Source organism: Shewanella sp. Iso12 (assembly GCF_012030025.1).
Taxonomy (GTDB): Bacteria; Pseudomonadota; Gammaproteobacteria; order Enterobacterales; family Shewanellaceae; genus Shewanella; species Shewanella algae.
This window is the reverse complement of the sequence record NZ_JAAUHW010000005.1, coordinates 173,015-288,357: the sequence shown is the minus strand read 5'-3', so window position 1 is coordinate 288,357 and position 115,343 is coordinate 173,015. Positions and strand designations below refer to the sequence as shown.

Annotated in this window: 90 protein-coding genes, 1 tRNA gene and 3 pseudogenes (2 of these 94 running past the window's edge); 33 read left to right on the top strand and 61 right to left on the bottom strand. The window is 52.2% G+C overall.

The genetic code is table 11. From position 1 onward, the window contains the following. The 26 genes from tssM to hldE all read right to left on the bottom strand — a co-directional run. A protein-coding gene (tssM, locus tag HCX89_RS11975; protein ID WP_044733765.1) for a type VI secretion system membrane subunit TssM crosses the window boundary here: on the bottom strand, nucleotides 1-204 show its 5' end (the start). The gene continues 3,357 nt to the left of window position 1, outside the view; the window shows 204 of its 3,561 coding nt (coding positions 1-204); its start codon is at nucleotides 202-204; the stop codon falls past the left edge of the window. Between the two features lie 16 nt (nucleotides 205-220). Next, entirely contained in the window at nucleotides 221-1,621 is a 1,401-nt protein-coding gene (gene tssA, locus HCX89_RS11970) for a type VI secretion system protein TssA (protein WP_045283099.1), read from the bottom strand. A 3-nt stretch (nucleotides 1,622-1,624) separates the two neighbouring features. After that, nucleotides 1,625-2,278: a type VI secretion system-associated protein VasI gene (gene vasI, locus HCX89_RS11965; RefSeq protein ID WP_144162159.1), complete on the bottom strand. Its 654-nt coding sequence runs from the start codon at nucleotides 2,276-2,278 to the stop codon at nucleotides 1,625-1,627. After that, entirely contained in the window at nucleotides 2,278-3,834 is a 1,557-nt protein-coding gene (locus HCX89_RS23090; protein WP_028781256.1) for a sigma-54-dependent Fis family transcriptional regulator, read from the bottom strand. Before HCX89_RS23090 ends, vasI begins: the two co-directional genes overlap by 1 nt. Then, complete coding sequence (gene tssH / locus HCX89_RS11955; RefSeq protein ID WP_167716167.1) at nucleotides 3,834-6,422, bottom strand: type VI secretion system ATPase TssH; 2,589 nt, start codon at nucleotides 6,420-6,422, stop codon at nucleotides 3,834-3,836. The genes HCX89_RS23090 and tssH overlap by 1 nt, the downstream gene beginning before the upstream one ends. 10 nt (nucleotides 6,423-6,432) lie before the next feature. Next, on the bottom strand, nucleotides 6,433-7,224 hold the full coding sequence (icmH, locus tag HCX89_RS11950) for a type IVB secretion system protein IcmH/DotU (protein ID WP_028781258.1): 792 nt from the start codon (nucleotides 7,222-7,224) through the stop codon (nucleotides 6,433-6,435). A gap of 3 nt (nucleotides 7,225-7,227) precedes the next feature. Further along, a complete protein-coding gene (tssK, locus tag HCX89_RS11945; protein WP_025889987.1) occupies nucleotides 7,228-8,559 on the bottom strand; it encodes a type VI secretion system baseplate subunit TssK in 1,332 nt (443 codons plus the stop codon). Between the two features lie 2 nt (nucleotides 8,560-8,561). Continuing rightward, nucleotides 8,562-9,092: a type VI secretion system lipoprotein TssJ gene (tssJ, locus tag HCX89_RS11940; RefSeq protein ID WP_025889986.1), complete on the bottom strand. Its 531-nt coding sequence runs from the start codon at nucleotides 9,090-9,092 to the stop codon at nucleotides 8,562-8,564. Continuing rightward, nucleotides 9,092-10,420: a type VI secretion system-associated FHA domain protein TagH gene (gene tagH / locus HCX89_RS11935; protein ID WP_028781259.1), complete on the bottom strand. Its 1,329-nt coding sequence runs from the start codon at nucleotides 10,418-10,420 to the stop codon at nucleotides 9,092-9,094. The genes tssJ and tagH overlap by 1 nt, the downstream gene beginning before the upstream one ends. Before the next feature lie 15 nt (nucleotides 10,421-10,435). Beyond that, complete coding sequence (gene tssG / locus HCX89_RS11930; protein WP_044733760.1) at nucleotides 10,436-11,446, bottom strand: type VI secretion system baseplate subunit TssG; 1,011 nt, start codon at nucleotides 11,444-11,446, stop codon at nucleotides 10,436-10,438. Next, a complete protein-coding gene (gene tssF / locus HCX89_RS11925) occupies nucleotides 11,410-13,176 on the bottom strand; it encodes a type VI secretion system baseplate subunit TssF (protein WP_144218907.1) in 1,767 nt (588 codons plus the stop codon). Before tssF ends, tssG begins: the two co-directional genes overlap by 37 nt. A gap of 2 nt (nucleotides 13,177-13,178) precedes the next feature. Beyond that, entirely contained in the window at nucleotides 13,179-13,607 is a 429-nt protein-coding gene (gene tssE, locus HCX89_RS11920; RefSeq protein WP_051472870.1) for a type VI secretion system baseplate subunit TssE, read from the bottom strand. Nucleotides 13,608-13,612: 5 nt separating this feature from the next. After that, a complete protein-coding gene (gene tssC, locus HCX89_RS11915; RefSeq protein ID WP_025889984.1) occupies nucleotides 13,613-15,088 on the bottom strand; it encodes a type VI secretion system contractile sheath large subunit in 1,476 nt (491 codons plus the stop codon). An 85-nt stretch (nucleotides 15,089-15,173) separates the two neighbouring features. Next, complete coding sequence (gene tssB, locus HCX89_RS11910; RefSeq protein WP_025012103.1) at nucleotides 15,174-15,662, bottom strand: type VI secretion system contractile sheath small subunit; 489 nt, start codon at nucleotides 15,660-15,662, stop codon at nucleotides 15,174-15,176. Nucleotides 15,663-16,536: 874 nt separating this feature from the next. Beyond that, nucleotides 16,537-17,151, bottom strand: coding sequence for a hypothetical protein (locus HCX89_RS11905; protein WP_167716166.1), 615 nt, complete (start codon nucleotides 17,149-17,151; stop codon nucleotides 16,537-16,539). After that, on the bottom strand, nucleotides 17,152-17,583 hold the full coding sequence (locus HCX89_RS11900) for a hypothetical protein (RefSeq protein WP_167716164.1): 432 nt from the start codon (nucleotides 17,581-17,583) through the stop codon (nucleotides 17,152-17,154). Nucleotides 17,584-17,667: 84 nt separating this feature from the next. Then, nucleotides 17,668-18,819 (bottom strand): hypothetical protein, encoded by a 1,152-nt coding sequence (locus HCX89_RS11895; RefSeq protein WP_167716162.1) that lies wholly within the window; start codon nucleotides 18,817-18,819, stop codon nucleotides 17,668-17,670. An 11-nt stretch (nucleotides 18,820-18,830) separates the two neighbouring features. After that, nucleotides 18,831-19,952 carry a hypothetical protein gene (locus HCX89_RS11890; protein WP_167716160.1) on the bottom strand — a complete coding sequence of 374 codons (1,122 nt, stop codon included), beginning with the start codon at nucleotides 19,950-19,952 and terminating at the stop codon, nucleotides 18,831-18,833. A gap of 14 nt (nucleotides 19,953-19,966) precedes the next feature. Beyond that, on the bottom strand, nucleotides 19,967-21,118 hold the full coding sequence (locus HCX89_RS11885; protein ID WP_101058185.1) for a hypothetical protein: 1,152 nt from the start codon (nucleotides 21,116-21,118) through the stop codon (nucleotides 19,967-19,969). 37 nt (nucleotides 21,119-21,155) lie between these two features. Then, complete coding sequence (locus HCX89_RS11880; protein WP_167716158.1) at nucleotides 21,156-25,151, bottom strand: hypothetical protein; 3,996 nt, start codon at nucleotides 25,149-25,151, stop codon at nucleotides 21,156-21,158. Between the two features lie 4 nt (nucleotides 25,152-25,155). After that, nucleotides 25,156-25,683 (bottom strand): DUF4123 domain-containing protein, encoded by a 528-nt coding sequence (locus tag HCX89_RS11875; RefSeq protein WP_144221510.1) that lies wholly within the window; start codon nucleotides 25,681-25,683, stop codon nucleotides 25,156-25,158. Between the two features lie 6 nt (nucleotides 25,684-25,689). Then, complete coding sequence (locus HCX89_RS11870) at nucleotides 25,690-27,771, bottom strand: type VI secretion system Vgr family protein (RefSeq protein ID WP_167716156.1); 2,082 nt, start codon at nucleotides 27,769-27,771, stop codon at nucleotides 25,690-25,692. A gap of 326 nt (nucleotides 27,772-28,097) precedes the next feature. Next, nucleotides 28,098-28,616, bottom strand: a complete 519-nt coding sequence (locus tag HCX89_RS11865; protein ID WP_025890191.1) for an Hcp family type VI secretion system effector — start codon at nucleotides 28,614-28,616, stop codon at nucleotides 28,098-28,100. Between the two features lie 358 nt (nucleotides 28,617-28,974). After that, nucleotides 28,975-29,454, bottom strand: coding sequence for a TetR family transcriptional regulator (locus HCX89_RS11860; protein ID WP_025010373.1), 480 nt, complete (start codon nucleotides 29,452-29,454; stop codon nucleotides 28,975-28,977). A 156-nt stretch (nucleotides 29,455-29,610) separates the two neighbouring features. Next, nucleotides 29,611-30,438 carry a hypothetical protein gene (locus HCX89_RS11855; RefSeq protein WP_167716155.1) on the bottom strand — a complete coding sequence of 276 codons (828 nt, stop codon included), beginning with the start codon at nucleotides 30,436-30,438 and terminating at the stop codon, nucleotides 29,611-29,613. Next, a complete protein-coding gene (hldE, locus tag HCX89_RS11850; protein WP_071237743.1) occupies nucleotides 30,438-31,868 on the bottom strand; it encodes a bifunctional D-glycero-beta-D-manno-heptose-7-phosphate kinase/D-glycero-beta-D-manno-heptose 1-phosphate adenylyltransferase HldE in 1,431 nt (476 codons plus the stop codon). Before hldE ends, HCX89_RS11855 begins: the two co-directional genes overlap by 1 nt. 105 nt (nucleotides 31,869-31,973) lie before the next feature. On the opposite strand from hldE, the gene HCX89_RS11845 reads away from it, so the two are divergent. Then, a complete protein-coding gene (locus HCX89_RS11845) occupies nucleotides 31,974-32,897 on the top strand; it encodes an LpxL/LpxP family Kdo(2)-lipid IV(A) lauroyl/palmitoleoyl acyltransferase (RefSeq protein ID WP_045283114.1) in 924 nt (307 codons plus the stop codon). Between the two features lie 57 nt (nucleotides 32,898-32,954). Here the strand turns inward: HCX89_RS11845 and HCX89_RS11840 are convergent, their stop codons facing one another. Further along, nucleotides 32,955-34,679 (bottom strand): potassium/proton antiporter, encoded by a 1,725-nt coding sequence (locus HCX89_RS11840; RefSeq protein WP_025010370.1) that lies wholly within the window; start codon nucleotides 34,677-34,679, stop codon nucleotides 32,955-32,957. A 514-nt stretch (nucleotides 34,680-35,193) separates the two neighbouring features. Here HCX89_RS11840 and HCX89_RS11835 point away from each other — a divergent pair. From HCX89_RS11835 to HCX89_RS11825, 3 genes are all read left to right on the top strand, one after another. After that, the gene (locus HCX89_RS11835) at nucleotides 35,194-37,467 is read left to right on the top strand and encodes a nitric-oxide reductase large subunit (RefSeq protein WP_107005572.1); all 2,274 of its coding nucleotides are present in this window, start codon (nucleotides 35,194-35,196) and stop codon (nucleotides 37,465-37,467) included. A gap of 85 nt (nucleotides 37,468-37,552) precedes the next feature. Beyond that, complete coding sequence (norR, locus tag HCX89_RS11830) at nucleotides 37,553-39,073, top strand: nitric oxide reductase transcriptional regulator NorR (RefSeq protein WP_045283115.1); 1,521 nt, start codon at nucleotides 37,553-37,555, stop codon at nucleotides 39,071-39,073. Between the two features lie 111 nt (nucleotides 39,074-39,184). Continuing rightward, nucleotides 39,185-40,099 (top strand): L,D-transpeptidase family protein, encoded by a 915-nt coding sequence (locus HCX89_RS11825; protein ID WP_025890079.1) that lies wholly within the window; start codon nucleotides 39,185-39,187, stop codon nucleotides 40,097-40,099. Between the two features lie 68 nt (nucleotides 40,100-40,167). Here HCX89_RS11825 and HCX89_RS11820 read toward each other — a convergent pair whose 3' ends face one another. Next, complete coding sequence (locus HCX89_RS11820; protein WP_025890080.1) at nucleotides 40,168-40,989, bottom strand: M14 family metallocarboxypeptidase; 822 nt, start codon at nucleotides 40,987-40,989, stop codon at nucleotides 40,168-40,170. Between the two features lie 100 nt (nucleotides 40,990-41,089). Next, nucleotides 41,090-41,431 carry an FKBP-type peptidyl-prolyl cis-trans isomerase gene (locus tag HCX89_RS11815; RefSeq protein ID WP_144218536.1) on the bottom strand — a complete coding sequence of 114 codons (342 nt, stop codon included), beginning with the start codon at nucleotides 41,429-41,431 and terminating at the stop codon, nucleotides 41,090-41,092. A gap of 184 nt (nucleotides 41,432-41,615) precedes the next feature. Between HCX89_RS11815 and zapE the strand changes: the two genes are divergently transcribed. Beyond that, complete coding sequence (gene zapE, locus HCX89_RS11810) at nucleotides 41,616-42,734, top strand: cell division protein ZapE (protein WP_167716153.1); 1,119 nt, start codon at nucleotides 41,616-41,618, stop codon at nucleotides 42,732-42,734. Here zapE and HCX89_RS11805 read toward each other — a convergent pair. The 3 genes from HCX89_RS11805 to HCX89_RS11795 all read right to left on the bottom strand — a co-directional run bounded on the left by HCX89_RS11805 (nucleotide 42,705) and on the right by HCX89_RS11795 (nucleotide 46,108). Further along, nucleotides 42,705-44,144, bottom strand: coding sequence for an amidohydrolase family protein (locus HCX89_RS11805; protein WP_167716151.1), 1,440 nt, complete (start codon nucleotides 44,142-44,144; stop codon nucleotides 42,705-42,707). The genes zapE and HCX89_RS11805 overlap by 30 nt on opposite strands. A 111-nt stretch (nucleotides 44,145-44,255) precedes the next feature. Continuing rightward, nucleotides 44,256-45,584, bottom strand: coding sequence for an MFS transporter (locus tag HCX89_RS11800; protein WP_144191757.1), 1,329 nt, complete (start codon nucleotides 45,582-45,584; stop codon nucleotides 44,256-44,258). Further along, entirely contained in the window at nucleotides 45,581-46,108 is a 528-nt protein-coding gene (locus HCX89_RS11795) for a nucleoside deaminase (RefSeq protein WP_052678628.1), read from the bottom strand. Before HCX89_RS11795 ends, HCX89_RS11800 begins: the two co-directional genes overlap by 4 nt. A 107-nt stretch (nucleotides 46,109-46,215) precedes the next feature. On the opposite strand from HCX89_RS11795, the gene HCX89_RS11790 reads away from it, so the two are divergent. Then, nucleotides 46,216-47,088 (top strand): LysR family transcriptional regulator, encoded by an 873-nt coding sequence (locus tag HCX89_RS11790; RefSeq protein ID WP_167716149.1) that lies wholly within the window; start codon nucleotides 46,216-46,218, stop codon nucleotides 47,086-47,088. Between the two features lie 21 nt (nucleotides 47,089-47,109). Here HCX89_RS11790 and HCX89_RS11785 read toward each other — a convergent pair whose 3' ends face one another. The 3 genes and pseudogenes from HCX89_RS11785 to glnE all read right to left on the bottom strand — a co-directional run bounded on the left by HCX89_RS11785 (nucleotide 47,110) and on the right by glnE (nucleotide 51,276). Next, nucleotides 47,110-47,898, bottom strand: coding sequence for a sensor domain-containing diguanylate cyclase (locus HCX89_RS11785; protein WP_082052689.1), 789 nt, complete (start codon nucleotides 47,896-47,898; stop codon nucleotides 47,110-47,112). 226 nt (nucleotides 47,899-48,124) lie between these two features. Next, nucleotides 48,125-48,337: pseudogene (locus tag HCX89_RS11780) on the bottom strand (GGDEF domain-containing protein); the annotation flags it as partial. 83 nt (nucleotides 48,338-48,420) lie between these two features. Continuing rightward, entirely contained in the window at nucleotides 48,421-51,276 is a 2,856-nt protein-coding gene (gene glnE, locus HCX89_RS11775) for a bifunctional [glutamate--ammonia ligase]-adenylyl-L-tyrosine phosphorylase/[glutamate--ammonia-ligase] adenylyltransferase (RefSeq protein ID WP_115389209.1), read from the bottom strand. Nucleotides 51,277-51,512: 236 nt separating this feature from the next. Between glnE and HCX89_RS11770 the strand changes: the two genes are divergently transcribed. The 8 genes from HCX89_RS11770 (at nucleotide 51,513) to HCX89_RS11735 (ending at nucleotide 58,179) form a co-directional block, all read left to right on the top strand. Then, entirely contained in the window at nucleotides 51,513-52,463 is a 951-nt protein-coding gene (locus tag HCX89_RS11770; protein WP_025888554.1) for a hypothetical protein, read from the top strand. 31 nt (nucleotides 52,464-52,494) lie between these two features. Beyond that, entirely contained in the window at nucleotides 52,495-53,394 is a 900-nt protein-coding gene (locus HCX89_RS11765) for a DUF350 domain-containing protein (RefSeq protein WP_025010360.1), read from the top strand. 4 nt (nucleotides 53,395-53,398) lie between these two features. Beyond that, nucleotides 53,399-55,126, top strand: coding sequence for a polyamine aminopropyltransferase (locus HCX89_RS11760; RefSeq protein ID WP_129979129.1), 1,728 nt, complete (start codon nucleotides 53,399-53,401; stop codon nucleotides 55,124-55,126). A 79-nt stretch (nucleotides 55,127-55,205) separates the two neighbouring features. Continuing rightward, nucleotides 55,206-55,619, top strand: a complete 414-nt coding sequence (locus HCX89_RS11755) for a YjfI family protein (RefSeq protein WP_025010359.1) — start codon at nucleotides 55,206-55,208, stop codon at nucleotides 55,617-55,619. 11 nt (nucleotides 55,620-55,630) lie between these two features. Further along, nucleotides 55,631-56,320 carry a PspA/IM30 family protein gene (locus HCX89_RS11750; protein ID WP_025010358.1) on the top strand — a complete coding sequence of 230 codons (690 nt, stop codon included), beginning with the start codon at nucleotides 55,631-55,633 and terminating at the stop codon, nucleotides 56,318-56,320. A 6-nt stretch (nucleotides 56,321-56,326) separates the two neighbouring features. After that, entirely contained in the window at nucleotides 56,327-56,977 is a 651-nt protein-coding gene (locus HCX89_RS11745) for a hypothetical protein (RefSeq protein ID WP_101059218.1), read from the top strand. Between the two features lie 6 nt (nucleotides 56,978-56,983). Then, the gene (locus HCX89_RS11740) at nucleotides 56,984-57,310 is read left to right on the top strand and encodes a hypothetical protein (RefSeq protein ID WP_025010356.1); all 327 of its coding nucleotides are present in this window, start codon (nucleotides 56,984-56,986) and stop codon (nucleotides 57,308-57,310) included. 71 nt (nucleotides 57,311-57,381) lie between these two features. Next, nucleotides 57,382-58,179, top strand: a complete 798-nt coding sequence (locus tag HCX89_RS11735; protein WP_144191759.1) for an ion transporter — start codon at nucleotides 57,382-57,384, stop codon at nucleotides 58,177-58,179. Nucleotides 58,180-58,258: 79 nt separating this feature from the next. Here the strand turns inward: HCX89_RS11735 and HCX89_RS11730 are convergent, their stop codons facing one another. Continuing rightward, nucleotides 58,259-59,743, bottom strand: coding sequence for an inorganic triphosphatase (locus tag HCX89_RS11730; RefSeq protein WP_037436941.1), 1,485 nt, complete (start codon nucleotides 59,741-59,743; stop codon nucleotides 58,259-58,261). A 232-nt stretch (nucleotides 59,744-59,975) separates the two neighbouring features. Between HCX89_RS11730 and HCX89_RS11725 the strand changes: the two genes are divergently transcribed. From HCX89_RS11725 to putA, 4 genes are all read left to right on the top strand, one after another. Further along, nucleotides 59,976-60,656 (top strand): TIGR00153 family protein, encoded by a 681-nt coding sequence (locus HCX89_RS11725; RefSeq protein ID WP_025010354.1) that lies wholly within the window; start codon nucleotides 59,976-59,978, stop codon nucleotides 60,654-60,656. Nucleotides 60,657-60,683: 27 nt separating this feature from the next. Then, complete coding sequence (locus HCX89_RS11720; RefSeq protein WP_028780527.1) at nucleotides 60,684-61,952, top strand: inorganic phosphate transporter; 1,269 nt, start codon at nucleotides 60,684-60,686, stop codon at nucleotides 61,950-61,952. A gap of 127 nt (nucleotides 61,953-62,079) precedes the next feature. Beyond that, the gene (locus tag HCX89_RS11715) at nucleotides 62,080-62,658 is read left to right on the top strand and encodes a TIGR04211 family SH3 domain-containing protein (protein ID WP_025010352.1); all 579 of its coding nucleotides are present in this window, start codon (nucleotides 62,080-62,082) and stop codon (nucleotides 62,656-62,658) included. Between the two features lie 255 nt (nucleotides 62,659-62,913). Next, the gene (gene putA / locus HCX89_RS11710) at nucleotides 62,914-66,105 is read left to right on the top strand and encodes a bifunctional proline dehydrogenase/L-glutamate gamma-semialdehyde dehydrogenase PutA (RefSeq protein WP_025010351.1); all 3,192 of its coding nucleotides are present in this window, start codon (nucleotides 62,914-62,916) and stop codon (nucleotides 66,103-66,105) included. 75 nt (nucleotides 66,106-66,180) lie between these two features. On the opposite strand, the gene HCX89_RS11705 is transcribed toward putA, so the two are convergent. Next, on the bottom strand, nucleotides 66,181-67,410 hold the full coding sequence (locus HCX89_RS11705) for a dicarboxylate/amino acid:cation symporter (RefSeq protein ID WP_025010350.1): 1,230 nt from the start codon (nucleotides 67,408-67,410) through the stop codon (nucleotides 66,181-66,183). 230 nt (nucleotides 67,411-67,640) lie between these two features. Then, a complete protein-coding gene (locus HCX89_RS11700; protein WP_037474925.1) occupies nucleotides 67,641-67,904 on the bottom strand; it encodes a hypothetical protein in 264 nt (87 codons plus the stop codon). A gap of 406 nt (nucleotides 67,905-68,310) precedes the next feature. Between HCX89_RS11700 and HCX89_RS11695 the strand changes: the two genes are divergently transcribed. Continuing rightward, complete coding sequence (locus HCX89_RS11695; protein ID WP_167716147.1) at nucleotides 68,311-69,609, top strand: DUF5666 domain-containing protein; 1,299 nt, start codon at nucleotides 68,311-68,313, stop codon at nucleotides 69,607-69,609. An 87-nt stretch (nucleotides 69,610-69,696) separates the two neighbouring features. Here HCX89_RS11695 and HCX89_RS11690 read toward each other — a convergent pair whose 3' ends face one another. The 5 genes from HCX89_RS11690 to HCX89_RS11670 form a co-directional block, all read right to left on the bottom strand. Next, the gene (locus HCX89_RS11690; RefSeq protein ID WP_101059221.1) at nucleotides 69,697-70,269 is read right to left on the bottom strand and encodes a NifB/NifX family molybdenum-iron cluster-binding protein; all 573 of its coding nucleotides are present in this window, start codon (nucleotides 70,267-70,269) and stop codon (nucleotides 69,697-69,699) included. Further along, entirely contained in the window at nucleotides 70,266-70,556 is a 291-nt protein-coding gene (locus tag HCX89_RS11685) for a DUF134 domain-containing protein (RefSeq protein WP_025888568.1), read from the bottom strand. The genes HCX89_RS11690 and HCX89_RS11685 overlap by 4 nt, the downstream gene beginning before the upstream one ends. 203 nt (nucleotides 70,557-70,759) lie before the next feature. Then, on the bottom strand, nucleotides 70,760-72,505 hold the full coding sequence (gene cydC / locus HCX89_RS11680; RefSeq protein ID WP_167716145.1) for a cysteine/glutathione ABC transporter ATP-binding protein/permease CydC: 1,746 nt from the start codon (nucleotides 72,503-72,505) through the stop codon (nucleotides 70,760-70,762). A gap of 1 nt (nucleotide 72,506) precedes the next feature. Then, the gene (gene cydD / locus HCX89_RS11675; RefSeq protein WP_167716143.1) at nucleotides 72,507-74,402 is read right to left on the bottom strand and encodes a cysteine/glutathione ABC transporter permease/ATP-binding protein CydD; all 1,896 of its coding nucleotides are present in this window, start codon (nucleotides 74,400-74,402) and stop codon (nucleotides 72,507-72,509) included. A 356-nt stretch (nucleotides 74,403-74,758) separates the two neighbouring features. Beyond that, on the bottom strand, nucleotides 74,759-75,805 hold the full coding sequence (locus tag HCX89_RS11670) for a DUF3626 domain-containing protein (protein ID WP_107005557.1): 1,047 nt from the start codon (nucleotides 75,803-75,805) through the stop codon (nucleotides 74,759-74,761). A 223-nt stretch (nucleotides 75,806-76,028) separates the two neighbouring features. Here HCX89_RS11670 and HCX89_RS11665 point away from each other — a divergent pair, with 223 nt between their 5' ends. Beyond that, nucleotides 76,029-77,528, top strand: coding sequence for a DEAD/DEAH box helicase (locus HCX89_RS11665; RefSeq protein ID WP_167716141.1), 1,500 nt, complete (start codon nucleotides 76,029-76,031; stop codon nucleotides 77,526-77,528). 140 nt (nucleotides 77,529-77,668) lie between these two features. After that, nucleotides 77,669-79,054: an ATP-dependent RNA helicase DbpA gene (dbpA, locus tag HCX89_RS11660; RefSeq protein ID WP_167716139.1), complete on the top strand. Its 1,386-nt coding sequence runs from the start codon at nucleotides 77,669-77,671 to the stop codon at nucleotides 79,052-79,054. Between the two features lie 114 nt (nucleotides 79,055-79,168). Here dbpA and HCX89_RS11655 read toward each other — a convergent pair whose 3' ends face one another. Beyond that, nucleotides 79,169-79,645, bottom strand: coding sequence for a Fur family transcriptional regulator (locus HCX89_RS11655; RefSeq protein WP_167716137.1), 477 nt, complete (start codon nucleotides 79,643-79,645; stop codon nucleotides 79,169-79,171). 448 nt (nucleotides 79,646-80,093) lie between these two features. Here HCX89_RS11655 and HCX89_RS11650 point away from each other — a divergent pair, with 448 nt between their 5' ends. After that, on the top strand, nucleotides 80,094-82,346 hold the full coding sequence (locus tag HCX89_RS11650) for a TonB-dependent receptor (RefSeq protein WP_167716134.1): 2,253 nt from the start codon (nucleotides 80,094-80,096) through the stop codon (nucleotides 82,344-82,346). A gap of 90 nt (nucleotides 82,347-82,436) precedes the next feature. On the opposite strand, the gene HCX89_RS11645 is transcribed toward HCX89_RS11650, so the two are convergent. The 3 genes from HCX89_RS11645 to HCX89_RS11635 form a co-directional block, all read right to left on the bottom strand. Beyond that, nucleotides 82,437-83,039: a membrane integrity-associated transporter subunit PqiC gene (locus HCX89_RS11645; protein ID WP_167716132.1), complete on the bottom strand. Its 603-nt coding sequence runs from the start codon at nucleotides 83,037-83,039 to the stop codon at nucleotides 82,437-82,439. Nucleotide 83,040: 1 nt separating this feature from the next. Beyond that, a complete protein-coding gene (pqiB, locus tag HCX89_RS11640) occupies nucleotides 83,041-84,630 on the bottom strand; it encodes an intermembrane transport protein PqiB (protein ID WP_167716178.1) in 1,590 nt (529 codons plus the stop codon). A 379-nt stretch (nucleotides 84,631-85,009) separates the two neighbouring features. Next, on the bottom strand, nucleotides 85,010-86,383 hold the full coding sequence (locus HCX89_RS11635) for a PLP-dependent aminotransferase family protein (protein WP_101059230.1): 1,374 nt from the start codon (nucleotides 86,381-86,383) through the stop codon (nucleotides 85,010-85,012). 94 nt (nucleotides 86,384-86,477) lie between these two features. On the opposite strand from HCX89_RS11635, the gene HCX89_RS11630 reads away from it, so the two are divergent. The 5 genes from HCX89_RS11630 to HCX89_RS11610 all read left to right on the top strand — a co-directional run bounded on the left by HCX89_RS11630 (nucleotide 86,478) and on the right by HCX89_RS11610 (nucleotide 91,148). Next, nucleotides 86,478-87,095 carry an FMN-dependent NADH-azoreductase gene (locus HCX89_RS11630; RefSeq protein ID WP_157824643.1) on the top strand — a complete coding sequence of 206 codons (618 nt, stop codon included), beginning with the start codon at nucleotides 86,478-86,480 and terminating at the stop codon, nucleotides 87,093-87,095. A gap of 153 nt (nucleotides 87,096-87,248) precedes the next feature. Next, nucleotides 87,249-87,680 carry a GNAT family N-acetyltransferase gene (locus tag HCX89_RS11625; protein WP_101059232.1) on the top strand — a complete coding sequence of 144 codons (432 nt, stop codon included), beginning with the start codon at nucleotides 87,249-87,251 and terminating at the stop codon, nucleotides 87,678-87,680. Between the two features lie 100 nt (nucleotides 87,681-87,780). After that, nucleotides 87,781-88,758 carry a hypothetical protein gene (locus HCX89_RS11620; RefSeq protein WP_167716130.1) on the top strand — a complete coding sequence of 326 codons (978 nt, stop codon included), beginning with the start codon at nucleotides 87,781-87,783 and terminating at the stop codon, nucleotides 88,756-88,758. A gap of 274 nt (nucleotides 88,759-89,032) precedes the next feature. Beyond that, nucleotides 89,033-90,193: a class C beta-lactamase gene (gene ampC / locus HCX89_RS11615; protein ID WP_167716128.1), complete on the top strand. Its 1,161-nt coding sequence runs from the start codon at nucleotides 89,033-89,035 to the stop codon at nucleotides 90,191-90,193. A 307-nt stretch (nucleotides 90,194-90,500) separates the two neighbouring features. Then, nucleotides 90,501-91,148 (top strand): CatB-related O-acetyltransferase, encoded by a 648-nt coding sequence (locus HCX89_RS11610; RefSeq protein WP_044733724.1) that lies wholly within the window; start codon nucleotides 90,501-90,503, stop codon nucleotides 91,146-91,148. A gap of 164 nt (nucleotides 91,149-91,312) precedes the next feature. Here the strand turns inward: HCX89_RS11610 and HCX89_RS11605 are convergent, their stop codons facing one another. Together HCX89_RS11605 and HCX89_RS11600 are read right to left on the bottom strand one after the other, a co-directional pair. Beyond that, nucleotides 91,313-93,334 (bottom strand): protein-disulfide reductase DsbD, encoded by a 2,022-nt coding sequence (locus tag HCX89_RS11605; RefSeq protein WP_254428382.1) that lies wholly within the window; start codon nucleotides 93,332-93,334, stop codon nucleotides 91,313-91,315. Nucleotides 93,335-93,421: 87 nt separating this feature from the next. Then, complete coding sequence (locus tag HCX89_RS11600; RefSeq protein ID WP_167716123.1) at nucleotides 93,422-94,495, bottom strand: redoxin domain-containing protein; 1,074 nt, start codon at nucleotides 94,493-94,495, stop codon at nucleotides 93,422-93,424. Between the two features lie 254 nt (nucleotides 94,496-94,749). On the opposite strand from HCX89_RS11600, the gene HCX89_RS11595 reads away from it, so the two are divergent. Both HCX89_RS11595 and HCX89_RS22845 read left to right on the top strand, forming a co-directional pair. Next, nucleotides 94,750-95,568 (top strand): AraC family transcriptional regulator, encoded by an 819-nt coding sequence (locus HCX89_RS11595; protein WP_167716121.1) that lies wholly within the window; start codon nucleotides 94,750-94,752, stop codon nucleotides 95,566-95,568. Nucleotides 95,569-96,489: 921 nt separating this feature from the next. Then, nucleotides 96,490-96,708, top strand: a pseudogene (locus HCX89_RS22845) (IS4 family transposase); the annotation flags it as partial. A gap of 352 nt (nucleotides 96,709-97,060) precedes the next feature. Here the strand turns inward: HCX89_RS22845 and tnpA are convergent. The 3 genes and pseudogenes from tnpA to HCX89_RS11580 all read right to left on the bottom strand — a co-directional run bounded on the left by tnpA (nucleotide 97,061) and on the right by HCX89_RS11580 (nucleotide 99,529). Beyond that, nucleotides 97,061-97,388: pseudogene (tnpA, locus tag HCX89_RS11590) on the bottom strand (IS200/IS605 family transposase). Nucleotides 97,389-97,722: 334 nt separating this feature from the next. Next, nucleotides 97,723-97,809 (bottom strand) — tRNA-Leu (locus HCX89_RS11585). A gap of 130 nt (nucleotides 97,810-97,939) precedes the next feature. Beyond that, nucleotides 97,940-99,529: a bacteriohemerythrin gene (locus tag HCX89_RS11580; protein WP_167716116.1), complete on the bottom strand. Its 1,590-nt coding sequence runs from the start codon at nucleotides 99,527-99,529 to the stop codon at nucleotides 97,940-97,942. Between the two features lie 271 nt (nucleotides 99,530-99,800). Here HCX89_RS11580 and HCX89_RS11575 point away from each other — a divergent pair, with 271 nt between their 5' ends. Next, a complete protein-coding gene (locus HCX89_RS11575; protein ID WP_071237139.1) occupies nucleotides 99,801-99,929 on the top strand; it encodes a DUF3149 domain-containing protein in 129 nt (42 codons plus the stop codon). An 85-nt stretch (nucleotides 99,930-100,014) separates the two neighbouring features. Here HCX89_RS11575 and HCX89_RS11570 read toward each other — a convergent pair whose 3' ends face one another. Beyond that, nucleotides 100,015-100,626, bottom strand: coding sequence for a superinfection exclusion B family protein (locus tag HCX89_RS11570; RefSeq protein WP_044735654.1), 612 nt, complete (start codon nucleotides 100,624-100,626; stop codon nucleotides 100,015-100,017). A gap of 167 nt (nucleotides 100,627-100,793) precedes the next feature. Between HCX89_RS11570 and HCX89_RS11565 the strand changes: the two genes are divergently transcribed. Beyond that, nucleotides 100,794-102,425 carry an ATP-binding protein gene (locus HCX89_RS11565; RefSeq protein WP_044733716.1) on the top strand — a complete coding sequence of 544 codons (1,632 nt, stop codon included), beginning with the start codon at nucleotides 100,794-100,796 and terminating at the stop codon, nucleotides 102,423-102,425. 1 nt (nucleotide 102,426) lies between these two features. On the opposite strand, the gene pepT is transcribed toward HCX89_RS11565, so the two are convergent. Both pepT and tcdA read right to left on the bottom strand, forming a co-directional pair. Next, the gene (pepT, locus tag HCX89_RS11560) at nucleotides 102,427-103,656 is read right to left on the bottom strand and encodes a peptidase T (RefSeq protein ID WP_107352461.1); all 1,230 of its coding nucleotides are present in this window, start codon (nucleotides 103,654-103,656) and stop codon (nucleotides 102,427-102,429) included. 86 nt (nucleotides 103,657-103,742) lie between these two features. Next, the gene (gene tcdA / locus HCX89_RS11555) at nucleotides 103,743-104,576 is read right to left on the bottom strand and encodes a tRNA cyclic N6-threonylcarbamoyladenosine(37) synthase TcdA (protein ID WP_037436925.1); all 834 of its coding nucleotides are present in this window, start codon (nucleotides 104,574-104,576) and stop codon (nucleotides 103,743-103,745) included. Nucleotides 104,577-105,214: 638 nt separating this feature from the next. Between tcdA and HCX89_RS11550 the strand changes: the two genes are divergently transcribed. After that, entirely contained in the window at nucleotides 105,215-106,306 is a 1,092-nt protein-coding gene (locus HCX89_RS11550; protein ID WP_109248777.1) for a porin, read from the top strand. Nucleotides 106,307-106,423: 117 nt separating this feature from the next. On the opposite strand, the gene HCX89_RS11545 is transcribed toward HCX89_RS11550, so the two are convergent. Both HCX89_RS11545 and HCX89_RS11540 read right to left on the bottom strand, forming a co-directional pair. Next, nucleotides 106,424-107,080: a thiopurine S-methyltransferase gene (locus HCX89_RS11545; protein WP_096142530.1), complete on the bottom strand. Its 657-nt coding sequence runs from the start codon at nucleotides 107,078-107,080 to the stop codon at nucleotides 106,424-106,426. Nucleotides 107,081-107,221: 141 nt separating this feature from the next. Further along, on the bottom strand, nucleotides 107,222-107,569 hold the full coding sequence (locus tag HCX89_RS11540; RefSeq protein WP_025010325.1) for a hypothetical protein: 348 nt from the start codon (nucleotides 107,567-107,569) through the stop codon (nucleotides 107,222-107,224). A gap of 228 nt (nucleotides 107,570-107,797) precedes the next feature. Between HCX89_RS11540 and HCX89_RS11535 the strand changes: the two genes are divergently transcribed. Continuing rightward, complete coding sequence (locus HCX89_RS11535) at nucleotides 107,798-109,606, top strand: protein kinase (RefSeq protein WP_144438704.1); 1,809 nt, start codon at nucleotides 107,798-107,800, stop codon at nucleotides 109,604-109,606. Here HCX89_RS11535 and HCX89_RS11530 read toward each other — a convergent pair. The 4 genes from HCX89_RS11530 to HCX89_RS11515 form a co-directional block, all read right to left on the bottom strand. Further along, on the bottom strand, nucleotides 109,603-111,903 hold the full coding sequence (locus HCX89_RS11530; RefSeq protein WP_167716114.1) for an insulinase family protein: 2,301 nt from the start codon (nucleotides 111,901-111,903) through the stop codon (nucleotides 109,603-109,605). The genes HCX89_RS11535 and HCX89_RS11530 overlap by 4 nt on opposite strands. A 12-nt stretch (nucleotides 111,904-111,915) precedes the next feature. Next, nucleotides 111,916-112,386, bottom strand: coding sequence for a pitrilysin family protein (locus HCX89_RS11525; RefSeq protein ID WP_167716112.1), 471 nt, complete (start codon nucleotides 112,384-112,386; stop codon nucleotides 111,916-111,918). 119 nt (nucleotides 112,387-112,505) lie between these two features. Then, on the bottom strand, nucleotides 112,506-114,911 hold the full coding sequence (locus HCX89_RS11520) for a zinc-dependent metalloprotease (RefSeq protein ID WP_167716110.1): 2,406 nt from the start codon (nucleotides 114,909-114,911) through the stop codon (nucleotides 112,506-112,508). 60 nt (nucleotides 114,912-114,971) lie between these two features. Then, a protein-coding gene (locus HCX89_RS11515; RefSeq protein WP_107005544.1) for a response regulator crosses the window boundary here: on the bottom strand, nucleotides 114,972-115,343 show its 3' portion. It continues 3,321 nt past the right edge of the window; only the last 372 of its 3,693 coding nucleotides appear in the window; its start codon lies off the right edge, out of view; the stop codon is at nucleotides 114,972-114,974.

Here is a 115,343-nt window from a genome sequence, read left to right as displayed (position 1 = left end):
AAAGCAGGACAGGGAGAAGATGGTGCTGGCTATAATTCGGGCCGTTGTCGATGCCAACGGTTTCTCACCGTCCAGCTCCAGCCAGGGGCCCGCCCACCAAATCGCCACATTGACCAGAACGAAGATAGCCACCAGCAAAATGGGCAGCGCCGACTTCAGTTCCGGCAGCAGTTTCCTCAAAAAGGATTTGATCATCGACCACATATACATTTCCCTGTACCTAACTCAGATTGACTTTTTGTTGTAAACGAGACATCAGACCCGGCTCCCAATCCGCCAGACTGGTGTCCGTGGCCTGGCCAAGCAGCACTTGGTACTCCACCTCTGCCATAGCCCCTAACTGGTGTTTGTCTTTCAAGTCGGCCCCCAGCAGCCGCAGATAGAACTTGTCCCTCGGCTCAGTGGCCTTGTGCAGTTTTTCGTTGAGCGCCGCAAATGCCAGCGACAACCCGCCACTGGCGGCCAGTTCCCAAATTTCCTGCTCGTAACTGTTGCCTTCGGCCGAGCCTGAACCCTGCTGTTCGCTGCCGTTGAGCCAACTGCGGGTTTCTTTGGAAACAAAAGGCACGCCGCCTTTGAACGACATATCCAAAAGTGCAGGCAGACGTTCAACAAAGGCCGCCGTCTCCTCCAGAATCGCCTGAGCCCAGGCCGGCTGCCCCAAGGTCTGTGCCAATTGGGCACTGAGACAGTGACCGTCAATCCAGAAAGGACTCAGGCTAAGGCTCTGCTCTATGCGTCTGAGCAGCGCCAAATCCGGACTCTTGGCCAACTGGCTGCGATACTCGGCCACTCTGTCGGCAGAGATCGGCATCAGGCTGGTTTCGCCCTTGGCATTGGCATTTTCCGGCGCCGAGGTCACACTGAACCAGATGGCAAAGCGTCTGAGCCTGAGGCCAAGCGCCATGCCAGCCGGATTCTCGGCGATAAAGTCTGCCACCTTGAGCAGAGCTTGCTTGGTCGCCTTGTCACTGCTGTTGTCTATCTCCAGCCTGGGCATATCCCTGCTTTCACTGCTACTGCGGCTTTCACCGGCGCTGGATTCCTGCGCGGGTTTGGGCTTGTTGGCAGGCTCACTGCTGAAACGGCGCTTGAGCTTGGCCTCCAGGGCCTGCAGTTCATCCACAGGCAGCTCTTTGGCGGCCGCGGTATCACACAGAGCCTTGAGAGACTGCAGCAATACCGACTTGGTGTCGGGATCGCAAAAATCGGTATCCAGCCCTTCGGCCGCTTTCAGGGTTCGCTGCACTATTTGGGCGAAAAACTTGCGCCTGGGCAACACGCCTCTGGGGCCCGGCGCCGGATGGCAAGTCTCCCAGAAGGAGGCCATAAAACGCTCCAGCAGTGCCAGCGAGCAGGAGAAACGCTCCAAACTGCACTGATGCTGCAGGCACTGCAGCAAATAGGTGAGCAGTTTCAAATCCTTGCTCTTGGTTTCCAGCAACTTTAAGGCCGCACTCTCCACCTCGTGCCATTGCACTTCGGAATGTGAAAGCGACCCCACCTTCATCATCTGGCCTTCCACATAGTCAAACAGCACATCATCGCTGAGGCGCTCTCCTATGGGATTGGCCTCACTGACGGGGCGGCTGACTTTATCCAGGTATTGATTCAGATCCATCTATCACCACCTGCAAGATTGACGCAGTGGCTTGAGCGCACTGCCAAGTTCTCGGGTATCAAACTGCAAACCGTCTATCGCCTTGTTGGCCGAACGCAGGCGCACATCGTCGCCGCGGATCAGGGCTTTCATCACCTGAATGGCCGGCAGGCCGCGGCCGGTACGGAAGATATAGCCGGTATCATCACTGAGCCAGCGCTGCGACTGCTGCTCGACGCCGTTGATCTGCAGCCCTACCTGGGCCCAGCCATCTTCCAGCGCAGTGGGTAACATCAGCTCGACCCGGCTGATATCGTCGATGCAGCTGAGCATAAGTACCGGACGCGGTGGCAAGGCGCCTATGGCGGGCGCGGTCAACCAGAGATCTTCTACGGCATCCGCTTGATGCCCGGCAATAAAGGCCATGCCCTGTTGACGATTTTTCTCGGACGCCATGGCGACCTGAAACGCCTCGGGATAAGGGCTGCTGTCAGTGGTTTGTTGCGGCACCACGGTTGTCACCGGAGTGTTGAACAGCTCATCGAAACAAGCCAGTCGATCCAGTCTGGAGGGGATTTGGGTACAAGCCTCTGCCTTGGCCACTGTGTCGTCCGAGGCCTGAGCCGAAGCGGCCAGCCCCCACAGGCATAAAAATATAACGCCTTGAATCCTTGACATTATTCGTTAATCTCCAACTTCTGGCATTTGTGGGAAAAGGTGCGTTTCGGCATTCCCAGACTGACAGCCGCCTTGGCTCTGTCACCGTTGCAGGCCTTCAATCTGGCGCTGATCACCGCCCGCTCAAACTGAGCTACCGCCAGCCTGAGATCGGAAATGGCCTCAAACTCCTGCCCCTCTTCGCTGGGTAATTGCGGCTTGGGCATTTCCGAATCCGTTGCCGGCAAAGACGCAGTATCTATCTCGACACCGTCGGCGGTGAGGGCGCAGGCATAATCCAGCATATTGCGCAGCTCGCGGACATTGCCCGGGTAGCCGTGGTTCTTCAGCCGATTGAGGGCGCTGAAGCGGATGCCGGGGATCTGTCGCTGCTGACTCTGATTGAACAGTGCAATAAAGTGCGCCGCCAAATCGGGGATATCCTCGAGCCGCTCCCTGAGCGCCGGTACCTGCAGTGGAAACTGGCACAAGCGGTAGAAGAGATCGCGACGGAACTCGCCACTGTGGATCTGCTCCTTGAGGTTCACATGGGTAGCGGCCACCAAGCGAAAATCGGCGTAGATTTCCTTGTTGCCTCCCAGTGCCCGGTAGTGCCCAGTTTCCAGTACCCGCAGTAACTTGGACTGCAGATTCAAAGGCATATCACCGATTTCATCTAAAAACAGCGTGCCCTGGTGCGCCTGGGCTATCAGCCCCTGCTTATCCTTGTCGGCACCGGAAAAGGCCCCCTTGGCATAACCGAACAGCTCGGACTCCAGCAGGTTTTCCGGTATTGCGGCGCAGTTGATCGCCACAAAAGGTTTGCCGCTGCGCTCGGAAAAGTCGTGTATCGCCCGGGCCACCAGTTCTTTGCCCGTCCCCGTTTCGCCCTGCACCAACACAGACAACTGCGAGGCCGCGCCACGCACTATCTCCTGCCTGAGCTGACTCATGGCCTGACTGTCGCCCACCAGGTTCTTACCAAGTTGTTGCATGGCATCATGTTGTTGCTGCTGGCGACGCAGTTCATCGAGCGAGCTCGACAGCTGAGACTGATCTGAATTCTGCCGCAACAGCTTATCCAGCAACTGCCAGTGGCGCATAAAGACGGCGGCATATTGCTGCCAGTCCTGACGGACAAGCAGACCACTACCCTGTTGCTCGGCCAGACGCAGACAGAGGATAGCCCGCACATGACCCTCATGGCTCAGCGGGAAAAGCAGCAGTGCCTGCTCTTTGCCGACCCGATCGCACAGGCTGACAAAACCGCTGTGCTCCTGCCAGTAGGCGAGCCGGGCCTTGTTCAGCAGCATGGCTTCGCCTGTCTGCAACACATGGGCAAACGGATGACGAAAGTCGGTAACCGCCAAACAAAGCGCCTGCAATGAGATCCCTTCACACAGGCCAAGGCAGGACAGTGGCTTGAGTTCCCGACCATCGAAGCCCGGCGCCAGAAACAGATGGTTATCCAGCCCCAGCTCCAATGCCAAAGTATCGAGAAACTGCTGCAACAGCCCATCAAACTGCTGGCATTCCAGCAATTTTGCCGCCTGTTCCAACCACTGCTCAGTCACCACTATCGCGCCTCTCCGAAGAACTCACCGTCACGGCAGCCCAGATGGATCTCACTGACTTCCTCTTTGGCCGCCAGCTTGTTGAGCAGCGACAGCGATAAGGGCGGCAGTACCTGGCCGTCTATGATGGCTTCCAGCATCCGGGCGCCGTTTTCACTGCGGGTCGCGCGGCGCATGATTTCATCCACCAGAGCCTCGTCACAATGCACCTTGGCCTTGTAACGCTCCAGCAAACGCTGCTCCAGCGATGCCAGCTTGTAGTGAATGATCTCCTTGAGCACCTCTTCACCCAGCGGCAGATAAGGCACTATCTCCATTCGCGCCAGCAGCGCAGGCTTGAAGAAGGCCGCCAGCTCAGGGTAAAGCTTGTCGTCCAGCAGCTCTGGCTGGGCGCTGTAGTCCACTATCGTCTGATAGCCCAGGTTGGAGGTCAGGAAAAACAGCACATTCTGGCAGTCAATCAACCGGCCTTCGCCATCGGCCAATTCGCCCTTGTCGAACGCCTGATAAAAGAGGTTCAGCACATCCGGATGCGCCTTTTCCACCTCATCAAGCAGCACTATGGAGTAAGGCATCTTGCGGATGGACTCGGTCAGAATACCGCCCTCACCGAAACCAACATACCCGGGAGGCGAGCCTATCAGCCGGGAAACCGTGTGCTTCTCCTGATATTCGGACATATTGATAGTGGTCAGGAATTGCTTGCCGCCATACAGCTGCTCGGCAATCTGTACCACGGTTTCTGTCTTGCCGACGCCACTTGGGCCCACCAGCAGGAAGGCGCCCTTGGGACGTCCGGCGCGGCGCAGGTCTGCCCGGGCGGTGAGCATATTCTTGTGCAGGCGAGCAATGGCCACATCCTGCCCTTTGAGGCTATGCCCCAAGAGCTCAGGCAGATGGGTTATCTTGTGCAGCTCATCGCCACTCATTTGCGATACCGGCACGCCGGTCCAGTCGGAGATGACTGCCGCTATCTGGGCCTCATCCACCTGAGGGTAAATAAGGCGTTGATCGCCACTGATGGCTTCGAGTGATTCTTCGGCCTGTTGCAGCTCTAGCCGCAGCCCTTCGAGCTCGGCTTCATCGTCACAATCAAGAATGGCGCGTCTCAGGGCCACTACTTGAGTGACTCCCGCCTGTTGCTGCTGCCACAGGGATTCCAGCTCGGCATACTCATTGTCGGCTTCTTCCTGGGCTTGGTGCAGATGATTCAGGCGTTCTTCATCAACCGGATGACCGAGTTTTTTCTGGCGCTCCAGCAGTTCGGTTTCCATATGGCGCTGATGGCGCAAGTTATCCAATGCCGCCAAACGCTTGGGGGTACTACTGAGGTTAATGGCGATACGGGCACAGGCGGTATCCAGCACATCGATGGCCTTATCGGGCAACTGACGGCCGGAGATATAGCGCGCCGACAGATAAGCCGCCGAGCGCAGGGCGCAGTCCTGGATCAATACATTGTGGGAAGACTCATAGACCCCATGCAGGCCACGGAGAATATTCACCGCCTGCTCAACACTGGGCTCATCGAGTTTCACCAGTTGGAAACGGCGGCTCAGCGCCGGGTCTTTCTCGAAATACTTCTTGTACTCTTTCCAGGTGGTGGCGCCTATGGTGCGCAGCTCACCACGGGCCAGAGCCGGTTTGAGCAGGTTGGCCGCATCACCGCCGCCTTCCTGGTTACCGGCGCCTATCATGGTATGGGCTTCATCGATAAAGAGTATGATGGGTTCGGCCGACTGTTTGACCTCTTCAATAATCGACTTCAGGCGCTTTTCAAACTCGCCCTTGACCGCGGCGCCGGCCTGCAACAGACCAAGATCCAGCGACAACAGCTGCACCCCCTTGAGCGCATCCGGCACCCGGCCGTCACAAATACGCAGCGCCAAACCTTCCACCACGGCACTCTTGCCCACACCGGCATCACCAACCACTATCGGGTTGTTCTTACGGCGGCGGCTTAAGATGTCGATCATCAGGTTGATCTCATCATCCCGGCACAATACAGGATCCAGCTCGCCTTTGCGGGCCAACTCGGTAAAGTTGCTGGTGTATTTGGCCAGTGACGATTGGGCCTCATTCAGTACCGGCGCGCCGCGCTCGGCCTTGACCGTTTGCGATTCGGATGAAGCCTGGGTCAGGGTATTGAATTCCCGTCTCAGGGTTTCGCGATTGATGCTGCCAAGCAAAGTGGCGAGATCCCTTGGCAGGTAGCGCTCGGCCTGCATCAGTGCGGCGGCGAAGATGGCGCCGGATCTCAGTTCCGTCTGGCCAAGTTCAGTGCTTGAAAGCAGCCAGGCATCCTGCAGCAGCTCGACCAGCAGCGGTGAAAATGCCGGATAGGTTTCCAGGCTCTCTTCCCTTGGCAGGGTTTCACCGGCAATTTGCCTTACCTGCTCGGCATCGACTTCGGCGGCCTTGAGCAGCAGACGCACATCACCCAACGGATTGTCCAGCAGACAAGTCAGCAGGTGCATAAAGGTCACTTCCGGGTTCTGACGGGCAATACAGAGTGATGCCGCCTCTTCCATGGCGAGTTTGGTCACGGCATTGAGCTTGCCGATCAAGGTAGTGAGTTCAATTCGGATCATCACAGCTTCCTCAATTCAGGATCTGATACAGTTGCTTGAGCACGCCCGAGGACTTGTTCGCCAGCGACAGGGAATAAAACAGAAAGACTATGGTCAGCATCAGGCCGAAACCGGCAAAGACTGTCCAAATAGGCATCTGGCGCCCAAGGCGATAACGGGTGTTGACCACATGCTCTGTGGCCCCGGTCAGCAGTTCCGGTTCTTCTTCCCGGAGGTGGCGCAGGGTTTCATAGAGGCGATTGACTATCTTGTCGAACTCCTCACGGCCGTTGGCCACCACCTTGTAGCGCCCTTCGAAACCCAGGCAGAAACACAGGTAGATAAACTCCAGCAGTTCACGATATTTGCTCGGTTCGGTTTCCAGACGCTGCAGGATGCCAAACACCTTCTCACCGCCCCAGGTTTCATTGTGAAAACGGGTCAGCAGTGAATGTTCGGCCCAGGCACTGTCGGCGCCCCAGGGGGTATTCATCACGGCTTCATCGATAAAGGAACAAAGCACATAGCGATAGGCCAGCACTTCGGCGCGATCATAGCCCGCCTCGGTGAGCTCGGCCTCGATGGCCATGATGTCATCCACAGTGTTGTGATAGAGCTTTTCCACATCATCCAAGATGGCCAGCTTGCGTACCCGCAACACCATGCCGATAAGAGGGGATGCCGCATCGATAAGTGCATTGAGGCTGTCACCACGCAGTTGAAACCAATACTCTTTATCGGCATTCATGTTCTGCGCTTCGTCATAGAGCAGCTCTTCGACCTGCTCAGGCGATATAGGCTGTTTTTCTGCTTTGATATCCATTTCTTAGCTCCTGATAGCCCAGAATTGCAGTTCGAGTTCCGGGAAGTCCCCCGCCACGTGGAAGGCAAAACCACTGGAATTCACCAGCATCTCCCAGGCCCGGCTGGAACGCTCCAGCTGGAAGTAGGTGTAACCCGCGTGGTAAGGCAACTGCCTTGGGGCCACCGGCAGCGGAGACAGAGGCACACCCGGCAGCTGTAGCGAAATGAGCTCGCGGATCTTCTCCACCGAGGCGATCTTGGTCTGCTGGATAAACAGTTTCTTGAGTTCATCCAGCGGCATTCTGGCGCGCACTGCCAGAATGAAGTCGGCCTGTTTCAACAGATCCGGATCCTGCACCGGCGCCACCATGAGGCCATACTTGCGTTTGTGCAGCTGCAGCGATACTGCCTTGGGCTCAAGCACTATGCTGAGAGACTGGCGCAGAGTCGACATCACCTGAGTGAAGGCCGATACCGGCATATCGTGGTCATAGGCGGCAAACGCCGGTGCCATGCGGCTGTCATCGGTAAAGGTGAACAGCTCGCCACAAACACTGACCAGAGCCTGATACAGGGTTTCCGGATGCAGGGTTCGCGACAGTGACTGATGCTGCAACACAGGCTGCATGCGGTTGAGAGATTGCAGCAACATGAAATCGGCCACATCTGCCACCCCGCCTTGGCTCGGCGAGCCCAGGCGCTGGGCGATATTGCGGGCCCGCTCGCGCATCAGACCGGCCATCTCTCCGAGGAAACGGTGCAAAATCGGCACGGCGCTGACATTGTAATGGCAGGGAATAAAGTTGGGATCCAGCACCACACTGCCGTCGGGACGCTTTTCCAGAATGCGGGCGATGGCCAGCGAGCTGTAGGCGCTGCGATCTTCCTTCTCCAGCATCAATCTGAGCCTGACCGGGCTGACATCAATGGCGGTAAAGTCGCCCTGATGGGTGTGAATGTCCCGCACCTCGTGACGCCGATTGAGATAACGTCCGGCGCCCTGCTCGTCCTGGGCCACTTCGGTAATTGAATCACTGCGCAGCGACAGCGCCAGGTAAACAATCTGGTTGGCCAGTGAGCTGTCGGCCACTTCCAGTGCGTCCGGCAGCACATCCTCCTGAGGGATGTTGAACACAGTGCCGTCCGGCATTACGCCACGGGCACGCTGAATCGCAATGCGACCAAAGCTGAGATACTCGGGGTTGAGTTCAAGCTCGGTGATCCCATAGAGGTAACCGCTGACCGCATTGAGCCTGGCGTCAGTGAGGTATTCCTGATAACGCTGCTGCTGTTGGAAGTGCTGAGGCTTGATAAACAGCCCTTCACTCCATATCACTCTGTTTCTTGAAGACATTGTTATTCCACTTTATCCAGTACTATGTCCTGCTCACTGAAAAACATCAGCAGGTGATATTCACGGCCCATGGGTTTGATCTTGACGACCTTCTTCCATTGGGCGACCTCGGGATCACTGAAATGCGCCATGATGCCTATGTATCTGGTGTCCTCATCGACAGCGAAATGGTCGATAAACTTGAACTGTCCCGGCAGCAGGGTGTAGTCACTGTGGTCGATATAATTGGAGCCGAGCGCCTCTTTATAATCCGCCTTAAGCGAGTCAAAGTCGGCGGCCAGAAACTTGGAGTCATCTTCCAGCTCGTACACCACCAGCTCCAGCGGCGTGGCATCGCCGGCCGCATTGGGGTTGACCTTATCGAGCGCATACATGCTGTAGGTCAGTTGTGTCGGCAGGTCTTTGGCCTCTCCCACTGGAATGGAAGGGTCCCACAGTACCTGCGCCGTTTTCTTGGTGGCATTCCATGCCGAGCTGCAAGCGGCCAGCTGAAGCAAACAAAGCCCGATTAAACCCAGCCTTATCAGTCCCATCAGAATTCCCTTTGCAGTTCCCTGAGTTTCTTGTCATAGGCCTGTTCAAACACTTCCCAGAAGAGTTTACGGAAGCCCTGTTGACGGGATGACGTCAGCTCCTGGTAGTAGTTCTCGTACATTTCCCAGGCCCAGTTATCACCAGGGTTGAGCGCCGACTCGCTCACCTTGCGGTATTGGCTGAAGCGCCTCAGCAAGGTGTCGGGTGAGAAAGACTTGAGGATGTAGTTGAGCGCCTCTGTGATGGCGTGCTGTACCGCTTCATTGTGGTGCTCGATGGAATTCAGGCTTTCGCTGATGGCGGCCGCCGGAGACAAATGCACCGGGCTCTTGTTGTCATCAAACAGAGTGCGGACGGTTTCCTGATAATCCAGCCCCAGACGCAGCGGGTTATCTTCGATGGGCTGCAGGTTCTTGTTGATCAGATCATAACGGCTGCTTTGCGCGTCCTGATGCAGTGACAGCAGGCCTTTAATGGCGGCCTGCAAAGCAGCGCCCATTTCAATGGCCAGTGCCTGCTGGGTGCCTGTGTCGTTCATATCACCCAACTGTACCCCTAAGCCGCGCAGCATAGGGCCGGTGGCGATATGGGTGCCTTCATCGGCGGGCCAATCATTGCCCAGGCCGTTTTTGACTTCAGATTCCAGTAAGTCCAGTGCATTCTCGTCCATAATATTGTCCATTTTCGCTCGTTTGTTCAGATGAATAGCCGAACCGGTATCGAAGTCCGTGTCGGCCTGGGCGGTAAAATTCTTGCCTTGCCAGTAGAGTTCCTTGGCCAGCAGGGATTCGGCGTTTTCCTGCTCTTTGGTCACAGATTCCTGGTCAAATTCAACGCTTTTGACCGCGGCCTGTTGTTGCCTGTCCAGTGCCAGTAAAGGGTCATCCAGACTGGCATCGGTTTCTTCCTCTTCTTCGGCGGTTTCCGCCTGAATAAGTGAACCGTTCTCAGACTTGAACCATTCAGAAAGCTGGCCGGTTACCGGGTCATCGGCCTGCTCGCTGTCGAGCAGCGTCACCCGTACTTTGTAGGGGCCAATGGCGATATGATCATTCTCATTCAGCCGGGCTTTGCGATCCCGCCCAAGCTCCACGGTGGAGCCGTTGAGAAACACCCGGCCGCAGAGATCTTCAATACAGAAATGACCGTCCAACCAGAGGATGCGACAGAAGTAGTCGCCTATGGTGCGCTCCCTGTCCCTGAGCACCCATTCACAACCTGGGCCGGCGCCTATCAGGCCGCCGTCCTTGTTCATTCTTGTGTGGGGCACCAGGCCTGACTCCAACAACTGGGAGTTCACCACATTCAACGCAATCAAATTACTCAAGAGGCCAACCTCCCTTTATTGCCTGATTTGAATCAATACGCTCTTGCGCGTGCTATCGCCCTTACCGAGGAAAGAGGACCATCCCAATTGGCCGCCCTTTTCTTCCCCCAGTTGCAGCAGCGGGGCTTCATCTTCCCTGAGCGTCAGCTCAAGGTCATAGGCCATCTGTTCCCGCAGGATCACTTCCATCACCTTGCAAAGTGGCTGGAACTCCCGCCCGGATGGCAGAAAATCGCGAAAACGCTCTAACGACAGCTCTTCCATACAGAGCACAAACTTGCCGCAAAGATCGCCGACCCGCTCTCCAAGCATGGTGTCTTCCCCCAGCCTGGAATTGGCCATCCCCAAACGGCAACGCTGGGACTCGGGGATCTCCACCTGTCGCAGTTGCCATTGGCGAATGCTCACCTGGGGCAGGTCGAAACAGTGCGCCACTATGCCGGCAACCGCCTGGGGCGAGCGGCTGCGACCGGCGAGCATGCCGGCGTAGGCCAGCATCTTGCACCAGTTGATTGGCGTGTCGCCGCGGATATCCTCGTTGGCCAGCCCCACCAGGGCGTAGACCTGAGCCGAAAAGCTGTCGCTGGCATCGTCCTGAAAACGCACGTAATAACGGTATTTGCGCCACAGGCGATACAACAAGGAAATCAATCTGTTATTAAAGAAATCCAGAAAGTTGCGCCGAATGCCGTCTTCATCGTCGAGCAACATATCCAGCAGGTAACTGGGCAGCGGCGACTGGGCGCCATTGAGACCGAGAAAACAGGTCTCCAGCCGCAGGCGCCCATCCCCCAGCGACTCGAGCATGGAGATATCCGCCGGCGCAAATCCAAGGCTTGGATTGGCGCTGAACTGCAACTCACCGGCCAGTTCCCACTGGGCATCTTCCGGATCTCTGCCTTCCAGTTGGTGCAATAACTCCACCAACTGGAAAAAACTGTACTCACGGTAGTCCTGCGGCAGCCTGCTGCCCCCAGGCTCCGGAAAGGTTATATCAGCGGTTGTTGACCGCTCTGGATATCCCATGTGTACCTTTCCTTGTTATGAGCATTGATAACCACCAACTCATGAAACGAGTTGATGCTGGCGTAGAGGGCAAAAAAGTGGTTCAGCACAGTGCCGAACAGGTAAAGGTCACCCTCGGAGCCGAAATACTGTTGGTCGAGCACCAGCTCTGTCTTGAGGCCGCGAACCGGCAATCCCCTGACAATTCTTTCGGTCGGCCCGGACTGAATACTGCTGATGCCGTCGAGTCGCATCCGGGTGACCCGTTCGGCTTGTCTGTCGACCAACGCCTTGAAGTCATAGGCGCGGATGATGGAACAGATGGCATCACGGGACAGCAGTGACAGATAGTTGAGCGACAAGTTGGAGATCAGGGTCCACAGCAAACTGCCATCGAGCACAGGTCGCAAAGGGTGGCTGGGCTCGGTGATATTGCTGAAACGGGCAAAGCTTGGCGATGTATCTGTGGCGACGCAGATGTCGCCCTTGCCCAACTTGGTCGGCAGTTGCCGGTTGGAGCAGGTCAGTGTCACCGACACGGCTTCTGTCATGTCCAGGCACTGGGTTTCATCGCTGCGCACAAATGAGAGGCAATGATCCAGGCCGTCGTTGCGCATGCTGTCGCGCACCCGCATCCGGTAATAAAGCGCGGTGCGATTACGGGCGCGCTCCACTTCATGTTGGAAGCTCTCAAACGGCGAATAGATCCGCTGTTGGCCGCGCATTCTGCCCTCATTGGAATCCAGCCAACCCTGCACCTTGTCGACACTGAAGATTTCAAAGTGAGATGGATGGCGACTGGAGGGCACAATCGGGTATTCGACCCGCTTGCCGTTGAGATCAATAGGATCGGCGTCGTGCTCAAACAGGTTGATAGCCGGAACACAGTAAAGCAGGAAAGTATCCTGACGCACATGCACGTCGGCAGGCAACGTCTTTGAAAAAGTGAGTTTGAGGCTGAAGTCACCCTTGAGATATTCGGGGATACACTTGGCGATTCCCTTGATATCGAAGAAATGAAACGCCTCGGGGAATGTCAGGTACTCCTGCAGGATCCGATAGCCTTCATAGACATTTTTCGGATAGGGCAAGATACCGCTGCCGGCCTCAAATCCTACTGACGCAAAGCTGCTGCGCGGCAAGCGATAGCAGCCATGGGCGCCGACAATTTCGATAGAGTCCAGATAATGATTCAACCAAAGATACAGCATCTGGGCACTGTAGCTTTGGCCTCCCAGATAAAACCTGAGGCTTTCCAGCCCCATTTCAAGCAGGGAGAGGTCGCTGTTGTTATCAAAATCCAATTGAATAATAGAGGCTTCCCGGGAATGGGAAGCATCTATATGACGGATTTGCACCGGATAAACATCAACAGGACGACAGGTACGAAAGTGGCAGATCTGCCCTTCAACCGGATGACTGTCCAGCATACAACCGGCCGCAATCTCCTGCCTGTGGGTGATCCCCTTCTCATGCGGATAGAAACGCATGATGGTATGACTGGGAATAGGCCTGAGATAGTTGGGCCACAGCATGCTGATCATCGAGTGAGTAAACTCGGGGAATTCATCGTCAATCTTTTCCCTGAGTCGACCGGTCAGAAAAGCAAAGCCCTCGAGCAAACGCTCGATATCGGGATCAGTGTGGTTACCGTGAAGATAACGCGCCAACTGCGGATGGATATCCGAAAATTCCCGCCCCTGCTCTCTCAAGAAAGCAAGTTCATCCCTGAAGTATTTGTCCTGAGGCACTGCTAAACCACTCTGTATCTGCGACTGTTATCCAATAACAAATCGATCTTCAACTTATCCTTGTTGGAAGCCACTCTGATGCTGCCGTAGATGTGGAACCTGAGATTCATCGGATTGCCCTCATCGAACAACACGCTGACATCAATATCTGTCAGCCTGGGTTCAAAGCGGCTCAGGCAAGCCTTGATTCCGTTACGCATCCTCAGGCCAAGATCCACACTGCCGGAACTGGCATCATTGAAATCGAACAGTCCCAGTTCAGGACAGCTCTGGCTTTCTCCAATGCGGGTATTGAGAATATGTGAAACATTACGTTTGATGGAATCGACGACAGCATCCAAGCTGCTGTCGCCATATCCACTTTGGCGTTCGGCTCCCAAGCGTTCAAAGAAGCCGACACCAAAAGTTCCGGAGAAATCATCGTTCAACAACGTGATTACTCCTGATCCAAACGTCCTACCAGCGACAGTTCAAAGTTGGCACCCATGTACTTGAAGTGCGGACGCACAGCCATGGAAACCTGATACCAACCTGGATCGCCCTGAACATCCATCACCTCAACCTTGGCGGCACGCAAAGGACGACGGCTACGAACATCTGCCGGTGGGTTTTCCTGATCGGCGACATACTGTTTGATCCAGTTGTTCAGCTCGCGCTCCAGATCCTGACGCTCTTTCCAGGAACCTATCTGCTCACGCTGCAACACCTTGATGTAGTGTGCCAGGCGGTTGATGATCATCATGTAAGGGATCTGGGTACCCAACTTGTAGTTGGTCTCGGCTTCCTTGCCTTCCTTGGTGTTGGGGAACACCTTGGGTTTTTGAATCGAGTTGGCAGAGAAGAAGGCCGCATTGTCACTGCCCTTACGCATAGTCAGGCTGATAAAGCCTTCATCGGCCAGTTCAAATTCCTTGCGGTCGGTGATCAAGACTTCGGTCGGGATCTTGGACTGCAAAGCGCCCATGGATTCAAACACGTGTACCGGCAGATCTTCCACCGCACCACCGCTCTGTGGGCCAATGATGTTAGGACACCAGCGATACTTGGCGAAGCTCTCGGTCAAACGAGTAGCCAGAGCAAACGCCGTGTTACCCCAGAGGTAATCTTCGTGGCTGGCGCTGACATTTTCACGATAGTTAAAGCTGCGAACCGGGTTATCGATTGGGTCATAAGGCACACGCAGCAGGAAGCGAGGCGCCGTCAGGCCTATGTAGCGGGCATCTTCAGACTCACGCAGCCCACGCCACTTGGTGTACTTGGGGCTTTCGAAAGTAGACTTGAGATCCTTGAGATTCGGCAGTTCTTCAAACGAGTCGACACCGAAGAATTCAGGCGCAACTGAAGACAGGAATGGCGCATGAGCCATGGCTCCAACAGCACCAACGTACTGCAGCAGCTTCATATCCTGAGTCGAAGGGGTGAAGGCATAGTTACCGACGATAGCACCGACAGGCTCACCACCGAATTGGCCGTAACCGGCAGAATAAACATGCTTATACAGACCGGACTGAGCAGTTTCCGGTGAAAATTCAAAATCATCCAGCAGCTCGTCTTTGGTAACGTGCAGCAATTCAATTTTGATATTCTCACGGAAATCGGTTCTGTCAACCAACAGCTTGAGGCTGCGCCAGGCTGATTCTATCTGCTGCACCTTTTCATTGTGCAGAATGGCATCCATCTGTTGGCTGATCTTCTTATCCAGCTCAACCAACATCTTGTCGACCAGAGCCTTGTTGACCGGCTCGGCAGTGTTGTCTGTCTCCAGAATGTTACCGATGAAAGCAGCAACACCACGGCGAGCAATGTCATAGCCTTCATCCACCGGCGCCATCCGGGTTTGTGCCATTATCTGATCGAGCAGAGTTGCATTGGCACTTTGGGAAGCGCCTGATGTTTGATTTTGAACATCCATGAATTTTGATTCCTCAATTACACTTGTGTCTATATCCGAGACATAATCCACAGCCTATCTCCATAACGGCTTATATTGGCTTGAATTATTGTTCCATCTGCTGCAATTCACTCAGCAGCTTTTCTCTAGACTCTTCCGTTGCAATTAATTCCTGCAACTTAGCTCTGAAGGCAGGAATATTTCCCAATGGTCCCTTAAGTGCAACCAAAGCTTCACGAAGTTCGATTAACTTTTGAATTTCAGGAACCTGCTCACCGATAGAATCAGGTGAGAAATCTTTGAGGGAATCGAATTTAAGATCAACAGACAACTCAGCACCATCTTCATCTGTCAATTTATTGTCAACTGTCGCAGAAATTGACAGATTGGCTTCTTTCATAACGGATTCAAAATTAGATTTATCAACTTGAACCGTCTTACGCTCTTCCAATTGAGAGTCTTCAGGATGACCCTTAAAGTCACCTAAAACCAACAACTTAAGAGGAAGTTCCATTTCACTCTGTTGATCACCCGTAGAGGGAACATATTTGATGTTAATACGTTCCTTCGGAGCGACTGAACCATCTTTCGCCATGAGATTATCTCCATATAAGATCTTTTACGACTGGTAAGTCCATTTCAAAAGCAGACCTAACTTACAAGCCCAACAAGTTATAGTCAATCGGCGTTTCAGACCTTAGTATAATAGGCGCAACTACATTTATTTAACAAAGGAAACAATAATATTAAAACATATAATACTTTAGTGGGGTGCATATTATCCCAAAAGGCTAAATTTAAGAACATTAGATAATCAAAACTACTTTTTTATAGAGATGGCATGCCATTAAAAAGTCAGTTTCAAATGCAAAAAGTAAGAGATCTCTTACAGTGAATAAAGAAAGATCCGTGGCCTATTCTGCAAAAGCGGGAAAAAACCAAGACCTAAGTATTAGCGTTTGTTAAATTACAGTAACCGATCAAAACCCTATGCCAGAGACCAGAGAGTCACCAAGGAAGCAAAGGACCATTAAGAAAGCTACCTATGGGTCCCATACGCGCTCTATATAGGTAAACAGAAGTGGGTGCGAGGCGAGTCTCGCCGCGAATGCTACAAACAGTGACCACTTTTCTTTGCCCATTGTTTCCTGCTTTGGCACATCATTCTAGCTGCCCGGCATCTTGGATGGCGGCAGAGGTTCCAAACCTATTCGATACAAGCTAGAAAAGTGTTATCTCTAAGCAGCCTCGACAAGGAAGTGAGTGGTGCCAAGGATCCCCAAAAAATCAGCACCTTTTCGCTGGATCTGGAGTGACTTCTTTAAACAGGTAAATGCTGCAGGAAGGCCCGAATGGTTAGGGGCTCCTTCAAGGCCAAGAGTTCCTTATTTGCAGGATGGGTTGCTAAGATCTCTGCTGAGATATAACTACATCAGCAGAGATCTTATCTTGTCGTATCCATGATCTTGCTAGTGATAGGCTTCCACATCGTAAATTGCATCGATATAAATAACCGGCGTTATTTCTGAAATAATTTTTTCAGCCTTTTTTTTGGCAACTGAAATTTCCTCATCGGTCACTGGCGTCCCGCCCTTATCGAGGTCATCTATAATGATAAAGTCGACATTCCTTTTCCTGTAATACTTTTCAGCAGCATATATATAGGATAAAGCGACCAGCATTTCATCCCGATTCGTTCCTTTAAGCCACTCTTTAATATTCACATAGATAATGGCATCTATAGAGTTAAAACCTAAATGAAATGCTCTTTTGGCATAATAATTGGCCATCTCAAAACCGATAATTTTGTAAAAAGACCCTGCCAGCATATCCATTGCCGGTGCAAAGTTATCGTTAGCCGCCATTTTGAGTAGAGTCACCACCTTGATGGCATCGGCTTCACTGAGTTCACCAGCCTCATAAGCCCGAGCATACCTAAGAGCCTGCTTGACCATAGGCGCATAGTACTTCTGCTTTGCCGCTTCTGCCGCCCTGTCGGCATCCATGGAGGCTGCATAGCGACTCAACACATCATCGGGGTTGGCTTGCAAGCGCTGCTGGAAAGCTTCCCGCGCCTTATCCACTCAGGCATCGTCGCAGTATTTACCTAAATACCACTCACAGTTTTGCAGGGTTTCTCCCGCCGGAACCAAGCGCCGCATCGCATAGGGGTTTCCGGCCATAGCAGCCTCATAGATCCATTTGTCTCCACCAGACAGAACACTGGAACGCAAGACCGTCATACCATACCAATACATGGCATCACTGTTGCCTGCCTCGGCCAGCGGCAAGAGTGCCTTTTCGGCCAAATCCCTTCTCAACGACTGCAACTCATATAAACCTTTGAATAAAGGATCACCGGGTTTGACCAAGCTACTGGCATAGATATCCGGATTGGGCTGACTCTCGGCCGCCAAAGCCAGTAACTCGTCATTATCAATCATTGCAGCATGGGGGCTGGGTTGTGTACTCTGGCCGCCATATAACCACAGCCCGAACAGGCATATCAATAACACCAGTGTTCCGATTGTTCGCAATGAAACACTAAAAGCAACTAATTTAAACTTAACCGTTTGTTGTCTCATCTACAGATAGTAGGATTAATAATAATTATAATAACGATGATCGAATAACTCATCGATATATACAACTGGTGTTATTTTCTCAATAATTTTTTTCGCTTCTTCCTTGGCATCACTCAGTTCAGCTTCAGAAAATGGCTTATTTATTTTACCAACATCATCATTTAAAAGCCGTAACAATCCGTCATCACCAAAATATCTATCAGCAACATATGCCGATGGCAACGACTTTACCAGATACTCTCTTTTAGATGTATCTTTAAACTTATCTTTATTTATAAAATATATTGAATTTGCCGAGTGACTACCTAACACCATTGCTTTTTCAGACCAAAATATTACTCTTTCATAGCCGATAGTGTTATCGAATGCACCGCCTATTAGCATCCGCATCGCCGGAACAAAATTATCATTTGCTGCCATGTTCAAAAGTGAAACCAGCTCAATCATCTCTGCATCACTTGGACTTTTCCCCTTTCCAAAAGAATTAAAATATACATTAATCTGCTCAACCATTGGTGAATAGTACTTGCCCTTTGCTGCCTCAGCCGCTCTATCCAACGCCTTTGAAGCAGCATAACGAGCCCGCACATCTGTTGGGTTATTTTTTACCCTTTCTTCAAAGGCTTGCTGGGCTTTATCCGCCCAACTCCGGTCACAGAAGCCCGCCAAGTAAAAATGGCAGATATTCTTTTTATCTTTAGTGGGAATAAGCTTTTTCATCGCATAGGGATTACCTAGCTTAGCTGACCGCTCTATCATACTCGGCGCATCAGAGCTGAGTATATTTAGCCTCAAGGATGCCAAACCATACCAGTACATTCCCTCGGGGTTGTCTATGACGGCAAAGGCAGCCAGCTCACCACTGGCTGCTCTATCCTGATGTAGCTGCAACTTATAAAGACCGGAAAATAAGGGATTATCTGGTTTGATTAAACTGCTGGCATAGATGTCCGGATTAGGCTGACTCTTGGCTGCTAGCGCCAAGAGCTCCTTATTTTCAAGAATGGGTTGATGCGAATAGCTAAGATCTCTGTTGATATATAAGTAGATAACAACTGCTAAGAGAGCAGAAAACGTGGTTACCGCCAGCAACAGTGACCCAACCCGCTTCTTCTTTGCAGAGATCTTTTCAAATTTCTCTATGATTGTACCTACTGTCGCATCCATGCTTACCTCTGCTAGTGATAGGCTTCCACATCGTAAATTGCATCGATATAAATAACCGGTGTTATTTCTGAGATGATTTTTTCGGCTTGTTCTTTAGCAGCTGAAATTTCATCTTCAGTGAGTGGTAGATTCATTTCTCTAGTATGGTACTTTATACGCATCAAATAAGAGTCATTACGGAAATACTCATTAGCAACATACGCATACGGAAGGGATAACAGAAGATTATCCCTCTTTCTCTCTGCCTTATAATTACCTTGGTAAGCCCAGTAAATAGAACGAATAGCATTAGAATTGTATCCAATCGCCAAGGCCCTCTTGGCGTAAACCAGTGCTTTATCCTGACCAATGTACTTTCTAAATGATGTGGATAACATATACATTGCTGGCGCAAAATTATCATTGGCTGCCATTTTGAGTAGAGCCACCACCTTGGCAGCATCGACTTCGCTGAGTTCACCAGCCTCATAAGCCTTACCATACTTATGTGCGAGGCTGACCATAGGCGCATAGTACTTCTGCTTGGCCGCTTCAGCCGCCCTGTCGACATTCATGGAGGCTGCATAGCGACTCAACACATCATCGGGGTTGGCTTGCAAGCGCTGCCGGAAAGCTTCCCGCGCCTTGTCTGCCCAGGCATCGTCGCAGTAACTGCCAAGATACCATTCACAATCCTGACGGGTTTCTCCCGCCGGAACCAAGCGCCGCATCGCATAGGGGTTTCCGGCCATAGCAGCCTCATGGATCCATTTGTCTCCACCAGACAGAACACTGGAACGCAAAACCGTCATACCATACCATAACATGGCATCACTGTTGCCTGCCTCGGCCAGCGGCAAGAGTGCCTTTTCGGCCAAATCCCTTCTCAGCGACTGCAGCTCATATAAACCTTTGAACAAAGGATTACCGGGCTTGACCAAACTGCTGGTATAGATATCCGGATTGGGCTGACTCTCGGCTGCCAAAGCCAGTAACTCGTCATTATCAATAATCGCAGCATGAGGGCTGGGTTGTGTACTCTGGCCGCCATATAGCCATAACCCAAGCAGGCATATCGATAACACCAGCGTTCCGGTTGTTCGCAATGAAACACTAAAAGCAAACGCTTTGGACTTAAAAGTGCGTTGCCTCATCACCTTATGTCAACTCAACGATACCCATAATGATCATGATCGAATAATTCATCGATATATACCACCGGAGTCATCCCCTCAATAACTCTTTTTGCCTTAATCTTGGCATCAATAATTTCAGTTTCAGTAAATGGCTCACCTATTCTATTTGCATCATAATTCAAGAATTCCAATTGTGTATTATCATAAAAGTAGTCATTCGAAACATATGCTGATGGCAGTGACTTTAACAGATACTCTCTATTAGATGTCTTTTTAAACTTCTCTTTATTGGTAAAATATATTTCAGTGGCAGAATTACTTCCCAGCCTCATTACCTTTTCAGCCCAAAATATAACTCTTTCATAACCTATAGTATTATCGAATGCACCACCTATCAGCATCCGCATCGCTGGAACAAAATTATCATTCGCCGCCAAAGTTAACAATTGCACTAACTGTCTATTTTCCTCAGCCGTACGGATATTACTCCTACGGGTGTTCATATATATACGAATTAACCCTGTTAACGGTGCATAATACTTATTCTTTGCCGCTTCAGCCGCTCTATCCAATGCCTTTGAGGCCGCATAACGAGCCCGCACATCTGTTGGGTTATTTTTTACCCTTTCTTCAAAGGCTTGCTGAGCTTTACCTGCCCAACTTCGATCACAAAAGCCCGCTAAGTAAAAATGGCAGAGATTTTCTTTGTCTTTAGTGGGAATTAGCTTTTTCATCGCGTAAGGATTACCCAGCTTGGCCGACCGCTCTATCATACTCGGCGCCTCACTGCTGAGTATATTCAGCCCTAAGGATGCCAAGCCATACCAGTACATTCCCTCGGGGTTGTCTATAACGGCAAAGGCAGCCAGCTCACCACTGGCTGCTCTATCCTGATGTAACTGCAACTTATAAAGACCGGAAAATAAGGAGTCGTCGGGTTTGATAAAGCTGCTGGCGTAAATGTCCGGATTAGGCTGACTCTTGGCTGCTAGTGCCAAGAGTTCCTTATTTTCAAGAATGGGTTGATGCGAATAGCTAAGATCCCTGTTGACATATAAGTAGATAACAACTGCTAAGAGAGCAGAAAGCGTGGCTACCGCCAGCAACAGTAACCCGGCCCGCTTCTTCTTTTCAGAGATTTTTTCAAACTTCTCTATGATTGTACCTACCGTAAAATCGGCCACATCAACTCCTTGTTAAATTATGCAAACAATTAAAATCTCAATTCTCACGATGCCATGCTTTAATAGTGCGAACGGCTCCCGGATGTTGCATCGCTTTGCTTTCAATAGTCTGAGCCAGTTCGATGGCTTCCTTAAGCAGTTGATGTTGCTCGCTCCCCTCAACAACAATATCGGCCGCTATCATCGCCTCCAGTCCATCTGGTTTCAAATAACAGCCAGAAATACCTCGTTGAAAATCCTTGGCGAAACCTCGACCTTCAACCAAAACATCTTTTTTCCAAATAACTGAATAACGATAGAATGACGAACAAAGAACTGACGATAACATTTTAAATTTAAATAACTTTTCCTCAACATTCTTGCTATTTTCATCAGGTTGAACATCTCGAATAAAAGCCATAATTCTATCCCAATTTCTTGATATACGTTCCCAACGCTGCAAATAACTAGCCTCCTGTTGCCCCTCAGGGAGCCCCATAAGCTCCAAAGCCTTGGTAAACTGGCGTTGGCGGATGATCAACCGCTCTCCCGGCAAGGGTTGTAGTAGGCTCATAATATACACTATCACCTCTATCTGTATTTCTGCACCTTTGCCATCTGGATATTTCGTCAGGGTATCCAACAACTTAGCTAGTGTTTCTGGGGGAGAATTCCTGAGCCAACTATTTACAGCTAGAGACTTACTGTTTTCATATATTCTATCGGCTATCCAAGGAGCATATTCCACCTTGATACTCTTCTGCCGCCAGCGCTCAAAAACAATGCTAGGCATCAGCATCACCTCCGCCAGAGAGAGGCCCAATACAAAAGACAAGGTCAAACGTTGGTTTAGATAATAGAAAGTCTTGGAATCTTCATCATCAAAAATGGCCAGGCGTTTAAAACCACTTTGGCTCAAGATATTCAATAAACAACCAACAAACAAGTCGGCATTAAATGGATTGATAGCTATAGAAACAGTTCCGGCAACCCCCGGACCGAACACCAGCCGCGCTGCAACTATCAAGAAAAAGCGGCCTGAGTCATACCCCAAACGAAAAGTGAAATCCGCCCCGATGCCAGCACCGATAGCACCGCCCAAAGTAATGCTACCCAATTCCTTTAATTCGTTAGTATTTGAGCCTTCGAAGGGCTTACCCGGGATATTGGAATACATAGGAGGCCGCCAAAGTACTTTGCTATTGGCGACACCGCCAGCCTCAGCACCGGCAAAAGCACCGACATTGACCCCCACTTGAGCAGCGCCTTGAAGCGTTATGCGGTTGGATTCCTTGACCGCAGAGGCAGAGTGATTATAGTCCGATACTTTGGGCAGCATACCGCGGACACCCAGTTGACCATCTGTCTCTGACTGCCCCAGACCTAAAGTGCCACTCATGTTAAAGCTGACTGCAGCCAATCCATACACGGAAATTGAAAGCCAGGCACAAAACTCCCCGGCATCGTAATAAACTGGGTCTTCCTGCTTATCAACCAAGTAGGGAATCTTCAGCCGATAACCTGTTGCTGGTGCTGGATTATAAGGCACCCGCGACTCGGCAGTCGGTTGCTCATTGATAGGAAACCAGGCACTGAAACTCACACCACCACGAATAGCATCGAGGGAAACTTTTAGTGCAACATCACCGGCCAAATGCTTTACATATTCATGCTTTACATATTTCTGCTTTCTAGACTTACCATTTGGGTTTTCCGGGGGGGTATCGACGGCTACTGGTGCTGCAGAGCCTACAACTGCTGAACCCGGCGTTGTCACATTGGTTACAACCGACGAAGTATAACGAAACAGTTGCACATCAGCAGAGACCTGATAGCCACGATGATCTTGCTTGGTCTGATAATGCCAGTCCAGTCCGAGTAACGAACCTTCAGTTTGAGAATGAATTTTTGAGAAGTCTTCCCACTGCATTTTCTGATTTTCAGCGACAGACTTGAGCACTTTCTTGAATACTTCTTTAGGCGCAATATTGCTACTTTCCAGCAGTTTGCTTGCTCCGTTCGAGTTTGCATCAGGTTTGGTATTGCTTTTTTCATCTGGGTCATCAGAGTTTACGACTTGGAAGCCTCCTGGCTGGGCCCCTTTGATAGCAATGTTCTTAACATGAGCCTTCCCCTCGGCAATACGCCCCTTATCTTTATCGGTAGGGAGTAACCAAGATGGGCAGCGAAGATAAAACGGACTACCGCCCTCGGCTTCCGAGAGTAAGTAACACTCTGTCACTCGGATATCATTATTTTTTGGCATATTCATAATGACACCCGGGCGTTTCTCTCGGGGTTGCCAATCATTCAGGTCCCAAAGCAGGGTGAAGCTCTTATGCTTTACATCCTCGCTAATGTAATTGACCTTACCGAGATTGGCTCGATTAGTGGCTACATCTTTCCAGTATCCCTGTCTGACCAAGCACGCTTTTTTTATCAGGAACAGTCTGTCAAAGAACTTGGGGATCTGCTCCAGTCCAATGCTTCGCAAATCATTAACCTGATGCTCCAGTGTACTATCAACCTTTCTGGCCAAGGCTACAGCATCATAATAACTCCATTGAATAAAGCCATTATTCATCAAATCTGTTAACCACTTGTCATCGTCTTTCTTTTTTTCATCAATGACTTCGTTTTGACTACTGTCAGTGGTGTTTCCCTTTACCAAGCGATCTCGCTGTAACATATCATAGAGTAGCGCTATTTGCGGCTCCGCCAAAAAGTCGTCTTTCCAAAGCTCTAAAAGCTTAGGAGTTTCCCTCCAATTAGTTGAAAAAACAGCCGACTTTGAAAGCTCCCTGTTATACTTCGACTGATGATTAGCCATCTCATCGAGTAGATTTGAGTTATTAAGTTCATCCAAGCTCAGACATTGTTCTTTTAAAACAAAGGCAAAGTTGGATAACTGATTAAAAAACATATTAAAAAGAAAGGCATTATTTAGTGAAGGATCCTCTCTCAGCCTATTTACATACTCTTCAATGGGAAGATTTCGCCGCTCATCATTAAAATCTTTCCCTTTTTTAAGTTGAACATCCCAAAGATGCTTAAACCTACCCTCAGCCTGGCTATAATCTGTACAAGATATATCATCCATATAATGCTCTGAGAGAGACGTTTTCATCCAACTCACAGCACCGGAAATAACCTTTTCACGATCACTGGTAAAATACTTAAGATCTTTATCAAAGATAAATTTTGTACCGTCATCTGTAGTATTTTCTTCCGCTCTTTTTTTTGCCTCATCTTCGAGGTTCTCGATTTCCTCTTGGATAAAGTCCCAAAATTCCTGCTTCACTTTTTTTGTCGCTTGATATCTGGCTTCCTGCTTATCCTGTTCGGTAAAATCGACTAAGTAATCTGCTGAATAGCCACTATAAAGCGAATACATCATTTTGATATTTCTGATATTTTTGGCAGTAACTTTCTCGATTCTTTCTTGGTAGGGAAAACCAACACTACTGGCACTGACTTGCAGCCTCTCCTCGCTCATAGACATGAGTTCACCGGCAAAGTGCTGATACTTCAAAACAGTAAAAGCTCGATACAAATCTTTTTTAGTTTTATCTTTCAGAAAGGTTTCAAAAGGCGCATAGTCATATCGAGAAAGCACCCCCAAGTCATTCAGTTTCTGTAAGATATCCTTATTATAATCTTTGGATGCAGGGTCAATTCCAGTAAAAGACAGCTGTTCCCGTTCCTGTTTCAGCTTTTCCAAAGCGTCTGCGGTTAAGGCATACCAATAGCTTTTATCATCCTGAGGATGTTTAGGAACATATAGGATATCTTCAAATTCAATATAAGCACTTTCACATGTGCTAATTCCCTTACCGCAAGGACCATTTTCCGGAGGTTCCACTATGGCGATTCGATTGCCGACCTCGATATCAAGAGGTTCAGCTTCCCAACCGTTAAATGCATTTTGCAACTGAAAGGTATTCATTTTTTCCAGCTTTTCCACTGGAATATTGTAATGTTTTGACAAAACAGCCAGACACTCGTCAATGGCTATCTGACAACTTCTAAATCTCAGTTGATCTTCATTATTCATTTCACTAAATCCATTTACTAAAAACGGCTGAATTAAAGCTATAGCTTTCAACGGCTTTGGGTGTGTGTTTCAGAGACCTGAGTTCGCCCTGCTGGGAGGTCCACCAAAGCGCCAAGGCAGGCCCCAGAAGGGTGTCCCTGTCATCGGCATCCAGTTCAGAGTACAAGGGGTCCAGCGTTTGATTGCTGTAATATCTGAAGATGGTCTGGCGCCCCAGGATCCTGGGCTGTAACAGGGCCATCAAGTGTTGTTTCAGTGTGTCGAACGCCCCGGCCTGGCTGCCAAAAATCACCGCCGAGCTGCGCCAGAGGGAGTCATTTTGCCATATGGGCAACAGGTTGCTGTCGTGGCGCAAACGAAAGATGACCGGGCTCTGTGGCATCAGGTAGGCAAATGGACTATTGATGAAGAGATCGGCCAATTCGGGAGCCGCTTCATGTTGATAAGCCAGCTGCATCACCTTGGGATAACGAATTTTGTCGGTCAGCATCCAATATTCGACACCGGCCAATTCAGGCAGTAACTCACTCATGGCCCATTACCCCTTGTGCTTCAAGCAGGGGCAATCTTCCAGAGGACAACTGCCATCGGTTTGCTTTTGGCACAAGCGAGCCACGGCGACATTGTTGTAGGAGAGCATTTCCATGCTGGCGGGAGCCAATTGCAGAGGTAAGGGATTAGGAAGCTCGGCAGCGGCCACTTCTCCCGGAAGCTCCGGCGCTTTACCGCCATAACCACTGCCTGATGCCGCGCCGCCGCCGGCATTAAGGTTGATCCCTGGGCCGGAAAGATGCACCCCGGCCGGGTCCACTTTGACAAAACTGCCACCGGCTTTGACTGTGATTTCAGAGGAAGACTCCAACACCACCTTTTGCCCCGCCTTGATATGAATTTCATCACCGGTTTCATTGACCCACACGGAGCCGGCTTTTAGATGTAAGCTGCCATCCACTATCAGGCTCTTGTCGCCCGTTACCTGCTGACGGGACTCGCCCAATACCGTCAGGTGGTCGTTACCGCCGATGCGGCTGCGCCTTTCATTGTCCACATCCAGGTGGTTGTCGTGCTTGATATGCTCGTGCCTGTCGTTCTCGGTCAGTAGGTTCAGGTCTTTCTGCGCATGCAGGTAGATTTCCTCTTCCCCCGCTTCATCCTCAAACCTCAGCTCGTTGCTGCCCTCGCCTTTGTGGCTCTGGGTTTTCAGCACAGTGCGGGTCTTGTGGGCCGGCAGCGCGTAAGGCACCTGGTTCACCGCATGGAAGGCCCGGCCGGTGATGATGGGTTGGTCCGGGTCGCCGTCCAAAAACGACACTATCACTTCATGCCCTATCCGTGGCAGTGCCATAAAGCCATACTGACCACCGGCCCAGCCCTGGCTGACCCGTATCCAGCAACTGCCGTGCTCGTCACCCCTGGCATATCTGTCCCAGGGGAATTGCACCTTCACCCGGCCGTATTCGTCACAAAATATCTCTTCATCCTTCGGCCCCACCACGGTCGCTATCTGCGGCCCCGCCATCTGTGGTTTGGCCTTCGGCTCCGCTTGCCATTGCATGGAGGATGGCACCGCCACTATCTCGTTACTGTAAGTCGTGCCGCGGCTGCTGTTGTCCTCTTCCGCCGCATTGCCCTGCTCGCCTGTGTGGCTGACGCCCACTATTACCCATTCGCGATTAAGGCTCGCATCCGGGTGTTCACTCAGGGCAAACTTCTGCCCGCTCAACGCCTGCAGTTGGTCACTCTTGAGCAGCAGCTGTTCGCTCTCCCGTCTCAGTCCCGCCAGGCGCACCTTGCTGAACAGTTTGCCGTCGGCATCGTCCTTGTAGCGCCCCGGGTAGTCGAAGTGTTCATAGCCGCTCTGTTGCCAGTCTGTATCCTCTGTGCTCGGTTGCAGGAAGCTGTAGGCCGGTTTGCGGAAGCTGTAGTCCTTGAGGGTGGCCCCGCTCTCGGCACGGCGGTGGCGGTATTCGGCGCTGCGGACACTCGCCTGCTCGGCGCGTCCTCCCGCCAGGGCGTTGTAAGGGTAGCTGTGGGGGCTCAGGCTCAGTTTGTCCAGTGCATCGCACAGCACCAGGGTGTGCTTGTCGCTGCTGTGCTCGAAGTAGTAGAACAGCCCCGCTTCGCGGGTCAGGCGCTCGAAGAAGTCAAAGTCGCTCTCGCCATACTGCACGCAGTATTCCCGTTTGCGGCTTTCATGGCGCGGGTCACAGCGAAAGGCGTAGTCGGTAATGCCCATTTCGCCGAACAGCACCGCGATGATGTCGGTCAGGCTCTTTTCCTGGAAGATGCGGCTGTTGCGCCGCAGTTGCAGGCGGCTCAGGGCCGGCTCCAGTCTCAGCCGGTAGCGGGTCTGTCTGTGGCCGCTGTCGCCGCGGCCAAAGCGGCTTACTATGCCGTGCAGTTCTCGTTGGCATTCGCCGTCCTGCCACCAACTCAGTACCCCGCTCTGGTCCACCAAATCGCTCGCCTTGATATCGTCCCGGCGACTCAGCAACTCAAGCTCTACCACATAAGGACTCGACAGCGATTCTTCCAGCTTGAACGACAGCACCGACAGGCTATCCTCTGCCAAACTGCCCGCCTTGAATCCAAAACGCATGCCGCTCCCTTGATGACTCATCTTCGCTGTCCTTATTGTCCCTGTCCTTTCGCGGTTCTCTTGCTGCTTAGGCTTGTTGCTCAGGATTGTTACTTAAGCTACTGCCTGGCTTGCCTCAGCCCTGAACTTCTGTTGGGCTTGTTCACTGTTGCTGAGTGCCGTTTTGCTCTTGGTTTAAATGCGATTGACTCGAATGTCTGTTGAATGTCCGTTTAGCCGAATTGCACCAAAAGCCATTGGCCTGCTCTCTGGCTCTCAATCAACCGTTTACACTGTCAGTTGACGTCCTCGCCAGAAAACACCCCAATGGCAAACAGCCACCGCAAGGCGGTGGCTGACACACACTATCAGGCTTCGATGGGCTTGCGCCAGTCATCTGCACCTGAAGTACCGGCACTCACATGGTCCCAGTCTATCTTGCGATAGGCCATTGACACCTCAACCAATTGAGTGAAATCTGCCTTGTTCGGGTCCTGGCAGTGTGGCATGTGGCAGTTGATGTCCACTATCGTCGCACCTTCAAGCTTGGTGGTGAAGAAGTGCTCCTGCTTGCCCTCGATAGAGGTGCGGTACCACTTCAGCTCAACCTTGTTCAGCTTCTCTCCGGATGACAGCGAGTTGTACATCAAAGGCACCGCCTTGTTCAGCGCCACAGTGAACTTGAACGGCTTGTGCACCCGTTGACCCGAAGGCATACCTGACTGTGGGTCGGTCGGCACTGTCACCACATGGTTGAATTCCTGAACCAGCATCTCGTCTTCATGACCTTCCACAAAGATGTCGCCCACTGACTCGGCCGTAAACGCGCCTGCAGTGATGTTGCCCTGGGTTTGACCTTCGATGGAGATATAACATGGTGTTGGCATGGTTAATTCCTTTTACTGTTGAATGAGTGATAAAACCTCATCACCCAATGCCAGAAGCATGCCAAATCGTAAGCTGCTGTTTTACAACAACATCCAAACCCACCCCCACTCTCCGGGCAATTTCTTGCCCGAACCCGGGCAATTTTTTGCTCGCCGGGCAACTTCTTGCCCAAGTAGAGTGGCCCGAAAGAGTGGCCTGCAGGAATGTCCCAAGGAATAAGCTGAAGTCGACTGGCTTTTGTGAGCCAATAACGCGTAATTCGATAAGAAAATGAATGGATAAAAAAACAGCAAGCCTTAGCTTGCTGTCTCAATTATCTCTACAAATCGCTTGAATGAGAGTCGCTTAAACAGAATTTCAAGCGGCGCAGGCGATTCCGGGATCGGAAAGCAACATAACGGCGCTGCGCCCCAGGAGATCGTTGATCATCTGCTCGCCCTTTTCACCCAGCTCTATCTGGGCGTTTTCCCTGGCCATGGCCACGGCGCGAAACAGGGTTATCTCAGGATTGTTGTGTCCGCAGAGACTAAAGAAGAGTCTCAATACTGCCCTGTGCTCTGCTTGTTGCAGCGCCTGCATCCAGGATTTTTCGAGTGCTTCAACACTGGAAAAATCCAGAGCGGCCAAAAACAGCCGACCAATGCGCACATCCAACCTGGCAAGAAAATCGATTTTGCGCGGAAAATGGTGACTGATCCCCGTGCGGCTAATCCCCGTTGCTTCTGAAAGAGTTGTGTAAGACATAGCCTCAAAACCAATAGTTAAGATTTGTTTGAGAGCTTCGTCCATAATCTGATTGATAGTCAGCTCAGTCTGAGCCTTTGAACGCTTGGCCATTCTTGTCTGCCTCTTATCCCCGTTGTTTTTATTGCCAACGAGCTTATCAAAGGCATAGAGAGAATACTGCCAAAAAGAGGGGTGTTAACAGCGTTTTTCACTTTTGTTCAGCAAGGGTTCAGCTAGGACGTCTAAAAAAAAGCCTTATTTGTCACATTATTGCAACATTTTTTCTTTAACCAACCAACGATTGGCTATTTCAGTTCCCACCAACTGTTTCAGGGTGGGTTGCAGCACTTTGCCCAGTTGCTCACGACGCCAAAACATATAGCCAAGAAGGGTTTGCCGACCAGCCCGGTTAAAGAGATGCTGCAGCAAGCTGGAAAACTCTGCCACTTCACCTGGAGAATAATGGTGGATCTCTGGATAAAAACTGAGCACAAATGTAGCAAAATCAGCAAATTCCGCGATTTGCTTCAGATCATACTTATTTAACACTTGTATCAGATAAAGTGGGCTCCAATGTGACAAATTGCCGATATCGGAAAATACTGCCAGGTTACGACGGTGGTATTGTTGCCACACAAGTTCCAGACTGTTCCATTCTTTAGCACAACGCCAAGCGAGATAAGTATCAGCCAACCACTCGTGGTCCAATTCAGACAACTCGGCAGGCAGAATGTTTCCCTGCAAGCGCTTTACTTCCAGATGCCCTAATTCATGCCACAGGGTTAGTTGCGGCTGATATTGCAACAAGAGTTCATGGTTTTGGCCGTTCCAGATAGCACTTTGACTTTGAGGGAGATAGTGCGGTGCCCAGAGAACCATACCGGCAACTCTTTCATCTTCGACGGGCAGAGACATGGCACCTCTCATTCCCAGTGCATCGAAGAAAGCCTCTTGAGACAGGGGCAGTTGTTGTTTGACTCTATCGGGGAGTTGTTGCAGACACAGTGGCAGTTCCGATGGCGGGCATATCAAGGCTTGTTTTGGACCTACATCAGCCCAAAACAAGCTTCCCGATAGCAACACCGCCATCAACATCAGGGCTTGGCCATAATATTCTGAATAATGGCGGTGGTGGAGATACCATCTTCGAATCCCAGCACCTTGACACTGCCACCGGCGGCGATCACCTCTTCACCTCCGGCTATCTCCTCCACCCGGTAGTCGCCCCCCTTGACCAGGAGATCCGGCAGCAATCTAGAGATCACTCGCTGCGGTGTATCTTCACTGAAAGGCACCACCCAATCGACAGCGGCCAGCCCCGCCAGTACTGCCATTCGCCGCTCAAGACTATTGACCGGACGCCCCTCGCCCTTGAGCCGTTTAACCGAAGCGTCATCATTGACCGCCACAATCAATCTATCGCCCAAGGCACGGGCTTCTTTGAGGTAACTGACGTGTCCGGCATGGAGTATGTCAAAGCAACCATTGGTCATCACCACCCGCTCACCTCTGAGCTTGGCTTGCTGCATGGCGTACAGCAGTTGATCTTCGCTGACCACACCAAAGCCTGACTCTCCCTGATGTTGAGCCAGGGCCTCGATGAGTTCAATGCGGCTGACGGTGGAAGTGCCCAGTTTACCAACCACCACACCGGCGGCGGTATTGGCAATGGCACAGGCTTGTGGCAGGTCGCTGCCGGCCGCCAAAGCTGTGGCGAGCGCCGAGATCACAGTATCTCCGGCGCCGGTCACATCATAGACTTCCCGTGCCACAGTAGGAATATGCAGCTCATCCCCTTCGCTGGTGATCAGTGTCATGCCCTTTTCAGAGCGGGTAACCAGAATAGCCCCCAGTTGATGCTTGCTAATCAAGGCCTGGGCCTTGGCCACCAGATCGGCTTCTGAGCTGACAGTGCCCACCACAGCCTCAAACTCACTCATATTGGGAGTAATTAAACTGGCACCGGCATAACGGCCGAAATCGCTGCCCTTGGGGTCCACCAAGACACTGATCCCCTTTGCTCTGGCCTTGGCGATAAAGGCCTGAGGCTCAAAGATGGCACCCTTGGCATAGTCAGACAGCACCAGCACCTTGCAATCGTCCAGTAGAGCTTCGCTCTGCGCCAATAGCGCCTGGCTCTGCTCCTGGGCAAAGGTCTCTTCGAAATCCAAGCGAATAAGCTGTTGGTTACGACTCAGTACCCGCAGTTTGGTGATTGTGGGTTTATCTTCAACCGTCAGCCACTTAGGCTCCACACCTAGAGTACTGACACCTGTATTCAGGGCCGATGCGGCTTCATCGGCTCCGACAATACCGGCCAGTTGCACCGAACCGCCCAGCGCCGCGATATTCAGCGCCACGTTGGCTGCTCCGCCGGGCCTATCCTCTATCTGATTGATACGCACCACAGGTACAGGCGCCTCGGGTGAAATACGGCCGGTTGGGCCAACCCAGTAACGGTCGAGCATCACATCACCAACCACCAGAACCTTGGCTTTTTCAAATGGGGGCAGAGTTACCTTCATAACGGACTTGTCTTATTAGGCAAAATAAACCCCGATTGTACCTAATTTTCACACTGAATTGGGTTAGAATATGCGGTAATTTTTCCTGTAAACGGGTTTATCGTTTTGGTAGAGAAAGCACAATTTTCCGCTCACTTGTATCACCCTAAATTCTGGTTGCTGTGGCTGGCTGTCGGTCTGGCCAGGCTGACCCTCCTACTGCCTCTCAAGTGGCAGATGAAGCTTGGCAGTGGCATAGGTCTGCTGGCAATGAAGCTGGCCGGAAGCCGGGTTAACACCGCCAAACGCAACCTGGAGTTGTGTTTTCCACAAATGAGTGAGGCCGAGCGAGAGACGCTGCTCAGACGTAATTTCCAGGAAACCGGCAAAGCGATTTTCGATACCATCAATGCCTGGTGGTGGAGCAACGACAAAGTGCAGAAGCACATGCAGATAAAGGGCCAGGAGCATGTGGAGCAGACACTGGCTGCCGGTCAGGGAGTTATTCTGTTTGCGGTTCACTGCTTGCCGCTGGAAATGGGTGCAAGAATATTTGGCCAATTTCAGCCCGGGGTTGGTGTGTACCGCCCCCACAACAACCCTGTAATGGAATATCTGCAGGTGAAGGGCCGTTTGCGTTCAAACAAGGCGCTGGTTCCCAAGCGGGATCTAAGGCAGATGGTGCGTTGCCTGCGTAACCCTGATGTCATTTGGTACACAGCAGATCAGGACTTTGGCCGCTCCAGCGCCATCTTTATCCCCTTCTTCGCCGTTCCCGATGCTGCCACCATCACCGGCGGCACCACTTTGGCCAAGCTGGGTAAAGCCAAAGTGCTGCCCTTCTTTGTTGAGCGCAACACCGACGATACGGGTTACAACATAGAGATCCAGGCGCCGCTGGATAACTTCCCCGGCGAAAATGAGGTGGAAGACGCCAAACGCGGTAACGGCATTGTCGAGCAGTTGATCAGCCGTAATCCGGCGCAGTACATGTGGCTGCACCGCAGGTTCAAGACCCGCCCCAATGAGAGTGATCCCTCGCTCTATTGAGAAAGTAGCCGTAAAAATGCCGACTCAAGGTCGGCATTTCTTCGTTCTTCGCTTTTTTCAGTCTTCAGAGGGCAATCTCAAACCAACCCGGCTGACTGTCCCTTCCTGCACCTCGGCGACTATCCAGTCCAGCCCTTGCCAGAGGAATTGATCCCCCACTACAGGGTGACTGCCGAGTTGCTGTAGCAGTAAGTCGGCAACCCGCATCTGCTCATATTCGGGTTCCAGCTGCATGCCGTAAATCGGTGCCATATCGGCCAGCATCACATCCACTGAAATAAAGAAGTCACCAAAGAAGCGGGGCGCCTCGCGTTTTTCTGGCGCCTCACTGAACAGCTGACTCAGAGGCTCCAAATCGTCCTCTTGCCCCAGCACACAAAGAATGTCATCGGCCATCAGCCTGGTACTCCCCGAAGGGTGCAACAGTTCGTTATTGCGAAATACGGCAGCAATCCGGGTTCCCGCCGGCATGGCAAGACGCCTCAGAGGCTCACCGATACACCATTTATTTTCACTGAGACGATAGACAAATATCTCCCATTCACTGGTGGGATAAATTTCCACCCCGGCGCGGGAAATAGGTGCCGGTTTGGGTGGCAACTCCACCTTGGCCAGCTGCGCCGCCTTGGACAAGGTACTGCCCTGCAGCAGCAAGGAAACCATCACCACGAAGAAGGCCAGGTTGAAGTAAAGCTGCGCTTGTGGCAGCCCCGCCATCATGGGAAATACCGCCAGAATAATGGGCACTGCGCCGCGCAGCCCGACCCAGGAGATAAACCATCTGTCTCTGTCATGGAAGCTGCGAAACGGTAGCAAACTGAGCCAAACCGCAATCGGCCGCGCCAGAAAGATCATCCCGAACGCCAGTGCCAAACCCGGTAAGGCGATATCTTTCAGATCCGATGGCGTCAGCAAGAGTCCCAGTACCAGGAACATGCCTATCTGACTGAGCCAGGTCATACCATCGAGCACGTTGAGAATCGAGTGTTTGCCACGGGTCGCCTTGTTACCGAGAAATAGACCCACCAGATAAATAGACAGAATACCACTGCCTCCCAGGGCATTGGAGATAGCGAAGATCATCAGTCCGCCACTCAGCACCAAAATGGAGTAGAGGCCTTCCGGCAATTGATTGCGATTGATAACCTGCCACAACAGCCAACCGCCGCCGACACCGAGGATCCCGCCCAGGCCAAACTGTTTGATAAAGCTCAGTGCCAAATAGCTGCCCGAGAGTTCATCGCCACTGCTGCCGAGAATGGCAATCAGAGTCACGGTCAAAAACACAGCCATGGGGTCGTTACAACCGGATTCGATTTCCAGTGTCGAACCGACACGCTCATTCACGTTTTTGCCTTTAAGCAGGCTAAATACCGCCGCGGCATCGGTCGAACCGACAATGGCTCCCACCAACATGCCCTGGAGTAAATTGAGATCGAATAACCAGGCAGCCAACAAACCTGTCAGCGTGGTGGTTAACGCCACCCCAAAAGTGGCCAATGACAAGGCCGGCCACAATGCCACCCTGAAACTGGCAACCCGGGTACGCATGCCACCATCGAGCAGAATAACCGCCAGAGCCAGGTTGCTGACCAAATAAGCAACTGAATAGTCATTGAATACTATGCCGCCTGGGCCATCTTCACCGGCAAAGATACCCACCGCCAGAAATACCACCAAAATAGGAATACCGAGTCGCGAAGACAATGGGCTGAGCAGCACGCTGACTGCAATAAGCAAGGCCCCGACAAGGAAAAAGCTGTTGATGATATCTGCGTTCAAATGACCCTCCAGTTGAAAATGCGGGGAAGCTAATAAAAGAGAAACCTGGCTCTAACGAGACTCCGGAAAACACGTGGGTTACAGACGGGATTATATCATTAATTCGGGTTATTTTTCAGTAGAAACAGTTGACTTATTTTTACTGCCAGCGAAAAAGACCAGTAAAAGAAGCCAGGTAAACCCTTAAAAAATGGAAAATTTACCTATAAAACATCAAATCTTGACCCAAAGAAACATAAACTCAAATTAATGAAAAAAACTTTATTTTTTCAAATAATTAAAGAATTTGAAATCCAAGAATTCTCGTCAAGATATCAGTTATGGCCTCTGGACAAACAACCAGTGTCATAATGACAGCTACCAATGTTAAAAAGACACTTTAAACACAATCAAGATGACACCATCAAAAACACACAAACAAGTAATGCACTGATTAAAAACAAGAATAAAAGTTGGCACGTTGGCTGCTCTATGTAGGAAAACCTATCAAATAGACTTTGTCAGAGGGATGCCAATGAGCAGACAAAAATTCACCCTGATCGCACTGTTACTTGTGTTGGTCGCTTCTTTCACTGTACTTCTCAGTATCGGCAGTGAAATCTATCGGGAAAAACCACCGATTGCCGATGTCTATAGCGACAGCCAGGGCCAAGTGGTTTTCAGCGACAAGGACATAGAACAAGGGCAGTTGGTTTGGCGCTCCATGGGCGGACATCAACTTGGCTCAGTCTGGGGCCATGGCGCCTATGTGGCTCCGGATTGGACCGCAGACTGGCTACACCGTGAGGCCGAAGCCTGGCTGGATATTCGAGCCAAGGAGACATACAACAAGCCTTTCAATAGCCTGGACAAGAGTGCTCAGGCCGCATTGGAGCAAGCTTTAAGGGACGATTTGCGCCATAACACTGTCACTACAGACGAGAGAGGTCACACCCGGGTGGTGCTTTCCGACACCCGTATCGCCGCCATGGCGCAAGTGAGTCAGCACTATCAATCTTTGTTTGGTGACGATCCCGCGCTGAATGAGCTTCGGGAAGCCTATGCGATGAAAACCAATACCATAGGTTCTGCCGAGCGCCGTCAACAGCTCAATGCCTTCCTGTTTTGGGGCGCTTGGGCCGCAGTGACCGAGCGCCCGGATGCCAATTACAGCTACACCAATAATTGGCCCTACGATCCACAACTGGGCAATACACCGACATCAGACAATATCGTCTGGTCGATTCTGAGCATAGTGACTCTGCTGGCCGGTATCGGTGCCCTGGTTTGGTATCATGCCGCCGGCAAACATGAAGCCCTGCCAGCTCCTGCCACTGAAGATCCCCTGTTCAGACACAAACCCACCCCTTCACAAAAGGCCACGGGTAAATACTTCATTACCGCTATCGGCCTATTTCTGCTGCAAATACTGCTCGGTGGCGTCACGGCGCACTATGCGGTTGAGGGCCAGGAGTTTTACGGTATTCCCTTGAGTGAGATCCTGCCTTATTCAGTGACCCGCACCTGGCATACTCAACTGGCAGTATTCTGGATAGCGACGGCCTGGCTCGGTACCGGGCTCTATATCGCACCGGCGCTTTCCGGCCACGAGCCCAAATATCAACGCTTCGGTGTCAACCTATTGTGGGTCGCTCTGCTGGTAGTGGTGCTGGGCTCCATGGCCGGTGAATGGCTGGGGGTACAACAATACTTCTCACTGGACAACAACTTCCTCTTCGGTCACCAGGGATATGAATACATAGATCTCGGCCGGGTTTGGCAATTGCTGCTGTTGGCCGGATTGATGATCTGGCTGGCGCTGGTGAGCCGCGCTATGTTGCCCGCCCTGAAACAGGAATCTGAGCTAAAGCCTGTGCTCTGGGTACTCTACGCCTCTTGTGTTGCTATCGGCCTCTTCTATGGTGCCGGGCTGTTTATGGGTAAACACACTAACCTTGCCATCGCCGAATATTGGCGTTGGTGGGTAGTACATCTGTGGGTTGAAGGCTTCTTTGAAACCTTTGCCACCTCGGTTATCGCCCTGATGTTTGTGCGTCTTGGGCTTATCCGTGCCCGCAGTGCCAATGGTGCGGTACTCTTCTCTACCCTGATCTTCCTGACCGGAGGCCTGATAGGCACACTGCATCACCTCTATTTCACCGGCACACCCACTTCGGTCATCGCCTGGGGCGCTATCTTCTCGGCGCTGGAAGTGGTGCCTCTGGCCCTTATCGGTTTTGAAGCGGTGGAAAGCTATCGCCTGCGCCGGGCCGCTCCCTGGATGCAACGCTATCACTGGGCCATCATGTTCTTTGTTGCCACCGCTTTCTGGAATCTGGTGGGCGCCGGTGTACTGGGCTTCCTGATCAATCCACCGATTGCCCTCTATTACATTCAAGGGCTGAATACCACTGCCACCCACGCCCACGGCGCCTTTATGGGAGTCTACGGCATGTTGGGGATAGGCCTGATGTTGTTCTGCCTGTCAGGACTTGCCGGTAAACTGCGCTGGGAAGACAAGTGGCTCAAGGGGGCATTCTGGAGCCTGAATCTGGGACTGGCCGCCATGCTGTTCCTGTCATTGCTGCCGGTGGGCATAGTGCAGTTCTTTGCCGTGCTGGATCATGGCTACTGGTTTGCCCGCTCGGCAGAGGTGATCCACAGCCCGCTGGTAGAACGCCTGGTATGGATGCGGATGTTCGGTGACATCATCTTCTCCGTCGGCGGTTTATTGCTGGGCGCCTTCCTGCTGGGATTGTTGCGACAGGCGGTCAAGGCCAAACGCTTGGCCATTGCTACCAGTCACTAGCCACTCACACTGAAAAATAATGTCAAAATGACATTCCACTGTCCCTGGGGTAGACTCACCCCAGGGATTTTATTCAGGTCAGCTTATGCCACTCAGCCATTCCGATCTCACCCGTATCGCGCTGGATATCACCTCAGGTTTGCCAAACAGCGACAGATTCAGCCGTCTGCTGGCGACGGTACGGGACAATCTCCATTGTGATGCCGCCGCTCTGCTGCGATTTCAGGGCAATAGCTTTATCCCACTGGCAATCGACGGCCTCAGGGCCGATGTACTCGGTCGCAGCTTCAACATCACAGAGCACCCGAGACTGGAGGCCATCGCCCGCGCCGGCGATCTGGTGCGCTTTCCGGCAGACAGCCAATTGCCGGATCCCTACGATGGCCTGATAGCCGCCCACACAGATAAGCTCAAGGTGCATGCCTGTATCGGCCTGCCGCTGCTGGACAAGGAACAACTGATAGGCGCCTTGACCATAGATGGTCTGGACCCTTGCCAGTTCGACGATTTCAGCGATGAAGAGTTGCGAAGCCTGAGCGCCATCGCCGCCGCCTCCCTCGGCAATGCCCTGCTGCTGGATAAGTTGGAAAGCCTGTCGCTACAGAGCCAGAGTCAACCGCTGCCGGAAACCGGCCACAGTGAACTTCTGGGGGAAAGCCCGCAGATGTTGGCGCTGAAGCGGGAAATTGCCGTGGTCGCTCCCAGCGACCTGAACGTGTTGATCCTCGGTGAAACCGGCACGGGTAAGGAGCTGGTTGCCAAGGCAGTACACGCCGCCTCGCCCAGAGGCAACAAGGCTCTGGTGTACCTCAACTGCGCCGCCCTGCCAGAGTCGGTCGCCGAGAGTGAACTCTTCGGTCATGTCAAAGGCGCCTTTACCGGCGCCATCAGCAATCGCGCCGGTAAGTTTGAATTGGCCGACAAGGGGACTTTGTTTCTCGACGAGATAGGCGAGCTCAGCCTACCGCTGCAGGCCAAGTTACTCAGGGTGCTGCAATACGGCGATCTGCAACGGGTTGGCGAAGATAGAAGCCTGACAGTGGATGTGCGGGTTATCGCCGCCACCAATAAGGATCTCAAAACCGAGGTGGTTGAAGGCCGCTTTCGCGCCGATCTCTACCACAGGCTGAGTGTTTTCCCGCTACTTGTGCCGCCACTGAGAGAAAGGGGCCGCGACATACTGCTGCTTGCCGGGCATTTTCTTGAACGTTGCCGCAGCAAGCTGGGGCTGGAGCGCCTGAGTCTGTCCGCCGAATCGGAAGCCTGGCTGCTGGCCAACGACTGGCCCGGCAACGTCAGGGAACTGGAGCACCTGTTGCACCGTGCCAGCGTGTTGGCGCGCGCCGCCAGTGACCATAACCAATGCCAGTTGCAACTGGGTGAGTTGCAGTCAAAGAGCCCCTCTCCAAGTGCGCTGCCGCGCCAGTTGGACACCACAGTGCCTGCAGAAGCCATCACGCTCAAGCAAGCTACAGCGGAGTTCCAAAGACAGCTGCTGCGCAGTGTGTTGGAACGGCACCAATACAACTGGGCCGCCAGTGCCCGCGAGTTGGGTGTCGACCCTGGCAACCTGCATCGACTGGCAAAACGCCTGCAACTGAAATAGTTTTTTTGCCGCAATCTGTTGAAATCTGCGCCGGAAAAGGTAAGGATGCCTGCTCGACTCTGATGCCTGAAACCATGGCGACTGACAGCGTTTAATGAAGAAAAATATCCTATGACAAGAATTCCCCGCCTCGCCCTGTTACTGGGCCTGTTGCTTCCCGCCTGCCTGTCGCAGGCCGTTGAATATCCTCTGCCGCCAGAGGGCAGCAGTATCGTCGGTGACAACCAGTATTATGTGGTGCCCGATGACAAGCGCACACTGGAGAGTGTTGCCGACGAATATCAACTGGGGCTGACCAACATGACCGAGGCCAACCCAGGGGTCGACCCTTTTCTTCCCAAGCCCCGCAGCACATTGCTGATCCCTCACAAGCTGATCCTGCCGGATGCCCCCCGTAAGGGGATAGTGATAAACGTGGCCGAAATGCGCCTCTACTACTATCCCAAAGACAGCAATACGGTACAGGTCTTACCCATAGGCATAGGCCAGATAGGTCGGGATACCCCGGAAAACTGGGTGACCAAGGTTTATCGCAAACGCGCCAACCCCACCTGGACCCCAACGGCCAGGATCCGCAAGGAATATGCCGCCAACGGTATCACCCTGCCCAAGGTCTGGCCCGCAGGCCCGGATAACCCCATGGGCTTGTATGCGCTTTATATCGGTAACCTGTATGCCATTCACGGCACCAATGCCAGCTTCGGTATAGGCCTGCGTGTCAGCCAGGGGTGTGTCCGCCTGCGTAATCAGGATATCGAGCATCTGTTCAATACTGTGCCCAACGGCACCCGGGTACAGTTTGTCAATCAGCCGATAAAGGCCAGCCTGGAGCCTGATGGCGGTCGCTATCTGGAAGTGCATCAGCCGCTGTCGCGCACCGAGGCCGAGTTTGAATCCACCGCACCTGTGGTATTGAAGATGACCCCGGCCATCAGCCGCTTTATCGCCCATGCCGACACCGATTCGACCGTGCTCAAACGCCTGTTGGATGACAGAAGCGGTATTCCGACCCGCCTCAATCCCTGAAAGCCTTTCAAAAGCAAGACCCCAGCCTAGGCTGGGGTCTTGCTTTTGAGCGGTATCGCTTTTGGCTGTTACCCCTTGATGGGAGCCAACTGCTGCTGCACAAAGGCGTGCATCACGGCGCTGTTGGCCAGAATTCGCTGATCCAGGTTCTGGGTTGCCGGTGTTTCACTGCAAACACCCACCTTGGCACCGGTGCGAACCAGCCAGGCCTCGAACGAAGTATCAAAGTGGTTGAAGATGACCCCGTCTTGCACCGGACAGCCATCGATATCACCATCGGCGGCAATATCAAAGAAACGCCCCAGAGTATCACGCAGCTGCAAACTGAACTGGCCGGGTGATTGTCTGGGCTCAAAAGAATAGATATAGGTGTGCTGCTGCAACACATCTTCATGACAGGTCAATATGCCTTCACGGCTGGCGCCCTGCAGCAGTTGGCCATATTCCAGTAGCAGCTTGCCTTCAACCGAAGGTGAACTGGCTTCGCCCTCTTTGGGCTGTAAAAACCCCCGGTTGGGGTTTTCACCGAACTTATTGAATCTGTGCCCCTTGGCAAAGCCAGTGGGGTTGACCAAAGGCAACAAGCTTAGATTAATTCGCTCGAAAATATCCTGTTGCAGTTCACTGAGGAAATGCAGCATCCCCCAAGGGCCGGCAGCCTCTTCACCGTGGAATCCGGCACTGATCAACACAGAGGGCAGCTCCGCCGTCGCTGAGGGCGACTGATACAGCTCCAGTGGATAATCACCTATTTCGCCCAGCTTCTTGCGCCCCAACTGCAGACGATCAACTTCCTGTTGCAATTGGGCATAGAAATGTTCGATATCCGTACTGTCGCAGGCAAAAATGTCTGAATGCCATTGAAAAGATGCGAAGGGGGAACGGCTCATAGTGCTTTTATGACTCAGATGAATGAAGGGCAAAGCTATAATATCAGCTTTATATAAAAACAAAATCCATCTGAGCCAATAGCGCTCAAAAGCCCTGGACTCAATCGTCGCGGGTCAGGACTTCCAGCAGTTCAATTTCAAATTCAAGATCCGAATTCGGCTTGATCAGCGCCCCAACCTGGCGTTCGCCATAAGCCAAATGTGCCGGAACCTTGAGTCGGCGTTTGCCACCGACCTTCATCCCCATCAAACCCAGGTCCCAGCCCTTGATCACCCGCCCTGTGCCAATGACACACTGAAAGGGACGGCCCTTGTCCCAGGAAGAATCAAATTGAGTACCGTCACTCAACCAACCTCGGTAGTGAGCCGTAATAAGCGCTCCTTTCATCGCGGCTTTGCCCTGACCTTCCTCAATATCTATGATTGCCAATTCTGCCGTCATGGCTTGTTCCTCAACCTATGGCTCAAAAGGCGCATCTTAGCCGTAAAAGGAACTGAACACTATTCCATGAATAGATGAAGCGGCATGGCAGGCACTTTTCCTTCAGGCTCAAGCCCTTGCTATACTGGCCGCCCGCGGCACTTATATGGCACTTAAATAACAGTCACAGGATGAGACGTCCAGAATGAAGCACACAATTTCACTCTCTGAACGCTATGCCCAAGGCCCTTGGCAGCAAGACCCCGCCCAGTTGCCTGCGCTGGCAGCGCTTGATCAGCGTTTTCAGGCGCTCGGTCAGGGAAACAAAGTCCCCGGGCTCTACCTGTGGGGGGATGTCGGCCGCGGCAAGACCATGTTGATGGATCTCTTTTTCAATGCCGTCGAGGGGCAACCCAAGCTCAGACTGCATTTTCATCACTTTATGGCCAGGGTTCACAGAGATCTGAACCGCATCAGCGGCACCCGTGAGCCTTTGGATCAGATTGCCGCCACACTGGCCAAAGAATGCCGCCTGTTATGCTTCGATGAGTTTTTCGTCTCGGATATCGGCGATGCCATTATTCTCGGACGTTTACTCGAAGGCCTGTTTAACCGTGGCGTTATGCTGGTCAGCACTTCCAATACGCCAATCGAGCGCCTCTATGAAAACGGCCTGCAGCGAGAGCGCTTTTTACCGACTATCGACTTGTTGCAACAGAAGATGGAATCGCTGCACCTCAATGGCGAGCAGGACCATCGCCTCACCAAAGGCGCGCCCCATGCCCAGGCGGCACTTCCCCTGCTTCAGCTTGGCAATGAACCTGACTTCAGCCAGTGGTTTTCAAAAAACGCCTCGGGTCCAGGGCAACTCAACATCATGGGCAGAGCGCTTTTTTTCCAAGCCATGGAAGCCACACAATCACTGGCCTGGTTTCGCTTCGATCAGCTCTGCGAAGGGCCGAGATCCACTCTGGATTATATGGAGCTGGCCGAAACACTGGATACTCTGCTGCTGAGCCATGTGCCCAGGCTTGGCGGTGAGCGCCGCGGCTGGATCCGCGCCCGCGGCACCGAAGATGCTGCCGAAGCCGTCAGCACAGGCGATAGAAAACTCAGTTATGCTCCGGAGGATGATGCCGCCCGGCGCTTTATCGCCCTGATAGATGAGTTTTATGACAGGGGTAAACAACTGGTGCTGCATGCCCAAGTACCACTGGAGCAGCTTTATCAGGGCGGCGCCCTCAGCTTCGAGTTTCGCCGCACCTATAGCCGCTTAACCGAGATGCTGGGCAGCTCAGAGCTGGCGCCTGGCGTTATCCAATAGGCGCACTGACTCGGCCGCCTCGGTACGCATAGCGTCCAGCGCTTTGCTATCAAACAAGGTACCGCGATAGAAGAGCCCTCTTATCGATTGAGTGGCACCTATGTCCTGCAGCGGATTGTCCTGCAGCCATAGCAGTTCTGCCTTTTTGCCGACTTCAATGCTGCCATAGTCCTTGCTCTGGCCCATGAAGCGGGCGCCATTAATGGTAGCCGAGCGCAGAATATCGGCATTGTTCACCCCGGCCTGTTGCCAGAGTTGCAGCTCAGTGTGCAGCCCTTCGGCGGGGTAAACATAAGTGTTGAGCGCAGCAGAATCGCTGCCCGCCAGCAGGGTAACCCCGGCCTGCAACAGTTTTGGCAACTCGGCAGCCAGCGCTTGATAATGCTGCTTACGTGTCTGCCACTGCTGAGGTGTTTGCGCTCCCATACGCTCAATTCGCCAACGATATTTTTCGGTAAAAGCTCGGGTCAGAAACGCCATGAAAGGATCTTGGCTGTGATCTTGAGTATCGAGCCAGGCCAACTGGTGGCCGCCAATCAAGGTTGGTGTCACGGCAACGCCTTTGGCTGCCAACATGCGGTAACCCAGCTGCGCCTGCTCCGGGTCGAACCCATCACGATACGCCTGACTCGCCTGCTTAGTGCTCATACGTCCGGCCGCAACCGCAGCAGCAATTTGAGGCTCTTGGGCATTTCCCAGCCTAAGTACATATGAAGCATGTTCTATGCTGGACAGCCCGCTCTTGGCGGCTTCGAAAATGCTGACCCCATAGGGAATATGGCTGGATACCAGATGTCCACGGGCACGGGCCTCTTTGAGTGTTTCCAGATAGAGAGCCGCCGGCATGGTATTTTCAGTGATCTTGATAAAGTCGACCGCCATACTTTCAAGCTTGTCCATGCCTTGACGCATTTCGGCGCCGTCGGCCACTTCCAGATCGCCATTCCAGACAGAGTCCGGACCTTCAAACTTCTGCCCGGCGCTGAAAATTTTCGGCCCCAAACGGTTACCGGACTCAATCTGTTTACGCCATAACAGCACTTCCGGCGCCAGATCGCTGGCCGCTTCACGCACCGCGGTAATGCCGTAACTTAAGTAAAGCGGCAGTAACAGGGCATTGTCCTCCACCAGTTCCCGGCCTTCGAAGTGCACATGCATGTCCCACAAAGATGGCATCAAAATGCCGCCCTGAAGATCCACAGTGCGCTCAGCCGTTAACTTGGCAGAGCTGTCTTCAATGGCGCTGATCCGCCCCTCATCGATCGCCAGTTGTTTACCTGATAGCAAACGCCCCTGCTCCACATCCAGCAAACTGAAATTGGTCAGCAGCCACTCATGGGGTTTGGCCTGCAGCGGCGGGGGAAATGATGTGGCCAAGAGACATAACAGCGACAGTTTTTTCAATGACATTCCGGCTTCCTTAATTATTATTTTAGGTCTAATAAACAAATTGTTATCAACAGTTCCAGGTCTCTGGAGAGTTACAACGCCAACCTCTCCTGCCGAGGAATGATTTCGGCCTTATTGAGCATGAACCTTGGAAACTCGTTGCTGCTCATCTGTCACCCGGCGCGCAGGCAAACCTGATGGACCAAAACCAAAACAAAGCACGGTCACCACCAAGACAAACAACCAATGCAACAACCACAGTGGAGCAAAATCGGTACTGCTCTGCATCACAGGCGCTGCGCCATCAAGCAACAAGGGCGGTAAGATCAAGGGAGGCAGCGCCGCCAGCAGGAAGCCGCCGCCCTGCACCATGGCACTGAGGCCGGCCGTCTGCTCGGCGCCGCGGTATTCTTCATGCACCAGGAGCAAGGTAAGTGAAAAGCTGCCGCCAAGCCCCACGCCAAGCAGCAGACTCCAAAGCACAGGGGCGCCCTGAGGCCACAAAGCCAAGGCCATAAAGCCTACTAATTGCGCGATAAGAGCCAACCACAACCAGGGACGGCGGTCGGCTTTTGCTTGCTTGCCGGCGAAACGACCTGCCAGCAGCGGCAACGTCAGGGCTGAAAACATCTGTGCCAGCGCCATCAGGGCCACCAGCCGCCCACTTGCAAGCTGAGACATGCCCAGTTTCTGATAGCTGAGCGGTAACCAAGCCACCAGGCTGGCATAGCCTCCATTGATAAGCCCGAAACTCAGCAACAAAGACCAGGCCTTCGCCCGGCGCCATGGCAAGCTTGGTTTAGCGGGCGCGGGATTATCCTCCCCTGATGTACTCACAATAGAGCCTTCAGTCAGAGGTGCAACTCTGGAAACAGCCGGTTGAGAGTCACGCCTGGCCAACCAAAGTGCGAGTAACAATACAGGTATGCAAGGCAGCGCCCACAATGCCAACACCGAAGCCCCCTCTGAAAACAGCGTCATCAACCAAGGGGTGACTCCAGCGCCCAGAGCGCCGCCGCCCATCAACAGCGCCGAGTATCCCCCCATTAATACCGGCAAGTGTCCGGCGAAATGCTGTTTGATAAGCCCTGGTAACTGCAGTTGCATCCAAGCTACGGCAAGCCCGGCCAGCAAGGTGGAGAGCCAAAGCAGTGGCATAGTAACTCTTGCTCTGAGTACCAGCGCCAAAGTCAGCAAGCCGAGGCTAAGAGCCACACCGGGCAAGCTGGAGAGCCTTTTAGGTAGCCAAGGGGCAGTCAGTGCTCCAACTCCCATCAGCAACATGGGCATTGAGGTCAGCCATCCCAGAGCCTGCACCTCAATACCAAGCTCGCTACTGAGCTGTACCAGCAAAGGCCCGGGCGATGTCAGAAAAGGCCTCAACGCCAGTGCACCACCAAACAATAACAGCAGCAGAGCCACTGCTTTCAGCCTGGTCAAATACGGCTGTTGAAGTGTCATTGCTCTTCGCTATCCCCAGCTGGATTTGCCTGAGCATCATGTGCCAAAGCGCCATAGAGCCAGGCAGGTTCAAAGGAGCTTTGACAACGACGAATGGTAAACCCCGGGCTTTGTGCAAGCTTTTGGCTCTCCAAACCCAGCAAACCATAGCTGGCTTCACTGGAGAATCCCCAGAATTCGGCATCGTGATTATCGAATACATAGCGTATCTCACGTATACCTGCCATCAAGGCGGCAGCCAAACACATGGGGCAAGGGTGACCACTGGCGTAGAGCACGGCACCATCGAGTTGTGTCGTCTCTAATGACTTGGCCGCCGCACGTATGGCCTGCATTTCGGCGTGAGCCGAAGGGTCGCAGTCGGCTGCGACTCGGTTGACACCTTGTGCAATAATCTCCCCGTCTTTCAGCAACAGGGCGGCAAAGGGTCTGGCGCCGGACAGCAGATTATCTTTGGCCTTGATCACCAAGTGTTCTATTAGATCGGCTTCTGTCAGCGGCATGCTTGTGAGTGTTGCTTTCATTCTGTGGCTTCCAGGCAAATTTTCCATCCAGTCTAAAAACTGCCTATTTGATTTGGAAATTAAATAATGAAATATTCATCAGTGGAATTCTCACTAATCCGGTACTGATGAAAACACCTCATTCTCCCGCCAACCTGGCACTGATCGATCCTGTATTACTGCGGGCCTTTGTCGCCGTCGCCGACAGTGGCAGTTTCACCCGCGCCGCGGCCGCCACTCACCTGACCCAGTCAACAGTTAGCCAGCAGCTTCGCCGTCTGGAGCAACAATTGGGTTATCCTTTACTGGATCGCAGTGGCCGTTATGCCCAAACCACACCTGAAGGTGAGCGACTGCTTACTTATGCCAGACAGATACTGGCGCTGATGCGGGAAGCCGGAGGTCGAACACAAGAGGCGTTTACCCCACTTCGATTGGGAGTGCCGGAGGATTTTGCCGGTGAGGTACTGACCCAGGTGTTGGCCGAGCTGCAACGCCAGGAGCCGACATTACAACTGGAACTGACATCTGGGCTGAGCCAAGGCCTTTATGAAGCATTTCGTGATGGCAAACTGGATATAGTGCTGGTGAAACAACGCCTCGGCGCCAGTCGCGGCGTCACCTGCTGGCCAGAACCTGTTTGCTGGTTCGACAGTCGCAGCCACTCGCTGGCAGAAAAGCGCCCGCTACCTTTGGTTGCCTTTCCCAATGGTGGTTTATATCGAAGTGAGATGATCCAGCTGCTTGATGAAACCGGGATAGAGTGGCAAATGGTGCAAGTCAGTAATTCACTGTCACAGGTGAAAGCCGCTGTAGCCGCAGGCATAGGAGTGAGCCTGTTGCCCAAACGCCTGCTCACAGACGCTCATATTCAGCAAGAGACTCTGCCACCGCCATTACCGATGGAACTGGTACTGCATGCTGCGCCCAGCCTGAACCATATGGGCAAGCGGTTAATTCAGGACTTGGTCGCCCGTTGCAATGACTTGATGGTTACTTAAGAAAACAAAACGCAAACCCAGCTAATCGCGCCCCGGCTTTCTGCGGTACATCAAGCCGTCGGCCTGAGCCATCAACTCGGCCAAGCTCCTGGGTTGGGCCGGATCGTATAGGGCTTCTCCGAGGCTGGCACGGATCTGATAGGGTTTTGCCAAGCGGAAGTTGAGTTCGGCCAAGGCTTTACGGAACCTCAACTTGATGGCCCTGACATCCAATGGTCGCAAATGGGTCAGCAGTACGGCAAACTCATCACCTCCAAGCCTGGCTACCACATCCGACTCGCGGAAACAGCTCACCAGCATGGCGGCAAAGGCCTGCAACACGGCATCACCTTCACTGTGACCATAGGTATCATTAATGGGCTTGAATTCGTTGAGATCCAGATACAGCAAGGCACCGTAGAAACTTTCACGACAACAGGAAGACAGTGCCATCTCCCCCAGTAACTCAAAGCCCCGGCGGTTGGCCACGCCGGTGAGTTCATCCTGACAGACCTCTTCCATATGCTGCAGTTCGTTTTCCACCATATGGCCGAGATCTTCCAGACACAGCTTATCTTCCTGGGACAGTTCTCTTGGGCGTACATCTATGATGCAGAAGGTGCCAACCCGACAACCATTGCGCATAGTCAAAGGATAACCGGCATAAAAGCGGATATGGGGAGCGCCGGTAACCAGAGGGTTGTCGGCAAAACGAGGGTCCTTGAGAGTATCCGGGATCAGCATGGATTCAGGCGACAGGATGGCATGACCACAAAACGACTGATCTCTGGGTGTCTCCCTGAGGGAGATACCTAAGGAAGGTGCGAACAAGTCCCATGCGTGCTCTGCGTCGGCTTACAGGCCTGGATGCAAGGCGTGGTTCGCAGCAAATGGCCCTAGTCCTTTGCAAGAAGCACAACACAGCAGGCAGGCCTGTAAGCCACGCCCTTCGGGGCTTTCACAGCAACCGGCTCTCTGCGTTATCTGACTTCGACAGGCCCCGGCATGCCTTCAGTCAGATGCCTTGAACGCCAATTGCTGTGTCAGCCAGAGTGCCGCGAGGACTTATTCGCACCTTCCCTAAGCTGGACTTGAACCATTGTCGTTTGGCATCAACCAGACTAACCAAACAGATGGGCACTTCAAACAGTCGCTGCGCCATGCGGCTGATGCGATCAAAGCGCTCCTCTGCTTCGGTATCCAACACCCCGAGTCCTTGCAGGGTAGCCAGCCTTAGTGGCTCATCCAAGGGCTTTGGGGGTCTTGGCATAGGCATTCCTCAACAGTGGCTTCAGGCAAAGCAATCGACAAAACTTCTCCGTTAACTATAGATAGCCTGAGCGCACCGGTAAACTATTGCCCCAGGATAAGCTCATAGATGTTACTGACCCGTTCGGCCTGCTCCGCCACTTTTTCCTGTGCCACCAGCCCAGGCAAACCGGCCAGAGTCAACCTGTGGTTTTCATCCCTCAGCATGCAATAGGCCTGGGTCAGATGCTGCGCCGACATCAAGGGCAGCAGTTCAAGCTCGGCCAACACCTCAAAAATCCGCACATTATCAGACCAGATACACAGCTCGGGGTGCTTATGGGCATGGGCCAGCACCAAATACTGAGCGATAAACTCAATATCGGCGATACCGCCAACGCTTTGTTTAAGATCGAACATTCCCTGCGGCGCTTTGAGCAGATGGTCGCGCATCTTGAGGCGCATCTCACGCACTTCGCTGGCCAGCTGTTTCCTGTCTCTTGCTTGGCGCAGCACGCTGTCACGCACCGCCTGAAATTCCTGCGCCAAGGCGTTATCACCGAAGACAAAGCGGGCACGAACCAAAGCCTGATGTTCCCAAGTCCAGGCCTCCTGCTGCTGATACTCGCCGAAATGCCCAATTTCACTGACCAAGAGCCCGGAGGCGCCCGATGGTCGCAGGCGCATGTCTACCTCGTAAAGCTCGCCCGACATGGTGCGGGTGGAAAACAGGTGTAATATCCGCTGCGCCAGTTTGAGATAGAAGTGCCCTACATCCAACGGCTTGTCACCGTCAGTCGAGCCGCCCTTGGCATTGTGCAGAAACACCAGGTCGAGATCCGAGCCGTAGCCCAGCTCAATGCCCCCCAGCTTGCCATAGCCGACGACGGCAAAACCTATCTCGCCGTCAGCCAGGCCAGGCGGCACGCCGTGGCGCTCTGTCATTTGCTGCCAGGCCTGTTGCACCACTTGCTCTATGATGGCCTCGGCAAGAAAAGTCAGGTGATCGCTGACCTGCATGATAGGTAAGACCCCGGTGACATCCGCGGCGGCAATTTTCAACTGTTGCGACAGTTTAAACTGCCTGAGCGCCTCCATCTGCTGCTCCATATCCTCTTCCGGAACCCGCAGCAGGTATTGGCGCAGTTCACTGCCGTAGTCATCCAGAGAGGTGGTGTCATAAAGCTGCGCCGGATCGATCAGTTCATCCAGCAACATGGGGAATTTCGCCAGCTGCTGGGCAATCCAAGGACTGGCACAACACAGGCTCACCAATTGTTGGCGGGCGCCGGGATTTTCACACAGAAGTTCAAGATAAGTGGTACGGGTCAGGATCTGCTCCAGTACGCCGGTTACCGGCTTGAATGCCTTGCCGGGATTGGGCTGCAGCGTCAGCTCCTCAAGCATTTTCGGCATCAGCTTATCCAGGGTATCCCGCCCTCTTGGCCCTATGGCCCGGCGTGATACCGTCTCGCGCCAATGAGCCAGACTGCTCCAGAGTTCATTGTCTTCTATGCCCCGCTCGGCCAGCAGCGATTGTATGTCTTCCTCGCTGTCACAGACCCAGAGCTGGCAGGCCCAGCTATCACTTTGCTCCTCATTGTCTTCATCACCGCCGACGGTATCGCGAAAATGGCGATGAATCTTGAACATGGCGGCCTCAACCTCACTGCGCAGCTCTGCCTCATTGGCCATCCCCAACGCGTAGCAGAGACGATGCCAATCCAGGCCGTTATCCGGCAGGGTTTGGGTCTGTTTATCCCCTATGGCCTGCAACAGGTTTTCTACCCGGCGCAGCAGCAGATAACTCTGCTTGAGTTCATCTACTGCCAGGTACTCAAGTTGCCCCAAACTAAAGAGGGTATCTATGGCATCGAACAGGCTTTGACTGCGCAGCGCCGGCTCCCGGCCGCCGCGGATAAGCTGAAAACTCTGCACCACGAACTCCACTTCGCGGATACCGCCGGCACCGAGTTTGATGTTGTCCTTGAGCTGTCGTCGACGCACTTCCTGGGCAATCAGGCGCTTCATCCGCCTTAAGGAATCTATGGCAGAAAAGTCGATATAACGCCGGTAAACAAAGGGGCGTAGCAGGTCGTGAAGCTCATCCGAGTATTGAGTCCAGGGACCAAGCGCGCGGGCTTTGACCATGGCGTAACGCTCCCAGTCACGCCCCTGCTCCTGATAATAATCCTCAAGGGCGCTGTAGCTGACCACCAGCGGGCCACTCTCTCCATAGGGGCGCAAACGCATGTCGACACGGAACACGAAACCGTCGACTGTGACCTGCCCCAGCAGATTGACCAGGCGTTGCCCCATGCGGATAAAGAACTGCTGGTTATCCAGGCTGCGCCGACCGCCCTGGGTCTCACCGTGTTCCGGAAAGGTAAAGATCAAGTCGATATCAGATGAGAAGTTCAGCTCACGGCCGCCCAGCTTACCCATCCCCAGGATCATCAAAGGTTGTGGCTTGCCGTTGCAGTCACAGGGGGTTCCCAGACTCTGGCACATTTCGCGATAGAGCCAGTCTCTGGCGCCGATGATCAGCGCCTCTGCCAATACAGAGAGATCGAGCAGTGACTCCTGCAGCGGGCTATAACCCATGAAGTCGCGCCAGGCGAGGCGCACCATTTGCCGGTTGCGATAGTTTCGCAGCACTGACTTGGCGGTTTCTTCCTGGGTGACAGGGTCGAGCAGGGATTGGATTTCGTCGGCAAAGTCTTGTCTATCCAGGCGAGTGAGCTGGCCGCTAAAGAAGGGGGCAATCCATTCAGGGTGGCGGCACAGCTGAGTGGCAACATAATCACTCAGGCCCATAACCCGCTGCAGCTCCTGCTGCTCTATGAGGCTGAGCTCGGTGACCACCTCAGGCCAGCGCTCCACCAGCAGATGCCAATGCTTACCGGCCTGTTTGCACAGCAACTCGGAAAACGGCTTTTGACTGTCACACCCCAATTCCATAGTTATCCCTGTTCGATTGTATTCAAGACCATTTAGACATATTATGTCATCTTTGCCGCACAAACGTCCGCTCGACATGGATTTTAACCGGCCGATGCAGATGATTCTGACTTCACCCCAATTCTTGTGGGTGATACTCTGTGCACAGATTACACCAACTTGCACTGACGGCCTACGGGGACCAGAGGTTTTAGCACCGTTTGCCGGGCTCAAGTGCTTATCATAATGGAGAAAACATGGCAGGAATGCTGATCCGTATTCTCAGTCTGCTGATGCTGTTATCACTGACAGCCTGCGGTGACGACAGACCCGAGCAGATTGCCCAGTTGCAACAGCTGAATGACCAACGTCTGGAAAAACTCGGCCAGATGCTGGACAAAGACCAGCTGCGCAATGGCATCTTACTCAAACAGTATGGTCAAATTCTGGCGCAGCAGCGGCCGGAGCTACAGCCGCTGGTGGAGCAACTGACACTGGATGCCACCAGTAAGGGACCACTGTACAAGTCACTGGAAAGCAGGGTGAAAGACGCCAAGGTGGCGAGCAACTTTGTCAATCTTGACCAACAGTTGGAAGAGGGAAACAACCTCTATCAAGCGCTGGACTCTAGCCTGTTCAACGACATGCTGTCAGATCCCGTCAATGTGATTGCCGATATGTCAGAGGGCAAACTCGCCAGGGTCAACGCCATCAGCCGCGAGGCTTCAACCCTGGCCAATGGCTCGGAAGACTTTGGTGCCGGCAGCCAGTTAGTGGGTAACCCCGCCTATGGCCAGTGGCAAACCGATTCCAACGGCATGTCCTTTTGGGCCTGGTATGGCATGTACTCCATGTTTTCCAACCTGTTCCACAGACCGGTTTATTATGACAACTGGTCCAGAGGCAGGGATTACAGCTACTACAATGATGTGGGGCGCTATCGCTATACCTCCCCCAAGCAGGCCAAGGCCCAAACCCAGGTCTATGAGCGCACCAAAAAACGTTTCGACTCTCAAGGCAAACGCTTTGACAGCCCTTATGCCAAGTCCCGCTCCGGCTCCAGCGCCCTCTCTCGTCAGAGCAGCGCCGCACCCAAGCCATCCAGCAGTGGACAATCGGCCAGCAAGTTTCGCTCAAATTACTCTAAAGACAGCAGTTTCCGTAATTCTGGCAGTCGCACCAGCCGTGGTGTCAGCCGGGGCAAATAACTCAGCCAGGATCACAACTTAAGGAATGAACATGACTCTATTTCAGGAATTCGGCATCACTCAGGAACTGGCCGTCATACTCGCCATCGACCTTTCTATCGCCGTGGTACTGCTCACTCTGACCCGCTACCTGCAGGGCTGGAGTGTTCGGGTAAACAGCAGTGAAGAGCTGGCAGTCAGAGACAACTTCGCCTTCGGCATCAGCACCGCCGGCGCTGTGGCGGCACTGGGTATAGTACTGACCGGCGCCATTACCGGCGCCGCCGCTCACAGTTATCTGCAGGAAGCCATCGGCATGAGCGCCTACGGCCTGTTTGGTCTAGTGCTAATCAAACTGGGGCGCTTTTTGCACGATAAAATCGCCTTGAATAATATCGACAAGAATGCCCTGGTGCTCAAAGGCAATGTGTCGGTTGCCATAGTCGATGCCTCGGCCGCTATCGCCACTGCGATTATTATCCGCGCCGTGCTGCTATGGGCCGAAGATCTGACCCTGGATACCTTTATTGCCATCCTCAGCGCCTTTGCTATTTCTCAATTGATGCTGGTGTTGCTGACCCGCCTCAGAGAGAATCGCTACGCCGCCCGCAACCAGGACAGCTCAATGCAGCAAGCGCTGGCGCAGGGAAATACCGCCCTGGCGATACGCCATGCCGGGGCGATGATCGCCATGGCACTGAGCTTCAATGCCGCCAGTCACTTTATCGTCTTCAGCCCTGAAGCCTATGTCACCAACGCCCTTGGCTGGCTGGTGTTCTCCTTCATTATGTTGGTGGTACTGAGCCTGTTGCTACCCTTGGTCAAACTCCTGGTGCTGGCAAAAATTGACCTCGCCGATGAGGTGGAGAAGCAGCACAACATAGGCTTGGCCGCTGTTGAAATGGCGATCAGCATAGCGGTTGCGCTGATCCTCACCGCTTTGATGGCCTGATCCCGTGGCATTAAGTAGTCACGCCAACACCCAAGAGCCCAACAGACGTCACTTAGGTGCCCTCGATGATGCCCTGCTTCTGGGGATCATGGGGGTACTGGCGGCCTGTGGTCTGATATACGAATACCTGCTTTCCCATTATGCCGGGCGCATTTTGGGCGCCCTCGAGGCGGCCATCTACACCATGATAGGCTTGATGATAGTCTCCATGGGCTTGGGGGCCTTTGCCGCCCGCAAGATAAAGTGCGCCTTCAGCGGCTTTGCAGTATTGGAATTGACTGTCGCCTTGCTGGGCTCACTGGCGATTCTGATCACCGCGGCCGTCATCGGCTTTGGCCACGAGCTGCCGGAACTGATAGGACGAACCCTGGGGCTACCGCCGGATCATCTGCCTCAGGGTGGCTTTATCGGCCGTTTTCAGGAGTTGTCCCGCTACCTGCCCTATTTCTGGGGTGTGTTGCTCGGTTTGATGATAGGCATGGAGATCCCGCTCATTGCCAGGGTGCGTCAGGCACTGTCCGATGAACACCTGCTGCACAATGCCGGCACCATTTATGGCGCCGACTATATAGGTGCTGGTGTGGGTGCGGCGCTCTGGGTCGGCTTTATGCTGGCGCTGGATATCCAGCTGGCTGCAGCCATGACCGCCGCCTTTAACCTCTTGGCCGGGTTTATCTTTATCATCCGCTTCAGGGACAGGATCCGCGCCGCCAACTGGTTACTGGCGGCACACGTACTGGCCACAGGAGTGCTGCTGATGCTGGCCATCAAGGGGCCGACCTGGGAGCAAGGATTCAACAACCTCCTGTATCAAGACAAGGTGGTCTATGCCAAGGCTACCCGGTTTCAGCAACTGACACTGACCAAGCGCCTGATGGGTAACCATCTGCCGCCTGTTTACTCCCTCTATATCAATGGCCGGCTGCAGTTCTCCTCCAGCGATGAGCATATCTATCACGCCTTTCTGGTACATCCGACTCTGGCTGCCAGTGCCCGTCACGACAAGGTGTTGATCATAGGCGGCGGTGATGGATTGGGCTTGAAACAGGTACTGAAATGGCAACCCAAGCAGGTCACTCTGGTGGATCTCGATGCCGAGATGGTCAAACTGTTCAAAGAACCTGGGGCTGAAGTACCGGAAGATCTCAGGACAGCATTGCTCGGCCTCAACGGCAACGCCTTTGCCGATCCCAGGGTGGAAATGGTTTTCGACGATGCCTTTAACGGTGTCGACCGCTTGCTGGCCCGCGGCGATAAGTACGATGCCATCATAGTGGATCTGCCTGATCCCTCACATCCGGATCTCAATAAGCTCTATTCAGACCTGTTTTATAAAAAACTCAGGGAACTTTTGAGCGCAGATGGGGCCATCAGTATACAGTCCACCTCGCCTTACCATGCGACCAAGGCCTTTATCTCTGTAGGCAAGACCCTGGCACTGGCGGGATTCAAGGTGAATCAGTATCACCACAATGTGCCCAGCTTTGGCGAATGGGGCTGGACCATAGGGACACTCAATGGCCAGGACGCCAAGAGCCGGCTGCAGCAGATGCAGCAACTGCCGGTAGAGGATGACTGGTTGACGCCCGGGCTTATTCGCGGAGCCTTCGAGTTTCCGAAACAGTTTTACACTAAGATGGACCAGGTTCAGCCCAACACCATAGGCTCACTGCAGCTGTATTACTACCACCTGCAGGCATGGACAGATGAACAGGGTGTAGCAACCTTTTAAACAGGCAAAGATAACGCTTGACATATTATGTCTCGGTGTTATCTTTAAACGCAGACATAATATGTCAAAGAGGACAAATATGAATATTCACACTATTGCCAATCATTTAAATGGACTTGGCGACAACAGCTCTACTGGGTTCCAGTTTGACTGTTACCCCATTGAAGGGGATGTAGAAGTGTTGCAGGTCAATGTGGTTGGCCGTGAAGAGATCCCCGTATTTGTTTCGGTAACGGAAAACCAAATCCTCTGCATCAGTTATCTCTGGGGAGAGGATGAACTCAAGCAGGAACGCCGTGCCGAGATGTTTGAAACCATGTTGGAACTCAACATCCCTATGCCACTGTCTTCATTCGCCAAGATTGACGATAAATATGTGGTTTACGGTGCACTCTCCCTGCAATCGAGCATGCTGGAAATAGAGCAGGAACTCTCTGTCCTGTCTGACAACTGTCTCGAAGTCATTGACGAACTGGTCGACTTTTTGAAATAAGGAGCCAAATCATGGGCATACTGAACAAAATTCTTACAGCATTCCGCGGTGGGGCCAACGAAGTCGGCCAAAGCATAGTGGATGCCAACTCAACCCGCATCTTCGAACAGGAGATCCGTGACGCCGAGAAACACCTCACCAAGGCCAAGCGTGAACTGACAGATGTGATGGCCAAAGAGATGCAAGCCAGCCGTGAAATCGATCGCATTAAGCGTGCTGTCGCCGAGCATGAAGGCTATGCCACTCAGGCACTGGAAAAAGGCAATGAAACTCTGGCACTGGAAGTGGCCGAGAAAATTGCCCAGCTGGAAATGGAACTGGCCGAGCAACAAACTGCCAACGACAGCTTCAGCGCCCATGCTGCCCGCCTGAAAGATCTGGTGAAGAAGACCGAACGTCAGCTGGCCGACTATCAGCGTCAGTTGAGCATGGTCAAGACCACTGAAAGCGTGCAAAAGGCCACGGCTTCCATTACCGACTCTTTCGCGTCAAGCAACTCCAAGCTGCTCAACGCCAAAGACTCACTGGAGCGTATCAAGGCACGTCAGCAACAGTTTGACGACCGCTTGAAGGCTGCCGAAAACCTGGAAGCCGAGAACAGCGACCAATCGCTGAAAGCCAAGCTGGCTGAAGCCGGTATCGGCGAGCAGAAGAGCAACGCCAGCGATGTGCTCGAGCGTTTGAAAGCCAAGAAAGGCTGATAACCTATGGGATTCTTTGGCAGCCTGTTTGGCAAAAAAGAAACTCCAGTGCGTCAGCTTAAGCACCCATCAGAGCTGCAAAAGGGCGATATGATCTCCCTTGATGACAGCTTTGCCCTGCCCGCGCATCTGCGCGGGCAGCAGCTTAGGGTCGAAGCCGTCAATACCTATGAGTATCAGCGCAGTCAGTCGACTGAATGGGAACTCAAGGGGCACAGCGGCGAAGCCATCTATCTGGGGCTGGATGAAGACGACGAAACCTGGCTGGCTTTCTCGCTGAAGATAAGCCGCGCTCAGGTCGATGCCTTATTCGATCTGGATGATTTCTCCGCGATCTTCGATGAGCCGGGGAAAGCTGAGCTGAGTACCAAGGCACTCACTGCCGAGACTGAGATGCTTGAGCAATGGCTCGGGAAACACTACCATCAGGTCAGTTTTGCTGAGTTTGGCTATTTCCACCGGGAAGATTACCGTGGACTCAGGCCGCCTCAGGATGCTGACGGTGCAACAGGTGATGCCTTCGAAAGCTATCAGTTGCTGGATGACGATGAATCTCGCGCTCTGGATATCGAAGTCTATGAAGGCGGCGAAACCGACGTTGCGCTGACCCTTTACCGCCCCCTCAGCGATATTCGTGACTACTGGCCAGGAGAATAATGCGGCATGAGCAAGAACCACCCTTATCCGGAAAAATGGTTACAAAACCAAAAGGCTGCCAAGGCGACTCAGGTAGCTTTTGATCTGGATGAAAGGTTTCAATACTCCATCCGCAAGGCGGCCCTGGATACAGGTGTCAGCCCTTCAGATCAGATACGCATGATATTGGGTTTATCCGTGGCCAAGCGTCCCAAGCGGCCACGGTTAACCGTTTCGCTCAGCCCCACCGATTATGTCCAGCTCGCCGAAAAATACGGCCTTGCTCCGGATGCGCAATTGGAAATCAAAAAACGGGTATTGGAAGACCTGGTACAATTCGTAGACGAGCAATAAACAAGCGCGTTTACAGCTAACGGCAAGTCTTTTACCCTGAAAGGATACAAAGTTTCTCAATGGAAGAACCAATGCCGGATAAATCTCGCTGGTTCCTGAAACCGCCTGTTCAGGTCTCCCCTTTCGAATTGGCGATGATGATGTTGTCGCTGATCTCTGTGGTTGTGATCCTTATCATGACCTTTGTCCCTGTCGATCCTGAAACCCACAAGTTGTTGTTTTATATCGATACGGGTATCTGCTTTATCTTTATGAGTTATTTCCTGGTGGGTCTGTTCCGGGCAGAGAATAAACTCACCTATATCAAGTCTCACTGGGTCGACTTTGTCGCCAGTATTCCGGCGATTGAAGCACTGCGCTTTGCCCGTTTATTTCAGATCCTCAGGGTATTGAGGCTCATTCGCATGAGTCGTTCCCTGATAGGGCCACTGCTGAAGCAAAGGCGTCAGGCCACCATCGCCAGCTTGCTGGTATCCATGGTCACCATCATCACCATAGCCTCGGTATTGATGTTGCTGGTGGAAAGCGGCGTCGAAGGTGCCAATATTCAAACCGCCGAAAACGCCATCTGGTGGGCAATAGTGACCATTTCCACCGTAGGTTACGGTGACTTTTACCCTGTGACGACAGTGGGCCATGTAATAGGTGGCGTGGTCATCGTCTGCGGGGTCAGTTTCTTCGGGGTTATTTCCGGTTATATGGCATCACTGTTTGTCGCTCCCGATGAGCAGGAGAGCCTGGAAAACCAAAGCAAGGTCATCAAGAGCGAGTTGGATCTGGTACTCGAACGCATGGAAGCCAACCAACAACAGATGCTGACGGAAATCGCCGACTTGAAACAGAAGCTGGCGCAGCAGCAACGGGACTAATCAATCGACTAAAAAGGACGCCGAGGCGTCCTTCTTTGTGCTTACTTCCGGGCTATTCGTCCGGAACTCTTACCAGGCATCAGCGCCAGTAGGGTTGCTGCTGCAGTGCCATCTTGCGGGATTGTTCCATGGCAAAAATCAGACTCTGCTGTTTGTCTGCCAAAGCCTCGGCAAGCTCTGGCGCCAACTGCTCGGCCATGGCATAAGCGCCAAGACTGATGATCCCCTGACTTAAGTCCTGCCAGGGCGCGCGGAAACTATCGCGAGCCTTGGATGAGTAGAGACTGCCATAGGCCAGCCCCACCAGAATGCCTTCATCCAAGGGAGCTGCCAGCTTGAGATAATCATCACGGCTGAGTTCGTCTCCCGGCATGGCCGCCAGCAGTTTTTGCCAGGAAGCCTCCTGCAGACCGTCACAGGTTCCCTTCAAGCCCCCTGCCACGGCTATCTGCATCTCGCCACTGGCCAGCTCAAGCAACATATTCACCAGTTGCAACTGCAGCTGACCATAACGGCAATCCTGCCATAGCGCTTGCAAGCGGCTGCGGAAATCCATCTTTTGCAACTGTTGCACGGCTCGCTCGCGCACGCTCTCGGCATTGGCCAACTTACCAAGCAACAATTTATCCTGGGCCAGACGCGTGAGAGAGTTGGCTTCTGTTACAAAGGCGAGTTGCTGCTCCAGCCAGGAAAATCCCGCATCTGTCTGGCTGTTGCCCAGAGTAAACTGGCCCAGGGTCAAGCGCAGCAGGCGCACACAGGAGCGCAGACGCTGCCACAATAACGCTTGCCCTGCCGGGTCATCCAAACTCTCGGCAATCATGCCCTCCAACAGCTGCCAACGCTCCAGCGCCGTTTCCAGCACCACCAGGAGGGTAGCTTTGATATCACTGTCGCAGGGCAGGCTGATATATTGCAGCGCCTCCAACGCCAGCGGACTGGCCTGCTGCGCCAGACGATAACCTCGCTGCGCCTTGCTGGCCTTCCCAAGACGCATGGGCAGATTGGCAGCAACCTGCTGTGCCAACGGCAAGAGATCGGCCGCCCGGCCACGCTTGAGTTCAAACTCCAACTCACAAAGCGATTCGCTCTGGCCCCCGGCGGCGATAGTGCCGGTATCCAGAGCCAGTTCTATCAGGCTCTCCCCCTGAACCACCAACCAGCGGCAACGCTGAAAATCGGTATGAAACAGGCAGGTAAGCCGGGCCTGCAACGCATCGATGTCGGAATTCTCAGGCCAAATTTCGGCGGGAAATAGCGACAAAACCGGGCTATTGGCGTCTATATCGACATTGTATTCCGGCCGACTATGGATCCCACCGCTAACACGACCGGCCGTTTTTATGGTTTGCTCCCGCTTGCCATCACATCCGCGGACTCTAAGGCCCATATCCAGCTGACGCAGTGCCAGCTCGGGCGTATCATAATAGCCATTACTTAGCTGCTGGCACCCTTGGGATGTGGCAGCGGGTAAGGAGTTCAGAAATGTGGTCAGGCGACTGACTTCCGTGGCGGGGAAAAAGAGCTTAAGTTCTATCTCATTTTGTTGATTGTCGGCATCCATGGTGCACTACTGCTCATTTTGTCATCAAAAATTCATCATCTCGTCATTTCGAGGTCACAATGTCATATTGTTGTCACAAAAATGACCTAGGATTATCCTGTCGGGTGATATATAACCCGATAGAATAAGAACTGACGTGTTTTCTGTAAAAACACAGTTTCAATAAGCGGACGCTTGGGTTAACATTCGCCCGCTTTTCCAATAATGGAATAACCTAAATAGGTAAACGGCTATGCCAGTAAACTCTATTTTAGGCGTGTTTGCAAAATCGCCGATAAAACCTCTGCAAGAGCATATAGACAAAGTATACGATTGCGCTTCGTTACTTGTGCCCTTCTTCGAAGCAACCATAGCTGAAGATTGGGACAATGCGGTCACTATTCGCAAGAAGATCAGCCAAGAGGAAAAAGAAGCTGACTCACTGAAACGCGAAATCCGCCTGACACTGCCAGGTGGTTTGTTTATGCCAGTAGAAAGGACTGACTTGCTGGAGCTCCTGACTCAACAGGACAAAATCGCCAATAAAGCCAAAGATATTTCAGGTCGAATCATCGGCCGCCAACTGCTTGTCCCTCAAACCATCCAAACCCCTTTCATCGCTTATTTGCAGCGCTGCCTGGATGCAGTCGCCCTGGCCAAAGAAGCGATCAACGAGCTCGATGATCTGCTGGAAGCAGGCTTCCGTGGCCGTGAAGTGGATTTGGTAGCCAAAATGATCAGTGAACTCGATGCCATCGAAGAAGACACTGATGATCTGCAAATTCAGGTGCGTCGACAGCTGTTCGCTATGGAAGCTGAACTGAATCCTATCGATGTCATGTTTCTCTATAAGATAATTGAGTGGGTTGGTGACCTGGCAGATCTTGCCGAACGTGTCGGTTCCCGCCTTGAGCTGATGCTGGCTCGCGTCTAACAAACAAAAGGTTATCAAGGTAACAACATGGTTGATGTATTAGTCACCTATGGCCCCTGGCTCATAGGTATCGCGGCTGTTTTCGGGTTTCTTATGGCCTGGGGCATTGGAGCCAACGACGTGGCGAATGCAATGGGTACGTCTGTTGGTTCAAACGCAATTACCATTAAGCAAGCGATCATTATCGCAATGATCTTTGAATTCGCCGGGGCCTATCTGGCCGGTGGCGAAGTCACCAGCACCATTCGCAATGGGATCATAGATTCCAGCTACTTTACCGAAGTGCCGGAACTCCTGGTCTACGGCATGATAGCTTCGCTGCTGGCCGCAGGCATTTGGCTGGTCGCCGCATCAGCTCTGGGCTGGCCGGTTTCCACCACTCACTCTATCGTGGGTGCCATCATAGGTTTTGCCGCCGTGGGCGTGGGCACTGAAGCCGTTGCCTGGGGCAAAGTCGTTGGTATCGTTGGCTCTTGGGTCATCACCCCTGCGATTTCCGGCTTTATCGCCTTTATGATTTTCCAGAGCGTACAAAAACTGATTTTCAACACCGAAGATCCTCTGGGTAACGCCAAACGTTATGTGCCTTTCTACATGGCCTTTGCCGGCTTTGTAATGTCTTTGGTCACCATCACCAAAGGATTGAAACACGTTGGTCTCAAGTTCAGCACAGTGGAAGCCTATCTGCTGGCACTGGCGATTGCCGTTCTGGTGGGTATCGCAGGTAAAATTGCCATCAGCCGCCTGAAAATGAGCAGCAAAAATGACCGCCAAACTCAATTTGGTAACGTGGAAAGAGTTTTCGCAATCCTGATGGTAGTGACTGCCTGTTGTATGGCTTTTGCCCATGGTTCCAATGACGTGGCCAACGCCATCGGCCCATTGGCCGCGGTAGTCTCTGTAGTCAGCAGTGGCGGAGAAATCGGCTCTAAGTCAGCTTTGGTTTGGTGGATTCTGCCTCTAGGCGCCGTCGGTATCGTTATGGGACTGGCCATATTCGGTAAGCGCGTAATGACCACCATAGGCAAAAATATTACTCACCTGACTCCAAGTCGCGGCTTTGCCGCCGAGCTGGCTGCTGCGTCAACCGTGGTTATCGCCTCGGGCACAGGTTTGCCTATCTCCACCACTCAAACTCTGGTGGGTGCGGTACTGGGTGTGGGCATGGCCAGGGGTATTGCCGCCATCAATATCGGTGTGGTTCGCAACATTGTGGTCTCTTGGGTCGTCACCCTGCCAGCCGGTGCCGGCTTGTCTATTCTGTTCTTCTTCACCATTAAAGGTGTGTTCGGCTAACAGAAATAGCTGTAGAAATCACGGTAAATATCATGATTATAAGAGGGAAGTCGAATGACTTCCCTCTTGCATTGGCGCCCTCAAATCCCTAGCATGTGGGCAGTATTTTGCGACAGAGAATGACTAAGTGTTAAGACTCCTGACTCTCATAGGGATGATGCTCCTGTCTCCCACCCTATTGGCCCAAGGCCAGACGCGCTATATTTCGGACGATGTCTTCATCTACATTCATGGTGGACCCGGCACTCAATACCGGATCCTGGGTAGTGTCGAAGCCGGTCAGCAGATAAGCGTGTTGCCTGAGCGCCAAGGCGATTACACCAAGATTATCGACCATAAGGATCGTGAAGGCTGGGTATTGACCAGCATGATCTCCAAGGACAAGTCGCTGCGTTTTCGCGTCTCAGAACTGGAAAGCCAGTTGGCCGAAGCCAAAGGCCAGCTCACAGGACTTCAGAGCGAAAATGGTGACTTCAAGGGCGAGCTTGGCAGCCTCAAGTCTCAGCTGAGCAAGGCCCAGGCGGAACTGGCTGAAGCCAGCACAGAACGCGATGAAGCCATAGCTAAGCTCAAGTCGATGAAAGACAATGAACGCTTCCGTATGTGGCAGGAAGGCGGACTCATCGCCGCCCTGGGTTTAATCCTCGGGGTCATTCTGGTTTACATGCCAAGACCACAGCGACGCAAGAAAGATCGTTGGATGTAATAGCATTTTTCCCTTCTCAAAGGCCAGTGTTTAAAACCACTGGCCTTTTGTTTATGTGACTTTACAGCTGGGGTACGTAAAGCCAATTAAACAATTTTCACATTCCCACCAAGATTGGTGTCACAGATCACATTTTGATTGTATAATCGGCGCGCGCAAGCGCCAATATTGTATACAAAAATAATAAAGCGTCTTTTGCGTCAGACATATTCCAGGTAATTCGAGCAGTCCTTAACTGCCCCCCAACCGGCTTAGATGGAAGCGATAACTATGTTCAAAGCGAGTGAAGTTCTGGCAGGCCACTATGATAGCGCCAATCTCGACGAACTCTTTAAAGCCATCAGTGACAACTATATTGTCGACGAAGAGCAATATCTGTCCGATCTGATCAAGCTAGTCCCGTCGAGTGACGAAACCATAGAGCGTGTGACCCGTCGCGCCCACGACTTGGTCAGCAAGGTTCGTCAATATGACAAAAAAGGTCTGATGGTAGGTATAGACGCTTTTTTACAGCAATACAGCCTTGAGACTCAGGAAGGCATCATACTCATGTGCCTGGCCGAAGCCCTGCTGCGGATCCCGGATCCGGAAACGGCCGATGCCCTGATTGAAGACAAGCTATCAGGTGCCAAATGGGACGAGCATCTGTCAAAGAGTGATTCTGTATTGGTCAACGCCTCGACATGGGGCCTGATGCTGACGGGCAAAATCGTCAAACTGGATCGCAACCTGGATGGCAGTCCAAGCAACTTATTGAAGCGCTTGGTTAATCGCTTGGGTGAGCCGGTGATCCGTCAAGCCATGTATGCCGCCATGAAGATCATGGGCAAGCAGTTCGTACTCGGCCGCACAGTTAAAGAAGCGCTGAAAAACAGTGAAGACAAGCGCAAGCAGGGCTATACCCACTCTTACGACATGCTGGGTGAAGCCGCACTGACCCAGAGAGACGCCCAGAAATACTTCCAGGATTACTCCCACGCCATCAGCGAATTGGGAGCCCAGCAGTACGATGAATCCCAGGCGCCCAGACCGACGATTTCCATCAAACTGTCGGCGCTGCATCCCCGCTATGAAGTGGCCAATGAAGACAGAGTCATGTCCGAGTTGTATGCCACAGTGATCAAACTGATTGAGCAGGCTCGCAGCCTGAATGTCGGTATCTCTATCGATGCCGAAGAGGTAGACCGTCTTGAGTTGTCGCTCAAGCTGTTCCGCAAGCTATACAACTCAGAAGCCGCCAAGGGCTGGGGCCTTTTGGGAATAGTGGTGCAGGCATACTCCAAACGGGCACTGCCTGTACTCCTGTGGCTGACCAAGCTTGCCAAAGAGCAAGGCGATGAAATCCCGCTGCGACTGGTGAAAGGCGCTTATTGGGACAGCGAACTCAAGTGGGCTCAACAGGCAGGTGAAGCCGGTTACCCTCTCTACACCCGCAAGGTGGGGACGGATCTCTCCTATTTGGCCTGTGCCCGTTTCCTGCTGTCGGACAAGACCCGTGGTGCCATCTATCCACAATTTGCCAGCCATAACGCCCAGACGGTCGCGGCCATCAGCGATATGGCCGGCGATCGTGAGTTTGAATTCCAGCGTCTTCATGGCATGGGACAGGAACTGTACGACACTATTTTGGCGGAAAGCCGAGCTCGCACCGTCAGAATTTATGCCCCGATAGGTGCCCATAAAGATCTGCTGCCCTATCTGGTGCGCCGTCTACTGGAAAACGGTGCCAACACGTCATTTGTGCATAAGTTGGTGGATCCCAAGACACCGATCGATTCACTGATCACCCACCCTCTGGTGACAGTCAAACAATACAAAACCCTGGCCAATAACAAGATAGTGAAGCCTGCCGACATTTTTGGCAGTGAACGCAAAAACTCCAAGGGACTCAATATGAACATTCTCTCTGAAGCCGAACCCTTCTTCGCAGCACTGGATCAGTTCAAGACTCATCAATGGCATGGCGGCCCGCTGATCAATGGTGAAACCCTGAGCGGCGAGTCAAAGGCGGTTGTCAGCCCCTATGACACGACACAAACCGTCGGTCAGGTGGTTTTTGCCGACAACCAAGCCGTCGAGCAGGCCATAAGTTCAGCGGTCGCCGCCTTCCCAGCCTGGTGTCGCACGCCGGTGGAAAAGCGCGCCAGCGCGCTGCAAAAACTGGCCGACCTGCTGGAAGAAAATCGCGAAGAACTGATCGTGCTCTGTACCCGGGAAGCAGGCAAGAGCCTGCAGGACGGCATAGATGAAGTCCGTGAAGCCATCGACTTCTGCCGCTACTATGCGGTGCAGGCCAAGAAGATGATGAGCAAGCCCGAACTGCTCCCTGGGCCAACCGGTGAATTGAACGAGCTATTTGTTCAAGGCCGCGGTGTGTTTGTCTGTATCAGCCCCTGGAACTTCCCGTTGGCGATTTTCCTCGGTCAGGTGACTGCTGCCCTTGCTGCCGGCAACACGGTTATCGCCAAACCTGCCGAGCAAACCTGCCTGGTGGGTTACCGCGCCGTACAACTGGCCCATGAAGCCGGGATCCCCAAAGAAGCGCTGCAATTCCTGCCGGGTACAGGCGCCAGTGTCGGCGCCGCACTGACCAGCGATGAACGTATCGGCGGCGTATGCTTCACAGGTTCTACCGGCACGGCCAAGGTGATCAACCGCGCTCTGGCTGCCCGCGAAGGCGCCATCATTCCGCTTATCGCCGAAACCGGTGGTCAAAATGCCATGGTGGTGGACTCCACCTCCCAGCCGGAGCAAGTGGTCAACGATGTGGTTGCCTCTTCCTTTACCAGTGCCGGCCAGCGCTGCTCGGCGCTACGGGTACTCTATCTGCAGGAAGATATCGCCGATCGGGTACTGGAGATCCTCAAGGGTGCCATGGATGAACTCAGCATTGGCTATCCAGGTTCAGTGAAGACAGATGTCGGCCCTGTGATCGATGCCACAGCCAAGGCCAATCTCAACGCTCATATCGAGCACATCAAACAGGTAGGCAAGCTTATCAAACAGGTGGAGCTGCCCGCTGACTGCAAGGATGGCCATTTCGTTGCTCCAACCGCGGTGGAAATCGATTCCATCAAGGTGCTGGAGAAAGAACATTTCGGCCCGATACTGCACGTTATCCGTTTCAAAGCCTCAGAGCTGGACAAGGTGATTGCCGATATCAACAGCACAGGCTTTGGTCTGACTCTGGGGATCCACAGCCGCAATGAAGGCCACGCCCTGAGCGTTGCCGACCGAGTCAATGTAGGTAACGTCTATATCAACCGTAACCAGATTGGCGCCGTGGTGGGTGTGCAGCCCTTCGGTGGTCAGGGGCTTTCCGGCACAGGCCCCAAGGCTGGCGGGCCACACTACCTGACCCGCTTTATGACGGAAAAGACCCGCACCAACAACATCACAGCCATAGGTGGCAATGCCACTCTGCTGTCACTGGGTGATGCGGAATAATCTCCACCCATGAAAAAAGCCAGGAATAGTTTCCTGGCTTTTTATTACCTGCTCGCGGCAAACAAACTCGCGCTATCAGCTCTTGGCTTCCTCGGGACAAAAGTTGTCCATCACCAGAGCGCAGGCTGCATCGCCGGTAATATTCAGCGATGTACGTATCATGTCAAATACCCTGTCGAGGGCAAACAGCAGTGGCAATCCATCAATAGGGATCTTGGCCGCCAGTAATACGGCCACCACCAGGAAAGAAGGTCCCGGCACCCCTGCCTGGCCAATAGCGCCCAAGGTAGAGGTGAAGATGATAGCCGCATAGGCGGCAAGGCTCAGATCAATGTTATACATTTGGGCAAAGAACATGGCGACCAAACCATAATAGATGGCGTTGCCGCTCATATTGATGGTGGCGCCCAACGGCAATACGAAAGAAGCCGTGGCTTTTGAGACTTTCAACTCCTGCTCACAGGTTTCCATATTCACCGGCAAGGTTGCCATGGAGGAAGCGGTGGACAGCGCCATGACCTGTGGCTTTTTCATTGCACTGATAAAGCGTGCCGCCGACACCTTGGAAAACAGTTGCACCACCAAGGGGAAGAAGATGAAACCATAAATCAAAATTGCCCCAACGAAGACGATGAACAGTTTAAATACCACCTCCAGTGCTTCAAAACCAAAGGTGCCGACTGAGTCAGCCATCAGACCGAATACGCCTATGGGAGCCACCAGCATCACACAGTTGATCATCCATACCATGGCCTCCGTGATGGCGTTGAGCGCGCCGAGGATCGGCTTGGCACCATCGCCCTTGACCTTGGTCAGTGCTATGCCGAAGAAGATACTGAACACCAGGATCTGCAGAATATTGCCGCCGGTAAGCGACTCAAACACATTGGTTGGTATCATGCCGATGAAGGTATCCATCACCCCGGGGAGATCGCCCTGCTCCTTGGTGACCTCCATCAGATCCGTCATACTGTGAGCGGTAAAATCAACACCCTTGCCCGGTTCAAACAGGTTTCCCAGCGCCAATGCCATCGCCACGGCAATGCCCGAAGTCACAATAAAGAAGCCGAATGTTCCGAGACCGATTTTCCCCGCCGATGGCGTATCCCCCAGGCTGGCGGCACCGGAGATGATGGCCACCAATACCAGAGGAATGACCAACATCTTGATTAGATGGATAAAAATAGTCCCCAGTGGGGCAAACATGCTGGCATCTTTGCCCAACCACCAGCCGACAGCCGCCCCCAAAAACATGGCAATCACGACTTGCACGCCGATATTGCCAATCCAGTGTTTGTTATTCATTGTTATGTCCCCGCCGCACAAGGGCGTCATCTTGTCAAAATCAAAGCGGGCAAAGGTACCACATTCAAGCCAATCGCTTCCGTGAGTTTTCTCGACTCAGGCTCAACAATTAGTCAAAAATGGCAAAAGATGCAAAGAGAATTGGAAAAATTCAATTCTCTTTGCCTAGAAATGAGGAAAGTTTAAAAAAACTTGGATTTCAGCGGCCAGAAGTAGAGATATTTCAAAGCCTACAGCTGAGTAGAAACTGCCAAGGCTGCCGCTGCGGCCAATGCCACCAGCACTATCCAGACCATCGCATTGCCGCTCCCCGGCTCTTGGTCGGCCAATTCCAGTTCCGGATGCCCCTGCAAATAGTCTTCCACCTTCCTCTTTGCCTCTTTTAGGCTCAAGTTCTCACGTTCACGCAGGTGTTTAATTGCAAGAATCTTTTGCTTGTCTTCCAGCAAACTGATCACTTCCAAATCCAAGGAGCTTTCTTTGGTAGGGTTCATAGTATCTTCCTGATTGAGGGTGGACATCATTGTCACGACTTTCCTAATACAGATAACTTTAGCCATAAAAAGGTGTTGAGCCAAGTAGTAACTTGTTCTCTTTTTTAGCTATTAATGTTTTCCTACGGGATAAAAGCCTGGCTCCTACAAGGCAAAAAACATCAAAGCGCATTGATTGCGCTGCAACCGCATGTTTGTGCCTCAATTGCGGCCAATATGAGAGATTTATTCCCATAACCGCTTCAGAAAAAAACCACTACAGCACGGGGATTTTCACAGTAACCCGCTATTTATTAACGGCAACACCCGATTATTAACAAAGTTTAATTCCCTCCTCATCTTGGCCTCATCTGCAGTTGTTTATTCTGCCGCCGTTGTTGAAATCCATGACCCTAAGGAGAACAGAATGCAAAGAAGCATATGGCTGGTTCCTCTCGTTGCCGGACTGAGCGCCTGTGGCGGTTCAGACTCCAATGAGCCGAACAATCCCGATCCCCAACCGCCGGTTTCCACTTTGGCCAAGACTATCCAAGGTACCCTGCAAAAGGTCGATACGGATAAGCTCTGGGTCAATGGTGTAGAAATCCCGGCGGCCCGGGCCAGTGTTGAAATCAATGAAACCAAGGCCAGTGTCGCCGAGCTGAAACCCGGTATGCAGCTCAACATCAAGACAGATGGCAGCAGTGCCACCAGCGTGGATTATGACCCTGTGCTGGTTTCCCCGGTGAGCGCTATTGATGGCGAGCAAGCTGTTGTGGCCGGCTACCGGGTGACTGGGCTGGACATAAGTAAAATCAAGGCCGGTGACATAGTTGAGATCAGTGGTTATAACCTGAGTGATAACCAGTTCAAGGCCACCTACTTTGCTATCGACAATGACAGGCAAGAGATGGAAGTTGAAGGCCGGGTAAGCAAGCTGGACACCCATCTGAAGCAGTTCTATATCGGTAGCATGCAGGTGGACTATGGTGCCAATGCCGTGCAGGTAGAAGGCACGCTGGCCAATGGTTCCTGGGTAGAAGTTGAAGGTCAATATCAGGGTGAAGTATTACTGGCTTCTGAAGTGGAAGTCGAACGCGCCCCGGATTTGGACAACGGCACTGAGGTGGAACTTGAAGGTCAGGTTACCTGGGTCAACGAGTTGCAAACCCGCTTTACCCTGAACCAAAAATGGCAAGTGACACTGGATGGCAAGACTCTCTTTGAAGATGGCACTGTTGCCGATCTCAAACCCGGTGCCTTGGTCGATGTGGAAGGCCTGTGGCAAGACGATACTCAAGAGCTGAAGGCCATCGAAATTGAATTTGAGAAACAGAGTCAGCCTCCTGTAATTGCAGGCCACGGCTTCGAGGTTGAAGGCAAGGCAGTGTATGAGGCCGGTGTATTCAGCATCAACGGCATAGTGCTGACACTGACGCCTCAGACCCGCTTTGAAGATGGTTTGAACCAAGCCAGCCTCAACGGCACCTGGGTACAGGTTGAAGGATCAGAGCAAAATGGCCAATTCCTGGTAATGGAAATCGAACCTGAGGTGCAGGAAGCGGACATAGAGCTCAAGGGCTTGGTCAATGATGACGGTCAAGGCGCCAGCCTCTGGGGTTATAAGGCCAGCGACGACAGCCTCAAGCCTCATATCGGCAAGAGGGTCGACCTGGAATGCCGCTTCAGTGGCGAACTGCTGAGCCAGTGCCGCCTGGATGATTGATAGCGCAAGACTTTGCTAACCCAAGGTTTTGGGCAAAAGAGTGCCGGCTTTCTGCCGGCACTCTTGTATCTATTTCTGTAGACGGCTTTATCGCAAAGGCCTGAAGCCTGCGTAACTCAACTTGCCTTGCTGGTTTAACGGGTCACCAAGAGGTTTTAGTTTGGCCTCGGTGCGGCTCTTACAGCCACAGCCGCCACAACCGCCTTTCGCATCCGCTTCATGGCCATGATCATCACCATGACAAGCTGCGCCGGTTTCATTATGACCATGGCAACCACAGCCGCCACCACAACCTCCTTTGGCTTGATGTTTGAGTGATGGACGTCCAGCCGCGGCATTGGTCAGCCGCAACTGAATATCGCTGGCCGCAACCAGCAAAGCGGCGATATCGCAGCTCTCTTTGCCTGGCCGACAAACGCTGATGCCGCCATCGAGCAGCTTACCCAACATTCGCTCGCCGATTTGATCCACCAACACAATGCGGCCACCTTTGTCCTTGATAAGTTGCAGCATCGCCTTTTTGGCGGCGCAGTTACCGCCTGCGACTGCCGGGTTATCCAGGGTAAAACAGTGGTTATGGTGGTTATCATAAAAGGCCAGTTCTTTGGCCTTGGTAAAATGCCCGGCCAAGCGGCCCCGGCTCAAGGGTATCACTATCATCTCTGTTCCTCAGTGTGGGGCAACTCCAGCATCTGTCCCTCTATCAGGGCCTTGGCCAGCTTATGGCGTGCCTGCTTAATCAAGTTGCCAAAGGTCTGTCTGGATATCCCCATCTGCTCGGCGGCCTCTTGTTGCGCCAGACCGCGAAAGTCGGCTAGCGCCAGGGCCTCAAACTCATCGGCCGCCAAGGCGACCGCCTCCAGGGCTGAGGCCGGAATGCCGTTGGGTTTGTAGAAGCGGCAGGGCGTGCCATGCTGCAGGCGGCGGCATTTTCTGGGTCTGGGCATGGGAGTATCCTTATTGGTTATTAGCATATGCCAATAACTTTATTCTGACTTTGAACCCGTATGGGATCTGTGATCCAGGCGAGAATTTAGCGCTTTTAAAGCAAAAAGGGATGCCGATGCATCCCTTTGAATAAGTCTATCTTGAGTCTTTTTTGAGTATCTTCTTGAGCCTCTTCTTGAGTCTCTTTTTGAACCTCTGCGGCTCAATGTAACCTCTGATACAGGGCGCTGTAGACGGTCGACTCCTGCAGCAGTTGCTCATGGCTGCCACTGGCCACTAGCTTACCTTCATCCAACAGGTGAATGGCATCCATCTGCGCCATACCTGTTAGGCGATGACTTATCATCACCAGCGTCTTATCTTTGGCAAACTGCAGCAGCAACTTGAGGATCTCCTGCTCGGTACGCCGATCAAGCCCCTCTGTGGGCTCATCAAGCAGCAGCAGCGGCGCATCCCGCAGCAATGCACGAGCCACGCCAATCCGGCGCTGCTCGCCACCGGATAACTGACGCCCGCCTTCACCTATCCAGGCTTTGAGCCCCTCACCCGCAAGCAGCCCCTCCAGTCCAACCTGGCGCAGCACCTCGGCTAGCGTGTCATCGGTAACTTTTTCCGGCAAGGCCAGCTGCAGGTTATCTCTGAGACTGGCGCTGAGCAGTTGCACCCGCTGACTGAGCACTGTCATGGAAGCCCGCAAGGTCTTTTCATCCAAGGAGGCCACAGGCACGCCGCCCAGCAGTATCTCACCCTGCTGCGGCTGCCACTGACGGGTTATCAAGGCCAGCAGGCTGGACTTACCCGAGCCGGTTTTCCCAAGGAGCGCCACCTTGCTGCCCGCCGGTACCTGCAGCGACAAGCCTTGCAGCACTGGCTGGGTATCTGTGTAACCGAAATGCACATCTTTAATGATAAGGGCGCCGCTCTCGGGCATGGCTGCCGAGACGGCAGGGAATTCAATGTCAGAGCGCTGCTCTGTCAGCTCGGACACCCGCTTGGCGGCCAAGAGCACAGAAGACAGATGTTGAAAGGCGCCGGCCAGCGGCATCATCATCTCGATACAGGCCAGAGTGGCAAACAAAACCATGGCCAGCAAAGGCCCGGGAGGCACGGCCGGCCCAACACCAGCGGCGGCAAACCAAAGCAACAGCAACACCAACAAGCCGTGACAGAGGATCAACATGGCCTGGCTCAGGCCGGTGATCGCCGCCATCGCCTTCTGACTGGCAAACCAGCTCTGCTCGGCGCGGTCGAGTTCCGCCCGAAAGCTTTCAGCAGCGCCGCCTTTGGCATCGGAGAACAAACTCAGCTCCGCCTGGCCGGACAACCATTCCAACAGCCGAACCCGGTAGCTGCGCCGCGCTTCAATCAACTCGCGCCCGGGCTGCCTGCCAAGCAGATAGAACACACTCGGCAACAACAACCAACTGAGCAAGAGGCCAGTACAAAGCAGGATGGCCAAGTTGAGATCAAACCAACCGATAAAGGTGGTCAATGCCAGCAACATCAGCAAGAAGGCCGTCAGCGGCGTCAACAACCTCAGATACAGGTGATCCAGCGTGTCGATATCGGCCACCAAACGGTTGAGCAGATCGCCGCGGCGCATCCCGGATAGATTGCGTTCACTCAAAGGCAGCAAAGAGCGCCAGGCCCACAACCTGAGATCGGTCAGGATCCTGAAAGTGGCCTCATGGGTAGCCAGCCTTTCACCGTAGCGGCTTGCCGTGCGGGCAATAGAGAGGAAACGCACCCCGCCCGCCGGAGTAAAGTAGTTGAAGGTTTCCGCCGTCGCCAGAGCCAGACCGGCCACTGCCGTAGCAGATAAGAACCAGCCGGAGAGCGACAACAGGCCAATACCGGCCATTAGGGTCGTTACTGTCAGCAGCAGGCCGACAAACATCATCAAAGACTGGCGGCGGAACAGACGGATAAAGGGCAGTAACAGCTTCATCTCAGCGCTCCTCCCCTGACTCTGGTTCTGGTTTTGATTCTGACTTTGACTCGGGCGCGGGTTTTGAGTCTGTCCCGGCCTCCGCCTCAGTGGCCGCTACAATCGGCGGCGCCGATGCTTTTGACGTATCATCGAGGGAGACCGCCAGCGGCAGCTCATCCAACATATGCGCCAGCAAGCCCGGCTGCGCTTTGAGCTCGGCAAAGGTGCCCTGCTGCACCAGTTTTCCCTGATCCAGCACCAGGACTCTGTCCATCCGATCCAGTTGATCCAATCTGTGGGTCACCATCAGGCAGCCTTTGCCTGCCATCGCCTGCCACAGCGCACTCAGCACCAGTTGTTCACTCTGGCTGTCGAGGCTGGCGCTGGGCTCATCGAGCACAAACAGCTGCGCCTGACGCCCAAGGGCACGGGCCAGTGCCAACCGCTGCGCTTGCCCCACAGACAGGCCTCCGCTGTATTCATCCAATTGATGCGCCAGCCCATCCGGCAAGGCGCGAACATAGTCGGCCACCTTGGCCTGTTGCAGATAATCCCACAATTGCGCCTCGGTCAGCTCGGGCTGGCCGAGGCGCAGATTATCGGCGATGGTGCCGTGGAACAGCTGAGGATTCTGGCCAAGCCAAGCGATACGGCTACGCCAGGCGGCAGGATCCAGCTCGGCCAGTTCAATACCATTGAGCTTTAAGCTGCCCTCATAGGGCAGAAACCCCAGCAGAGCGTTGAGCAGGCTGGTTTTACCGGCGCCACTCGGGCCCACCAAGGCCAGCTTCTCGCCCGCCGCTAAGCTAAAACTCAGCGGCCCCAGTAAAGGCACGCCGTCTATGCTCAACACCTTGAGATCCCGGGCCTGCAGTTCAATGCTCTCACCGGGGAGGGGCTGTTCGCCACGCTTGAGCGGCTCAGGCAATTCCAGCAGTGCCATCAAGGATTCGGCGGCGCCCACCGCCTGGGCCTTGGCATGGTAGTGAGTACCCATGTCGCGCAGCGGCTGATAAAACTCTGGTGCCAGAATCAGCACAAACATCCCGGTAAACAGGCTGATACCCATGCCGTAATGGCCAAAGTCCAGGTGCCCCAGATAACTGAAGCCGAAATACACCGCCAAAATGGCGATGGATACCGCGGCGAAAAACTCCAGTACGGCGGAGCTGAGAAACGCCATTCTGAGCACTGCCATGGTACGCTCACGAAAGTCTTCCGAGGCCTTGCCTATGGCGCGCTGCTCCGCTTCGGCGCGATAGAAAAGCTTGAGTGTCGGCAAAGCCTTGAGGCGATCCATAAAGTGGCCGCTCAATTGCTGCAGCGCACTGAAATGCTTGCGGTTGGCATCGGCGGCGCCCATGCCGACCAAGACCATAAACAGTGGAATAAGGGGAGCTGTGCCGAGCAATATCAGGCCACCGACCCAGTTGATGGGGAAAACACATACCAAGATGATCAGCGGAATAAAAGCCGCCAGGCTCATCTGCGGCAGGTAACGGCCGTAGAAATCCTGCAAGTCTTCTATCTGTTCCAGCACTATACTGGCCCAACTGCCGACAGGCTTGCCATTAACAAAGGCCGGCCCCAGGCGCTCAAGCTTATTTAGCACAGCGGCGCGCATCTGCTCTCTAAGGCGCCTGCCGGCCTCGAAGCTGACTCGCTCCCTGAGCCAAGCGATAACCGCTCGCAGCAACACCAGAGTGGCAAAGGCCAACATATGCGGAATAAATGCCTGCCTCTCTAGCTCGTTGATGATCAGCCCCTGCAACACAGTGGCCAGCACCCAGGCCTGGCCCACCAGCGCCAAGCCGTTGAGCACGCCCAACAACACAGAGAGTTTAAGGAAGGGGCCACAGGCAGATTGCTGCGCTTTGAGCCAGCGACCGAGTTGTTTCTCTAAGGATTTGTCCATGGGATCCTACTGCAAAATCAGCTAATGACTCTATTGCTGCCAAAGCCGCAAGGCAATAGCTTGACCTAAGGCGAATCGTTCGGTAGGCAAGCAGTATCGCAGGCATTGCCAAGGGAAGAAACCCGCCGCCAAGGAACTGTTACCGGACTCACAAAATTTGCGCCAGATCAAATAATCGTATCTTAAGCCGAACGGATTAAGCCCAGGTTAACGCCATCCCCACAATCTACTTAACGCTAGATCTACTTAACGCTAGAGGGTCACTTCGATGGCACAGCTACCGCAGTGAGCACACGGTGCATACTCACGGAGTAATACCAGCTCAATTGAGACTACCGACCAGAGATGGAGTGCCCTCAACGGCTGTGACCAAAACGCACCAGCACATGCCACAGCAACTTGAGCTGCTGCTTGAGCTCGGTTTCATTGCCATGCATGCGCCACTGCTGCGGATCTTTATGCAGTGCCAGCGCCGCCTCCCCTATCAGACGGGCATCGAGCAGGCCATCCGGTGCCACCAAGGCGGCGAGCTTGGGCATGGCGGCACCGCGAAAATCTGGCGGCACTTGGTCAACCGGCATTTGATAGCCCTGATGCCAACACAGCTGCAGTCGGTACTTGTCACACAAGCGCTGCATCAGAATCTCCATCTCTGTGCCTTTGAATGCCGGATCGGCCACCAAGTGAGTCAAGTCTTCACCTATCACCAGCTCACCATGGCATTGAGCCTCAATGTAATGATCCAGGTCACCGCTCATGGGGCGCTCAAACCTGGCTGCCACCCCCAAAGGCAAGGCATCAACTAGATAATCGACCAAGGCCGCCGGGCGCAACTGACTTACACCCAATGCCGAACTACGCTCAAAGCACTCGTTGAACAGCGCAGCAAAAATATCTTCAAAGCAGGCCGCAGTGCCTTTTTCCCTGGGCTCTCGGCAGGAGTCCAGATAGCTGAAAGTGCAGCGGTGCAGCAACGCAGGTGATGACAAAAGATAACAACTGCCGAAACGGGCCGAGGGGCCGTTTTGGTGCATGCCCAGATCCAGGGCGCCGTATTTGGGGCGCCCTCTGGCGCCACGATAACAGTCGCCAAACAGCTGGTTTTCCCAATGATCTCGCGGACCACCAACCTGAGGCGAGAGTTTGCCGTTGGATACCCGGGTTTCAAACTGGGTCTTGTAAATACCGTCGGCCAGCATACCGGCCAATACGGGCCAACCGCGGGAGTCGATTCTGTCCGGGTGGAAATGAAAGGCGATGCGGCCATGTTGAGCCAGCATATTCAACCCGAGCGCAAGCCGTGCCGTGTCGATGGCGGACATCAACTGCACATTCTTGATCACGCTCAGGGCATACTCCCTGCGATGCAGGGCCTGTGCCTGTATATGCTCTATTGCCCCCATACACCTCACCGAGTCGAGGCCTGAATTTGGCTCTTGCTTTTCCAAGATAGGTTAAGCGGCTGCTTTGCAACAGTAAAAGTTAAGACAAGCGTAAAATAAAAGGGTTCAAGTTGGCTGCAATTAGCACTTTAGCCGCAAATGCTGTAAGCTTGCCGCCTTCGCCGCAACGCTGTGCACTGCGGCTCCCATATCTCAGCTCCGCGCTGTCAATTGAGAAGATTGCATGAGTTTTGCCTCCCTGGGCCTGTCGGCCCCGATTTTGAACGCTGTCGCCGAACAAGGTTACTCCACTCCATCCCCCATTCAAGCCCAGGCCATTCCCGCAGTATTGCAGGGCCGGGATGTGATGGCTGCCGCCCAGACAGGGACAGGCAAAACCGCCGGCTTCACCTTGCCTTTGCTGGAGCGTCTCAATGGTGGCATTCGTCCGCGGGGCAACCATATCCGCGCTTTGGTGCTGACACCCACCCGTGAGCTGGCCGCTCAGGTGGCCGAAAGCGTCAGTCTCTATGGCAAGCATCTGGATCTGCGTAGCTCAGTGGTCTTTGGCGGTGTTGCCATTAACCCACAGATGCAGACCTTGAGAAAAGGGGTCGATATCCTGGTGGCCACACCGGGGCGCCTGTTGGATCTGTACCAACAAAATGCCGTCAAGTTCGGCCAGCTGGAAGTGCTGGTGCTGGACGAAGCCGACCGCATGCTGGATATGGGCTTTATTCACGACATCAAAAAAATTCTGGCTTTGCTGCCGGCCAAGCGACAAAACCTGATGTTCAGTGCCACTTTCTCTGACGACATTCGCCGCCTGGCAAAGGGCTTGGTGCACGATCCCGCCGAGATCTCAGTGGCTCCGGCCAATAGCACCGCCGAGCGGGTGAGCCAGAAGTTGCACCCGGTAGACAAGTCAAAGAAATCGGCGCTGCTGACCTCGCTTATCAAAGAGTACAAGTGGCAACAGGTACTGGTGTTTACCCGCACCAAACACGGTGCCAACCGTCTGGCCAAGCACCTGGATGGCAAAGGAATTGGCGCGGCGGCCATCCACGGCAACAAGAGCCAGGGTGCCAGAACCAAGGCACTGGCCGATTTCAAGAGTGGCAAGGTCAAGGTATTGGTTGCCACAGATATTGCCGCCCGCGGCCTGGATATAGATCAATTGCCACAAGTGGTTAACTTCGATCTGCCCAATGTGGCCGAAGACTATGTGCACCGCATCGGCCGTACCGGCCGCGCCGGTGCCAGTGGTCAGGCAGTGTCTCTGGTAAGTGCGGAAGAATTCAAGCAGCTCAAAGACATAGAGCAGCTGATCGGCAAGACTATCGAGCGTGAAATCGTCAATGGCTTCGAACCTCAGGAAGCCTTGCCGGAATCGCGACTCAACCCGAACAAGATAGGCCCGAAAAAGCCCAAGAAGCCGAAAAAGCCCAAAGAGGGACATCAGGATGGCCAGCGCAGCGGCAACCTGGACAAAGGTAATGGCAACAAGCCTGCCAATGCTGAAAACCGCCATCGTCGTCCGGCCCAGGGCGCCAAGACCGAGGGCTCAAGTGCCAGACGTAAGCCCACAAACGCCAAGCCTCAAGGCGGTCGCTCCCAGGAGAGTAAGCCCCAGGGCGCCGGCAAGGGCAATAGCGGCTCAGGCCAGCAGCGCAATAACCAGGGCCGAACATCACAGCACCGCGACTCACAAGCGCGCGGCTCCCGGCAAAGAAATGAGCGCTAAGCTCAATCAAGCCTGAGATTGAAAGCCCACCCGAGTGGGCTTTTTCAATGCTGCAAGATTAGTCTGCCTAAAAACCATCCCCGCCTGTTACAATACCCCTTTACCATTTTTGCTCCATTTGCGAGCCCATAGGACACAGCTTGAGTGATTTACCCTTTTCCAGCCTGCCGTTGAAACCCGCCCTGCTGGCCACCCTGAACGATCTTGGTTTCACCGCCATGACCCAGGTTCAAGCCGCCAGCCTGCCGGCCATTATTGAGGGTCGCGACGTGTTGGCTCAGGCGAAAACCGGCTCAGGCAAAACGGCGGCCTTCGGTCTTGGGCTATTGAATCGACTCAATGTGAAACGTTTTCGGGTGCAGTCCCTGGTGCTCTGCCCTACCCGGGAGCTGGCCGATCAGGTGGCCAAGGAGCTGCGCCGTTTTGCCCGCGGCATTCACAACATCAAGATCCTGACCCTGTGCGGCGGCGTGCCTGTGGGGCCACAGATAGGCTCGCTGGAACATGGCGCGCACATTATAGTTGGCACCCCGGGGCGGGTACTGGACCATCTGCAGAAGGGGCGTCTGGATCTGGGCGAATTGCAGCAACTTGTGTTGGATGAAGCCGACCGCATGCTGGAGATGGGCTTTGCCGATGCGCTGGAGCAAATAAGCACCTATATGCCGGACAAGCGCCAGAGTTTGCTGTTCAGCGCCACCTTCCCGGAGCCGATTGCCGAACTGGCCCGCGCCATGATGGATAAGCCGCTCAGCATCAAGTTGGAGCAGCAACATGATCAACTCAGCATAGCGCAGCAGTTTATCGAAGTGACAGACACCGCCTCCAGACTGCAAGCGGTGGAAGCATTGCTACTGGCCCACAGGCCTGAGAGTGCAGTTATATTTTGCAATACCAAAAGAGAAACCCAGGAGCTGGCCGACAGCCTGGAGCGGCAGGGCTTCAGCGTGCGTGCACTCCATGGCGATCTGGATCAGCGTGAGCGCGATCAAGCGCTGGTGCAGTTTGCCCTCAAGAGCGTGGTGGTGTTGGTGGCCACAGATGTTGCCGCCCGGGGGCTGGATATCGAAGCCCTGGATCTGGTGATCAATTATCAACTGGCGTTCGATCCCGAAGTGCATGTGCACAGGGTCGGTCGTACCGGCCGCGCCGGTGCCTCGGGCCAGGCCGTCAGCCTGGTAGGCCCCAAGGATGGCATGCGAATGGCGCTGCTGGAGGATATCTTTGGCCCGCAAACCATGAGCGAACTGCCACAGCCCGGCAGTTTTTCCTCTGCGCCGATAAGAGCGGCCATGCGCTGCATCCGCATTGAAGGCGGCAAGAAGCATAAGCTGCGCCCGGGGGATATTCTCGGCGCCATCACAGCCGACAACCGCCTGACCGGCGCCGATGTGGGCAAGATACAAATTCAGGATATCTGGTCTTATGTGGCGGTGCGCAGCGAGTGTGCCAATACCGCGGTCAAATTACTGAGTGAGCGCAAGCTCAAAGGCAAGTCGTTCCGCGCCTGGGCGATGAAACCTTAAAACCGAAACCATCAATACCGCCAGAGGCGGTGGTTTAAGGATGATAAAAAGCCTGCATCAATTGCAGGCTTTTCTTTTCGCAAACTGTCTTTTCATTTTTGCCGCTTTTTCACTTCAGGTCAGGCAACTCATCTTATGGCTGCATTGTTTGCAGCACCCCAGCAGCTCAAGCTGAGGCGATGCCAAGCTGAACTGATTGGCATCGGCACTCTGTTGCAGCGCTTTACTGATCCCGGGTTCCAGCAGCACTTCCTCCACCTGATGACACTCTTGGCAGATGAGAAACTGTGCCTGGCTATGACATTGACAGTCGAGGGCACCACAGCTAACAAACTTATTAAGTGTCAGTAGCTTATGTACCAGTTGCTGCTCAGCGAGAAACTCCAGCATGCGATAGACAGACACTATGGGAAGTTGCAGGTGAAACTCACTCTTGACCCTATCGGCTATCTCATAGGCAGACAGCGGCGTATCGCTCATCAGCAGTACACTCAACACCTGGCTGCGCTTTGCCGTCAACCGGCCGCCATTGGCCTGGCAACGCGCTTGTGACTGCTGGAGTTGTGCTTGGAGCTGTTCATTTTGATTCATAGTGGCGTTTGAGTTTAATTGAATTATCTTGGCTGAGCGTTTTGGCCATGTCTGTTACCAATGTAAGCGGTCTGCATCGGCTCGGACTCTATGCTTTGAGTCTCTATGCTTCGAATCCCTGTGTTTCGAATCCCTGTGCTTTAAGCTCTGGCTCCCGGCTCATAGCATTGTACCTGCAATGGCTAGCGGTCGTCCAAGCCGGGAGAGAAAGCCTATCTGGCTTCACTGCATCAAGCGATTGTTTTGGGGTTGTCTATTGCCACTGCCCTTCCCTCGACTGTGACTTCAATGTCTGTGTTGGCTGGCGCACGCCTATCCCCTGCACAGCCGCATAAAAGATCAAAAATAAAACAATCAAAACAAAAACCAAACAAAAGTAAATGAACTTGCTCCGAAGTCATGACAACAACAAAATAATGAAACGTTATAACATTACAAGAATAAGCCAATGAAATACTCAATTCCTTTGCTCTTGCTTGGCAGCGCCCTGCCGGTCGCAGCTGAGCAGATAGAACACCTGCAAGTCAGTGGTCAACGTCCTGAAACTTCACTCAGCTATCGCCTCGATGCCGACAAACTGGTTATGGAGGGGCCCAAGCTTGAGGAACAGAAAGCCGCCACGCTGGGAGATACTCTGAAATTACAACCCGGACTCAACAGCAGCTTTTTTGGCACTTCAGCCGGTCGCCCTCAAATCCGCGGTCTTGGCGGCCAGCGGGTTCTGATAGGCCTCAATGGCCTGGGGGTAAGAGACATGTCCTCGATAAGCGATGATCAACTGATCCCGGTGGAACCCTTTCTTGCCGACAGCATTAGTGTCATCAAGGGGCCAGCGGCCACCATTCTCTACGGTGGAGAGGCGATAGCCGGCCTGGTAGAGCTTCAGGATGGTCGTATTCCATTAGAGCAAGCCACTAGCCCCCTCGAAGGAAAGCTGGAGCTGCAAACCGGCTACAATGCCGATCAGAGCCTGATGAGCCGACTTCAGGGCGGCAATGAACGCCTGGTATTTAACTTGAACTTACTGCACAGGGAACGCAGTGATTATCATATTCCCGGCTTCAGTAAAGACCGCGATTGCAAGGATTGGAGCCAGATTGTGGGCGACTCTCGCTTGGCGGATCAGTGCCAGGTCGTACGCAGTCAGCCCGATTGGGAGTGGAACGGCAGTCGTTGGGTTGATGCAACCCCTGTTGAGCGGCAACAGATACGCGACCGCTCCATAGACAGCTTTGGTCGCGTCGACAACAGCAGCCTCTATATGACCAGCGGCAGTCTGGGGGCCAGCTTGCTGGGTGACAACAGCCTGCTGGGTGCCTCTGTGGGATATACAGAAAGTAATCGCGGCATTCCCGGATTCATGCATCTTGGCTCAAGGGCCACTGACACGCTGGAGCAAACCGGCGATATTCGCATTCACAGCAAACAACTAAGATTCGACGGCCTCTACCAATACAGATTCAGCGACCAGCCATGGCTGCAGGACTTCAATCTCGCCACGGTCTACTCCAGACAGGAGGATGACGAGCAGATGTCAGCTCTGGACGTCAACGGCTTTGAACTCAATAACTGGCAACTCAATCCCAAGCTGAGCTACCAGCTCCATCCACGTCTTCCCGGAGCGCTGGGGCTGCAATGGGAACAAAGCCAACACCAAGGCTCGGGTGTGGACAATTACCTGCCGGAAATAGACACCAAGCGCCAGGCCGCTTTTTTGCTGCAGGACATTCTGCTGGGGCCTGTCAGTGTGCAACTCGGTGGCCGCTTGGAAAAAGTCGACTATCAACCCGAATTGGGAGATTACCAGCCGGGGAGAGGCGCGGGAGCCAATATCAAGGCCCGTGATTTTCATCTGAAAAACTATTCCGCCACCCTGCGTTGGGATATTTCCTCCCTCTGGTGGTTACGCACCGCCTTTGTCCATGCAGAACGGGCTCCTGCGGCGAATGAGCTTTACGCCAGTAATCCCCATTTTTCCTTACTCATAGAAGAGCAAGGCAACAGCGACCTCAAGGCCGAGCAGAGCGACTCTTTGAGTCTCAGTACCGGCTTCAGCTATGGCGGCTTCAGCGCCAGTGCCAGTTGGTATCAAAACAAATATCAGGACTTCATCTATCTGGGGAACACAGGTGTCAGTCGCGGTGGTGTTTACGTCAGAGAATGGCGTCAGGCCGATACAGATAACGAAGGTATGGAGGCTGAAGTCAGCTATCGTTTGCCCTGGCAACGCTTTGGCGACATAGAACTGAGCGCCTTCATAGACAGGGTCAAAAACCAACCTGTATACCGCTACGATGGCAGTTATAACCCCTTTGATTTCCAAAATCCGCGAGAACCCCGCCCCGGAGAAGAGAAGGAATACTGGCGCCGTACCATGGAGGGCAGCAGCATGCCGAGAATGCCCGCCTCCCGCCAAGGGGCGGAACTGCGCTGGCAATATGGCGATCTGCGCGCCAGCATCAACTATATCCACTACGACAAGCAGGACAAGGTGGCTTATCTGGAAAATCCTTCCCGCAGCTATGGCCTGTTGGGGGCTTACCTGGGAATAGAGCAAAACCTGTTTGGCCTCGACAGCGAGTGGTTTATCCGCTTGGATAACCTCACTGATGAAGATGCCCGCCCACACAATAGTTTCCTGCGTTACCTGGCACCATTACCGGGAAGAAGCGCCGCAGTGGGATTCAGAGCCAAGTTCTGACGCCACTCCCATTGCAGTAGACTCTCTAAAAGAAGCACACTGCTGTGACCGCATGATGCAGCCGCAGCAGTGGCTAAATTAGGCGAAACCTTAGCGATAGGAAGCCAAATTCTGTTCGCTAGTGAGATTCAGGCTCGCAATCCCGGCATCAATATCCCGCGCCAGCTTTTCAAGCCCCAGGGAGAGGCTCTCAACCAGCGCCGAGTATCCGTCTGAAGCCAGGGGCACCTCATAATGAAAGTCGGCCTGCAGCACTTGTTCGCCGGAAGACTTACTGATGCGCCAATGGCCCCCAATCAAGGCATCGCCGCTGTATCGTCCGTGAAACTCGTTGAAACTCAAACTCAGGGTTAACGGCTGCTGCGCTGGTATATTGACCGAGGCCTCTCGCGGGCATTCATTGGCCAACAAAGACGCCATCTTGACCTTTATCTGCTCAGTGATATCACCGGCCCACAGATGCTGACGGGCGATAGCCAATTCATGGTTAGAAACCTGATAAACCAAACCATTGCCCGCCAGAAAGTCGGCCATTTCCACCCCAACGAGGCGCCATTGGCACTGGCGCAGAGGGGATGTCGCTCTCGCTTCAGGAGTTGCCTGCGGCGCTTTACCCAAGAAGTAAGTGGTTACCTGGGGTTGGCTGGAGCAGCCGGCCAATACCAGCAGTAGAGAAAACAGGATAATTCGCATATCAATCGGCCTTTTTCGGTGTCGGATCGGCGGCAGTATCTGCCCCCATGATCAAGAGGTTGGGTTTTTCATTCAGTTGCCGTGACAAGGGCTGCAACTCCCGCATCACAGCCCTGAGCTGTTTCAGGCTGGATTGCAATTCGGCGTACATGGCCGAGTCCTGGCCATAGTCCTGCGCCATCCCTTGAAATTCCCGCAGCGTGTTTTGCAGCTCACCCGGTAACGCCTGCATCTCCTGTTGTTTAAGCAACTGCTCCAATTTTTGCCCCACCTTGTCCCATTGCGCCAAGGCGGCACTGGTGTTTTCCAGGGTATGGTTGACGCCCTGGAAAGTGCTCTCCAGTGGTAAGTTATTTAATTTGCTGATCAGTTGCCCCACCTGTTTTTGTATTTCGGCCACTCCGGCACGCTTGGTGGGAAACAGTGGATACTCCATAAAAGTCCCGGCCTGGTATGGCTCGGCATCCGGATACAGATCCAAGTCGATGAACAGCGCGCCGGTTAACAGACTCCCGGTCTTGAGACTCGCTCTCAGGCCAGCCCCCAAGTCTCTGTCTATTTCTGCGCGCAGCTGCTCAAGCCCCGCCGACTCGGCGTTTTCAAATACCCGCGCCAGCTCAATTCTGACCAATACCGGGATAGTGCCGTTGCTCAGGCCTGCGCCATGAACACCATACTGCTGTAACGTCAGCGGTGCCTTGACCACCTTGCCTATGGTAATACCGCGGAATTCGACGCCGGCGCCTTCATGCAGCCCCCGCACCGACTCATCAAACAACATGACATATTCCAAATACTGGCTGTAGAGGCTCTGACTGGCCAACTCCCGCGAGTCATAGAGACGGAAATGGTCCTCACCATCCTCAACCTTTTCCCCGGCCAAACGCCCCTCCGGCAGGCCAAAGCTGACGCCTCCTCTGAGCAATGACTCTAGGGAACCCACCTGCAGATCCAGCCCCTTGGCAGACAGCTGCATATTCAGCCCCGAGGCCAGCCAAAATTGGCTGTTGCTGCGTACCAACTCATCATAGGGTTTATTGATAAACAACTGGTAAAACGCCTGGCGTTTATCGGTATCAAAGCCGGTGCTTTCCACTCTGCCGACAGTGAAGCCTTCGTAGAGTACAGGGTCGCCGACACCGAGCTTGCCCGCCTGGCGGCTATTGAGCACTACCCTAATGCCCTGTTCATCGGCCGAGGCCACCGGAGGATGCTCCAGCACATTGAATTCATAGTGGCCGACGGCCGTTCTTCCCGGCTCCAGCTCTATGTAGGCACCGGACAACAAGGTATCGAGCCCTGTTATCCCCTCTTTGCCGATCCTGGGCTTTACCACCCAGAAGCGGGCGTCTGTGGTCAGCATTCTCTCGGCGTCCGGCGACACTCTTGCCGTCGCAATAATCGCGCTGTAATCATCACTCAATTTAATGCTCTCAATCACACCAACATTGACATTACGCGACTTGATAAAGGTTTTGCCTACCTCTATGCCTTCGGCGGTCTTGAGGTGTAGCTTGATCTCACTGCCGAGCTGATTGAAGTAGTCGTAAAGCATCCAGCAGCCGATGAGTAGTGCAACTATAGGTATCAGCCAAACTGTCTTACTTTGCCCAGCAACTTACGTCGAAAGATTTTACAATTCCAATCGACGCAGTTATCTGCAAGTAATGCGTAGAGCTGGAATACGTTTTTTTGGAAAAATAAATACCAACAACTTTATTCATCATATTGACGCTCATTATGGGATTAAGCTATTGCGACTTAATCTGGCGCATATGAAGTCATTTATTCGAAGATGCATCACATAACTGCACAGTTTTGTATTTGATGATGGGACTATTAGTATGCAGAATGTAAGTTATCCATCTTACTTTTATTAAATATTAGACAGCTTTATCAAAAAGGATAATTTTACTTTTCAACAAGATGTGTCAATGCAAGTCGCAAATGACACCCTTAACAATACAAAGTCATAAAGCCTGAAGGACATCCTTTATTTTCACAACAAGCTTATTACATTCATCTTCATTCTCAATATTGGCATAGCTAATTATAATCCCTTGTTTCTTTTCACTTGTTGACCATGAAGATAACGGTTCAACATGAAGACCTTTTTTTAAGAGATACTTTGATAGTTCTACATCTGTACACTTATTTAAACTTAACAATAATGTAATGTTCATACCACCATCCGGGTGAATAACACTCACTTCGTTCAAAATGGACTTTAAAACTTTTAAAGTAAACATCCTGCGCACTCTATACACCTCCTTCATACGCTGAATATGACGGTAAAAATGTCCTTCAATCATAAACAATGTTACTGCTCTCTGTGTAAATTCAGATACATTATTTGAATGCAAATCAGCAATATTGAGAAAAGTTTCCACTTTATATTCAGGCACAACAAAATATGCCAGCCTCAAACTGGGACAAAGGACCTTGCTAAACGTCCCCATATAAATAACCCTATTATTGACATCAAGGCTTTTCAGTGCAGGATTATTATGTTGTCCATTACAAAAGTCTCCATCATAATCATCCTCAATAATCCATGCTTCATTTCTTGTGGCCCACTTTAACAAGTCCTTTCGACGCCGCAATGACAAGGCAATGCATGTTGGACTCTGATGTGCAGGTGTTACAATTACAGCAGAAAAACTCCCATCGGGAGGGATGATTAACCCTTCCATATCAAGCTCTGTTGGTTCGGGAACCAACCCGTTACTTCTCAACAATTTTCTTGTTAACGGATACCCTGGGTCCTCAATGACAACCTTCGAGTTATTCCTTAATAGAGCTTGCACTATCCAATTTATAGAATTTATATAACCTGTAGTTATAAATATTTGATGAGGTTTACACTGGATACCTTTTGACATCTGCAAATATCTAGCAATAGCTATTCTTAGATCCAATATTCCCTGAGGATTTTTTTGATAAAGATCAATAACCTTGGTCTCTCTTGCACATTTTGCTATAGTTTTAGACCATACTTTGCGAGGGAAGCAATCCATGGCGGGAATACCTAGCTTGAACGGGATTTCGCAATCAAACTTACTTTGAGATAGAGATTGAAGGGGGGAGTATTGATGGACTTCTACATCTATAGTATGCAAATTTGCACTGACTTTTGTACCAGATTTTCCATTGGATTCAATGTATCCTTCGGATTTTAGCCGTGAGTACCCTTCCTCAACCGTCCCCCTCGAAACACCCATATCAACAGCTAAAGCTCGACTTGATGGAATTCTATCTCCCGAACTTAATGTCCCTGTTAAGATCGCTTCTTTTATGCGCTGATAAACTTGTTCATATGCAAACTGCTTAGTTCCGCTTTTCATATCTTGGACTATATTTTATAGTGAAATATGGTCCTTTGATTAGAGCACATAGCTAGCTATTATGTCTACACTAATAGTGTTAGACGTAAACGCAATGAGAATTTTATTAATTAATGCTAGCCCTAGGCAGCGGCTTGCTAGCTCTTATCTAATCGCTGAACAGCTGATAAATGAAGTTTTTTGTGCTTCATCGATTATTGATGAATTGGATGTAACCTCTCTACCACCAATTGATATTGATTATGCAATGGCTCTCTGCTCACAAGGACTCGTGACTGATGAATCAAAAGGAAGCTTAGCTCTTTCTAATAGCCTTATATCCTCCTTGACATTGGCTGATATAGTAATAGTGACTTCTCCTATACATAACTTTTCGTTACCGTCTGGATTAAAATGTTGGATAGATCATGTTGTAAGAGTTGGACGGACATTTGAAGTATCAAAAGAACGTAAGATAGGAACCTTAAAGAGTAAGCCAGTTTACATTATTGCTTCTGCTGGAGGTTACTTTAAAGGAGATCAAGCATATCAACCTGACTTCTTTACTCCTTATCTAAGAGAAATTTTTTCTGTAATTGGTTTAAATGATGTCTACGTTTTCATACTCGAAGGTTCTGCCAGGAAAGCAGATGCACTAGCTAAAAAGATGGATTATATAACTGAAGAAATTCGTTCACATCTAAAAAAGCATTATAGTAGCATTTTGTTATAGGAGATTTCCTGATCTAAAGATAACTATGAGAATGTCAAGAAGTTGAATTTGATTACAATCATCGTCACTCAAACTTCTTCTTTATGTTAAATTCTATCAATCCTATATAAAAGTATGGGTACGGCTTATTTTTCATAATTATAAGGAGTAGATATGGATAGCTTATCATTTAAGCACATGGAAAGTTTAGAAGAAATAAAGAGTTGTTTCATCATAATGAAACAGCTTCGTTCCCATTTGATTGATGCTGAGACATTTGGTTTGCAGATATTACATCAACGTGAGTCAAGTTACCATTTGCTCGCAGCATATAAAAATGAAGATATTGTTGGCCTAGCTGGATATCGCTATTTGGAAAACCTCCTTTATGGTAGGTTTTTATATGTCGACGATCTAATCGTGTCGAGTGATGCTCGTAACTTAGGTCTGGGAGAAAAGATTATCAGTTTTTTGCGTGAAGAAGCTCAATCCATGTCATGTGCTCATCTAGTATTAGATACTGGAATGGGGAATGCGCTTGCTCAACGATTTTATTTTAGAAATGATTTTCTCCCAAAAGGAATTCACTTCTCTCAAGAAATTTAAAGCAGTACAATCTCATAGCATTAGAGTTTTTGAGTGCTATACATCCCAGTTTAGATAAACTTAAAGAGAACAACATCTACACCAATTCACTGGAGAATATATGCGTTCACTTCCACTTCCTATATACACACTCATATTACTCATTTTCCTTTACCCTTGGTTTCTTAAAGGATTTTATCTAGGTAACGTCGGAGAACTCAATAAAAGCGTATCATTACTAGCGCTAGCCATGGCGTTTGGTACTCCTATTTATGCAATGTATCTTTCCATCCGCCTGAGACAAACACCCGCGGCTGACGATACCGAAAGATCACATCGCCACTTTGTCCTTCTTGGTGTCATTGTCCCATCCCTGTTCACCCTTATCGGGGTCATCCTATACATGCTTGGAATGGGGATGATGGCGGAATTATTTGTCTATTACACTTTTTGGGCCATTGCGGCATTTATATTCCTAAAATCTGACACCAGAGACTTATCCGCAGTTAAGACAGTTCCAGCAAGCTTAAGAGTTGCACATGGCATAAGCTCTCTGATACTCGTTGTTTTTATTGCCGCTCACCTTACCAATCATCTTGCTGCAAACTGGGGCGGAACAACTCATATTCAAGTGATGGAAACCCTTAGACTGTACTATCGAGAGCCGCTGGTTGAAGTACTTCTGATAGATACCTTCTTATTCCAAATCGTGTCAGGCCTTATTCTATTATCCAAACATGCTGATAAGGCCAGTGACGGCTATAGAACCATACAGCTGGCTACCGGCCTGTTAGTGATGGTGTTCTTTACTTCACACATTACAGCCGTTATTGGCTTAGGCAGAAGCTTTGCGTCTGTAGATACGAATTGGGATTGGCTGGTTTATGCCCCAGGATTGTTAAAAGATCCATGGAATGTTCGACTGGTTGTTCACTATGGTCTGGGTGTATTTGCATTGTTAGTACATTTACTTTTAGGACTAAGAGTTGTAATGACAGCACATAAAGGTGAAAAACTTGCCAATAGAATGTTCTGGGTATGCATGATTACACCATTTATTATTACATTTTTTATCATGAAACCACTGGTTACAGCATAGTAACGTGATAACAATATAGAGCATCCATCCAAGGAAGGCTCAAGTAAGTCCTCTTGGAACTCTAGCTTATACAGCAATTGGCGCTCAAGGTATTTGACTGAAGGCATGCCGGGGCCTATCAAAGCCGGATAACACAGAAAGCCAATTGCTGTAAAGCGACGCAGAGCACGCATGGGACTTGTTTGCACCTTTCCTAACGAAGCTTATATAGTATTTAAAAGAAAATTAAGCTATCCACATAGTTTCAACGACCACTGATTAGAAAGGAAATAAAATGATAAATAGAGTGACAAAACTTCTGGCTATGGTACTCGGATTCTCCGTTCATTTTGCTATGGCAGAAACACCTGCTGCAAATATCCAGTCGATAACGGATGAAGTAGATCAACAAGCCGATATGCTGATGGAAAAGTACCATATCCCTGGCATGGCTATCGCCATTAGTATTGGTGGGGAGCAGCATTTTTATCACTACGGCATGGCCGATGTGAATGCCGGCATCAAGGTATCTCGGCACACCTTATTTGAATTGGGTTCTATCAGCAAAACCTTTACCGCCATATTGGGCAGCTATGCACAAAGCCTGGGAGCATTTAACCTGGAAGATAATGCAGCCAAGTATGTGAAAGTATGGGAAGGGACTCCGATTGGTAATACCAAACTTATCAATCTCGCCACTTATACAGCAGGAGGGTTGCCGCTGCAGTTTCCCAATGAAGTCACCACCAATGATGGGATGCTGGCTTACTACAAAGCCTGGCAACCTGAATTTGCCGCCGGAACTCATAGACTGTATTCAAACCCCAGCATAGGTTTGTATGGCTATCTTGCTGCGCTGAGCATGAAACGTGAGTTTTCTGAGTTGATGGAGCAAACTGTCTTGCCTCAGTTGGCAATGAACAACACCTTCGTCAAGGTACCCGATAACAGAGTGGCGCAATATGCCTTTGGTTATAATGCAAAAAATGAGCCCGTACGAGTGTCACCAGGCATGCTCGATGCCGAGGCTTATGGCGTCAAATCCACCAGTGCCGATATGCTGCATTACCTCGAGGCCAACATGGGGCTCAAGCCTTTGTCACCTCAAATAGCTGCAGCCATCAAAGAGACTCACAAGGGCTATTATGACACAGCCAGCTTCACCCAGGCGTTGGGCTGGGAGATATATGAATATCCACTGACCTTGAGTAAATTACTTGAAGGGAACTCAAGAGAAATGGCATCGCAACCAACAAAAGTGAAGGCCAGCGACGATATCGTTGAAAAAACGGGGGAAGTCTGGATAAACAAAACCGGATCCACCGGCGGTTTTGGTGCTTATGTGGCTTTTATTCCGGCCAAAAAGCTGGCCATAGTGATGTTGGCAAATAAGAATTATCCCATTAGCGCACGGGTTGAGGCTGCCTATAAAATACTTACAGCAGCACAGGAATGATGAGCATTTTAATATTTCCACACAGAGAAGGTTCGAATTACATTCGTATCTCATGCCGGCGTCTATGAAGCGTAAAAATTATTAATTTCCAAGCTGGCATTTGCTTTCGCAGGCAACAAAAAGTCAAGGATACGCCATTAAATTTAACACAAGACAGTATTAACCATTGAATAAATATTGTTATTACAAATCCAGAATCGACATTAAAAATATATGGCTTGTTAGATGCAAATGTAACTCCAAGATAAATGGAGATTTGAAATCAGCGGGCTTTCATTCAGTTAAACAGAATTCCAGAGTATCTATTATGAGTAACAAACATTGGTCAAAAGTGACCTTACTGCATGAAGCGGTCACCAACCCCAACATCACTATCAAGGGTAAACACAGTTATTACAGTGACTGCTGGGACTCGGGCTTTGAACAATCCGTCGTACGATATCTTCAAGGGGATGAGATCAGCCGCGATTGGGAGTTGGCATGGACAATCGATAAACTCCATATCGGTGACTATGTTTGCATCGCCCCGGAAGTAGTTATCTTGATGGGTGGAAACAGCACTCACAGAGCCGATTGGTTTTGTTTATACCCATTTATGGACTTTATCGAAGATGCCTATGTCGGCAAAGGTGATACGCATATTCATGATGGGGTATGGCTGGGCATGAGATCCATGATCATGCCTGGTGTCACCATTGGCGAAGGTGCTATTGTTGCTGCAAACAGTGTTGTCACTCACGACGTTGAGCCGTACAGCTTTGTGGCTGGCTCGCCTGCCAAAACGGTGAAATATCGCTTTGATAAAGCCATTATTGAAGAACTTCTGGCTCTAAAGATTTATGACTGGCCCGAAGACAAGTTTAATCACCTTAAACAATATCTTTGCGCAAATGATATTGACGCCCTGAAGCAAGCCAGTGCTCTTTACGATAACGACATTCTGGAAGCTGATTAAGCGGTTATCTCAAGTTGCCGACTGAAGCTTGCCTAGTGGCTCAGCAAGCCATACTGAAGCCCCGGATTCGTTCTATCTCAGTCAGGGTATTCGAGTTATCGCCAGCTCGGCGCTTATGTTTGAGCTGGCGACTTTGCCAAAAGGCAGACGGCTATGACTTACCGTCACAAATTTGTTGCCCTTCCTGCGGCTTTTTCAATCAGCATTGAGGAAGTTAACAATTGCGGCAATACTTGCGGCTGCAGGTTCCCTCTTTGATACCAAAGATATAATGGCACACCAGAGCGTTGATGTTTTGCCAGAAAGCCAGTGATCTCTGGGTCACCATTTGTCCAGTCCCCCAACATCACCGCCGTATTGGCTCGGGAAAAAGCCGCTTGGGTTTCCTGCCGCTCAATGGCTGTCTTCTCATTCACTTTACAGGTTAAACACCAGTCGGCACTGAAATAGACAAAGACATCCTGATCTTTTACCAAGGCCAAGAGAGCCTCTTCATCGAACGCCATGGTGCTCTCTACATCTGTGACAGTTGCCTTGGTGCCACTTCCGGGAGCAACTGTTGTCAGGGAGCCGCCGCTAATGACTAACACCAAAACCAGTGGCCACCAAGGTTTTTGACGCCCGGCCTGTTGGAACAATCCAGTAAGCCATAATCCCAAACTCAGTAACAACACCAACAGCAACGCAGTAAACACATATTGGCTGTCAGACTGTTGCATCAATACCCAAACCAATCCCAGAGCCGTCAAGAACATGGGCACAGCAAAAAAACGTTTTGCCGTCACCATCCAGGCGCCGGGTCTGGGCATACGTTGACGCAATGCCGGAACAAACCCCACCAGTAAAAAGGGCAAAGCCATGCCCAACCCCAATCCAGCAAACACCATCAACCCTATGCTCGTCGGCAACACCAGGGCGGCGCCCAGCGCGGTGGCCATAAAGGGCCCGGTGCAAGGGGTTGCTACAAAAGCAGCCAGAACTCCGGTCCAAAAATCTCCCACCGCCCCAGGCTTATGCTGCAACCGACTACCCGAACTCAGGGTACCCAGTTCAAACAAACCGGCCAAATTCAGCCCTATGGCCATCATCAACAGAATAAGCGCTACTATGATTTCCGGTCGCTGCAATTGAAACGCCCAGCCCACTTGATGACCAAACTCCCGCAACATTAAGATGAAGGCACCGAGGAGAAGGCACGCCAGCACAGCACCAAGGGTGTAAGCCACAGCCCCGGTTCTGGCCACACGCTCATCACTCAAATTGGCAAGACTCAGCACTTTCAAACTCAGAATGGGAAATACGCAGGGCATCAAATTCAGCAAGAATCCGCCCAGTACCGCCCCGAGTACGGCAATCAGAGAGGTGACAAGCAAATTGCCGGGTTGCTCGGGCGGCAAACTCACCTGGGTTGGAAACACCAAGTCGCCCTCCGGTTGCCGGACAGCCTTGATTCTGATTGCCAGCGTCTCATTCAAGGAAAGCACCCCGTAAAAGTCGCTGACATTGCCCTCAGTGGCAACGGTTTGCATAAAGAGGCGATCGCCCTTTCGAATAAAGGATTGTGATGCCGTGTTGGATAGCACCCCGTTCACCTCAGGGTAAAAGTGCAGCTCCTCGGCCAGAGTGATAGATTCAGGTAACGGCAGCGACAATACAAACTGATCCTTGTGAACGGTAAAATCTGCCGACGCCGCGGCAGGCCTTGGTATCAACTGTCGCCATGTATTAAAGGTCTCAAGATATTTCTTGGACGCTCCCTTTTCCCCAACTTTGAACCGGGTTTGTAACCGCTGCTGCTCGGGCACGCACAACTTGGGACTGCACACCAGATAGCGAATATCCACGGCGAGGGTGATAGGTGTGCCCGCCGCAATATCATCAGCAATAACCAATGGCGCCAATAAAGCATAGTCGCCGTGATAGATGTAATTCATCAGGTCACTTGCCAGTAACTGCTCGGGAGCGGAATATTGCAGCTCGCCAACCGTTACCCCTTCAGGCAGATGCCATTGCAGCTGCAGCGGGAACCCGGCGTCCCCTGGGTTTAACCAGTAGCCATGCCAGCCCGCCTGGGGAGACATACGTATTGCCAAGGTGGTTTCGGTTCCGGCCGCTGGCATGCGGGACTCAAGTAAAAGTGATGCCGCTATCTTTTGGCCTTCATCTTCATAGGCTTGCGCTGACATTGCAGAACACACCATGAGCAGGCAAGCAGTAATGATTCGCATCCATAACGAGGTGGTTTTCATAGTATGTTCTGCGCTCCAACCGCTTTACTTATCACTGAGTAACACCTGGAGGCGTTCGGCAAAGTCAGGCGCCTGACGGCTAACCTTTTCAGTGACTTTGCCGCTCTCATCGATAAAGACTATGGTCGGCAACTGGGTAACACCGAATTGCCCAAACAGGCTGCCTTCCTCATCGAAAACAATTGGCAAACGAGTTTGATAATTGGTTTGGTACTCGACCAAATCTGTCAGGGATGACCAGAGGTTAGTGGAAATATGCAACCATTGAGACTTGCCATTGGAGGCGGACTGCTCAACCATTTCCCGCACCAATCGACACGATTTGGCGGTATCCGGCTCTGATTCAGCCAGGTACCACTCACACCAGGGGGCAAAGAACACGAGCCCGGTAGCTTTACCCTGCCGGGTTGTGGACGGCAACGGGTAGTCAATGCTGTCAATCGACTTCAATCTCAAAGAGGCAAGCTTATCGCCAACTTCGTAGCCTGAAGCTTTTTCGGCAACAGTGCCGCTGAGCGGCTCCTTGTTTTCACCTTTGTCTGCGATAACCGCTTCCAACGCCTGATGAAACGCCTCGTCATCCTGATGCCCCACATACGCAATACGGCCACTCCTATCAACCAAAAAGTGCTGCGGGGTTACCCTTAGCTTAAACGCCCTGGCCAGAGTGCCATCGTCTATGGTCACCGGCATGTTCAAACCGGCCTGTTTCACAAAAGCCCCGACGGAATTGATGTCATCACTGATACCGGTATTCACGGCGATCACTTGCAACTTCTCACCGTACTGCTGATAAATTTTTTCAAACCCCGGCATTTGCTGGCGACATGGAACACACCAAGTTGCCCAAAACTTGATGTATACAGGCTTGCTGCCATACAGCTGTTGTAGATTGAGCGTTTCTCCGGTCAGAGTGGTCAGCTCTCGCTGCGGTGCCGGTGTGCCAATGAGTTCGCTACCGGCGAGTTTGGCCCTTCTTTCCCCTTCGGCGGCAAAATCATCCTCCGCCGAGGCCTGCCCTCCAAACACAATAGACAGAAGCTGGGTTAAAAGACCCACAATCAATAACTTGGATAGCTTAGGGGGTAAATGCGTCATGCTGTATTCCCATATCAGGTAATGGCTAAATGAAGGCCGTGAGGACCAAGGAGGTTTACCTGACTGAGATACAAAGTCACCTTGAATTGGTTACGCAATGAAATGCCAGGTATCACGGCTGCTGGAATATTAGCTAATGATGGGAAATGCGAATTGTAGATTTTCGACATTTCATTAAGATGCAGTGAGGGTTACCGTGTTTTTGCCCAGCCGAGCTTTGATATACCCGCCCCCAGTTGATGGAGCACAGTAATATGTCGACATTGCCACATCTTGGTTTTCAGCGTTATCAGCCCTGTGCTCTACTGCGGCCTTATATCAGTTGCTACTGGCAGATTTTTAGACCAGCCGGCCCTGAGTCACTATCGACAGAATTTATGCATCCCGAAGGAGGCACAGGTATCATCTTCAATTTTGGCGCCCCGATGCACTTTGATGGCTTGCTGCATAAATCGCTGTGCCTGGTGACGGGGCCCACAAGGCAAAGTACCAGATTGGAGTTGTCAGGTCAGGTAGATGCCTTGGGGATCCGCTTCTGGCCTGGCAGCGGACGCGCATTTTTAAAATCCCCCCTTTCGGAAATCTTGGGGCAAACCCTGACACCGGCCGACCTGTCTTTGGCGCTGCTCAGCGATGAACTGGCGCAGCGCTTGGCCTTACTGGCAACAGCGCCGGAACGCATTGCGCTTCTGGAAACCAGGCTGATGCAATATCTGGCAGGTCATGAATCATTGGCCAAGGCAATGGAGCCGAGGATGAAATATGCACTGCACTGGATAACAGCCCAAAACGGCCAGGGAGAGATCCGCAACTTATTGACCAAGATAGATATCAGCCAACGCCAACTCGAACGTTTGTTCCAGCAAAACTTAGGCATGTCTCCCAAGAATTACAGTATCTTGCAGCGCACAGCCTTCGCCCGGGAACTACTCAAGCAGGAAACAGATAAGTCTCTTACAGAGATAGGCTATCACGCCGGCTTTTATGACCAAGCCCATTTCATTCGAGAATTCAAACAGGTGATAGGCATTACCCCTGGAAGTTTTAGAAGCAAGGCCCTACAGGGGCGATAGCACTGAAACCACCACATTTTGATAGCACTAATAAACTCAAGACTGTACATCTCCATCGATAAGATTTCCCTGTTTATATGTTAATATTCCAGTCGACGTCCTGAAATGGTGTTTCAGGAGTACCGTCATGCTGGATATGCGGGTGTGGCACTTCAAAGTTGAGCTGTCGCCAAAATGCACAAATTGTTCAAAAGACTATGAAGGAAGTACTTTTTGTTTTTTATCATACTATTATCATGCCTATTCATTAGAGAGTCCGGCATCAACACTTATGCGGTTTCGCAAGATCTTGTCAAAATTAACAATGAATTGATCGATTCAAACAAAGTTAATGGCGATATATTTTTTGATATAAGAAACTCATCTGAACCTTACATAAGGAGTTTGATGAAAAAACACAGCATTAAACGAATTACTTTTAGTAAAATTAACCAAAGGATATCTATACGGTATTCTTTTGGCGGATGGGCGAGTTGGTTAATGCCCTATCGTTATTACTTATTTAGCTCCGACGGATACACTGAAGAATATCAAGTTAAGTCTGTTAGACAATCAGTGAAAGATGAAACTGAAGAGTTTTATCATTTCTGCCAAAAGTTAGAATATGAAAACTGGTTCTATTGTGAATCTCAATCGTAGAAAGCATGCATTAATAATATTTTTACAAAAAAACTAAGTCAGTTCACCCCTTTACTTACTCCTCGAATTAATGGTGCATACAAAAACTCCATCAGTCGGCGGGTACCCATTTTAACCTCTACCATGACTGACATGCCAGGCTTTAACTTAACCCACTTGCCATCAACATTAATTTCGTCTGTCACCAATGATGCTTTAAAAGGAAACAATAGACTAAGCTGTTCGTGCTCTATCGCGTCGGCTGAAATATCAGTTATAACACCATAGGTGTTATCGAACGAAGGACGCAATCATACGGCACAACAAAGTTACCGTATTGGCAGTAAAGAGCCTTGGCTACTGACAACCAACTTACCTATGGAGGTTTTCTCTTCAACCCAGGCGGTCAAGCTTTATGCCAGACGGACGCAAGGAGGAGAAATCTTTCGCGACCTCAAACGACATGGACTCAGACAAAACTGCAACCATTGTCCAAATCGTTATGATGTGTTGCTGTTGATAGGCTTTGATGTATCGCTCTGGCTTGATAAGGAGGCGCGACAACGTCCGGAATGCACAATCATAGAATCACATTTCCGTAGGCCCTAGGGTGAATTTCTTAAACGGGTTAATACTTCTGGGAGACCCGAGTTATGAGGGGATCCTCCAGCGCCAGATTAACAGGCTAGTTGACCAATAAAATGCCGGCATAGTGAAGTGAGAAAGCCTACTAATGTGAGCGTTTGGTTGTGGGAAATTAAAGCAGAACTATGGGGTCAAGGTTGTGGGCCGGATGATATATCCACCTGAAAGTAAAAAATCCACCTGCATAGCAGGTGGCTTTGAACAGCCCCCTAGAAGGGGGCTAAAAGAATCACCCATCCAAACCAAGCTTGATCTGACCGTTTGATTCCTCTGCCTCTACTTTCTGTTGATACCTTACATATCGACGAATGATCTCTTCGTTTGCTCCCACTGAAAACACTCAAGCTTGGCGGAAGTCTCACCAGTAAGTGAACATGGTCTATCTGGACATTTAGCTCTACTATCCGACACCTCTTCATGCCGCTATAGATATAAATACTCCGACAAACCTCCTGCCCAACTCGGCCCTTCAAGATCCTGTGTCTATACTTTGGCTTCCATACAATGTGATACTGACAGCGATAGAAGACGTGCGATGCACTTTCATATCGGCTCATACTGCTTACTCCTTGATTTGCTGGTAACAAACCGAGTCAGTATGCAGCATGGGCACTCTTCGGGCTGAGCCCCGACTTGACGATCACCACCTCCATAGGAGGTGGTTTTGGGGTGACAACAAAAAAACCGACTCAAGGTCGGTTTCTGTTATCTCTTAGAGAGATGGTACCAGAGGTCGGAGCAACGGGGCCGGCCTTCCAGCCGATGCGCGCGTGGCGCAATGACCTACTCAGACCTGACTCGGGGCTGACTCGGGGCTGACTCGGAGCTGACTCTGACCTGAAAACAAAAAAACCGACTCAGGGTCGGTTTCTGTTCTCTCTTAGAGAGAGATGGTACCAGAGGTCGGACTCGAACCGACACGCTTTTAAGGGCGGGGGATTTTGAATCCCCTGTGTCTACCAATTTCACCACTCTGGCACATATAGATTGTTTCGCGACGAAGTCTCATCGGCGAGTGAACGGCATTATACCTGTGCTCACTTCAATGGCAAGCGCTTTACGAGCCTGTTTGCCAAAATCCTGATCGGTTGGACAAAATTCAGTCTGACTACTGGGCTCCGCGGGCAATTAGGAAGCCTGTGTACTCCTTGTCACTGCCCTGAATATGGTTGATAAGCCAGGATTTGAGGAAGGCCATCAATTCATCGGCAACATCTTCACCACTGGCCACTCGTTTCTGGAAATCCAGTACCTTAGCCACTAATTGCTGGTGCTTAAGCTTGTGCTGCTCGGTCTGCGGATAACCGAAACGGGCAAACAACTCCTCTTCATAGGCGAAATGATTAGCGGTGTAATCCACCAGGCCCTGTACTATGCGTTTAATCGCTTCCAGGCCATAAGCTTCTTCCAAGGTGCGGTGCAGTTCATTGATCAGGGATACCAGACGTAGGTGCTGACGATTGATCTCTTCCATGCCGAGATCCAACTGCGGCCCCCACTCAACAAAGCGATGGCGTTTCTCCAACTGTTCTATCGCCCGTTTGTCGACATGGAAGCGCCCAAGCAGGGAACTGATCTCCTGCGACATATTGAATACCTTCAGGCTGGAGAGGTTAGTACTGTGGGTCTCTTTGGCATTCTCCACCGCCACTTGTGCCATGGAGGAGATATTGCTGCTGATCTCTTCGGCAACTGCCTGCTGTTGTTCCGAAGCTGCCGCTATTTGATGCGACATATCTGTAATGCTTTCAATCTGAGCCACAATTTGCCCCAATGCTTGCTGCGCCTGGTGAGCCATAGCATGGGTGGCACTAGCCTGCTCGACACTGGTGGTCATCACTTTCACGCCTTCATCGGCGCCCTGTTGCAACTGCAATATCTGCTGTTGGATCTCAACTGTAGCTGCAGACGTCCGCTGTGCCAGGCTACGGACTTCATCAGCAACCACAGCAAAACCTCGGCCATGCTCGCCGGCGCGGGCACTCTCAATAGCGGCGTTGAGCGCCAGCAGATTGGTTTGCTCCGCCACTTGGGAAATGGTGTCTATGATGGTACTTATGTTGTTGCTGTCTTCCGCCAGGCGGGCAATCACTTGTTGAGTTTGCCCAACCTGAGCCGACATATCATCTATCTGCCGCACCACCTGCCTGACAGTTTGGTCGCCACTGCGGGCCGCCTGCCTGGCTTCTTCTGCGGCATTGGCAGCACTGGCAGCATTACGGCTGACTTCCTGCACAGTAGAAACCATCTGGGTCATGGCGGTCGCTGCCAATTCCGCTTGTTTTTCCTGCTCCTCCACTCCGATATGGGCGGCATCGCTGATGGACTTGATATCCATGGCCACAATCTTCATCGCATCTGCGGTATTGACCAAAGACAGAATGGTGCGGCCAACGTCCTCTCCCATACGGTTGATACCGTGGACCACAGAATGGAACATGCCGGCATCCTGTTCCGACAACTGATAGCTGAGATCGCCTTCTCCCAGATGACGGGCGGCATTTTCCAGGCGCTTGAGATTGGACAGCTGTCTGGCACCGAGCCAAGCCAGCACTATCAAGGCAGCCAATAGAGAAGCAAAGGCGAGATAACTGGCGCCGTGTAACAGGCTCCACAGGGGGTAAAGCAACAAGAACAACAGCGGATAAAACTGCCACTGGTTTAATATCAGTTTTAAAAGACCTCGGGATGTTTGCATCGCACGCTCCTTGCCAATGAACAATCGCAGGCCAAGCCACCCTACTCCTTTAGTGTAGTAATTAATATTAGCCTTTGATCCTATTCCCTTTAGGGAACACTTACGTTGCTCCTTAGCCGGCTAATTTAAGCAAAACATGATAAAGCTCATGTTTTAACAAGCTGATTTACCCGATTAACAACTCTGACAACATTTGTTGATCGAGATCAGCTCCGGCCGAAGCAAATTTGGTTAGTTTAGCTTTGACTTTACAAGAAAGAGGACTTCAGTGATGGCATTCTGGTTAGATCTAATGTTCGGAAACCCCATAGGTTTACTGTCGATGATAGTTATCTTCAGTACTATCGGGATCATCTCCTACATTATGTGGATGTTTATTGTAAAGTCAGCAAAGCCTTAGCTTTGATTTCCATGTTCTTTTAAATGCAATGACGTTTTTGAGTATTGCTTGGGCAGCCTGTGGCTGCCCTCTTTTTTTGCCGCCTTCAAGCGGCGTGTTTCCGCACTTGGGCAATACCATTGATAAATTGCGGTCTTGCCTTGATAAGATGCTGCAGCTCTTCCTGGCTGGGCTCACCGGATGGTAAACGCAATACTTTGCGGTTCAGATGCTTACGGGCAGCCATGGCTATCTTGTACTCGGCTGTGGGGCCTTGAATGGCGTAATGGCGTTCATTTCCCAGGCTCTCAAGTATGTGAGCCTTGAGCAGTGCCTGCACCGGCGTTTCATTTTGCGGTAGAGTCAAAACACTGGCTCCCTGCAAGAAGAACTCCCTTAACAGGGCCCGCTCGGCGGGATCCAGTAACCTGACTTTCTCTTCAATCATTTCGTTGATTCGGCGCTCACTCAAACGGCTTATCGCTTCATCCAACAAAAGATTGACGGCCAGCGCACCAATATAGGCCAAGGCCAGCAACAGTGTCAGGCCAATATAATGGGCATTGGTGTCTACCCAGGATTCCAAATGCAACAGGGCCAGCAAGGACTTTGGCATAAACAGCAGCAATGTGGTTATCAGCAGCACCCACAGTGTCAGTTGCAATGCAGCGGCCTTGAACTTGCCCTCTTTCAATACCTCAAGTTTCAGTCTCTTCATGGCTCTATCCAGCGTCAGAAAATTGTTCCAACCGCTAATCAAGCAAAACCAGTGCCAGGATTGCTCAGTGAACTTTGCCATCAGCGGCAACAAAAAATGCCGCGAAAGTCAGATGCGAAGCTATGCTTAAAGCTATCCACAGCAAGCACTTAAGATAGTTGAAATTAATGCCCGGTTTTATGCAGCAGCTCATCAGTAGTCCCATCGGCCGCAGGCTGACTCTGGCTATTATCCTGTTCAGCTCACTGATCACTCTGGTGACCACAGGTTTGCAGTTGGTTTCCGATTACAAGGGTGACATTGGCCGAATCAACGATGAGTTTGCCAATATTGAAAAAGCCAACCTGGATGTGCTGGCGGCAAGTATCTGGGTAATAGATGAAAGGCTTATCAAGACCCAACTCAACGGTCTCAACCAACTGCCGGATACCAGCTATGTGGTCATAGAAGATGACAGTGGTAAAGAATGGACCGCCGGCGAGTACAGAGACCAAGGTGTAATAGAGAAGCGCTTTCCGCTGGTGCACAAGACCAGCAGCCAGAATTTCAATGTCGGTGAGCTGAGAGTTCAAGCCGATCTCTCCAAAATCTACGACAGATTGGTGAACAAGGCCTTACTGATACTACTGGCCAATGGTATCAAGACCTTTCTGGTGGCCGGTTTCATTCTCTATCTGGTTTGGGCCACCATTACCCGGCACCTGTTGCAACTGAGTGAGTACTGCTCAGAGCTCGATTTGGAGCAGGATTATCAACCACTGCAGTTTAAGCGCCGGGACAAACAGGATGAATTTACCCAGGTTGCCCTGGCCATCAATTTGATGCAGCAACAGCTGCGCGCCTCCTTCACACAATTGAACCGCTCCCGCTACGAACTGCAAGAAGCTCTGAGTGACAGGGAAAGACTGTTGGAACTGGAACGCAGTTATAAAGATGAGCTGGCAAGGCAGGTCAAAGAACAAACCAAAGAACTTGAACAGTCGCTGTTGGTGTTGGAACGGGCTCAACAGGTGATGGTCGAACAGCAGAAAATGGCCGCGCTCGGCGGTCTGGTATCCGGCATCGCCCATGAGATAAACACCCCGATAGGTATCTGCCTCACCGCTGCCAGTAGTCAGCTGCAGCATATCAATGAATTGGTTGAACTGTTGCAAAACGATGGCGCTACGCTGGAAGAGCTCAATGCCATTCTCAACGAATATCAACAGAGCTGTGAATTGATCATCAGTAACATTACCCGCGCCAGTAACCTGATCCAGAAGTTCAAGGCGATTGCTGCCGAGCAAGGCAATGACGTGCACGAACAGATGCTGCTACCCCAGGTATTGCAGGAATTTGCCGATGCTGTAGCGCTATCTTTCAAGCAATTCCAGGTAGATGTGGAGATCCAGGTCGAAGCCGATCTTTGGCTTACCAGCAGCCACAGCCTGCTGAAGCAGATAGTGACCAACATACTTTCCAATGCCTATGCTCACGCCTTTGAGGGTGATACCGGCCATAAGATCAGCATCAGCGCACAACAGCAGGGTCAAGAACTACAGCTGGATATCGAAGACAATGGCAAGGGAATCGCCCCCGAGATTGCCGGCCAGATCTTTGAGCCCTTCTTTACCACCAGCAGACGAACCGGCGCCACCGGGCTTGGATTGGCGGCGGCCTTCAATGCCGTCACACTACTGAAGGGCAATATCACCCTTCTCAATGACTCCAGCCTCGGCGGCGCACACTTTCGGGTTCGCTTCCCGGCTGTGATAGAGTCCCGCCCCGCCGATGACGACAGGGTAGAACTCTTTATTTAGATTACTCGGCGTATCTTTGAGTGGTTAACCTGGCGATATTGATGATCACCTCTACCGCCTTTTCCATTGACTCAAGACAAACATACTCATGTTTGCCATGGAAATTGTGGCCGCCGGCAAAGATGTTGGGACAAGGCAGCCCCTTCCAGGACAGTTGCGCACCGTCAGTGCCGCCGCGGATAGGTTTGATATCCGGTGTGATGCCGGCCATCTCCATCGCCTGACAGGCAATATCTGTCACATGAGGCACTGGCAAGATGCAGTCCTTCATATTGTAATAACTGTCGCTGATGCTAATCTCCAGGCTACCGGCCTGCAGCTCGGCATTACATTTGGCCACAGATTCCTGCAGCCAGGCCTTGCGCTGCTCAAACTGGGCCCTATCAAAGTCCCTTATCAGGTACACCAACCTGGCTTCTTCTGTTTGGCCTTCCATGGATAACAGATGGAAAAAGCCCTGATAACCTTCGCTGGTCTCGGGTGCATCATTGAGTGGCATTCTGGCGTGAAATCTGGCAGCCATGGTCAAGGCATTGACCATCACCCCATAGGCACTGCCTGGATGACAATTATTGCCTTTGGCGGTGATCACCGCAGTGGCGGCATTGAAGTTTTCATATTGAAGTTCGCCAACTGCGCCACCATCGACTGTATAGGCCCAATCGGCGCCGAAACGCTCGAGCTCCAAGCCATCAGTACCTCGCCCTATCTCCTCATCGGGCGTAAAACAGAGGTTGATCTCTCCATGGGGAATTTCAGGGTGTTGCAATAGATAGTGCAGCGCCGTGATGATTTCGGCTATGCCTGCCTTATCATCGGCGCCCAATAGCGTAGTGCCATCGGCAGTGATCAATGTTTTATTGAGGTAGTTCAGCAAAGAAGGAAACTGCTCAGGACTAAGCGCTTCCCCCTGCTCCAGTTCAATGATCTGCCCTTGGTAGTCATCTATCACCCGAGGTTTTACCCCGGCGCCGGAGTAATCTGCCGCCGTATCCATATGAGCCAAAAAGCCGATTGCCGGCACCTTGGCAGTATTCGCCGCTAATTTGGCATAAAGGCAGCATGATTCACTGAGGAAGACATCATCAAATCCCAACTCGAGCAGTTCTTGCTGTAACTGCCTGGCAAAGGCCACCTGACCTTGGGAACTGGGAATAGACTGGGAGTTCGGATCGGCTTGTGTATCCTGTTTGACATACCGCAGGAAACGATTGAGCAGCGCTTGTCGCATAAGCTGAATATCTGTAGCGAAAAAGTGTCTGGATTCTAACAATCCAGACACCTGCTGCATTAGACTCAGATCATGTTTTGTGCTGTTTATTCAGGCTTGGGATTATTGGCTTCCTGCGCCAAGCGCGCCAACACCCGGCTGGCTGCCACAAAGCCAAAGCTGCCGGTCACCATGGTCACGGCACCAAATCCCGAGGAGCAATCCATTCTCATGCTGCCTTCGACACCAACCTTGGTGGAACAGACACTGCCATCAGTCTGGGGATACTTGAGGTGTTCACTGGAAAACACGGCATCAACGGCAAACCGTCGCTGTGGATTCTTGCTGAAACCATACTCTTTACGCAGCAAGTTGCGTACCTTGGCCAGCAATGGATCCTGAAAAGTCTTGGCCAGATCCGTTTGCTGGATCTGGGTTGGATCTGTCTGACCGCCGGCACCGCCAATAGTCACCAACTTAATCTTATTGCGTTTGCACCAGGCAATTAAGGCCGCCTTGGGCTTTACCGCATCTATGCAGTCCACCACAAAGTCTATGCCCTTGTCCTGTGCCAGATACTGACTCAGATTATCTGCTGCAATAAAGTCTTCTATTTCATCCACCCGGCATAGAGGATTAATCGCCTTAATCCGCTGCGCCATCACGGCGACCTTGGACTCGCCTATGGTGTCTGCCAAAGCATGGATCTGACGGTTGGTATTGGTCACACACACATCGTCAAGATCCATCAGGCTGATGTGCCCTATTCCACTGCGGGCCAAAGCCTCTGCAACCCAAGTGCCTACGCCACCTATACCTATCACCATTACATGAGCCTTGGAAAAGGCTGCCAGTGCAGCAACACCATATAAACGGGCAATGCCGCCAAAGCGCTGTTGATAGGCTTCGGACTCCAGCAGTTCTGTGTCTGTATCTTGCATAACTTGGTTCCCAATTATCTTCGGCGGCATTTTAGCCGAATACCCGGCTATCCCCAAGCCGAGTAAGAGAGTGTGTATATCCCGGGTGTGTTTTGCTTGGGCTTATGGATATAAACGGCTTAGTAAATGCAGGGCTTCTTTTAGGGATAGATAGGGCATCATGGAGTGAACCGGGACAGCTAGTTGGCTATATAAGGCAGAGTTTGCCACCGGCCAGCTTGGGTGCCTAAATGAGAACCAGAGCACATAAATATCATTTTTATGATGAAAAATTTCACTTTTATTAAAACTTCATCTATCACTAATTTACAATTTGATCTATTAAAAATAACCAGCTGATACAGTCCTTCATACTGCAAAGTTATCTTTTTATAGCGAAAAGATGATTATGCTGATTTTGTGAACAATGGCGGTTGAATAGTTTTTAACCGAAATGGACATTTTGGTCACAGATTAAGGCTTTTCCCACAAGAATGGGGCAAAAAGTTTGATCTAGGCCACAATCTTGAGCAAACAAAACTGTAAGAATCAGCGCAGCTTTGTGACGGACAGGATGTCCGCTACAAATCCAGGAACACTCGTTTGTTAAATAACCATAAATACATGGAATAGAACTCAGGTTCTAGGGAGCACAACACATGAAGAAGACCCTTATCTCTGCGTCAGTAGCAACAGTTCTGGCCGCAGCCTCTTTCGGTGCGCTGGCTGATGGCCCAACTCTGTATGGCCGTCTGGATCTGTCTGTAACTCACACTGATACAGGTGCCACTCTGCAGACAGGTACTAACGGTTTAGATGCCAACTATGCAGATGAGAACAACTCCGGAACTTACATCGAAAACAACTTCTCACACCTGGGTGTAAAAGGTTCAGAGAAGCTGACTGACGGTGTAGACATCATCTATCAGATGGAGTTCCAAGTAGAGAACACTTCTGGTTCTGGCGACACTTTCAAAGCCCGTAACACTTACCTGGGTGCCAAGACTGCCTATGGTACTGTACTGGTCGGTCGTAACGACACAGTATTCAAGCAAGCTGAAGGCGGCGTAGACGTATTCGGTAACACCAACGCGGATATCGACCGTTTGGTTGGTGGTCAGACTCGTAGCGCAGATGGTTTTTGGTACTACTCTCCAAAGATCGCTGACCTGATCACTCTGAACGCCACTTATCTGGTTGATGACAACAACGATGACGCCAACAAGAGCGACGAAAGCCAATATGCTCTGAGCGCTACTATCGGTGACAAGAAGCTGAAAGCTCAGAACTATTATGCTGCCATCGCCTACAACAAAGGCATCAGCAACATCGATGCATACCGCGCCGTTGGTCAAGTTAAGCTGGGTGACTTCAAACTGGGCGGTCTGTTCCAGAACTCTGAAAGCGTTGTTGACGGTTCTGACGACAACAACACTTACTTCGTGAACGTAGTTTACAACCTGAACGGCGTTAACCTGAAAGCCGAATACGGTTATGACGAAGCCGGTTTCGGTAAATACTACAAAAACGTCAACACCATTGGTGAAGATATTAACGGTAAAGCCATCGTTAATACTGGTTCAGACATCGAAGTGACCAGCATCACTGTTGGTGCCGACTACCGTATCTCCAAGTCTACTTTGGTATTTGCCCACTACGCTCATTACGAAGGTGAGCACGTGTTAGCTGGTGTTAAAGAAGACCTGCAAGACGACAACGTATTCACCGTGGGTGTACGTTACGACTTCTAATCTCTGTTGAGATAGTGGTTATAGACACTAAAGGCGACCTCTGGGTCGCCTTTTTGTATGCCAGTATTCCTACTAACCGATTGTTCCGCCTTGGATTATTATAATTTCCTGGGGAACTTATTTACGTTTCAGCAGATAGGCACTCTCATTGAGCCAAGGCACCTCTTTGGCAATGAACCTGGGATTGTCGGCCAATACATCGGCTTGCTCCAGCAAAGTGACCTCAAACCACTGGCTCATATGCTCCCTTATCCACTCCTGAGTCACGCTGAATGGCGGCCCCTTGAGCATATCCTGCGGATATTCCAGAGTAACCAACAAGCCGCAACAACCCCTTGGCAACAAGGTGGCCAGCTTGGCGGCATATTGCAAACGCATCTCCTCAGGCCAGGCGATTAGCGCCGCCCTGTCGTAGAAGGCGCCTACCGACGCCAATTGCTCCGCCTTGAGCGCAAACAAGTCGCCCTGCAACAAGGTCATCTGTTCGCTGGAAAACGCTTGTAATTCGCCAAAGGCATTCTGTTGATACTCAAGGCCGTTCTCTTCAAAAAACTGCCTGACGGCCAACTCGCTCAGTTCGCAACCAAGCAGATCATGGCCCTTCTCGGCCAGATAACACATATCCAAAGACTTGCCGCAAAGCGGGACAAAGACCTGCTCATTCCCCCTGAGTGCGAGTGTGGACCAGTACTTCACCAAAAAAGGGTTAATATCCTGCTGGTGAAAACCTATCTGCTGCTTGTGCCAGCGTTCATGCCAGAATCCGGGTTCCATCTATCCATCCTGTGTATCAGAAAACCTTGATACTCTATCGACTTGGACGCCGATTGCAAAGAGCCCAACAGCAACAGACAAAAAAGCCCGCCGCGGAGCGTGCAATGACTCCGGGGCGGGCAGCATCAGTTTTCAAGCTATTCAGGGCAGTCTGGCCAGGGTCTCCTGCACCTTGCGCAACCAATTACAGTTATCACACTGGCACTTGCGTCGTGACAAATGGTGTGGGCTCAGGCTGGAGTCGACAAAGTCGACGGCAATCAATAACTGCTGCTTCAACTCTTCGAGTGATTTCTGTTCCAGATCCACCAGTTCATCATTCTGGTTCATCCAGATACACTCCAATCCCTGATGACAAAAGTTACAGCGGTCGTCCACCGGATTGTAGAAACCCGCATGGGGACAATGACGCAATTCCATCGACTGTATCACCCTGGGACGAGCATACTCGAACAGTTCGATCAGCTCCTGCTTATCTGGCACTGACATAAGGCCTCCAAATCTCTTCTGCCACTGCGGCTTGTTGCAAACAGGTTACTCTGGGGAGGGCGCAATGAAATTGATATAGGTCAAAGTGCCGCCCAAAAGGATACGCTAGGAAGCCTGGTTCTGAGCTGGATCCCAGAGTCACAACTTGCCGCTGTTATCCCTTGCTGTTTTAATGAGCTTCTGCTTGTTGTTATTTTGTATCCTTGCCTGTGCCAATGGAGAAATCGCTTGCAAACACCTGAACTGCAGCACTTTTATATTTCTGAAGAGCAGTCCGTCTATCTGCTTAAGGCCGATGATGCCCGCAAACACAGGGCCTGGATCCGCCTCTGCCGCCAGCAACTGATCAAGTTGGGCTATGATGACCCGCAACTGATAGGCAAAGGCGCCTATGGTTTTGTGTTCGCCGGACAAAACAGCCATGGTCAGGAACATGTATTCAAGTTCTCCCGTATCACCCTGCCTCAGCAGGTACAGGACAGATTGGAAGAAGAGGCTTTCATGCTGTCGCAGGTCAATCATCCCAATGTGCCACCACTGATAAAGTTCGACAGAGTCGGGCGCCAGGGGATCCTGGTGATGGCCAGAGCTCAGGGCCAGGATCTGGATCAGCGCTGCCGCCGCCAAGGCGCCTTGCCGGTGGCGGAGATCATGAGCATTGCCAGGCAGTTGGCGGATCTGCTGCAGTATCTTCGCAGCGGCAGACCCTTGGTACACGGGGATATCAAACCTTCCAACCTGGTTTATGACCCAGAGGAAGACAAGTTGTCTTTGATTGACTGGGGCTCGGCGGTATTTGCCCAGCGCGATGCTGACAACCGCCCGGTTGGCGGCAATGTGATGGAGTTAATGTCGAGCGATCAGCAGCATACCAACGCCCGCATGGGCGATGTTTACTTTATCGGCGATGAGCAACTCTCGGGGGCGCTTTCCAGCCCCAGGTTTGATGAACAGGGGGTTGCCGCCACCCTCTATGCGCTGGCGTCCGGTCAGGCCAGCCGCTTCGGTTCCCAGGTGATCCCGCCTACCAGCATAGGTCTACCGATGGAACTGGCCAGGATCCTCGAAGGGATGTTGGGCTCAGATCCTCTCACCCGCCTCAAGGCCGGCGACTACTTCCTGCGCAGTATGAGATACAGCCAGCATCTTTTACTGCCACCGCTGCCACAGGAGCTGAATGCCGAGATCCCCGTCTGGGTACAGAAGCGAGCCCGGGATGTGGAAACAGTCAGCTACAGTTCGCGTAAGTCGTTTCTGCGCAGCCATCATCCGGACGCCGATGCCGAGGCTATTCGCGCCGAAGATATTCAACTGGAGAAGTACTACCGCAACTTCCTCGCCGGTATGGGAGACACAGAGAAGGGCTTTATCGCCGCGGTTGGCCGCCTGGGTCAGTATCCTATAGTGGGCGGTTTGGCGATTCATTGGCAGGAGACAGGCGTCTATATCGACTCCAACCTGGCGCTTTATGATGAAGAACTCAGGCCGGCATTGATTCAGGCGGTCAACAACATGGTGACCCTGGCCCGGGGCATTCATCGCATAGGTATCTTCAAGGCCTGTTTCTTCAACGCCAAAGATACCCTGCACCTGGAACGCAGCGGCCCTGCAGAGCCGTTCAAGGCCAAGGCGGATCAGCTGCTGCCCTTTGAGGTGGGCGATGTGCCGACACTCGAAGATCAATCCCGGCTGCACTCTTACTTTGAAGATGGCCGGGATCCGGATGAAAACCTGGAGCTGCCTGCGGAAATCATGACAGAGCTGGGCTGGCTCAACCAGATACACCACACAGGCTGTATCATCTTCGAAGCCCTGCCAACCCATATGAAGATCCACAGTTATCTGAGACTGCTCAACCCGAGAAAACAGGCGCAGTTTCGCGCCTGTCTGGACAGGATCCTCAGTCATGTCGACAAGATCCAGGGCCAGGGGGTTTCGGGGTTTATGAAGCTGCCCTATAAAAATACCCGCAGGTTCGAACACCTGCAGCGCAAGCCGGAACGCTTCTATCCGAGAAACCCCAAGAGCGGAGGTTAGCCGCCGTAACTGCTGGTCACACTCAAGCGGCGATCATTCTCAAGATACTCACGGGCCACGGCTTCCAGGGCTTCTCCATCCAGTTGCCCCAGTATCTGCCTGCGCTGCTGCCATCCCTGCCAGCGGCCCGGCCGACTTTGGGCCGTTGCCGCCAGATCCAACCAGAAACCGTTACTTCCCGGGGCGCTTTCAAACCACTGCAACAAGGGCTGGCGCGCGCGCTCCAGCAGATCGGCATCTATGCCACCCTTGGCCTTGACTCTGGCCACGACCGCGGCAAAGCCCTGTTCGGCAGCCTTCAGCTTGGCGGCATCTGTGACAGTAAAGAGCCCCAGATAACCGTAACCTGTTGGATGCCAATCGAAATGATTGAAGGTATAAGGCGAATATCCGGCGCCGGCTTTTTCCCTGACCTCTTCATTCAACAGAATGCCCATCACCTGTTCGAGTAACATCATTTCGCTGTGGCGTCGAACATTCTGCATGTCGGTGGTCGGCCACAGCCAGGCCAGTGCCGCCGAGTTTTCTGCGCCCCGGTGCAAGATTTGGCTCTGTGCCGGCACCTTGGGGAATACCGGACGCTCGAAGGCCGGGGCCTTGGCAGGATGCCGCTTGATGGCAGCGAATGTCTCGGCAACCGCTTTTATCCCCTGAGCCTCATCGAAATCACCTACCAGCGCGATTTCCAGCATTCCCTTATCCAGCGCCGAAGCCAACACCTTGGCAATTTCAGCAAAGTCCCGCTGTAATACCTGTTCTTCCCGGCCGTAACCATATCGGGGATCGCCGGGGAACAAGAGTCCGCTCAGACCATCCCAGAAGGCCTCTTCCGGATTGGCATTACGGCTCTGGCTCTCTGCCTTGACTTGTTGCCGGAAGAGGTTGATGGCTTCCTGTCGCCAACCCGGGGCGGTTAGAAAGGCGGCCTGTAGCCCAAGTTGGGTTCTGAGTTCATCGGCATTGGTATTGGTCACGCCGCCAAAGCCTTCAGTACTGACGCCAATATTTGCCGAGATGTTCTGCCCGGCAAAGATATCCGCCAGCTGTTGCCAGGAGTGCTGCTCCAGCCCGCCGTAAATAAAGGCATTATTGAACAGAGTGCCCAAACCTTCTTGGCGCGGAAATGGTAAATCACCGAATCCCAATGACAAGCTGACGGCCACATTGCCTTGCTCAAGCTCGGTAGGTTTGAGATTGAGTAGAGTTCCATTGGCAAAACGTAACTGGCGTATTCCGGTATCGGGATCCCGTTTATCGGCCACTATCCTCCCGGGTTCACCAAAGCTTTGATAGGCAAACTCGCTGGCTTGTTTGGCCTTATAGGGGGTAACAGATTGCAGCAAGCTGTTCTCATATGCCGTCAGCAGTTGTTGTTCTGCCGCGGCCGGCGCCTTGGCACCGGAGAGATAGATCCAGGGTTGCCCCTGCCAAAGCTCAGTCAGTGTCTGTTGGATCAGCGCCGGGGTAATTTGTGGCGCCAAGGCCTCAAAAATGGCCAGCTTATCTGCTGGTTCTATCGGTATCAAGGCCTCGGCATCCATTGATACCAAAGCCTCGGCCATATTCAGGCTGTGAATGGTGTTACTGCCGGCCAGATTGAGCTGATACTGCTTATGTTGGCGTTTCAGCGCCTGCTGCAACTCTTCATTGTTGAAACCGTATTGCAAGGCCTGGCGTATGGTCTGCTCCAGCAATACCACGCCATCCTGCCAGTTGTCTTCCAGGGTCGCCAGAGCCAATTGCACCCTTCCCGCAGTGCCAAACTCTTCCCCTATCTCAACGGAGGCATCGGTGAAACCTTCTTCGGCAAACAGGTGCGGTTGCAACCTCTGATAGAGCATATTACTCAGCAGCGACTCAAGCATCAGCTGACGACGCCGTTCAATACCATCAGGCTTTGGCTTTATGGGCGTCAGCACCCCAAGAGAGACTTGAGTCGGCAAACTGGGGTCGAAGAAAGCGTCCGCCTGAGGCTGCTTTCTGACTACAGGCGGAGAAAGCTTCACCTGAGCTGCGGCAACCGCCTGAGGGTGCGGCTTCCAATCGGCAAACAACTGCTTGATTTGAGCCTCGGTACGGGCGATGTCCAGATCGCCGACCAAGATAAGCGTTGTCCGCTCCGGGGTATAGAAACGTTGGTACAAAGAGCGCAGCTTGGCGACATCTGCCGCCTTGATGCTGGCGACTTCACCGATAGGGAAACGTCTGGGCAGCAGGCTGGAGGGGTACCAGAAATGCAACTGGTTGCGATAGTTTTCCAGCCCGGCCGATGTGCGCTCCTTGAGCTCGGCCAGCACTACGGCTTTTTCCTAGGCGAGCGCCTTGGGATCCAGAGTGAGTCTGTCGGCAATCTCCCGCATCAACATCAACCCGGTATCCAGCTTCTGCTGATCCCCTTGGGTGATGTTGAACTTATAGACTGTTTGCGTAAATTCAGTCACGGCATTGGTATCGGCGCCAAAGCTCAAGCCGAGACGCTGCAATCTTGGGATCATATCCCCTTCAGGCACAGCAGCCGAGCCTTTGAACGCCATATGTTCCAGCAGGTGCATCAGCCCCTGCTCATTTTCCGCCTCAAGCAGTGAGCCGGAGGCGATCCGCATCCGCATTATGACGGTATTGGCCGGCGTCTTGTTGTCTACCAATTGATATTTAAGACCGTTGTCCAGTTGGCCCTGATGAATGCGAGGGCTGACGCTGAGCCCATCGGCCTTGGCAACGAAGCAGAGAAGCAGCAATAAGCTGCCGAGCCAGGCTCTGAGAAACAGGATTTTTGGCAAAAGAATTCCCCCAAAAAACAGAGGTTCGGTGCAAAACGGGCCCGAACCTCTGGAATATGAAAGATGCCAATATAAGATATGGCATTAATTATGTCACATAATCAATACCTTACGACGTACTAAATCGGCGATCCCGGTGGTATTTCCGCAGGTTTGCTGATCACTCTAACCCCGGCTTGTTTCAGTGCCTGTTCAAGCACAGCTTGCAGTTGTCCATAGTGGGCAGCCTTGTAACCTGAACTTCTTTTTTCCTTTCTGGGCAACTGCTTAAGCAGATAATCCAGCTTCATTCTCACCATGGCTTTGACTTCCGGGGCGCTGGCGTCACTCTCCAGACTCTGCAACATGCCGTCCAAAACCACCGCATTTACCCGCATCGCAATACTGGTCTGCTCTCCCGAAGGCAGGGATTTCAGCAGTGTCTTACCCAGCAATCTGTCCAGCAAATCCTCTACCGAAAGCTGCTCTGTGTCTCTGGCAAAGGCCTGATCCACACGGTTGAGCCGCTCAGGGTTCAACAGCGCCGACACAGTGTGGCGACTGAGCACTTCTGCCATGGTCAGCTGATCCACGGCAACCCCCAGAGATGAGCCGAAACTCTCGCGGCTGCGGTAATAGTTGCCGGCCTTGGGCACCAGTTGCTCCAGGAGCTCGGTTGGCAGATAAAGCTCTCTGGGCTCCAGAGTCGCCAACAGGGTATCGAGCGCCCGCTTCTGTAATTCCGGCGCAATAAAATGCCAATTACCGCTATCGGCATCGGCCAGATAATTATAGTCAATGCCGCCGACAAACTTGGCCGCGGCGCTGATCTGGTAACGATTCAGCAGATAGATGGGCACCAGAGCATCGCTGAGTTCACCCAAGGGTTGCCCCGGCAACAGCGCCTTGGCGGAGAAAGTTTCCAACGCCTGGCGCCTGACCAGCTGCATTCTGGCCAGCTCCTTGACAGGATCCTCGCCTCTGTCCCAGAGACTGGCATAGGCATGGGCGGCTGAAGTCGCTCGCGAGTCGCCCTCGCCTATGTATCTCAGCCCCTGCTGCTGCACCTCTTTGAGCAGCAACTTGAGCGCGGCCTGGGTTTGGGCTTCATCACCAAAGTCACCATAACCATACTTGATGGCAAACTTATCCCAGGCCCCCAGCCCTTCGGCGTAAGGCTGGCTGATATCCACCCGCTTGCCATCGAGGCGCACATAGGGATGGGGATAATCCATCACAGAAGCGTTGTTATTGGTGGAAGCGGCAAAGTTATGATCCAGCCCCAGGGTGTGACCGATTTCATGAGCCGATAACTGGCGAATACGCGCCAGAGACAAGGCCATGGCAGCTTCATCGGCCGCCTGCCTGTCTTCCCAACCTGCGGTAAGGCCACGGGCAATCAGGTGATCCTGACGCACCCGCAGACTCCCCAGAGTGACCTGGCCCTTGATGATTTCACCACTGCGGGGATCTGTCACCGCCGCGCCGTAGGACCAGCCACGGCTGGCCCTGTGCACCCACTGGATCACGTTGTAGCGCACATCCTGAGGGTCGGCGCCTTCCGGCAACAGCTCCAACTTGAAACCGTTGATAAACCCCGCCTCATTGAAGGCCTGCTCCCACCAGCGGCCGCCTTCAAGCAAGGCACCGCGGATAGGCTCGGGTACACCGGGATCCAGATAATAGGTAATGGGCTCAACCACTTCGCTTGGCTCAGGGCCGGGATTAACCTTCTGCAGCCGGTGGCGCAGCAAGAAACGCTGGTTGATATCCTGATCTATGGCGGTGGCATAGTCCTTGTATTCATCGGACAGATAACCACTCATGGGGTGATAACGACGCGCCTGATAACCCGGCTCGGGCAAGGCGATAAAGGAGTAGCGCAGTCTCAGAGACAGGGCCTGGCCATCCGGGGTCACCTCGGCGACTCTGGCGCCGGCCTTATCACTGGCGAAAGTCAGCTGCACATCCACATCCGAGTTACGCTCGAACGACTTGACCGAGGCTGGCAACACCACAGAGCGGCTGGTGTCCAGACGATAATGCCCTTGGCCCCTGGCCGCCAACTGTTGGCTGATGCCATGCAGGTCCTGCAACATCAAGTCATTAACCGGCACCAGCAGACGTTTTCCAGGCAGGAGTTTACCGCGCCAGAGTACAGATTCGGCAAAGGCTTCATGCACGGCTCTTTGCTCGGCTTGGTCGTCGGTATCGGCGCGAAAACGGGTATTGAGCTGTTTGAGCAGGATATAGGGCCCCTGACGCTCAAACTGCACCATGCGGGTATGCCCCAGTTGCCCACGGTCAAGCCCAATATCATTGGAGCCGGCGCCGTGGGGCAAGCTGGAGAGCAGCAGCATAGGCTGGTTGAGTTTGCTCGGTTCCAGATACAGCTGCCCGGCTTTGGCATCATAAAAGAGATTGATAAAACCTTCGGCCTGAGTGCTTTCGCTGATGACGTCGGCGGCCTCCCTCTCCTGTGCCGCCTGCGCCAATCCAGGTACCGCGATCAGCGCCAGCAACAAGGTCCAACTTTGAGGTTTCATCCCATCTCCTGATTGTTATCTGTAAGTTGCCATTCAAGTTAAGGGATCGGCCGGTTTATCTCAAGTCCTGCCCACCCATTCACTCAAGGTATCAAAGAGTTCATTGAGCATAATGGGCTTGGTGATATGGGCGTTCATTCCCGCCGCCAGGCTCTTCTCACGATCGCCTGACATGGCGTGGGCCGTCATGGCGATAATCGGCAAGGTCTCCCTGTCGTATTTCTTGCGCAGTTCCCGGGTCGCCGTCAGGCCATCCATCACTGGCATCTGAATATCCATCAATACCGCGTCGTATTGACGCTGCTCCACCATCTCAAGAGCAATTTGACCATTGTCGGCCAGATCTACCTCATAACCGGCGCTTCGCAGCAGTTCAGAGGCCACCTGCTGGTTGATCAGGTTATCTTCCACCAGCAGCACCAAGCCTTTATG

Coding starts and splice junctions, on each gene's coding strand:
- tssA (WP_045283099.1), bottom strand. CDS start 1,621: ATGGATCTGAATCAATACCTGGATAAAGTCAGCCGCCCCGTCAGTGAG.
- vasI (WP_144162159.1), bottom strand. CDS start 2,278: ATGTCAAGGATTCAAGGCGTTATATTTTTATGCCTGTGGGGGCTGGCC.
- tssH (WP_167716167.1), bottom strand. CDS start 6,422: ATGATCCGAATTGAACTCACTACCTTGATCGGCAAGCTCAATGCCGTG.
- icmH (WP_028781258.1), bottom strand. CDS start 7,224: ATGGATATCAAAGCAGAAAAACAGCCTATATCGCCTGAGCAGGTCGAA.
- tssK (WP_025889987.1), bottom strand. CDS start 8,559: ATGTCTTCAAGAAACAGAGTGATATGGAGTGAAGGGCTGTTTATCAAG.
- tssJ (WP_025889986.1), bottom strand. CDS start 9,092: ATGGGACTGATAAGGCTGGGTTTAATCGGGCTTTGTTTGCTTCAGCTG.
- tssG (WP_044733760.1), bottom strand. CDS start 11,446: ATGGGATATCCAGAGCGGTCAACAACCGCTGATATAACCTTTCCGGAG.
- tssC (WP_025889984.1), bottom strand. CDS start 15,088: ATGGATGTTCAAAATCAAACATCAGGCGCTTCCCAAAGTGCCAATGCA.
- tssB (WP_025012103.1), bottom strand. CDS start 15,662: ATGGCGAAAGATGGTTCAGTCGCTCCGAAGGAACGTATTAACATCAAA.
- HCX89_RS11895 (WP_167716162.1), bottom strand. CDS start 18,819: ATGGATGCGACAGTAGGTACAATCATAGAGAAATTTGAAAAGATCTCT.
- HCX89_RS11890 (WP_167716160.1), bottom strand. CDS start 19,952: ATGAGGCAACGCACTTTTAAGTCCAAAGCGTTTGCTTTTAGTGTTTCA.
- HCX89_RS11880 (WP_167716158.1), bottom strand. CDS start 25,151: ATGAATAATGAAGATCAACTGAGATTTAGAAGTTGTCAGATAGCCATT.
- HCX89_RS11875 (WP_144221510.1), bottom strand. CDS start 25,683: ATGAGTGAGTTACTGCCTGAATTGGCCGGTGTCGAATATTGGATGCTG.
- HCX89_RS11870 (WP_167716156.1), bottom strand. CDS start 27,771: ATGAGTCATCAAGGGAGCGGCATGCGTTTTGGATTCAAGGCGGGCAGT.
- HCX89_RS11865 (WP_025890191.1), bottom strand. CDS start 28,616: ATGCCAACACCATGTTATATCTCCATCGAAGGTCAAACCCAGGGCAAC.
- HCX89_RS11860 (WP_025010373.1), bottom strand. CDS start 29,454: ATGGCCAAGCGTTCAAAGGCTCAGACTGAGCTGACTATCAATCAGATT.
- HCX89_RS11855 (WP_167716155.1), bottom strand. CDS start 30,438: ATGTTGATGGCGGTGTTGCTATCGGGAAGCTTGTTTTGGGCTGATGTA.
- hldE (WP_071237743.1), bottom strand. CDS start 31,868: ATGAAGGTAACTCTGCCCCCATTTGAAAAAGCCAAGGTTCTGGTGGTT.
- HCX89_RS11835 (WP_107005572.1), top strand. CDS start 35,194: ATGAGCAGACAAAAATTCACCCTGATCGCACTGTTACTTGTGTTGGTC.
- norR (WP_045283115.1), top strand. CDS start 37,553: ATGCCACTCAGCCATTCCGATCTCACCCGTATCGCGCTGGATATCACC.
- HCX89_RS11825 (WP_025890079.1), top strand. CDS start 39,185: ATGACAAGAATTCCCCGCCTCGCCCTGTTACTGGGCCTGTTGCTTCCC.
- HCX89_RS11820 (WP_025890080.1), bottom strand. CDS start 40,989: ATGAGCCGTTCCCCCTTCGCATCTTTTCAATGGCATTCAGACATTTTT.
- HCX89_RS11815 (WP_144218536.1), bottom strand. CDS start 41,431: ATGACGGCAGAATTGGCAATCATAGATATTGAGGAAGGTCAGGGCAAA.
- zapE (WP_167716153.1), top strand. CDS start 41,616: ATGAAGCACACAATTTCACTCTCTGAACGCTATGCCCAAGGCCCTTGG.
- HCX89_RS11805 (WP_167716151.1), bottom strand. CDS start 44,144: ATGTCATTGAAAAAACTGTCGCTGTTATGTCTCTTGGCCACATCATTT.
- HCX89_RS11800 (WP_144191757.1), bottom strand. CDS start 45,584: ATGACACTTCAACAGCCGTATTTGACCAGGCTGAAAGCAGTGGCTCTG.
- HCX89_RS11795 (WP_052678628.1), bottom strand. CDS start 46,108: ATGAAAGCAACACTCACAAGCATGCCGCTGACAGAAGCCGATCTAATA.
- HCX89_RS11790 (WP_167716149.1), top strand. CDS start 46,216: ATGAAAACACCTCATTCTCCCGCCAACCTGGCACTGATCGATCCTGTA.
- glnE (WP_115389209.1), bottom strand. CDS start 51,276: ATGGAATTGGGGTGTGACAGTCAAAAGCCGTTTTCCGAGTTGCTGTGC.
- HCX89_RS11770 (WP_025888554.1), top strand. CDS start 51,513: ATGGCAGGAATGCTGATCCGTATTCTCAGTCTGCTGATGCTGTTATCA.
- HCX89_RS11765 (WP_025010360.1), top strand. CDS start 52,495: ATGACTCTATTTCAGGAATTCGGCATCACTCAGGAACTGGCCGTCATA.
- HCX89_RS11755 (WP_025010359.1), top strand. CDS start 55,206: ATGAATATTCACACTATTGCCAATCATTTAAATGGACTTGGCGACAAC.
- HCX89_RS11750 (WP_025010358.1), top strand. CDS start 55,631: ATGGGCATACTGAACAAAATTCTTACAGCATTCCGCGGTGGGGCCAAC.
- HCX89_RS11745 (WP_101059218.1), top strand. CDS start 56,327: ATGGGATTCTTTGGCAGCCTGTTTGGCAAAAAAGAAACTCCAGTGCGT.
- HCX89_RS11740 (WP_025010356.1), top strand. CDS start 56,984: ATGAGCAAGAACCACCCTTATCCGGAAAAATGGTTACAAAACCAAAAG.
- HCX89_RS11735 (WP_144191759.1), top strand. CDS start 57,382: ATGCCGGATAAATCTCGCTGGTTCCTGAAACCGCCTGTTCAGGTCTCC.
- HCX89_RS11730 (WP_037436941.1), bottom strand. CDS start 59,743: ATGGATGCCGACAATCAACAAAATGAGATAGAACTTAAGCTCTTTTTC.
- HCX89_RS11725 (WP_025010354.1), top strand. CDS start 59,976: ATGCCAGTAAACTCTATTTTAGGCGTGTTTGCAAAATCGCCGATAAAA.
- HCX89_RS11720 (WP_028780527.1), top strand. CDS start 60,684: ATGGTTGATGTATTAGTCACCTATGGCCCCTGGCTCATAGGTATCGCG.
- putA (WP_025010351.1), top strand. CDS start 62,914: ATGGAAGCGATAACTATGTTCAAAGCGAGTGAAGTTCTGGCAGGCCAC.
- HCX89_RS11705 (WP_025010350.1), bottom strand. CDS start 67,410: ATGAATAACAAACACTGGATTGGCAATATCGGCGTGCAAGTCGTGATT.
- HCX89_RS11700 (WP_037474925.1), bottom strand. CDS start 67,904: ATGAACCCTACCAAAGAAAGCTCCTTGGATTTGGAAGTGATCAGTTTG.
- HCX89_RS11695 (WP_167716147.1), top strand. CDS start 68,311: ATGCAAAGAAGCATATGGCTGGTTCCTCTCGTTGCCGGACTGAGCGCC.
- HCX89_RS11690 (WP_101059221.1), bottom strand. CDS start 70,269: ATGATAGTGATACCCTTGAGCCGGGGCCGCTTGGCCGGGCATTTTACC.
- HCX89_RS11685 (WP_025888568.1), bottom strand. CDS start 70,556: ATGCCCAGACCCAGAAAATGCCGCCGCCTGCAGCATGGCACGCCCTGC.
- cydC (WP_167716145.1), bottom strand. CDS start 72,505: ATGAAGCTGTTACTGCCCTTTATCCGTCTGTTCCGCCGCCAGTCTTTG.
- cydD (WP_167716143.1), bottom strand. CDS start 74,402: ATGGACAAATCCTTAGAGAAACAACTCGGTCGCTGGCTCAAAGCGCAG.
- HCX89_RS11670 (WP_107005557.1), bottom strand. CDS start 75,805: ATGGGGGCAATAGAGCATATACAGGCACAGGCCCTGCATCGCAGGGAG.
- HCX89_RS11665 (WP_167716141.1), top strand. CDS start 76,029: ATGAGTTTTGCCTCCCTGGGCCTGTCGGCCCCGATTTTGAACGCTGTC.
- HCX89_RS11655 (WP_167716137.1), bottom strand. CDS start 79,645: ATGAATCAAAATGAACAGCTCCAAGCACAACTCCAGCAGTCACAAGCG.
- HCX89_RS11650 (WP_167716134.1), top strand. CDS start 80,094: ATGAAATACTCAATTCCTTTGCTCTTGCTTGGCAGCGCCCTGCCGGTC.
- HCX89_RS11645 (WP_167716132.1), bottom strand. CDS start 83,039: ATGCGAATTATCCTGTTTTCTCTACTGCTGGTATTGGCCGGCTGCTCC.
- HCX89_RS11635 (WP_101059230.1), bottom strand. CDS start 86,383: ATGAAAAGCGGAACTAAGCAGTTTGCATATGAACAAGTTTATCAGCGC.
- HCX89_RS11630 (WP_157824643.1), top strand. CDS start 86,478: ATGAGAATTTTATTAATTAATGCTAGCCCTAGGCAGCGGCTTGCTAGC.
- HCX89_RS11625 (WP_101059232.1), top strand. CDS start 87,249: ATGGATAGCTTATCATTTAAGCACATGGAAAGTTTAGAAGAAATAAAG.
- HCX89_RS11620 (WP_167716130.1), top strand. CDS start 87,781: ATGCGTTCACTTCCACTTCCTATATACACACTCATATTACTCATTTTC.
- ampC (WP_167716128.1), top strand. CDS start 89,033: ATGATAAATAGAGTGACAAAACTTCTGGCTATGGTACTCGGATTCTCC.
- HCX89_RS11610 (WP_044733724.1), top strand. CDS start 90,501: ATGAGTAACAAACATTGGTCAAAAGTGACCTTACTGCATGAAGCGGTC.
- HCX89_RS11605 (WP_254428382.1), bottom strand. CDS start 93,334: ATGTCAGCGCAAGCCTATGAAGATGAAGGCCAAAAGATAGCGGCATCA.
- HCX89_RS11600 (WP_167716123.1), bottom strand. CDS start 94,495: ATGACGCATTTACCCCCTAAGCTATCCAAGTTATTGATTGTGGGTCTT.
- HCX89_RS11595 (WP_167716121.1), top strand. CDS start 94,750: ATGTCGACATTGCCACATCTTGGTTTTCAGCGTTATCAGCCCTGTGCT.
- HCX89_RS11580 (WP_167716116.1), bottom strand. CDS start 99,529: ATGCAAACATCCCGAGGTCTTTTAAAACTGATATTAAACCAGTGGCAG.
- HCX89_RS11575 (WP_071237139.1), top strand. CDS start 99,801: ATGGCATTCTGGTTAGATCTAATGTTCGGAAACCCCATAGGTTTACTG.
- HCX89_RS11570 (WP_044735654.1), bottom strand. CDS start 100,626: ATGAAGAGACTGAAACTTGAGGTATTGAAAGAGGGCAAGTTCAAGGCC.
- HCX89_RS11565 (WP_044733716.1), top strand. CDS start 100,794: ATGCCCGGTTTTATGCAGCAGCTCATCAGTAGTCCCATCGGCCGCAGG.
- pepT (WP_107352461.1), bottom strand. CDS start 103,656: ATGCGACAAGCGCTGCTCAATCGTTTCCTGCGGTATGTCAAACAGGAT.
- tcdA (WP_037436925.1), bottom strand. CDS start 104,576: ATGCAAGATACAGACACAGAACTGCTGGAGTCCGAAGCCTATCAACAG.
- HCX89_RS11550 (WP_109248777.1), top strand. CDS start 105,215: ATGAAGAAGACCCTTATCTCTGCGTCAGTAGCAACAGTTCTGGCCGCA.
- HCX89_RS11545 (WP_096142530.1), bottom strand. CDS start 107,080: ATGGAACCCGGATTCTGGCATGAACGCTGGCACAAGCAGCAGATAGGT.
- HCX89_RS11540 (WP_025010325.1), bottom strand. CDS start 107,569: ATGTCAGTGCCAGATAAGCAGGAGCTGATCGAACTGTTCGAGTATGCT.
- HCX89_RS11520 (WP_167716110.1), bottom strand. CDS start 114,911: ATGAAACCTCAAAGTTGGACCTTGTTGCTGGCGCTGATCGCGGTACCT.